101 protein-coding genes (1 of these 101 only partly in view) are annotated in these 114,699 nt (G+C 64.4%); 68 read left to right on the top strand and 33 right to left on the bottom strand.

All coding sequences use genetic code 11. From position 1 onward, the window contains the following. From ACSQ27_RS15215 to ACSQ27_RS15170, 10 genes are all read right to left on the bottom strand, one after another. Positions 1-582 carry the 5' portion of an enoyl-CoA hydratase gene (locus ACSQ27_RS15215; protein WP_436156345.1) on the bottom strand. Its footprint begins 216 nt before the window's first position, so 582 of the gene's 798 nt are visible here — the first part of the coding sequence; its start codon is at positions 580-582; the stop codon falls past the left edge of the window. A gap of 153 nt (positions 583-735) precedes the next feature. Continuing rightward, positions 736-1,560, bottom strand: a complete 825-nt coding sequence (locus tag ACSQ27_RS15210; protein ID WP_436156344.1) for an acyl-CoA thioesterase — start codon at positions 1,558-1,560, stop codon at positions 736-738. A gap of 28 nt (positions 1,561-1,588) precedes the next feature. Continuing rightward, the gene (locus ACSQ27_RS15205) at positions 1,589-2,467 is read right to left on the bottom strand and encodes an alpha/beta hydrolase family protein (RefSeq protein ID WP_436156343.1); all 879 of its coding nucleotides are present in this window, start codon (positions 2,465-2,467) and stop codon (positions 1,589-1,591) included. A 194-nt stretch (positions 2,468-2,661) separates the two neighbouring features. Then, positions 2,662-3,861: an acetyl-CoA C-acyltransferase gene (locus ACSQ27_RS15200; protein WP_436156342.1), complete on the bottom strand. Its 1,200-nt coding sequence runs from the start codon at positions 3,859-3,861 to the stop codon at positions 2,662-2,664. Further along, a complete protein-coding gene (locus ACSQ27_RS15195) occupies positions 3,858-4,361 on the bottom strand; it encodes an endonuclease domain-containing protein (RefSeq protein ID WP_436156341.1) in 504 nt (167 codons plus the stop codon). Before ACSQ27_RS15195 ends, ACSQ27_RS15200 begins: the two co-directional genes overlap by 4 nt. Positions 4,362-4,369: 8 nt before the next feature. Next, positions 4,370-4,879: a DUF4442 domain-containing protein gene (locus ACSQ27_RS15190; protein WP_436156340.1), complete on the bottom strand. Its 510-nt coding sequence runs from the start codon at positions 4,877-4,879 to the stop codon at positions 4,370-4,372. Between the two features lie 145 nt (positions 4,880-5,024). Beyond that, the gene (locus ACSQ27_RS15185) at positions 5,025-7,439 is read right to left on the bottom strand and encodes a 3-hydroxyacyl-CoA dehydrogenase/enoyl-CoA hydratase family protein (RefSeq protein WP_436156339.1); all 2,415 of its coding nucleotides are present in this window, start codon (positions 7,437-7,439) and stop codon (positions 5,025-5,027) included. Positions 7,440-7,595: 156 nt separating this feature from the next. Then, the gene (locus ACSQ27_RS15180; protein ID WP_436156338.1) at positions 7,596-8,030 is read right to left on the bottom strand and encodes a DUF2147 domain-containing protein; all 435 of its coding nucleotides are present in this window, start codon (positions 8,028-8,030) and stop codon (positions 7,596-7,598) included. 28 nt (positions 8,031-8,058) lie between these two features. Next, the gene (locus tag ACSQ27_RS15175) at positions 8,059-9,855 is read right to left on the bottom strand and encodes an acyl-CoA dehydrogenase C-terminal domain-containing protein (protein WP_436156337.1); all 1,797 of its coding nucleotides are present in this window, start codon (positions 9,853-9,855) and stop codon (positions 8,059-8,061) included. Positions 9,856-9,874: 19 nt separating this feature from the next. Further along, a complete protein-coding gene (locus tag ACSQ27_RS15170; protein ID WP_436156336.1) occupies positions 9,875-10,624 on the bottom strand; it encodes a TetR/AcrR family transcriptional regulator in 750 nt (249 codons plus the stop codon). Positions 10,625-10,942: 318 nt separating this feature from the next. Between ACSQ27_RS15170 and ACSQ27_RS15165 the strand changes: the two genes are divergently transcribed. Further along, on the top strand, positions 10,943-14,749 hold the full coding sequence (locus ACSQ27_RS15165; RefSeq protein ID WP_436156335.1) for an RHS repeat-associated core domain-containing protein: 3,807 nt from the start codon (positions 10,943-10,945) through the stop codon (positions 14,747-14,749). Continuing rightward, complete coding sequence (locus tag ACSQ27_RS15160) at positions 14,746-15,255, top strand: hypothetical protein (RefSeq protein ID WP_436156334.1); 510 nt, start codon at positions 14,746-14,748, stop codon at positions 15,253-15,255. Before ACSQ27_RS15165 ends, ACSQ27_RS15160 begins: the two co-directional genes overlap by 4 nt. 140 nt (positions 15,256-15,395) lie before the next feature. Here the strand turns inward: ACSQ27_RS15160 and ACSQ27_RS15155 are convergent, their stop codons facing one another. The 3 genes from ACSQ27_RS15155 to ACSQ27_RS15145 are packed head-to-tail and all read right to left on the bottom strand — an operon-like array spanning position 15,396 to position 17,753. After that, positions 15,396-16,244 carry a fumarylacetoacetate hydrolase family protein gene (locus tag ACSQ27_RS15155; RefSeq protein WP_436156333.1) on the bottom strand — a complete coding sequence of 283 codons (849 nt, stop codon included), beginning with the start codon at positions 16,242-16,244 and terminating at the stop codon, positions 15,396-15,398. A gap of 31 nt (positions 16,245-16,275) precedes the next feature. Then, positions 16,276-17,022, bottom strand: coding sequence for an SDR family NAD(P)-dependent oxidoreductase (locus tag ACSQ27_RS15150; RefSeq protein WP_436156332.1), 747 nt, complete (start codon positions 17,020-17,022; stop codon positions 16,276-16,278). After that, positions 17,019-17,753 carry an SDR family oxidoreductase gene (locus ACSQ27_RS15145; protein ID WP_436156331.1) on the bottom strand — a complete coding sequence of 245 codons (735 nt, stop codon included), beginning with the start codon at positions 17,751-17,753 and terminating at the stop codon, positions 17,019-17,021. Before ACSQ27_RS15145 ends, ACSQ27_RS15150 begins: the two co-directional genes overlap by 4 nt. A gap of 139 nt (positions 17,754-17,892) precedes the next feature. Between ACSQ27_RS15145 and ACSQ27_RS15140 the strand changes: the two genes are divergently transcribed. From ACSQ27_RS15140 to ACSQ27_RS15110, 7 genes are all read left to right on the top strand, one after another. Continuing rightward, complete coding sequence (locus ACSQ27_RS15140) at positions 17,893-18,636, top strand: FadR/GntR family transcriptional regulator (protein WP_436156330.1); 744 nt, start codon at positions 17,893-17,895, stop codon at positions 18,634-18,636. 89 nt (positions 18,637-18,725) lie between these two features. Then, positions 18,726-19,688 (top strand): tripartite tricarboxylate transporter substrate binding protein, encoded by a 963-nt coding sequence (locus ACSQ27_RS15135; protein ID WP_436156329.1) that lies wholly within the window; start codon positions 18,726-18,728, stop codon positions 19,686-19,688. An 84-nt stretch (positions 19,689-19,772) separates the two neighbouring features. Beyond that, positions 19,773-20,777, top strand: coding sequence for a sialic acid TRAP transporter substrate-binding protein SiaP (locus tag ACSQ27_RS15130; RefSeq protein WP_436156328.1), 1,005 nt, complete (start codon positions 19,773-19,775; stop codon positions 20,775-20,777). Positions 20,778-20,885: 108 nt separating this feature from the next. Next, entirely contained in the window at positions 20,886-21,440 is a 555-nt protein-coding gene (locus ACSQ27_RS15125) for a TRAP transporter small permease (RefSeq protein WP_436156327.1), read from the top strand. A 22-nt stretch (positions 21,441-21,462) separates the two neighbouring features. Then, the gene (locus ACSQ27_RS15120; RefSeq protein WP_436156326.1) at positions 21,463-22,857 is read left to right on the top strand and encodes a TRAP transporter large permease; all 1,395 of its coding nucleotides are present in this window, start codon (positions 21,463-21,465) and stop codon (positions 22,855-22,857) included. A 143-nt stretch (positions 22,858-23,000) separates the two neighbouring features. Then, positions 23,001-24,527 carry a UxaA family hydrolase gene (locus ACSQ27_RS15115; protein WP_436156325.1) on the top strand — a complete coding sequence of 509 codons (1,527 nt, stop codon included), beginning with the start codon at positions 23,001-23,003 and terminating at the stop codon, positions 24,525-24,527. A gap of 17 nt (positions 24,528-24,544) precedes the next feature. After that, the gene (locus ACSQ27_RS15110) at positions 24,545-25,606 is read left to right on the top strand and encodes a malate/lactate/ureidoglycolate dehydrogenase (protein WP_436156753.1); all 1,062 of its coding nucleotides are present in this window, start codon (positions 24,545-24,547) and stop codon (positions 25,604-25,606) included. A gap of 146 nt (positions 25,607-25,752) precedes the next feature. Here the strand turns inward: ACSQ27_RS15110 and slmA are convergent, their stop codons facing one another. From slmA to ACSQ27_RS15065, 9 genes are all read right to left on the bottom strand, one after another. Beyond that, a complete protein-coding gene (gene slmA, locus ACSQ27_RS15105) occupies positions 25,753-26,403 on the bottom strand; it encodes a nucleoid occlusion factor SlmA (protein ID WP_436156324.1) in 651 nt (216 codons plus the stop codon). A gap of 162 nt (positions 26,404-26,565) precedes the next feature. Then, entirely contained in the window at positions 26,566-27,996 is a 1,431-nt protein-coding gene (locus ACSQ27_RS15100) for an ATP-binding protein (RefSeq protein ID WP_436156752.1), read from the bottom strand. Positions 27,997-28,103: 107 nt separating this feature from the next. After that, positions 28,104-28,805, bottom strand: a complete 702-nt coding sequence (locus tag ACSQ27_RS15095; protein WP_436156323.1) for a response regulator — start codon at positions 28,803-28,805, stop codon at positions 28,104-28,106. Positions 28,806-28,956: 151 nt separating this feature from the next. Next, positions 28,957-29,853 (bottom strand): acetylglutamate kinase, encoded by an 897-nt coding sequence (argB, locus tag ACSQ27_RS15090; RefSeq protein ID WP_436156322.1) that lies wholly within the window; start codon positions 29,851-29,853, stop codon positions 28,957-28,959. A 93-nt stretch (positions 29,854-29,946) separates the two neighbouring features. Beyond that, entirely contained in the window at positions 29,947-30,828 is an 882-nt protein-coding gene (locus tag ACSQ27_RS15085; RefSeq protein ID WP_436156321.1) for an NAD-dependent epimerase/dehydratase family protein, read from the bottom strand. After that, positions 30,821-32,686 carry an NAD-dependent epimerase/dehydratase family protein gene (locus tag ACSQ27_RS15080; protein ID WP_436156320.1) on the bottom strand — a complete coding sequence of 622 codons (1,866 nt, stop codon included), beginning with the start codon at positions 32,684-32,686 and terminating at the stop codon, positions 30,821-30,823. Before ACSQ27_RS15080 ends, ACSQ27_RS15085 begins: the two co-directional genes overlap by 8 nt. 1 nt (position 32,687) lies before the next feature. Next, positions 32,688-33,239, bottom strand: coding sequence for a serine O-acetyltransferase (locus ACSQ27_RS15075; RefSeq protein ID WP_436156319.1), 552 nt, complete (start codon positions 33,237-33,239; stop codon positions 32,688-32,690). Beyond that, positions 33,236-34,684, bottom strand: coding sequence for a hypothetical protein (locus tag ACSQ27_RS15070; protein WP_436156318.1), 1,449 nt, complete (start codon positions 34,682-34,684; stop codon positions 33,236-33,238). Before ACSQ27_RS15070 ends, ACSQ27_RS15075 begins: the two co-directional genes overlap by 4 nt. Positions 34,685-34,691: 7 nt before the next feature. Then, positions 34,692-35,906 (bottom strand): hypothetical protein, encoded by a 1,215-nt coding sequence (locus tag ACSQ27_RS15065; RefSeq protein ID WP_436156317.1) that lies wholly within the window; start codon positions 35,904-35,906, stop codon positions 34,692-34,694. A 557-nt stretch (positions 35,907-36,463) separates the two neighbouring features. On the opposite strand from ACSQ27_RS15065, the gene tviB reads away from it, so the two are divergent. The 46 genes from tviB (at position 36,464) to ACSQ27_RS14835 (ending at position 88,570) form a co-directional block, all read left to right on the top strand. Then, positions 36,464-37,756 (top strand): Vi polysaccharide biosynthesis UDP-N-acetylglucosamine C-6 dehydrogenase TviB, encoded by a 1,293-nt coding sequence (gene tviB, locus ACSQ27_RS15060; protein ID WP_436156316.1) that lies wholly within the window; start codon positions 36,464-36,466, stop codon positions 37,754-37,756. A 7-nt stretch (positions 37,757-37,763) separates the two neighbouring features. Further along, positions 37,764-38,828 (top strand): NAD-dependent epimerase/dehydratase family protein, encoded by a 1,065-nt coding sequence (locus ACSQ27_RS15055; RefSeq protein ID WP_436156315.1) that lies wholly within the window; start codon positions 37,764-37,766, stop codon positions 38,826-38,828. Positions 38,829-38,858: 30 nt separating this feature from the next. After that, positions 38,859-39,689, top strand: a complete 831-nt coding sequence (locus tag ACSQ27_RS15050) for an ABC transporter permease (protein WP_436156314.1) — start codon at positions 38,859-38,861, stop codon at positions 39,687-39,689. A 7-nt stretch (positions 39,690-39,696) separates the two neighbouring features. Continuing rightward, positions 39,697-40,932, top strand: a complete 1,236-nt coding sequence (locus tag ACSQ27_RS15045; protein ID WP_436156313.1) for an ABC transporter ATP-binding protein — start codon at positions 39,697-39,699, stop codon at positions 40,930-40,932. Next, positions 40,926-41,567: an acyltransferase gene (locus ACSQ27_RS15040; RefSeq protein WP_436156312.1), complete on the top strand. Its 642-nt coding sequence runs from the start codon at positions 40,926-40,928 to the stop codon at positions 41,565-41,567. Before ACSQ27_RS15045 ends, ACSQ27_RS15040 begins: the two co-directional genes overlap by 7 nt. Positions 41,568-41,614: 47 nt before the next feature. Beyond that, positions 41,615-42,430, top strand: a complete 816-nt coding sequence (locus ACSQ27_RS15035) for a hypothetical protein (RefSeq protein ID WP_436156311.1) — start codon at positions 41,615-41,617, stop codon at positions 42,428-42,430. Beyond that, positions 42,423-44,213 carry a hypothetical protein gene (locus ACSQ27_RS15030; protein ID WP_436156310.1) on the top strand — a complete coding sequence of 597 codons (1,791 nt, stop codon included), beginning with the start codon at positions 42,423-42,425 and terminating at the stop codon, positions 44,211-44,213. Before ACSQ27_RS15035 ends, ACSQ27_RS15030 begins: the two co-directional genes overlap by 8 nt. Beyond that, a complete protein-coding gene (locus ACSQ27_RS15025; RefSeq protein WP_436156309.1) occupies positions 44,210-45,499 on the top strand; it encodes a hypothetical protein in 1,290 nt (429 codons plus the stop codon). Before ACSQ27_RS15030 ends, ACSQ27_RS15025 begins: the two co-directional genes overlap by 4 nt. Positions 45,500-45,632: 133 nt before the next feature. Continuing rightward, the gene (locus ACSQ27_RS15020) at positions 45,633-47,072 is read left to right on the top strand and encodes an MBOAT family O-acyltransferase (RefSeq protein WP_436156308.1); all 1,440 of its coding nucleotides are present in this window, start codon (positions 45,633-45,635) and stop codon (positions 47,070-47,072) included. Between the two features lie 11 nt (positions 47,073-47,083). Then, on the top strand, positions 47,084-48,178 hold the full coding sequence (locus tag ACSQ27_RS15015; RefSeq protein ID WP_436156307.1) for a hypothetical protein: 1,095 nt from the start codon (positions 47,084-47,086) through the stop codon (positions 48,176-48,178). Further along, entirely contained in the window at positions 48,178-49,239 is a 1,062-nt protein-coding gene (locus ACSQ27_RS15010) for a hypothetical protein (protein WP_436156306.1), read from the top strand. The genes ACSQ27_RS15015 and ACSQ27_RS15010 overlap by 1 nt, the downstream gene beginning before the upstream one ends. A gap of 202 nt (positions 49,240-49,441) precedes the next feature. Next, complete coding sequence (locus tag ACSQ27_RS15005; protein ID WP_436156305.1) at positions 49,442-50,341, top strand: phytanoyl-CoA dioxygenase family protein; 900 nt, start codon at positions 49,442-49,444, stop codon at positions 50,339-50,341. A gap of 9 nt (positions 50,342-50,350) precedes the next feature. Continuing rightward, positions 50,351-51,076, top strand: a complete 726-nt coding sequence (locus tag ACSQ27_RS15000; protein ID WP_436156304.1) for a methyltransferase domain-containing protein — start codon at positions 50,351-50,353, stop codon at positions 51,074-51,076. A 5-nt stretch (positions 51,077-51,081) separates the two neighbouring features. Then, positions 51,082-52,629, top strand: coding sequence for a hypothetical protein (locus ACSQ27_RS14995; protein ID WP_436156303.1), 1,548 nt, complete (start codon positions 51,082-51,084; stop codon positions 52,627-52,629). Beyond that, positions 52,626-54,155 (top strand): capsular polysaccharide export protein, LipB/KpsS family, encoded by a 1,530-nt coding sequence (locus ACSQ27_RS14990; protein WP_436156302.1) that lies wholly within the window; start codon positions 52,626-52,628, stop codon positions 54,153-54,155. Before ACSQ27_RS14995 ends, ACSQ27_RS14990 begins: the two co-directional genes overlap by 4 nt. Beyond that, positions 54,152-55,546, top strand: a complete 1,395-nt coding sequence (locus ACSQ27_RS14985; RefSeq protein ID WP_436156301.1) for a hypothetical protein — start codon at positions 54,152-54,154, stop codon at positions 55,544-55,546. The genes ACSQ27_RS14990 and ACSQ27_RS14985 overlap by 4 nt, the downstream gene beginning before the upstream one ends. Positions 55,547-55,594: 48 nt before the next feature. After that, positions 55,595-56,920, top strand: a complete 1,326-nt coding sequence (locus tag ACSQ27_RS14980) for a hypothetical protein (RefSeq protein WP_436156300.1) — start codon at positions 55,595-55,597, stop codon at positions 56,918-56,920. After that, on the top strand, positions 56,917-57,927 hold the full coding sequence (locus tag ACSQ27_RS14975; RefSeq protein ID WP_436156299.1) for an N-acetylneuraminate synthase family protein: 1,011 nt from the start codon (positions 56,917-56,919) through the stop codon (positions 57,925-57,927). The genes ACSQ27_RS14980 and ACSQ27_RS14975 overlap by 4 nt, the downstream gene beginning before the upstream one ends. A 41-nt stretch (positions 57,928-57,968) precedes the next feature. Further along, on the top strand, positions 57,969-58,643 hold the full coding sequence (locus tag ACSQ27_RS14970; protein WP_436156298.1) for a glycosyltransferase: 675 nt from the start codon (positions 57,969-57,971) through the stop codon (positions 58,641-58,643). Between the two features lie 32 nt (positions 58,644-58,675). Continuing rightward, complete coding sequence (locus tag ACSQ27_RS14965) at positions 58,676-60,058, top strand: MBOAT family O-acyltransferase (RefSeq protein ID WP_436156297.1); 1,383 nt, start codon at positions 58,676-58,678, stop codon at positions 60,056-60,058. After that, positions 60,030-61,328, top strand: coding sequence for a hypothetical protein (locus ACSQ27_RS14960; RefSeq protein WP_436156296.1), 1,299 nt, complete (start codon positions 60,030-60,032; stop codon positions 61,326-61,328). The genes ACSQ27_RS14965 and ACSQ27_RS14960 overlap by 29 nt, the downstream gene beginning before the upstream one ends. Positions 61,329-61,330: 2 nt before the next feature. After that, on the top strand, positions 61,331-62,485 hold the full coding sequence (gene neuC / locus ACSQ27_RS14955) for a UDP-N-acetylglucosamine 2-epimerase (protein ID WP_436156295.1): 1,155 nt from the start codon (positions 61,331-61,333) through the stop codon (positions 62,483-62,485). A gap of 45 nt (positions 62,486-62,530) precedes the next feature. After that, positions 62,531-63,559 (top strand): methyltransferase domain-containing protein, encoded by a 1,029-nt coding sequence (locus ACSQ27_RS14950; RefSeq protein ID WP_436156294.1) that lies wholly within the window; start codon positions 62,531-62,533, stop codon positions 63,557-63,559. Between the two features lie 61 nt (positions 63,560-63,620). After that, the gene (locus tag ACSQ27_RS14945) at positions 63,621-64,358 is read left to right on the top strand and encodes an acylneuraminate cytidylyltransferase family protein (protein WP_436156293.1); all 738 of its coding nucleotides are present in this window, start codon (positions 63,621-63,623) and stop codon (positions 64,356-64,358) included. 11 nt (positions 64,359-64,369) lie between these two features. Continuing rightward, positions 64,370-65,842: a flippase gene (locus ACSQ27_RS14940; RefSeq protein ID WP_436156292.1), complete on the top strand. Its 1,473-nt coding sequence runs from the start codon at positions 64,370-64,372 to the stop codon at positions 65,840-65,842. A gap of 6 nt (positions 65,843-65,848) precedes the next feature. Further along, positions 65,849-66,778, top strand: coding sequence for a glycosyltransferase (locus ACSQ27_RS14935; protein WP_436156291.1), 930 nt, complete (start codon positions 65,849-65,851; stop codon positions 66,776-66,778). Between the two features lie 43 nt (positions 66,779-66,821). After that, positions 66,822-68,177 (top strand): hypothetical protein, encoded by a 1,356-nt coding sequence (locus tag ACSQ27_RS14930; RefSeq protein WP_436156290.1) that lies wholly within the window; start codon positions 66,822-66,824, stop codon positions 68,175-68,177. Beyond that, complete coding sequence (locus ACSQ27_RS14925; RefSeq protein ID WP_436156289.1) at positions 68,174-69,595, top strand: hypothetical protein; 1,422 nt, start codon at positions 68,174-68,176, stop codon at positions 69,593-69,595. Before ACSQ27_RS14930 ends, ACSQ27_RS14925 begins: the two co-directional genes overlap by 4 nt. Next, positions 69,592-70,539 (top strand): NAD-dependent epimerase/dehydratase family protein, encoded by a 948-nt coding sequence (locus ACSQ27_RS14920; RefSeq protein ID WP_436156288.1) that lies wholly within the window; start codon positions 69,592-69,594, stop codon positions 70,537-70,539. Before ACSQ27_RS14925 ends, ACSQ27_RS14920 begins: the two co-directional genes overlap by 4 nt. Beyond that, positions 70,536-71,684 (top strand): glycosyltransferase, encoded by a 1,149-nt coding sequence (locus ACSQ27_RS14915; protein ID WP_436156287.1) that lies wholly within the window; start codon positions 70,536-70,538, stop codon positions 71,682-71,684. The genes ACSQ27_RS14920 and ACSQ27_RS14915 overlap by 4 nt, the downstream gene beginning before the upstream one ends. After that, entirely contained in the window at positions 71,681-72,901 is a 1,221-nt protein-coding gene (locus ACSQ27_RS14910) for a glycosyltransferase family 4 protein (protein ID WP_436156286.1), read from the top strand. The genes ACSQ27_RS14915 and ACSQ27_RS14910 overlap by 4 nt, the downstream gene beginning before the upstream one ends. Before the next feature lie 256 nt (positions 72,902-73,157). Then, positions 73,158-74,030, top strand: coding sequence for a dTDP-4-dehydrorhamnose reductase family protein (locus ACSQ27_RS14905; protein WP_436156285.1), 873 nt, complete (start codon positions 73,158-73,160; stop codon positions 74,028-74,030). Continuing rightward, on the top strand, positions 74,023-75,033 hold the full coding sequence (locus ACSQ27_RS14900) for a polysaccharide biosynthesis protein (protein ID WP_436156284.1): 1,011 nt from the start codon (positions 74,023-74,025) through the stop codon (positions 75,031-75,033). Before ACSQ27_RS14905 ends, ACSQ27_RS14900 begins: the two co-directional genes overlap by 8 nt. Further along, positions 75,026-76,150: a non-hydrolyzing UDP-N-acetylglucosamine 2-epimerase gene (gene wecB / locus ACSQ27_RS14895; RefSeq protein ID WP_436156283.1), complete on the top strand. Its 1,125-nt coding sequence runs from the start codon at positions 75,026-75,028 to the stop codon at positions 76,148-76,150. The genes ACSQ27_RS14900 and wecB overlap by 8 nt, the downstream gene beginning before the upstream one ends. Positions 76,151-76,226: 76 nt before the next feature. Continuing rightward, complete coding sequence (locus ACSQ27_RS14890) at positions 76,227-77,546, top strand: N-acetyl sugar amidotransferase (protein WP_436156282.1); 1,320 nt, start codon at positions 76,227-76,229, stop codon at positions 77,544-77,546. After that, the gene (hisF, locus tag ACSQ27_RS14885) at positions 77,539-78,306 is read left to right on the top strand and encodes an imidazole glycerol phosphate synthase subunit HisF (RefSeq protein WP_436156281.1); all 768 of its coding nucleotides are present in this window, start codon (positions 77,539-77,541) and stop codon (positions 78,304-78,306) included. Before ACSQ27_RS14890 ends, hisF begins: the two co-directional genes overlap by 8 nt. Next, a complete protein-coding gene (gene hisH, locus ACSQ27_RS14880) occupies positions 78,303-78,950 on the top strand; it encodes an imidazole glycerol phosphate synthase subunit HisH (RefSeq protein ID WP_436156280.1) in 648 nt (215 codons plus the stop codon). The genes hisF and hisH overlap by 4 nt, the downstream gene beginning before the upstream one ends. A 1-nt stretch (position 78,951) precedes the next feature. Then, positions 78,952-80,001 (top strand): Gfo/Idh/MocA family protein, encoded by a 1,050-nt coding sequence (locus ACSQ27_RS14875; protein ID WP_436156279.1) that lies wholly within the window; start codon positions 78,952-78,954, stop codon positions 79,999-80,001. Position 80,002: 1 nt separating this feature from the next. Beyond that, positions 80,003-80,716 (top strand): cytidylyltransferase domain-containing protein, encoded by a 714-nt coding sequence (locus tag ACSQ27_RS14870; RefSeq protein ID WP_436156278.1) that lies wholly within the window; start codon positions 80,003-80,005, stop codon positions 80,714-80,716. A 3-nt stretch (positions 80,717-80,719) separates the two neighbouring features. Beyond that, positions 80,720-81,538, top strand: a complete 819-nt coding sequence (locus ACSQ27_RS14865; RefSeq protein ID WP_436156277.1) for an SDR family oxidoreductase — start codon at positions 80,720-80,722, stop codon at positions 81,536-81,538. Positions 81,539-81,549: 11 nt separating this feature from the next. After that, positions 81,550-82,581 (top strand): N-acetylneuraminate synthase, encoded by a 1,032-nt coding sequence (neuB, locus tag ACSQ27_RS14860; RefSeq protein WP_436156276.1) that lies wholly within the window; start codon positions 81,550-81,552, stop codon positions 82,579-82,581. Next, positions 82,578-83,711 carry a UDP-N-acetylglucosamine 2-epimerase gene (gene neuC, locus ACSQ27_RS14855; protein WP_436156275.1) on the top strand — a complete coding sequence of 378 codons (1,134 nt, stop codon included), beginning with the start codon at positions 82,578-82,580 and terminating at the stop codon, positions 83,709-83,711. Before neuB ends, neuC (ACSQ27_RS14855) begins: the two co-directional genes overlap by 4 nt. Continuing rightward, a complete protein-coding gene (locus ACSQ27_RS14850) occupies positions 83,701-84,333 on the top strand; it encodes an acetyltransferase (protein WP_436156274.1) in 633 nt (210 codons plus the stop codon). Before neuC (ACSQ27_RS14855) ends, ACSQ27_RS14850 begins: the two co-directional genes overlap by 11 nt. A 1-nt stretch (position 84,334) precedes the next feature. Further along, on the top strand, positions 84,335-85,801 hold the full coding sequence (locus ACSQ27_RS14845) for an aminotransferase class I/II-fold pyridoxal phosphate-dependent enzyme (RefSeq protein ID WP_436156273.1): 1,467 nt from the start codon (positions 84,335-84,337) through the stop codon (positions 85,799-85,801). A 222-nt stretch (positions 85,802-86,023) separates the two neighbouring features. Then, the gene (locus ACSQ27_RS14840) at positions 86,024-86,584 is read left to right on the top strand and encodes a sugar transferase (RefSeq protein ID WP_436156272.1); all 561 of its coding nucleotides are present in this window, start codon (positions 86,024-86,026) and stop codon (positions 86,582-86,584) included. A gap of 30 nt (positions 86,585-86,614) precedes the next feature. Further along, positions 86,615-88,570, top strand: a complete 1,956-nt coding sequence (locus tag ACSQ27_RS14835; protein ID WP_436156271.1) for a polysaccharide biosynthesis protein — start codon at positions 86,615-86,617, stop codon at positions 88,568-88,570. 13 nt (positions 88,571-88,583) lie between these two features. On the opposite strand, the gene rfbC is transcribed toward ACSQ27_RS14835, so the two are convergent. From rfbC to ACSQ27_RS14810, 5 genes are all read right to left on the bottom strand, one after another. Continuing rightward, positions 88,584-89,132, bottom strand: a complete 549-nt coding sequence (gene rfbC / locus ACSQ27_RS14830) for a dTDP-4-dehydrorhamnose 3,5-epimerase (protein WP_436156270.1) — start codon at positions 89,130-89,132, stop codon at positions 88,584-88,586. Continuing rightward, positions 89,129-90,016, bottom strand: coding sequence for a glucose-1-phosphate thymidylyltransferase RfbA (gene rfbA, locus ACSQ27_RS14825; protein ID WP_436156269.1), 888 nt, complete (start codon positions 90,014-90,016; stop codon positions 89,129-89,131). Before rfbA ends, rfbC begins: the two co-directional genes overlap by 4 nt. Positions 90,017-90,026: 10 nt before the next feature. Then, a complete protein-coding gene (gene rfbD, locus ACSQ27_RS14820; protein ID WP_436156268.1) occupies positions 90,027-90,920 on the bottom strand; it encodes a dTDP-4-dehydrorhamnose reductase in 894 nt (297 codons plus the stop codon). An 8-nt stretch (positions 90,921-90,928) separates the two neighbouring features. Then, positions 90,929-91,993 carry a dTDP-glucose 4,6-dehydratase gene (gene rfbB / locus ACSQ27_RS14815; RefSeq protein WP_436156267.1) on the bottom strand — a complete coding sequence of 355 codons (1,065 nt, stop codon included), beginning with the start codon at positions 91,991-91,993 and terminating at the stop codon, positions 90,929-90,931. Positions 91,994-92,100: 107 nt separating this feature from the next. Next, entirely contained in the window at positions 92,101-94,086 is a 1,986-nt protein-coding gene (locus ACSQ27_RS14810; protein WP_436156266.1) for an SDR family oxidoreductase, read from the bottom strand. Positions 94,087-94,299: 213 nt separating this feature from the next. Here ACSQ27_RS14810 and ACSQ27_RS14805 point away from each other — a divergent pair, with 213 nt between their 5' ends. The 4 genes from ACSQ27_RS14805 (at position 94,300) to ACSQ27_RS14790 (ending at position 97,814) form a co-directional block, all read left to right on the top strand. Continuing rightward, positions 94,300-94,809 (top strand): phasin family protein, encoded by a 510-nt coding sequence (locus ACSQ27_RS14805; RefSeq protein ID WP_436156265.1) that lies wholly within the window; start codon positions 94,300-94,302, stop codon positions 94,807-94,809. Between the two features lie 129 nt (positions 94,810-94,938). Next, on the top strand, positions 94,939-96,222 hold the full coding sequence (locus tag ACSQ27_RS14800) for a patatin-like phospholipase family protein (RefSeq protein ID WP_436156264.1): 1,284 nt from the start codon (positions 94,939-94,941) through the stop codon (positions 96,220-96,222). A gap of 101 nt (positions 96,223-96,323) precedes the next feature. Then, complete coding sequence (locus ACSQ27_RS14795) at positions 96,324-96,983, top strand: TetR/AcrR family transcriptional regulator (protein WP_436156263.1); 660 nt, start codon at positions 96,324-96,326, stop codon at positions 96,981-96,983. A gap of 57 nt (positions 96,984-97,040) precedes the next feature. Beyond that, positions 97,041-97,814, top strand: a complete 774-nt coding sequence (locus ACSQ27_RS14790; protein ID WP_436156262.1) for a hypothetical protein — start codon at positions 97,041-97,043, stop codon at positions 97,812-97,814. A 673-nt stretch (positions 97,815-98,487) separates the two neighbouring features. On the opposite strand, the gene ACSQ27_RS14785 is transcribed toward ACSQ27_RS14790, so the two are convergent. The 4 genes from ACSQ27_RS14785 to ACSQ27_RS14770 are packed head-to-tail and all read right to left on the bottom strand — an operon-like array spanning position 98,488 to position 102,558. Continuing rightward, positions 98,488-99,147, bottom strand: a complete 660-nt coding sequence (locus ACSQ27_RS14785; RefSeq protein WP_436156261.1) for an HAD family hydrolase — start codon at positions 99,145-99,147, stop codon at positions 98,488-98,490. Further along, a complete protein-coding gene (locus ACSQ27_RS14780; protein WP_436156260.1) occupies positions 99,135-100,673 on the bottom strand; it encodes an ArnT family glycosyltransferase in 1,539 nt (512 codons plus the stop codon). The genes ACSQ27_RS14785 and ACSQ27_RS14780 overlap by 13 nt, the downstream gene beginning before the upstream one ends. 59 nt (positions 100,674-100,732) lie before the next feature. Next, positions 100,733-101,695, bottom strand: a complete 963-nt coding sequence (locus ACSQ27_RS14775) for a lysylphosphatidylglycerol synthase transmembrane domain-containing protein (RefSeq protein WP_436156259.1) — start codon at positions 101,693-101,695, stop codon at positions 100,733-100,735. Next, positions 101,692-102,558 (bottom strand): decaprenyl-phosphate phosphoribosyltransferase, encoded by an 867-nt coding sequence (locus tag ACSQ27_RS14770; RefSeq protein WP_436156258.1) that lies wholly within the window; start codon positions 102,556-102,558, stop codon positions 101,692-101,694. Before ACSQ27_RS14770 ends, ACSQ27_RS14775 begins: the two co-directional genes overlap by 4 nt. 81 nt (positions 102,559-102,639) lie before the next feature. Here ACSQ27_RS14770 and argE point away from each other — a divergent pair, with 81 nt between their 5' ends. After that, on the top strand, positions 102,640-103,848 hold the full coding sequence (gene argE, locus ACSQ27_RS14765) for an acetylornithine deacetylase (protein ID WP_436156257.1): 1,209 nt from the start codon (positions 102,640-102,642) through the stop codon (positions 103,846-103,848). Positions 103,849-103,897: 49 nt separating this feature from the next. Here argE and ACSQ27_RS14760 read toward each other — a convergent pair whose 3' ends face one another. Both ACSQ27_RS14760 and ACSQ27_RS14755 read right to left on the bottom strand, forming a co-directional pair. Then, positions 103,898-105,028: an ABC transporter substrate-binding protein gene (locus ACSQ27_RS14760; protein WP_436156256.1), complete on the bottom strand. Its 1,131-nt coding sequence runs from the start codon at positions 105,026-105,028 to the stop codon at positions 103,898-103,900. Positions 105,029-105,166: 138 nt separating this feature from the next. Next, entirely contained in the window at positions 105,167-106,300 is a 1,134-nt protein-coding gene (locus tag ACSQ27_RS14755) for an ABC transporter substrate-binding protein (RefSeq protein WP_436156255.1), read from the bottom strand. 74 nt (positions 106,301-106,374) lie between these two features. Here ACSQ27_RS14755 and ACSQ27_RS14750 point away from each other — a divergent pair, with 74 nt between their 5' ends. Genes ACSQ27_RS14750 through ACSQ27_RS14715 form a run of 8 tightly spaced genes read left to right on the top strand, consistent with a single transcriptional unit; the run spans position 106,375 to position 114,563 of the window. Next, entirely contained in the window at positions 106,375-108,504 is a 2,130-nt protein-coding gene (locus tag ACSQ27_RS14750) for a molybdopterin-containing oxidoreductase family protein (RefSeq protein ID WP_436156254.1), read from the top strand. Positions 108,505-108,515: 11 nt separating this feature from the next. Continuing rightward, positions 108,516-109,619, top strand: a complete 1,104-nt coding sequence (locus ACSQ27_RS14745) for an aminopeptidase (RefSeq protein ID WP_436156253.1) — start codon at positions 108,516-108,518, stop codon at positions 109,617-109,619. Then, the gene (locus ACSQ27_RS14740; protein ID WP_436156252.1) at positions 109,612-109,944 is read left to right on the top strand and encodes a polyhydroxyalkanoic acid system family protein; all 333 of its coding nucleotides are present in this window, start codon (positions 109,612-109,614) and stop codon (positions 109,942-109,944) included. Before ACSQ27_RS14745 ends, ACSQ27_RS14740 begins: the two co-directional genes overlap by 8 nt. A gap of 29 nt (positions 109,945-109,973) precedes the next feature. Beyond that, positions 109,974-110,939: a LysR family transcriptional regulator gene (locus tag ACSQ27_RS14735; RefSeq protein WP_436156251.1), complete on the top strand. Its 966-nt coding sequence runs from the start codon at positions 109,974-109,976 to the stop codon at positions 110,937-110,939. Positions 110,940-110,975: 36 nt separating this feature from the next. Beyond that, positions 110,976-112,220 (top strand): CaiB/BaiF CoA transferase family protein, encoded by a 1,245-nt coding sequence (locus ACSQ27_RS14730; RefSeq protein ID WP_436156250.1) that lies wholly within the window; start codon positions 110,976-110,978, stop codon positions 112,218-112,220. Beyond that, complete coding sequence (locus tag ACSQ27_RS14725) at positions 112,217-113,164, top strand: hydroxymethylglutaryl-CoA lyase (RefSeq protein WP_436156249.1); 948 nt, start codon at positions 112,217-112,219, stop codon at positions 113,162-113,164. Before ACSQ27_RS14730 ends, ACSQ27_RS14725 begins: the two co-directional genes overlap by 4 nt. Further along, positions 113,161-113,553 (top strand): VOC family protein, encoded by a 393-nt coding sequence (locus ACSQ27_RS14720; RefSeq protein WP_436156248.1) that lies wholly within the window; start codon positions 113,161-113,163, stop codon positions 113,551-113,553. The genes ACSQ27_RS14725 and ACSQ27_RS14720 overlap by 4 nt, the downstream gene beginning before the upstream one ends. Before the next feature lie 35 nt (positions 113,554-113,588). Next, complete coding sequence (locus tag ACSQ27_RS14715) at positions 113,589-114,563, top strand: Bug family tripartite tricarboxylate transporter substrate binding protein (RefSeq protein ID WP_436156247.1); 975 nt, start codon at positions 113,589-113,591, stop codon at positions 114,561-114,563. Positions 114,564-114,699 lie beyond the last annotated feature (136 nt).

Here is a 114,699-nt window from a genome sequence, read left to right as displayed (position 1 = left end):
ATTGGCTTCGGTGGGCGGCACGATGCGGTTGATGAGGCCTATCTCCAATGCCGTTTCGGCCATGAACGGCTCGCCCAGCAGCAGGGCCTCGGCCGCGCGCGGGTAGCCCATGAGCTGCGGCACCAGGAAGCTGGACGCCGCCTCGGGGCACAGGCCCAGGTTCACAAAGGGCATGGAGAACGCGGCGTTGTCGCCCGCATAGACCAGGTCGCAGTGCAACAGCAGTGTGGTGCCTATGCCGACGGCCGGGCCGCACACCGAGGCGACCAGCGGCTTGGGGAAGCTGCTGATGCCGCGCAGGAAGCGGAACACCGGCGAGTCCATGGTGGCGGGCGGTTTGTTCAGGAAATCGGCAATGTCGTTGCCGGCCGAAAAAATCGTTTCGTGGCCCTGGATCACCACCGCGCGCACCGCCGTGTCGTGGTTGGCCGATTCGAGCGCATCGGCCAGGGCGCCGTACATGGCGGAGGTGATGGAGTTTTTCTTGTCCAGGCGGTTCAGCGTGATGGTCATCACGCCCGCGTCGATGTGGCTCAGGATTTCGGGGATGCTGCCGGTGGAAATAGGGGTGGGAGTGTTCATGGTGTTTTCCGTTGAGAAGCCAAGTTTAGGTGGTAGGAAGAACAGCCGCTCACAAAACCCAGCGAAGCGGTCCTGGCTAGGCGCGTCGCCGCAGACAGTGCACCAGCACGGCAAGGCGGCGCAACAACGCCAGGAGGGTTTTGTGGGCGGCGGCTATTCCTTGTAATAGACGATCTGCGTACTGGTGGCTAACAGCACGCCGGCCCCGCTCCACAGCTGCGCTGTCTGGTCAAAAAAGCCGTTGCGAAAAGCCTGCGCCTTTGCTTGCCCCAGCAAAAAGCCTTCGCCGCATTCCGCGAGCTGCCGGCTGTCCGCATGGAAATAGGTCGTGATCGAGACCGTGCCGGCCGGCACACGCGTGGCGCGGCGCAGCCAGACGCGCGGGTAGAACACGTCGGACATGGCGGCCAGCGCCGGGAAGTCCAGCGGGCGCGGCGGGTCGTCGCGCACCCATAGCTGGGTCAGGCTGTCCACGCCGCTGCCGTCCCAGACCTGCGGGATCACGCCGCGCACCGGCCGCATGTCGTAGCGGTTGGTCCAGGCAGAGGTGGCAAAGCGCAGCCGGCCCGTCGCATCGGCCAGCGTCACCGCGGGCATGGGCGTGTCGTTGAGGCTCCAGGTCTCGCGGCGCGCGGCCGTGACGGCGGTGGCCGTCATCACGGCACCGCCGGCGTCACCGTCCTGCGACAGCTCCACCGTCCAGTGTTGGGTCGAGCGGTTGGTGCGCACCGGTTTGGCCGTCACGCTGAAAGGGCCTTCGGCCATGGCCGCCGCGTAGTTGACGGTCAGCGCGACCGGCTCGCCGAGCAGGGCCGGGTGCATCAGGATGGCGCGCAAGGCCGTGGCCGCCGTAGTGCCGCCGAAGGGGCCCACCATGTTCCAGTAATCAGGGCTGCTGTGGCCCAGCCAGGTGTCGGGCCTGTCGGCGCCGGCGGCTGCCAGCCGCAGCGCCTGGTCAAAAGAATGGGGATTGCTCATGTCGGCAAGTGTGCAGCAGCTTCGCGGTTCAGGCCGTCTTCCTGGCGACGCCGGCCATGCCTTCGATGATCTGCTGGGCGCGCGGCCACAGGGTGTTGTTGAACTGCTCGCGGAAGAACCCGAAATGGCCGATGCGCCTGACTTGGAGGTCGGCCGGCGCGATGCGCTCAAAACTGCGCGGCGCGTTGGTATAGAGGTTGATGAGGTTTTGCGTGCCGCGCCAGGTCATCAGTTCGTCATCGGCGATGGACAGCGCCGTGACCGGGAAGCTGACCTTGCCGTAACTCAGGCGCGCGCTTTCGCCCTCGGCGCCCACGCTGTACTGCGGGTTCAAACACCACTTGCGCCACTGCATCATCACGCCGGCCGGCAGGTCGCCGACCTTGCGCAGCGTGCGCCCCGGGAAATAACCAAAGAGCCGCGTCGCCAGCGGCACCAGCACGTACCAGAAGTACAAAATCATGCGCCGCAGCTGCGGCGCGTTGTCGCGCCAGTAGCCACTGCCCGCCGCGATGCTGACCAGGCCATTGATCTTGTCCTGGTTCTTCAAAAAACCCGGCAGCTGCGCGCCCAGGCTATGGCCCAGCAGGTACAGCGGCGCATCCGGCAAAGCCGCCTTGGCAGCATCGACCACGGCCTCATAGTCGCCGGCCCAATCCAGCAGGTCGGCCTTGAAACCGCGCAGGCTGCCCTTGGCCGAGTCCGGCAGCGAATCCCCCGAGCCGCGGTAATCAAAGGTCGTGACCCGAAAACCCTGGCTCGACAGCCACTGCGCAAACGGTGCGTAGTAGTTCTGCCGCACCCCCATGGCCCCGCCAATCACCACACTGGTGTGCGCCGCCAGGGTCGCGTCGTAAACCCGCAGCGAGAGCTGCGCCGTGCCGGTGTCGAGAGTCTGGATTTGCATGTAGCCTCCAAAAAGTTGATCGCCATCACTGTCGCCACTGACTCAACCACTACGGACTCAACCACCACGGCCTCAAAGGCGTAGCGAGCGGGATGCAGTGCGAGGCGCGGGCGCCCGAAGAAAACCGGAGCGACCTTCAGGGTCGTGAGGATTTTCTTTGGGCTGCAACGACGCAATGCGCCCGCGCAGTAGCCCTAAACGCGCTCGAAGATGCCGGCGGCGCCTTGTCCCATCCCTACGCACATCGTGACCATTCCGTATTTAAGTTGATGCCGATGCAGCGCATGAATCACCGTAGCAGCCCGGATCGCACCCGTAGCCCCCAGCGGATGGCCCAGCGCAATTGCGCCACCCATGCGGTTGACCTTGGAGGCGTCCAGCTTGAGCGTGTTGATCACGGCCAGCGACTGCGCGGCAAAGGCCTCGTTCAGTTCAAACCAGTCGATGTCTTCCTGCTTGAGGCCGGCATAACGCAGGGCGGCGGGAATCGCCTCAATGGGGCCAATGCCCATGATCTCGGGCGGAACGCCCTTGGCGGCATAGCTCACAAAACGCGCGAGCGGCTTGAGGCCGAATTGTTTAACCGCTTTTTCGCTGGCCAGCACCAGCGCGCCCGCGCCGTCAGAGGTCTGCGAGCTGTTGCCGGCGGTGACCGAACCGCGCGCGGCAAACACCGTCTTGAGCTTGGCCAGGCCCTCAAGCGAGGTGTCGGGGCGCGGGCCCTCGTCCAGGCTCACGGTGCGCGTCTTGGCGACCACCTCGCCGGTTTCCAGGTTGGCCGTGCGGTCGGTCACTTCGACCGGCGTGATCTCATTGCTGAACTCGCCGGCCTGCTGGGCCTTGATGGCCTTGAGATGCGACTCGAGCGCGAACTGGTCCTGCGCCTCGCGCGAGACCTTCCACTGCTGGGCCACCTTCTCGGCCGTCAGGCCCATGCCGTAGGCGATGCCGACGTTTTCGTCGTTCATGAACATGCTGGGCGACAGCGAGGGCGAGTTGCCCGACATGGGCACCATGCTCATGCTCTCGGTGCCGGCGGCGACCATCACGTCGGCCTCGCCCACACGGATGCGGTCGGCCGCCATCTGGATGGCCGACAGGCCGGAGGCGCAGAAGCGATTCACGGTGATGCCGCCCACGCTGGTCGGCAGGCCGGCCAGCACCGCGCCTATGCGCGCCACGTTCAGGCCCTGCGGGCCTTCGGGAATCGCGCAGCCGCAAATAATGTCTTCAATTGCCTTCGGGTCCAGCGACGGCACTTGCGCCAGCGCGGCCTGCAGCGCCTTGACCAGCAGGTCGTCGGGCCGCGTGTTGCGGAAATAGCCCCTGTGCGAGCGCCCGATGGGCGTGCGCGTGGCGGCGACGATGTAGGCTTCCTGGACTTGTTTGCTCATGATGTTCCTTTGCTATTTTCTTGCTCCCTCTCCCGCTTGCGGGAGAGGGCGGGGGTGAGGGTCTCGGCTGTTTGCAGTATCTTTTCCAGTACAGCCTCTGTCTTGCTCAAAACGTCGTTGTTCCAGAACCGTAAGGTTTGAAAACCCAGGGCGGCCATGTCACTGCCGCGTTTCTCGTCATGGCTGCCAGCGGCTTCCTCTGCGTGCTGGCCGCCATCCAGTTCAATGACCAAACCTATCTCAATACATGCGAAATCGGCGAAATAAGGGCCTATTGGATGCTGGCGCCGAAACTTCAGGTCCTTGAGTTGCCGGCTTCTCAGCTTCGACCACAGCAGGGCCTCCGCATCGGTTTGTCCCTGGCGCAGGGAACGGGAACGCACCCTCACCCCCGCCCTCTCCCGCTCGCGGGAGAGGGAGCCAGACACAAAGGCCTCCCGCTCTTGCTCCCTCTCCCGCGGGCGGGAGAGGGTTGGGGTGAGGGTGTCGACCGTCTTCATGCGCAGGCTTACTTCCGCGGGCCGGAGGGAATCCAGGCCCAGACAAATTCGCATTCCACCGGGTTCACGCCGGCTTCATCGGTCACGGTGACCGGCACGGTGACCTCACCCTTGTCGCTGGCCTGCATGGCCGCGCGCTGCGCATCGCTCAGCGTGGCCACGGCGCGCAGGGCGCCGGTGGCGCGCTTTTTGAACGCCATCTTCAGTTCTTTGGCCAACGGGATGCAGTCGTCGCGCACATTCATGCCCACCACCATGCCGGTGGCGGTTTCCGCCAGCAGGTTCATGGCCGAGGCATGCACGCCGCCGATGTGGTTCTGCACCTTTTTCTCGTTTTTGATGCCGATCTCGACGCGGCCCGTCCCCATCTCGAGGAAGTCCAGGCCGGCGGTGCCGGTGAAGGGCACTGCGCGGCGCAGCACCACGCTGCGAAACCAGGAGCGGGCAAAGACTGGCACGTCATCGAGCCGCTGCAGTTGCCGCGCCAGGCGGTTGGGGGTATGGACAGGTATGGTCATAGAGGTAACTTGTTCGTGGTTGAGAAAGCGTAGCGAGGAGCCATCAGGCTAGGCGCGGGCGCCCGAAGAAAACCGGAGCGACCTTGAAGGTCGTGAGGATTTTCTTGGGGCTGCAACGACGCATGGTGGCTCCGCAGTAGCTTTATCAATTGCGAACCGGTTTGCCGGTGCTCATCATTCCCATGATCCGTTCCTGGGTCTTGGGGTGTTCGAGCAGCGAGCAGAATGCCTGGCGTTCCAGCGTCATCAAATACTCTTCCGTCACCAGCGTGCCGGCATCGACATCCCCACCGCAGACCACACCCGCGATCAGGCCGGCGATGTGGAAGTCGTGGGCGCTGATGAAGCCGCCGTCGCGCATGTTGACGAGCTGGCCCTTGATGGTGGCCCAGCCGTTGCGGCCCACCACGGGGAACTGGCGCTTGTGCGGCGCGCGGTAGCCCGAGTTGAACAGCGCGCGCGCCTCATTGAGCGCGACGAAAAGCAGTTCGTCCTTGTTCGGCACGATCACGTCGCTGTCGAGCAAATAACCGATTTTGCGGCTTTCAATCGCGCTGGTGCCGACCTTGGCCATGGCCGCGGCCGTGAAGCCTTCGGTCAGGAAAGGCAGGATGTCCTTGTTGGTCGAGGTGCCGGCGTTCTCCGCGGCGCGGCGGGCGATATAGGTCAGGCCGCCGGCGCCGGGCACCAGGCCCACGCCGACTTCGACCAGGCCGATGTAGCTTTCCATCGCGGCCACACGCTTGGCCGAGTAGACCGCCATTTCGCAGCCGCCGCCCAGCGCAATGCCGCGAATAGCCGACACCACAGGCACGGCCGCGTAGCGCAGCTTGAGCATCACGTTCTGCAGTTCGGCTTCCGCGCCTTCAATCGCCTTGGCGCCGCCCATCATGAAGGCGGGCAGCATGGCTTGCAGGTCGGCGCCGGCCGAGAACATCTCGTCGTTGGACCAGATGACCATGCCCTTGTAGCTTTTCTCGGCCAGGTCCACGCCCATGGCCAGGCCTTCGGCCACGTCGGGGCTGATGGCGTGCATCTTGGTCTTGATGCTGGCGATCAGCACGTCGTCGTTCGCGCCGCCCAGCGTCCAGAGGCGGATCGCGTCGTCTTCATGCAAGGTGGTGCCGGCCGTTTCAAACGCGGGCGCCTTCGAGCCCAGCACGTCTTCCGGGAAGAACTGGCGCTCGTACACCGGCAGCTTGCGGCGCGGGATGAATTTTTTCGCTGAGGCGCTCCACGAGCCCTGCTCGGTGTGCACACCGCCGGCTTCGGCGACCGGGCCCTTGAACACCCACTCGGGCAGCGGCGCCTTGGACAGCGCCTTGCCGGCGTCAATGTCTTCCTGGATCCAGGTCGCGACCTGCTTCCAGCCGGCCTGCTGCCAGAGTTCGAACGGGCCCTGCTTGGAACCAAAACCCCAGCGCATCGCGAAGTCGATGTCGCGCGCGGTTTCGGCGATGCTTTCGAGGTGCACGGCGGCATAGTGGAACTGGTCGCGCAGGATGGCCCAGAGGAAGCGCGCTTCAGCGCCCTCGGCTTCGCGCAAAAGCTTCAGGCGCTCGCCCGCGGGCTTTTTGAGCATGCGGCCCACGACCTCATTGGCCTTGGCGCCGGCCGGAACGTATTCCATGCTTTCCGGGTCCAGGCGCAGGATGTCGCGTCCCTGTTTTTTGTAGAAGCCGGCGCCGGTCTTCTGGCCCAGGCTTTTTGATTCCAGCAGCTTGGCCAGCACGGGCGGTGTGCCGTAGATGTCGGCAAACGGGTCCTCCACCTTGCCGGGGCCAAGGTTGTCCTGCAGCGTCTTGATGACGTGGGCCATGGTGTCCAGGCCCACCACGTCGGCGGTGCGGAAGGTGCCTGAGCTCGCGCGGCCCAGCTTCTTGCCGGTCAGGTCGTCGACCACGTCATACGTGAGCTTGAAGGCATCGGCCTCCTTGATGGTGGCCAGCATGCTGGCGATGCCGACGCGGTTGGCGATGAAGTTGGGTGTGTCGTGGGCGCGTATCACGCCCTTGCCCAGCGCGCTGGTGACGAAGGCTTCCAGGTCGTCCAGCACCTTGGGTTCGGTGGTCGGCGTGTTGATCAACTCAACCAGCGTCATATAGCGCGGCGGGTTGAAGAAGTGGATGCCGCAGAAACGCGGCTTGATGGATTCGGGCAGCGCCTCGCTGAGCTTGGTGATGGACAGGCCCGAGGTGTTGCTGGCCACGATGGCGCCCTCGGCGATGAAGGGCGCGATCTTGTGGTACAGGTCGGTCTTCCAGTCCATGCGCTCGGCGATGGCCTCGATGACGAGGTCGCATTCGCGCAACAGCTCCATGTTTTCTTCATAGTTGGCCTGCTGGATCAGCGCCGCGTCTTCGGGCACGCCCAGCGGGGCCGGCTTGAGCTTCTTGAGGCCTTCGACCGCCTTGATGACGATGCCGTTCTTCGGGCCTTCCTTGGCGGGCAGGTCGAACAGGATCACCGGCACCTTGACGTTGACCAGGTGGGCGGCGATCTGCGCGCCCATGACGCCGGCGCCGAGCACGGCGACTTTTTTGACTTGGAATCGTGACATTGTTTCGTTCCTTATGGGTTGCTTATCTTGTATCGAATCTCTTCCCAATCCCAGGCAAGTGACAGCGTGGAACCGGCTTCGCCGGGCCACAGCTGTCGCCCCTGCAAGGGGGGATGTGGCTACACGCAGTGAGCCGCAGGCGGGGTGTTCAATCAGTTAGTTAATTCTTGTCCAGGTCTGGGTGCGGCCAAAAGGCCCGATGGATCCGCGGACTTCCATCTTCTTGCCACTCTCGATGGGTGTCATCTTGAGGGTGTAGCTTTTGCCATTCTCGGGATCGAGGATCTTGCCGCCTTCCCAAACGTCGCCGTCGGGCGACTTCTTGGCACCGCGAATGATTTCAAGGCCCAGGCGCGGCTTGTCCTTGCGGTCATCCGTGCATTCGGTACAGATGTCGTCAGGCTTGACGCCGGGAGACAGGCGCTTTTCGACCTTGCCGTTCAGCACACCACCGGTTTCCGCGATGCGGACTTCGAATTTTGGCTCGCCGGTCTTTTCGTCAAAGCCGCGCCACAAGCCGACCGGCGTGTTCTGGGCAAGGGCGGGGATAGCGACAAGACTCAAGGCGATGATCAGCAATTTGCGTTTCATGGTGTCTCCCGTTGATCTGTAAAAAAGCTCAAGCCAGTGCTTCGTCGGTTTCCATCAAGGGCTTGCTGCCGGCGCGCGCCGTGCGCATCAGCGTGGCGGTTTCGGGGAACAGCTTGGCGAAATAAAAGCGCGCGGTCTGCAGCTTGGCCACGTAGAACTTGTCGGTGTTGCCCGCGGCGATCTCGCGCAGCGCGGTTTGGGCCATGAGTGCCCAGAAGTAGCCGAACACCAGGTGGCCGGCCACGCGCAGGTAGTCGACGGCGGCAGCGCCCACTTCGTCGGGGTTCTGGAAGCCCTTGAAGCCCAGCTCGGTGGTGAACTTGGTCATCTGGTCGGCCAGGTAGGCCAGCGGGTTGATGAACTCGGCCATCTTCTCGTTGACGCCTTCCTCGGCGATCAGCGCGCCAATCACCTTGCCGAATTTCTTCAGCGTGGCGCCGTTGTTCCCCAGCACCTTGCGGCCCAGCAGGTCCAGCGACTGGATGGTGTTGGTGCCTTCGTAAATCATGTTGATGCGGTTGTCACGCACGAACTGCTCCATGCCCCATTCCTTGATGAAGCCGTGGCCGCCGAAGACCTGCATGCAGGCGTTGGTGGAAATGTGGCCGTTGTCGGTCAGGAAGGCTTTGACGATGGGCGTGAGCAAGGCGACGATTTCGCCGGAATCCTTGCGCACCTTCTCGTCAGGGTGGTGCAGTTCCTTGTCGAGCAGCAGCGTGCAGTAGATGGCCAGCGCCCGGCCGCCTTCGGCGTAGGCCTTGGCCGTCAGCAGCATCTTGCGCACGTCGGGGTGCACGATGATGGGGTCGGCGGGCTTGTCCTTGGCCTTGACGCCGGACAGCGAACGCATCTGGATGCGGTCCTTGGCATAGGCCAGCGCGTTCTGGAAGGCCACTTCGGTCAGCCCCAGCGACTGGTTGCCTACGCCCAGGCGGGCGGCATTCATCATCACGAACATCGCGGCCAGGCCCTTGTTGGGCGCGCCCACCATGGTGCCGACGGCGTCTTCGAGCACCATCTGCGCGGTGGCGTTGCCGTGGATGCCCATCTTGTGCTCCAGGCCGCCGCAGTAGATGCCGTTACGAGAACCGAGGGCGCCGTCCTTGCCGATGTTGAACTTGGGCACGGCGAACAGGCTGATGCCCTTGCTGCCCTGGGGCGCGTCCGGCAGGCGGGCCAGCACCAGGTGCACGATGTTGGCGGCCATGTCGTGCTCACCGGCGCTGATGAAGATCTTGTTGCCGGTCAGGCGGTAAGTGCCGTCGGGCTGCGGTTCGGCCTTGGTGCGCAAGAGGCCCAGGTCGGTGCCGCAATGCGGCTCGGTCAGGCACATGGTGCCCGTCCATTCGCCGCTGGTGAGCTTGGGCAGGTAGAGCTTTTTCTGCTCGTCGGTGCCGTGGGCATGCAGGGCCTCGTAAGCGCCGTGCGAGAGGCCCGGGTACATGGTCCAGGCCTGGTTGGCCGAGTTCAGCATTTCATAGAGGCACTGGTTCAGCACAAAAGGCAGGCCCTGGCCGCCGTATTCGGGGTCGCAGCTCAGCGCGGCCCAGCCGCCCTCGACGTACTGCGCATAGGCTTCCTTGAAACCTTTGGGCGGCGTGACTTCATGCGTGGTCTTGTCGAGCTTGCAGCCCTCTTCGTCGCCGCTGATGTTCAGCGGAAAGGTCACTTCGGCGGCGAACTTGCCGGCTTCCTCGAGCACCGCGTTGATGGTCTCGACGTCGACGTCCGCGTGCTTGGGGATGGCCTTGAATTCATCGGTGACCTTGAGCACTTCGTGCATGACGAATTGCATGTCGCGCAGGGGCGGGCTGTACTGTGGCATGGGGGTGGGTCCTTTAGCGTTAAACCGGTTTGGAAGGGGAGGCTTTGCCCGAAGCTTTTTTGGGCGAAGCGGAGGAGGTGGAAGGGGTGGAAGGGGTGGAAGGCGCGGCGGCGTCAGCGCCGTAACGCCCCAGGATGTTGGCAAAGCCCGTGTTGGCGCGGTCCATGGAGCCCGGCGTCTTCAGGAAGCGCGCCTCGTAATGCAGCGCCAGGATCAGGCCGTGGATTTCAAAAGCCATCTGGTGTTCGTCGGCGTCGGGCCGCAGGTGGCCGGCCTCCTTGGCCTGCACCACGGCGCGGTACATGGCGGCCAGCCAGGTGCGCACCGAACCCGCGAGCGCATCGCGCACCGGGCCCGGCCTGTCGTCAAATTCAACGGCGCCGCTGATGTACAGGCAGCCCGAATCGATCTCGAGCGAGGTGCGCTTCATCCAGTTGTGAAACAGCGCCGCCAGGCGCGGCAGGCCGCGTGGCTGCTGCAGGGCCGGGAAGAAGACTTCCTCTTCAAAACGCACGTGGTATTCACGGATCACGGAGATCTGCAGCTCCTCGCGCGAGCCGAAATGGGCGAACACGCCGGACTTGCTCATGCGCATGACCTCGGCCAGCGCGCCTATGCTCAGGCCCTCGAGCCCGATCTGCGTCGCCAGGCCCAGGGCCGCATCCACAATGGCCGCCTTGGTCTGCTGGCCTTTTTGCTGGCTTTTGGCCATGGCGCTGCCCAGGGCGGGGGCGCGGGAGGCTTTGGCGGGGAGTTCTGTGACGGGCATGGGGTGCTACAAAATAAAACGAACGGTCGTTCTATTTTGCAACACTTTGATGACCATCGGCAAGCAGGGGTTGTTGGGTGCCTGCTTATAGGGACCCAGTTCTAACCCCGGCGCGGGTAAACCCTTGGCTGTATTAGAGGTTTTTTGCGCCCCTGGAGCGGAAGGCTTTGCACAAGCGACCTCCCCTGCCGCTTATTTCAAACTTTGTACCAAACATTGTCCGGGCGCAGGCAAAGCAGCCCGGGCGGCCCTGCCACGGCCGGAATAATCCACGGCAAATTCCGATCCACTCAAAAAAACAGAGGGCAGGGAGCCAAGATGGAACACAACATTCACAGAGGCCTCGCGGCCATGGTCCTGCTGGCAACGCTAGTCTGGAGCCAGGCCCAGGCCGACACCCAGACGCGCAGCAGCAGCTTTGAATACGACGCCATCGGCCTGCTGGTCAAAGAAGTGGTCGAACCCGACAGGCCCAACGACTGCCTGCAGACCAGCTACAGCTACGACGCCTACGGCAACAAAACCGGCGTTACGACATCTGCCTGCGCTGGTGCCACCGGCTACGCGATTGCCAGCGCCACTACTCCGCGCAGCGCCAGCAGCAGCTACGGTAGCGACGGCCGCTTCCCCTTGAGCAGCAGCAACGTCCTGGGCCATAGCGAAACCAAGGCCTACGACCCTCGCTTTGGTGCCCCATCGAGCTTGACCGGCCCCAATGGCCTGACTACCCGATGGGAATACGACGACTTCGGTCGCAAAGCCAAAGAAACCCGTGCCGACGGCACCTACACCAGTTGGGCTTACAAACTCTGCACCGAAGCCGGCACCAGCTGCCCCGGCCCGATAGGCGGCGCGGTGACCAAGTGGGTCGCCATCGAACAAAGCTACGCGGCCAATGCGGTCGCCAGCACCCCCGAGAAGCGCAGCTACTACGACACCCTGGGTCGCGTCGTGCGCAGCCAGACGGCAGGCTTTGACGGCGCAGGTGCTGCGCCTGTCCTGGTGCAGGACACCGAATACGATGCCCTGGGCCGTGTTTCGCGAAAATCCAATGTCTACAAGCTGGTAGGCGGAACCGCCTACTGGGCCCGCTATACCTACGATGTCCTGGGCCGCGTCACGCGTGAAGAGTCGCCCGACTCCGATGCCACAGGCGGCATTGCCGTCACCACCTTTAGCTACAGCGGCCTGACCACGGTCACGACCAACAGCAAGGGCCAGACCAAAACCAGCATCAAGAATGCCCAAGGCCAGGTCGCCCAGGTGGCCGACACCCAGGGCAACACGGTCATCTACAGCTACGACGCGCTTGGGCAGCTGCTGAGAACCAACGCCGCCGGCTCCATCACCACCATGGCCTACAACCAGCGCGGGCAAAAAACCAGCATGGCCGACCCCGCCATGGGCGCCTGGGAGTATCGCTACAACGCCTTTGGTGAACTGGTCTGGCAGCGCGACAGCCTGGGCCAGGCCGTCACCATGGCCTACGACACCTTGGGCCGCGTGGTCCAGCGCACCGAGCCCGACCTGGTCAGCCAGTGGAGTTATGACAAAAAGTTTGATGGCACAGCCTGCGGCAAAGGTGTCGGCAAGCTCTGCGAAGCCAAGGCCGACAACGGCTACAAACGTGTACATACCTACGATGCATTGGGCCGGCCCAGCAGCACCTCCACCGCGCTCGACAACCCGGCGACCCCGGCAATCGTCAGCATCGCCTACGACGCCGTCACCGGCCGCATGGCCAGCAAGACCTGGCCCACCGGCTACCAAGCCCGCTATGTCTACAGCGCGAGTGGCTATCTCAAGCAGGTCAACGGCGGCGGCACCGGCGGCTTTACCCAGACCGTGAGTTATGAAGTGCTGGCCATGGATGCCCAAGGCCATATCACCCAGTACAAACAAGGCAACCAGGTCACCACCGTCAAGGCCTACAACGAGGCCAACGGTCGGCTCAGTGGGCAGACTGCCACCAAAGCGGGGCAGGCCACCGCCAATGTGCTGAACCAGAGCTATACCTATGACTCCCTGGGCAACCTGACGACCCGCGCCGACAACTCACCCGGTGTCGGCACCCAGGAGAGCTTCAGCTATGACAGCCTGAACCGGCTGACCTTGAACACCCTGCTGGGCGGGGCGGTCAGCCCACCGACCACCACCCAGGTCATGTATGACGCCCGGGGCAACATCACTTACAAGAGCGACGTAGGCCGCTATTGGTATGACGGCGCACGTCCCAACCGCATGACCAATATCACGCTGGAGACGGCGCCGGGTGCGCAGATCGCGCTGACCGGCACACGCCAGCTGGTTTATGCCTTTGACGACTACAAGCCAGGCGCCCAGACGGTCAATGGCACGCCCTTGGGTAACGGCAACCTTGAATACACGGTAAGCCTGGACGCGGTGAACGGGCGACACACGTACAGGGGAGAGGTTTACACCAGCTTCAACATGCCGTCCACCATCACCTTCGGCAGCCTGCTCGGCACCACGGCGGGTAGCGCGGCCGGGCCGGTGGACAGGAAGCTGGCATTTGTCTATGGCCCCGAGCACCAGCGCATCAAACAAGTGGTCACGGGCGGACCGAATCCGGGCACGACCTGGTACCTCAATGGCGAAGACAGCCTGGGCCTGAGCTACGAGAAGGAACAGCTCGCCAGCGGCATTACCGAGAACAAACATTACGTCAGTGCCGGCGGGGTGGCATTTGCCTTGTTTGTGAACCGCACGGGAGCACTCGGTTCAACACCGGCTACCAGCACCCGTTACTTCCACAACGATCACCTGGGCAGCGTGGTCGCGATCAGTGATGAAACGGGCACAGCCGTCGAGCGCATGGCCTTTGACCCCTGGGGCAAGCGGCGATTTGTGAATGGCAGACCGGACGTGCTGGATTCCATTGTGGGATTCAACACCGACCGAGGCTACACCATGCATGAGCACCTCGATGAGATGGGGGTGATCCACATGAATGGGCGCATTTATGACCCATTGGTTGGCAGGTTTATGAGTTCAGACCCCTTCATCGACAACGCCAGTGATTTGCAGAACTACAACCGCTATGCCTATGTTCGCAACAACCCTTTGCGCCTGGTTGATCCCAGTGGCTACGGCTGGTTGAGCAGCACTTTGGGGGGAATGTTCAAGGCATTCAATGCATTCTCAGTCTTCCCTTCCACCCGGAACATGTTCAATCTCGTCGCAGCGCAACCGGGGCAAAAGCAGGTCGACCGGTATGTGATGAACAACCCGGTGCTCTACGCTGCCGGACAGATCGCGGCAACGGCTTTCACTGCCATTTGCGGCGGTTGCGGCGGAGCGATCTGGTCTTCGTACTACGCTTACCAAAGCACTGGGTCCGTAACTGCGGCTTATAGAGCAGGGGCTACTACCTACGCAACGACCATGTTATTTACCGCGGCAGGCACTGTAGGGGAAGCGGATTCATTTGCACGGTACGCTGCACACGCTGGTGCAGGATGTGCCAGTGCTGCCATGGGTGGCGGCAATTGCGGCGCCGGTGCTGCAAGCGCGGTATTCGGCAAGTTCGCGACTAACAACATCAATGTTGGAGGCGATGTAGCCAATGGAGTGGCTACGGCGATCAGTGGCGGCGTGGGCGCCATGATTGCCGGCGGGAAGTTTGAGAATGGAGCGGTTACTGCGGCATTTGGGTATCTCTTTAACTACTGCTTGACTTACGGGTGTACTCCCACAGAGCATGGTGGAATGCGAGGACGGGATGGGTATGGGTCCGGCGCATATGGTGTTAGTCGAGACGGCGGGGCACGAACACATCAGGGGATGGATTTCGTAGCGTTCCCTGGAGAAGAAATACTTTCACCGATTGGTGGTGTGGTGCGTCGAGTGCTCTATCCCTATGCAACGGACACACGCCTGACGGGAGTTGAAATTACAAATGAGGCTGGACAAAGCGCAAAGATTTTCTATATTTCGCCCTATCCAGTCGCGATTGGAATGCGGGTCGAACCCGGTGACGCGATAGGACGAGCTCAGAATCTCGGCATAAAGTACAACGGCACAATGACTAATCACGTCCATGTGGAAATACGAAATGCGGGCCAAGTAGTTGACCCGTTCTATTTCATGAAAGACGGAAGATGAAATCGATATGCAAGTGGACCGCTTGGAGCGCGCTCTTTTTTCTTTCGGCCAACGCGTCTGGTCAAGCGCGAGAGTTCTTTTGTTCCAAGTCAATGAGTGAAATGGCTCCTGAATATCCACAGCTGGTATGCAGGGGCAACGAATACCTGGAACGCGGCAAGCCAAAAGCGGCCCTGGAACTCTATGAAAAAGCGGCTGCACTGGATTTTTTTGAAAGCCCCAACTTTTTAATCTACTGGCGGATTGCAAATGCTCAATGCCAGGCAGGCCAGAAAGACAGGGCTCAGAAGACGGCGAGAGAATTCGATTCGATGCTTAACATCTACATTGGCATCTCAAACTGCCCTTCGGAAATACGAGCTGAAGATTCTTTGTCTATTAGAACTATGTGCCCGGTGGCATTTTCACCAGAGACATATGCAAATGAAGCAGGGATGGCTGTTCGAAAAAGAACGGTTCTTGCGTACCGGGAGCGGCTGGCAAAGCTTGAAGTCAAGTGCCGGTAACGGGATGATTCGGACTGATTCGGGAACCGGATCAGATGCTGGGCATGGCCTTTAGCGTCAAACAAATAGGTTCGCACGCACCCGCGAACCCATCACCGCCATGGCCGGGCCCAGGCTTACAGCCCAGGCCCTGGACGCCATCAGAGCTTGAATGGGATTACGGTCTGGTGCTGCTCACCCAAACCCTCGATCCCCAGCGACATGGTGTCGCCCTTTTTCAGGAAGACCGGCGGCTTCATGCCCAGGCCGACGCCGGGCGGGGTGCCGGTGGTGATCACGTCGCCGGGTTCCAGGGTCATGAACTGGCTCACGTAGCTGATGATTTTGGCGACGCTGAAGATCATGGTCTTGGTGCTGCCGTTCTGCACGCGCTTGCCGTTGACTTCCAGCCACATCGACAGCTTCTGCGGATTCGGCACTTCGTCGCGCGTGACCAGCCAGGGGCCCAGGGGGCCGAAGGTGTCGCAGCCTTTGCCCTTGTCCCAGGTGCCGCCGCGCTCGATCTGGAACTCGCGTTCGCTGACGTCGTTGATGGTGCAGTAGCCGGCCACGTGGTCCAGCGCGGCTTTTTGCGAAACGTAGCGGGCCTGCTTGCCGATGATCACGCCGAGCTCGACTTCCCAGTCGGTCTTGACCGAGTTCTTGGGCAGCATGATGGGGTCGTTGGGGCCCTGGATGCAGCTGGTGGCTTTCATGAAGACGACGGGCTCGGCCGGAATCGGCAAGCCCGATTCGGCGGCGTGGTCGGCGTAGTTCAGGCCGATAGCGATGAACTTGCGCGTGCCGGTGACCGGGCTGCCGTAGCGCGGCGAGCCCTTGACCAGCGGCAGCTTGTCGGTCTTGAGCTTGGCGAGCTTGGCCAGCGCGGCGTCGCCGAGCTGCTCGGGGCCTATGTCCTTGATGATGCCGCTCAGGTCGCGCAGCTTGCCATTGGCATCGATGAGGCCGGGCTTTTCCTTGCCGGGGTTGCCATAACGAACGAGTTTCATGGTTTTTCCTTTTGATGAATCAGGTTAAAAGTTAGTACGTTGAACGGCCGCCGGAAAGATCAAACACGGCGCCGGTCGAAAAAGAGCAATCTTCTGTGCACAGCCAGCTCACCATGGCGGCCACCTCATCGGGCGTGCCGAAGCGGCCCATGGGGATTTTAGAAAGCATGAACTGGATGAACTCGGGCGTCATCTGCTCAAAAATCGGCGTCTTGACGGCGGCCGGCGTGACGCAGTTGACGCGCACACCGGTGTCGGCGAGTTCCTTGCCCAGCGATTTGGTCAAGGCGATCACCGCGGCCTTGCTGGCGCTGTAGGCGCTGGCGTTGGGGTTGCCCTCCTTGCCGGCGACCGAGGCGATGTTGACGATGCGCCCGTAGTTGCGCGCGCGCATGTGCGGCACCACTTCGCGGCAGCAGAAAAACAGCCCGTTGAGGTTGACCTGCTGCACCTGCATCCACTGCTCGGGCGGGTAGTCCCAGAGCTTGACGTTGGGGCCGGTGATGCCGGCCGAATTGACCAGCGCATCAATGGCCGGGTTGTGGGCCACCGTCTGTTTGACCGCCTCCACCACGCTGGCATGGCTGCCCACATCGACGGCCACGGTGTGCACACCGGCCCCCAGCGCCTCTTTGGCCTGGGCCAGCGCTTCGGGCTTGATGTCCCACAAGGTGACCGTGCCGCCCGAGGCCAGCATGCGCTGCGCAACCGCAAAGCCCAGGCCGACCGCACCACCTGTCACGACGGCGTGCCGCCCCTTCAGGTCGAGCTGGTTCATATGGTGATGCCGCCGTCGATGTTGTAGGCCTGGCCGGTCACAAAAGCGGCTTCGTCGCTGGCCAGGAACACCACCAGCGGCGCGATTTCATGCGCCTGGGCCAGGCGCCCCAGCGGCTGGCGCGCAATAAAGGCCTTGCGCGCCTCCACCGGGTCGGCGTTGGCGTTGATGCGGTCCTGCAGCGAAGGCGTGTCGACGGTGCCGGGGCAGATCGCATTGCAGCGCACGCCGTCGGCCACAAAGTCGGCCGCCACGCTTTTGGTGAGGCCTATCACCGCGGCCTTGGTCGTGCCGTAGATAAAGCGGTTGGGCAGGCCCTTGATGCTGCCGCAGACGCTGGCCATGTTGATGATGCTGCCGCGTTTCTGGGCCTGCATTTTCGGCAGCACGGCCTGGATCATCCAGAACTGCGCGCGCACATTGAGCTGGAAGGCGAATTCAAGCTCTTCATCGGTGGCCTGCAGCGCCGTGCCGCCGTGCACAAAACCCGCGCAGTTGAACAGCACGTCCAGCGCCGGCAAGCTGCCCACCAATTTATGGATGGCGGCCTTGTCGAGCACGTTCAGTGGCAGCGCGGTGACGTTGGCCACGCCCTGGTAGCTTTCCAGCAGTTGGGGGTTCAGGTCGGTGGCCCAGACCTGCGCGCCTTCGGCCGCCAGCGCCAGCGCGCTGGCGCGCCCAATGCCCTGGCCCGCCGCGGTGACCAGTGCTTTTTTTCCTTCAAGTCTCATCAGTGCTCCTACAGGGTTTTGCCGGATGTTGGCCCGGGGGTTTCATGGGATTATCAATTGGCCTGACCACTTGTCCAATTCTGGCTAACCCTTAAGTCGCCTTTTTCCCTTTTTTCTCTTTCCCTCCCGTTTTCATCCCATGCCCCTGCAGACCGTCGAACCGCAACGCCTGTATCGCCAGATCGCCGAGCAGTTGCGCACGCTGATCTCCGCCGGCGAATGGGCCGTGGGCGCGCGCCTGCCGGCCGAGCGCGACCTGGCGCGGCAGCTGGGCGTGAGCCGGCCTTCGGTGCGAGAGGCGCTGATCGCGATGGAAGTCGAGGGCTGGGTCGAGGTGCGCACCGGCTCGGGCGTCTATGTGCTGGACCGCAGCAAGGCGCCCAGCCACGCCAACGGCCGGGCCGAGCAGATCCCGCCCGATGAATGGGGCCCGCTGGAATTGATACGCGCGCGCCGCGTGGTCGAAGGCGAAGTCGCCGCCATGGCCGCCACCCAGGCCAAACGCAAACACATAGACGCCATGGACAAGGCCATTGCCAGCATGAAACTTGACGCAGACCGCGGCGTGCTGCCGCTGAACGGCGACCGCGCGTTTCACAGCGCCATTGTCGAATCCTGCGGCAACGTGGTGCTGATTGAAACCATACAGCGCTTCTGGGATTCGCGGCGTGGCCCGCTGTTCGAACGCCTGGGCGGCCATTTTGAAACTGTCGAATCCTGGCGTTCGGCGATCGCGGAGCACGAGGCGATTTTTGACGCAGTGTGCAAGCACGACCCGGATGCCGCGCGCGCGGCCATGCACGCACACATGGACCAGTCGCACAAGCGCTTCAGCGTGAGCTGGCGCCGGACCACCAAACAATCAAAAGCACCCAAGAAATAAGAAAAAAAGCAGCATCCCGCACCCGGAGATTTCCCCTCATTTCCCCTCCACAGCAACTTGATCCTTATAAAAAAGAAAGCGAGACACGCATGAATTTCCTGACCCGCACCCGACGGCTGGCCGCAGCCCTGCTGCTCACCGGCCTCTGCGGCGGCGCCTGGGCCCAGCCCTACCCGAACAAGCCGATTGAAGTGATGGTGGCCTTCCAGCCCGGCGGCGGCACCGACTCGCTGGCGCGCGCCTATGCCGAAGCGGCCAAAAAATACACGACCCAATCGCTGGTGGTCTACAACAAGCCGGGCGCCAGCGGCGCCATCGGCCTGGCCGACGTGGTGAACGCCAAGCCCGACGGCTACAAGATCGCCATGCTCTTCGTCGAGGTGACCATATTGCCGCACATGGGCATCACCAAGATCACGCAGGACGATTTCATCCCCATCGCCCGCCTCAACGCCGACCCGGCCGCCATCACGGTGCGCGCGGATTCACCCTACAACACGATTGAAGACTTCCTGGCCGCCGCCAAAAAGACCGGCAGCGACGTGAAGGTCGGCAACGCCGGCAACGGCTCGATCTGGCACCTGGCCGCCGCCTCGCTGGAAGAAAAAACCGGCGCCAAGTTCAACCACATCCCCTTCCAGGGCGCCGGCCCCGCCGTGCTGGCCTTGCTGGGCGGCCATGTGGACGCCGTGGGCGTGAGCCCGGCCGAGGTCGCGGTGCACGTGGCCGCCGGCAAGCTGAAGATTCTCGGCGTGATGGCCGACCAGCGCGTCAAAGGTTTCGAGAATGTGCCGACGATGAAGGAACGCAAGATAGACCTGTCCATAGGCACCTGGCGCGGCTTGGGCGTGGCCAAGGGCACGCCGCCTGAAGTCGTGGAAAACATCCGGGCCTTCAGCAAGAAGGCCGCCGACGAACCCGTCATGCGCGAGGTCATGGACAAGCTCAACCTGGGCTATGCCTATGCCGACGGCCCCGCCTTCAAGGCGCAGATGGTGCGCGACAACGACAACTTCAAGCAACTCGTGAGCAAGCTCAACCTGAAGAACTGAGGCAGCAGCTTCACGGCGTGCGCGCTGGCGCGCACGGCCGTTTTCCCTTTTCATGCCAGCAACACCTTTTTTGAGGAGACAACCATGAATGCATTCCACCAAAAACGATTCGCCGTCAAAGCCATCGCCGCCTGCGCGCTGATGGCGGGGGCCCTGGGCTTTTCCGGCATTGCCGCCGCGCAAACCAAGCTCAAATGGGCGCACGTCTATGAAACTTCCGAGCCCTTCCACAAGTGGTCGGTCTGGGCCGGCGACGAGATCAAAAAACGCACCAACGGCAAGTACGAGATCCAGGTGTTTCCGGCCTCCACGCTGGGCAAGGAGGCCGACATCAACCAGGGCCTGACCCTGGGCACCGTGGACATCATCCTGACGGGCGCGAGTTTTGCCGGCCGCACCTACCAGCCGCTGGCGATCGGCTACTTCCCCTTTATCTTCCGCGACGCCGAGCACCAGCTCAAGTTCGCCAACAGCGACGTATTCAGGGAACTGGCCGCCGGCTACGATCAAAAGAGCGGCAACCACATCACCGCGCTCAATTACTACGGCGCGCGCCATGTGACCTCCAGCGCGGCCCGCCCCATCACCAAGCCCGAAGACATGAAGGGCCTGAAGATCCGCGTGCCTGACGCGCCGGCCTATATGGCCTTCCCCAAGGCGCTGGGCGCCAACCCGACGCCGATTGCCTTTGCCGAGGTGTACCTGGCGCTGCAGAACGGCACGGTGGACGCGCAGGAGAACCCCCTGCCCACCATCGAAGCCAAAAAGTTCTTTGAAGTGCAGAAGAACATCTCGCTGACCGGCCATATCGTCGACTCGCTGCTGACCGTGGTCTCGGGCCAGCTCTGGGGCAAGCTCAGTGCCGACGAGAAAAAGATCTTCAGCGACGTGATGCTGGAAGCCGCCGAAAAGACCGGCCGCGAGATCATCGCCTCGGAAGCCCGGCTGGTCGAGGAGTTCAAGAAAAAAGGCAACAACGTGATCACGGTCGACAAGAACGCCTTCCGCGCAGCGGTGCTGAAGAACACTTCGCCCGCGGACCAGGGCTACCGTCAAGCCGATTACGACCGCATCATTAATCTTAAATAAGAAGTGCCATAGACGTTTGCTGCGCGGCCGGCCAAACCTGGGTCGGCCGCTGCGCATACGGCTAACTACCGGCGCTCTGCTGGTAAAGATATGAAACAAGGAAATACGATGACCGAAAAAATCATCAGCGACGATGGTTCATTCCACACCGAAGACGAGGCGGTGGACCTGTCGGCCACCACGGCCGAGGGCTGGCTGGCCCTGGCGTTTTTCTGGGTGCTGGGCGCCACGGTGCTGTACCAGTTCATCACACGCTATGTGTTCAACGATTCGGCCGCGTGGACCGAGGAGATCGCGCGTTATGAACTGATCGCCGTGGTCTTCATAGGCGCGGCCATAGGCGTGGCCAAGAACAACCACATCCAGGTGGATTTTTTCTACCGCCACATGCCGGCGAAGATGGGGCGCGTCATGTCCACCGTGACGGACGTGCTGCGCATAGGCTTTTACGGCGCGGCCGTGTTCATGACCATCCAGATGATGGAAAAAATCGGCAACCAGACCCGCATGACCATCGTCGACCTGCCCATGAACATCGTGTACGGCCTGTGCCTGCTGGGTTTTGCCGCCATGCTGGTGCGTTCGCTGCAGGTCGCCCTGATTCATTACCGCCGCGGCTACAGCGTGCTGGAACGCCCCGAATCCACCATGGAAGACCGCTGAACGCGAAGCACCCCTCACCATCATGCTCAAAATATTCTTCCTGATCTTCATGGGCGCCGGCATCCCGGTCGCCATCGCCATGGCGGGCGCCTCGCTGGTCTACATCCTGGTCACCGGCAACCTGCCGCCGTTTGTGGTGATACACCGCATGGTGTCGGGCATCGACAGCTTCCCGCTGCTGGCCGTGCCCTTCTTCATCCTGGCCGGCAACCTGATGAACAACGCCGGCATCACCACCCGCATCTACAACTTCGCGCTGGCGCTGGTGGGCTGGCTCAAGGGCGGCCTGGGCCACGTCAACGTGCTGGGCTCGGTGATCTTCGCCGGCATGAGCGGCACGGCGATCGCCGACGCGGCCGGCCTGGGCACCATCGAGATCAAGGCCATGAAGGAGCACGGCTATTCGTCGGAGTTCGCGGTCGGCGTGACGGCCGCCTCCGCCACGCTGGGCCCCATCATCCCGCCCAGCCTGCCTTTTGTGATCTACGGCATGATGGCCAATGTGTCGATAGGCGCGCTGTTCCTGGCCGGGCTGTTGCCGGGCCTGCTGATGGCGGTGCTGATGATGCTGACCGTAGCCTACTTCGCCCACAAGAACAAATGGGGCGCCGACATCAAGTTCTCGGGCAGCAAGCTGGGCAAAGCCTTGATAGAGCTCGGCGTGGTCGCTGCCTGGCCGCTGGTGCTGTGGCTGCTGATCAGCAAAGCCGGCGCGCCTGCCCAGGTCACGGTGATTGCCGGACTCATCGCCTTGTTCGTGCTCGACAAGATTTTTAAATTCGAAGCCGTGCTGCCCATCATGACGCCGGTGCTGCTGATTGGCGGCATGACGACAGGCCTGTTCACGCCGACCGAGGGTGCGATCGCGGCCTGCGTCTGGGCCATGGTGCTGGGCTTCTTCTGGTACAAGGCACTGAAGTTCAAGATGTTCGTCAAGGTCTGCCTGGACACCGTGGAAACCACCTCCACCGTGCTCTTCATCGTGGCGGCCGCGTCCATCTTCGGCTGGATGCTGACGGCCACCGGCGTCACCACGGCGATTGCCGCCTGGGTGCTGGGTTTTACCCAGAGCCCCTGGGTATTTTTGCTGCTGGCCAACCTGCTGATGCTGTTTGTCGGCTGCTTCCTGGAGCCCACCGCCGCCATCACCATCCTGGTGCCCATCCTGCTGCCCATCACCGCGCAACTGGGCATAGACCCTGTGCATTTCGGCCTGGTCATGGTGCTCAACCTGATGATCGGCCTGCTGCACCCGCCCATGGGCATGGTGCTGTTTGTGCTGGCCCGGGTGGCCAATCTCTCGGTGGAAAGGACCACCATGGCCATCCTGCCCTGGCTGGTGCCACTGCTATTGAGCCTGGGAATCATCACCTACTTCCCCAAGGCAGTACTCTGGTTGCCAAAAATGTTTTACTGAATGGTGAACAATCACCCCCGAAGCGCAAATAGACCAAACACCCCCGAAGCGCCTTAGGCGCTTCCCCCTCAAGGGGGCGCCACTTGCGGCCCGGCGAAGCCGGTTCCGCGGTGGCCGCTGATGAAATCACACAGAGCCGAGCCATGACACCCTTTATTCGCCTCCATCCTGCCGACGACGTCCTGATTGCCCGCGCCCAGCTGGTGGGTGGCACTCTGGTAGAAAACATCACCGTGCGCGGCCTGATCCCTGCCGGCCACAAGATCGCCACGCGCGCGTTGGCCGCGGGCGAGCCGGTGCGGCGCTACAACCAGATCATCGGTTTCGCGAGCAAGCCCATCGCGCCTGGCGAGCATGTGCACTCGCACAACCTGGACATGGGACCCGACAAGGGCGACTTCGCGCGCGACTATGCCTTCGGCGCCGACGTGAAGCCGGCGCCGGCCAAACGCGAAGCGACCTTCATGGGCATCAAGCGGCCCGACGGCCGCGTGGCCACGCGCAACTACATCGGCATCCTCTCCAGCGTGAACTGCTCGGCCACGGCCGCACGCGCCATCGCCGACCATTTTTCGCGGCAAAACAACCCGTCGGCGCTGAAAGACTTTCCCAACGTCGACGGTGTGGTGGCGCTCACGCACGGCACGGGCTGCGGCATGGACAGCGACGGCCTGGGCCTGCAGATCCTGCAGCGCACGCTGACGGGCTACGCCACGCACCCCAACTTCGCCGGCGTGCTGGTGGTGGGCCTGGGCTGCGAGTCCAACCAGATCAACGCCTGGCTGGCCCACGGCAGCCTGCGCGAGGGCGAAACCCTGCGCGTCTTCAGCATCCAGGACACCGGCGGCACGGCCAAGACCGTGGCCAAGGGCATCGCCATGATCAAGGAAATGCTGCCGCAGGCCAATGCCGTCAAGCGCGAGCCCTGCAGCGCCGCCCACATCACCATAGGCCTGCAGTGCGGCGGCTCCGACGGTTATTCGGGCATCAGTGCCAACCCGGCCCTGGGTGCGGCGGTGGACTTGCTGGTGGCGCACGGCGGCACCGCCATCCTCAGCGAAACCCCCGAGATCTACGGCGCCGAGCACCTGCTCACACGCCGCGCCGTGCGGCCCGACATCGCCGAAAAGCTGATCTCGCGCATCAAATGGTGGGAGCACTACACCCAGATCAACGAGGGCGAAATGAACAACAACCCCTCGCCCGGCAACAAGGCCGGCGGCCTGACCACCATCCTCGAAAAGTCGCTGGGCGCGGTCGCCAAGGGCGGCACCTCCAACCTCGAGGCCGTGTATGAATACGCCGAGCCCGTGGACGCGCACGGTTTTGTCTACATGGACACCCCCGGCTACGACCCCGTCAGCGCCACGGGCCAGGTGGCCGGCGGCGCCAACATCATCTGCTTTACCACCGGCCGCGGCTCGGCCTACGGCTGCGCGCCCTCGCCTTCGCTCAAGCTCGCCACCAACTCGGCGCTGTGGCAGCGGCAGGAAGAAGACATGGACATCAACTGCGGCGAGATCATCGACGGCGGCGTGTCGGTGCAGGAGATGGGGCAACGCATCTTCGAGATGGTGCTGGCCACCGCTTCGGGCGAACCGAGCAAGAGCGAAAAACACGGCTACGGCCAGAACGAGTTCGTGCCCTGGCAAGTCGGCGCCGTGATGTAAAGGCAACCCTGAACATGATGCAAAAAACCATTCCAGCCCAGGAGCTGCGCGCGCAGTGCGCCCGCATTTTTGTCGCCACCGGCAGCTCAGCCGAAGAAGCCGAAAAAGTCGCCGCCAACCTGGTGATGGCCAACCTCAGCGGCCATGACTCGCACGGTGTGGGCATGCTGCCGCGCTATGTGGACGCGGTGCTCGAAGGCGGCCTCACCCCGAATGCCAAGGTCAAGACGGTGCTGGACGCCGGCGCGCTGCTTTCGCTGAACGGCCAGCACGGCTACGGCCAGGTGGTCGGCGAGCAGGCCATGGCCCTGGGCATGGCGCGCGCCAAAGAACAGGGCAGCTGTATTCTGGCGCTGGCTGAATCGCACCACCTGGGACGCATAGGCCACTTCGCTGAAATGGCGGTGGCCCAGGGCCTGGTGTCGCTGCACTTCGTCAACGTCATGACGCGCGCCGTGGTGGCGCCCTGGGGCGGCACGGATGGCCGCTTCGGCACCAACCCCTGCTGCATCGGCGTCCCGTTAAAGGGCCAGCCGCCGTTTGTCCTTGACTTTGCCACCAGCCGGGTCGCGCAGGGAAAGATGCGCGTGGCGCACAACCAGGGCAAATCCGTCCAGCCGGGCCTGCTGATCGACGAACATGGCCAGCCGACGACCAACCCCGGCGTTGTGGTGGTGCCGCAAGCCAACGGCTTCTTCGGCGCGCTCATGCCTTTCGGCGAGCACAAAGGCTACGGCATGGCCGTGGCTTGTGAATTGCTGGGCGGTGCGCTGACCGGCGGCGGCACCTGGCACAAGCAGGCCCCGGTGGGTCGCGCCGTCTACAACAGCATGCTGACCATCCTGATCGACCCGGCCAAACTGGGCACGCAAGAGGCGCTGGAAACCGAAGCGCCGGCCTTTGCCGAATGGCTGCGCCAAAGCCCGCCGGCCGACGGCGTGCAGGCGGTGCAGATCGCCGGCGAACCCGAACGCCGCGCCCGCGTGGAACGAGAGCGCGACGGCATCGAGATCGACGCCAGCACCTGGGAAGAAATCGTGGGCGCTGCCGCCAAGGTGGGGCTGAGCCTAACGAACTGAGACCTTCAGTTGAACCGCGGGCTGCGCGAGGGGGTGATTCTTTATCAGTGGGGGCCGGGGTCCGGCTTTGCCGGCCCCAAGTCGCCCGTCCCCTGGAAGGGGAAAAGGCGCGACACGAAGTGCGCGTCCGATAGGGGTGGCTCTTGTTAACCCAATATGGTCGCCAGGCTGGCTTCGAGGTGCTCGGATGGCAGGCGTTTGAAGCCTGAGCGGGCAAAACGCTGCAGGCGTCCCACCATAAAGGCCACGATCACCGAGGCACGCACCTGGGCATCTACCGTGGGGGTGGCGGCGCCGCTGGCGGCTGCGGCATCGCGCAGGCTCTGTTTGAGGCTGGATTCCAGTTTGTCGAAGAACTGGTTCATGCGCTCTTGAAGCCTGTCGTTTTCAAACACCAGGGCATCGCCGACCATGACGCGGGTCATGCCGGGGTTCTTTTCGGCGAATTGCAGCACCATGACCACCAGCTTGCGGGTGCGGACCGAGTGGTCGGGTTCGCGTTCGCCGATCTGGTTGATCAGGGTGAAAACGGTTTGCTCAATGAATTCGATCAGGCCTTCGAACATTTGCGCCTTGCTGGCGAAATGGCGGTACAGCGCGGCTTCGCTCACTTCCAGCCTGGCGGCCAGGGCCGAGGTGGTGATGCGTTCGGCGCCCGGCTGCTCCAGCATGGTCGCCAGCGCCTGCAGGATCTGGACCCGGCGCTCCCCCGGTTTGGGGCGCTTGCGCACCGCAGGCTCGGCGGATGCTGGCGTGGCCTGGGGGCTCAATTCGGATTCAGACGCTAAGTCGGACATAGGCGATGGAATGGAGAATGTTTCAAAAAACCGGAAATCGTTGCAATTGATTCTCGCACAGGGAAGTGACGGATCAGGGCTTGCGGTGCCTGGGTTTTACCGCGTGAGGCGAAGCTACAACGTTCTGTTTCGTAACAGCGAGCGCTCACTGTGGCGGGCGGACTACAAACTCAGGCGGACCCGCAATCCACGCGGGCCCGAGGCCTCGGTGCCGCCGTCGGCCAGCGCCAGCTGGGAATGGTGGACGCGGGCAATTTCGCTGGCGATCGCCAGGCCCAGGCCGTTGCCCTCGCCTTCCGTGCCCTGGACCCGGTAAAAGCGCTGCAAGGCCTTGACGCGCTCGTGCGGCGCGATGCCCGGGCCGTCGTCCTCGACCTCCAGGAACACCCCGGAACGCTGGCGGCCGGGGTCCAGCTTGTCGTCCGGCGGCGCGCCGGGGCCGCAGCGTATGGTGACGGTGCCGCCGGCCGGCGTGTACTTGACGGCGTTGTCCACCAGGTTGCCCAGCAGTTCGCGCAGCAGCCATTCGTAACCCGTGGCCTGGGCGGGCTGGGCCTCCAGCCCCAGGTCTATGCCCTTGCGGGTGGCGGCGTCCAGGTGCAGCGGCAGGATGGATTCGCACAGGTCCTTCAGGTCCACGCGCTGCATGGGCTGGGCGGCGATGGCCGAGGCGTCGGCGCGCGACAGCGCCAGCAGCTGGTTGGCCAGCTGCGAGGTGCGGCGGGTCGCGTTGCGCAGCTTGATGATTTTTTCGGCCGAGAGCGTGACGGCGCCGTCCGAACCCGCGGCCTGCGCGACCCGGGCCGCCTGCGCCCAGGCCTCGACCTGCGCCTGCAGCCCGGCCAGTGGCGTGCGCAGCTGGTGCGCGGCGTCGGCCACAAAACGGCGCTGGCCCTCGGCCTGGTCGTTTACCAGGCCGAACAGCCGGTTCAGCGCGCTGACCAGCGGCTGGACCTCGGCGGGCGTGGTCTGCGGGTCTATGGCGCTCAGGTCGCGCGGGCTGCGGCGCTCCACCGCGTCCTTGAGCTCGATCAGCGGCTTGAGCGCGCGCGTGACGGCCCAGTTGAGCGCGAAGCCCGCGGCCAGCACCAGGACCAGGTTGGGCAGCAGCACCTTGATCAGCACGGAGCGCACCCACTGCTGGCGCGGGTCGGAGCCGTCGGCCAGTTGCACGATCAGCTCGCCCGCGGCCGTGTTGACGCGCTGGGCCGCGATGCGGTAAGTCGCGCCCTTGTGTTCGATGCTGTGGAACTCGGTCTCATGCGTGGCCGGCAGCAGGTCGGGGATCCAGGCCTCGCCGGCCATGAATTCGCCCTGGGCGTCGGAAATCCGGAAGCCGGCGGAACCGGTGCGGCCCTTGAGGAAATCGTCCACCGCGGGCGCCAGCAGCAGCAGGGGCTCGCGCCCCGCGGGCGTGATGCCGGGCCCCACCACGGAATCGGCCAGCAGCGGGATCAGCCGCGCCAGCTGCTGGTCTTTCTGCAGCGCGACGTTGCCGGCGGTCTGGTAGTCAAAGTAAATGCTGAGCAGCGCAAAAATCCCCAGCGGCACCAGCAGCAGCAGCAACAGGCGGCGCTGCAGGCCGGACTTCATGGCCGGCGGCATCAGGCGGCTGTCGCCGGTTCGCGCGGCCAGGGCGGCCAGGCGGGCCTTCAGGCGGTCGGCCCAGGGACGGCCGGGGGCATCCATGCGCGCGGCGCTTACTCGGCGCCCGCGCCGGGCATGCCGGGCGCGGCTTCCGTCAGTTCCAGGCGGTAGCCAAAACCGCGAATCGAGCGCACGGCAATCCCGTGCGGCTCGAGCTTGCCGCGCAGGCGCGAGATGTAGACCTCGATGGCGTTGGGCGTGATTTCCTTGTCCCAGCCGGTCATGGCCTGCAGCAGCTTGTCCTTGCTGGCGGGCTTGGGAGCGTTGATCAGCAGGTATTCCATCACCGTCCACTCGCGCGGGCCGAGTTCTATCAGCTGGCCGTTGGCGCGGGCCTCGCGGTTGGCCGTGTCGAGTTCCAGCGCACCGAAGCTCAGGGTGGCGCTGGTGGCGGCCTGCGAGCGGCGCAGCAGCGCGCGCAGGCGGGCCAGCAGTTCGGGCAGCTCGAAGGGCTTGACCATGTAGTCGTCGGCGCCCAGGTCCAGCCCTTGCACGCGGTCCTGCAGCGCGTCGCGCGCGGTCAGGATCAGCACCGGCATGGTGAGGCCGCCGCGGCGCAGGCGCCGGGTCAGCTCCAGGCCGTCGATGCGCGGCAGGCCGATGTCGATGATGGCGGCGTCAAAGGTCTCGCCCTGCAGGACTTCCTCGGCGCGTTCGGCGCTGCCGACCCAGTCGACCGCATAACCGGCGTCGCTAAGCCCCAGCTTGATGCCGCTGGCTACCATCACGTCGTCTTCCACCAGTAGGAGTCGCATCACGAATTGTCCGGTTCGCTGCCAATGCTCTTATATATAGAGAGGGGCGCGCTGTCTGCTCTTGTTCTTTTCAGCGCAGCGCCAGCCCGCAGTCTGACAGAGTCGCACTTTCACCAGGCTGACGGCGGCCGCCGACTTTGCGGCGATTTTTTCAGTGCGATCTAATCATGGTGCCGTAAGCTTGGTCGGTCAGGATTTCCAGCAGCATGGCGTGCGGCACCCGGCCGTCGATGATGTGCACCGAGTTCACGCCGCTCTTGGCCGCGTCCAGCGCGCCTTCGATCTTGGGCAGCATGCCGCCCGAAATCGTGCCGTCGGCGAACAGCTCGTCGATCTCGCGGGCGCTCAGGTCTGTGAGCAGCTCGCCGGCCTTATTGAGCACGCCGGGCGTGTTGGTGAGCAGCACCAGCTTCTCGGCTTTCAGCACCGTGGCCAGCTTGCCGGCCACCACGTCGGCGTTGATGTTGTAGCTCTCGTTTTCCTCGCCGAAGCCGATCGGGCTGATCACCGGGATGAAGGCGTCGTCCTGCAGCGCCTTGACCACGCTGGGGTCTATGCTGACGATGTCGCCGACAAAGCCGATGTCGTGCTCCTTGTTCGGGTCGTCCTTGTCGATCATCTTGAGCTTTTGCGCGCGGATCAGGCCGCCGTCGCGCCCGGTCAGGCCCACGGCCTTGCCGCCGGCCTGGTTGATCAGGCCCACGATGTCCTGCTGCACCTGGCCGGCCAGCACCCATTCGACGACTTCCATGGTTTCCTCGTCGGTGACGCGCATGCCCTGGATGAAGTGGCCTTTTTTGCCCAGGCGGTTCAGCGCCGCCTCGATCTGCGGGCCGCCGCCGTGCACCACCACCGGGTTCATGCCCACCAGCTTGAGCAGCACCACGTCCTCGGCGAAGTCGGCCTGCAGGGCCGGGTCCGTCATCGCATTGCCGCCGTATTTGATGACCAGGGTCTTGCCGTGGAACTTGCGAATGTAGGGCAGCGCCTGGGCCAGGATTTCGGCCTTGTCGCGCGGGCCGACGTGGGAAAGGTCAGGATCAGTCATGGGGGTGTCGCTCATGGCCAAAGGTCTAAAAAGGGAGAATGGCGCAATTGTGCAGCATACACAGCCGGCGCCCTCACGGTGAAGGACAGCCGGTCAGCGCAGCGTGGTCAGGTAGGCCGGATCGAAGCGGCCGGGCCGGTAGCCGAAGTCGCCGGCCGCATCCTGGTGGTCGAACACCAGGTCGGCCTGCATGCGCAGCGCCATGTCGGCCGTCAGGTGCGAAAAGCGCGGATGCAGCCGCGCCAGCCGCACCGCGATGCGGAAGGCCCAGATCGGGACGGGGATGAACACCGGCTTGCGGCCCAGGGTTTCAAAAACGCGCCGCACCATGTCGACATAGGCCAGCGTCTCGCCGCCGCTGAGGTTGTAGGCCTTGTTGCGGCTGGCGGGCGCGTCCAGGCTTTGCACGCAGGCCAGGGCCAGGTCGCGCGCATGCACCGGCTGGCGGCGGCCCAGGGCCTGGCCGAAGCGCGGGAAAAAACCGAAGCGGCGTATCAGCCGCGCGATGTCGGCGACGTTGCGGTCCCCGCCGGCGCCGCCGTAAATCAGCGTGGGCCGGAAGATCGTCCAGGCCATCCCCAGGCGTCCGCATTCGGCCATCAGGTGCTCCTCTGCCGCGATGAGCTTGTTGACGACTTCCAGTTCATACGGGCTGGCCGACGCCAGCTTGGTGAAGCGGCTGGTCGAACTGAAAGCAATCACACGCCGCACGCCGCGCGCGTGGAACTTCTCCAGCCAGCCCGGCAGCAGCCACAGGCTGGCCGTGTGGATCAGGGTGCCGGCTTCGACCGCCGGCAAGGCCGCGGCCGGGTCGGCGAGATCCAGCGCCTGCCAGGCCTCCCCGGCCGGTCCCGCCGGCCGCTTCCTGCCGAGCGCGACAGCCGGCACGCCGCGCTCACCCAGCATGGGCATCAGCAGGGAGCCTATGGTGCTGGTGGCGCCTGTGACAAAAACCGTGCCCCGGCCTTCACGCATGGCTTATTTCATCCCGCAGTTGCTGGGCGGTTTTCCAGAGGGCCGCGTCGACGGAAAGAGGCGGGGTCCAGCCCAGCAGGCGCTGGGTTTTGCCGATGTCCACCTGCAGCGTGTCGCACAGCCGCTGGATGACCGGCTCCTTGCCGAACAGCCGCCCGGCAATCCTCAGCAGGAACATCGGCACCGGCAGCAGCCTTGCGGGCCGGCCCAGGGCCGCCGCGGTCCGCCGCAGCAGGTCCGACACGGTCAGGTCCTCGCCGTCGCTGACCAGGAAGACCTGGTTGGCCGCTTGCGGATGGCGCAGGCAGACGGAAATCAGGTCGACCACGTTGTCGATGGCGACGAAGCTGCGCTGGTTGTCCAGTCCCCCCAGCGGCAGGGGCACGCCTTTCAGGACCCAGCGCATCATTTCATGGAAGTTCGCCTTGACGCCGGGGCCGTACACCAGCACGGGACGCACGATCACCACCTCCAGGCCGGTTTCCGCGGCCAGCCGGACCAGGGCCTGCTCGGCTTCAAATTTGGAAATGCCATAGGCGTCGATGGGTGCGGGCGAATCGTCGGCGGTAAAAGGCTGGCCGACCACGGTGGTCTCACCGTTGACCTTGACCGAACTGATGAAAACAAAACGCCGCACGCCGGCTTTGGCGGCTTGCCGCGCCAGGTTGAGGGTGAGGTCCACATTCACCCGGCGAAATTCAGCCAGGGGATTGGCGACCGTGTCGCGCATCTGGTGCACGCGGGCGGCGAGATGGACCACGCTGTCCATCCCGGCAAGCGCGGGCGCCCATTCGGTGTGCTCGTCCACGTCGCCCATGGCCCAACAGTCCGGCAGGGCGGCCTGGCCGTTGCCGTTTTTTTTCCGGACCGCCGCGCGCACCTGGCAACCCTGCGACGACAAGGTGGCGCACAAGGCCTGGCCGATGAAACCATTGGCGCCCGTCACCAGGACTTTTTGCCCCGCCGGCGCGGGTGCCGGCGGCCCGACGGCGACCTCGGCCGCCTTGGGTTCGGCCAGAGGCTTGCTGCTGAAGATGCCGCCCCACTTGACCCAATACAGCCAGCCCGACCTGGCGGTCCCCAGTTTCGCGCCCAGGGAGCGGTGCGTGTCCCGGGCCCATTGGTGGACGACGCGGACGCTGGGCACGTAGACGCTGCGGGCGACCCGCAGGATGCGCCGGCCGATGTCGGCGTCTTCATAGTGCAAAAAGAAGTCGGGGTCGAAGCCGCCGATTTTCTGCAGCGGCGCGGTGCGGAAAAACATGAAGCAACCAGTCGGGTACTCGACGGGGTGGATCGGTTGCTCGTAGTCGCAATCGCGCATCTCGAACTCCCGGATCAGGAATTCCAGCCTCTTTTGCAGCCACATCGGCGAAAAGCTGCGCAGGAACATCACCAGCAGGGTCGGGTTGCGTTTGCACAGGTAGTGGCGTTCGCCGTCTTCGCCAAAAACCGCGGGGGTCAGCAGCCCGACGTCGGCGTGCGCCTCCATGAAACGCAGGCCTTCCAGCAGGGCGTCGGCGTCGACAAAGAGGTCGGGGTTGACGACCAGGTGGTAGTCGGAGCGGGCACCCGCGATGACGAGGTTGTTGCCCCGGCCGTAGCCGATGTTGCCGGGTGAACGCTGCAGCTGCAGCGTCCAGTCCGGGGCCGCCGCCCGCGCGCCCTCCAGCCAGTTCGCGATACGGCCGTACTCCGTGTCGTCTTCCGAGTTGTCGACCAGGGTCAGTCCCAGTTCAAGGGTGTAATGCTGCGCGGCAAGCCGTCCGGCCTCCTGCAAGGCGCGCAAGGTGCGCTCCACGGTCGCCAGGTCCGGCTTGAAAAGGACCAGCGAGGCGCTGATGAGTATCGGGTTCATGTCAGAGGTTTTCAGTGTGTTCGGTCCGGCGGTCCACGATGCTGGCCGGGACGCCCACGGCGAGCGCATGGGCCGGCACGTCGCGCAGCACCACGGCGTTGGCCCCTATCCGGGCATGGTCGCCGACCACGATGCGGCCTATGATTTTGGCGCCCGCGCCTATCAGCACATGGTTGCCGACCACGGGCCGCCTGTCCAGCGTAAAGCCCATGTCGGGCTCGCTGGTCCCCAGGGTCACGCCCTGCATGATGGTGCAGTTGTCGCCGATGCGTTCCGCACCTATGACGGTCCCCACGGTGTGCGGCAGGAACAGGCCGCCGCCTATTTGCACCTGCGGCGAAACCTCGATGCCGAACACCATGACGTTCAACGTCGAAAACAGCTTCGCGAACAGGCCGAGGCGGCGCGCGTGGAAAAACTCCGCCAGGCGGATCAGGACAACCGGCGCCATGCGCGGATTGAGGCAGCCGCGCAGCAGCATGCCGGTGGACACGGCGCCCCCATGGCCCCGCATGCCGTAATAACGCTCTATATCCAGTCGCAGATTTTTCAAGGAACCACTTTCTTGTAGGCGAGAAGCGCCGCGCCGGCCGCGGCCAGGCCGAGCGCCATGCTCAACCCCATCGCCGGCCCGGAATGGGCCTCTTGCGACCCCGACAGGGCCAGGTAAAACAGCGGCAGGGTGCCGGCCAGCAAAAAGGGCCAGATATCGCGGCGGCGCATCAGCCGGTTGTGGCGGCACGCATATTCCACCACGAATACCAGGTAAAGAAAATTCGGCACGACGAACGCCCAGCTCAGGGCCGCGAGCGAGCCGAAGCTGTCGAGCGCGTAGCGCGTCGAGGCCAGCAGCAGCAGGTTCAGAGCCACATCGGACACCACCAGGACCCGCGAATGCCGGGTCGCCAGGATCAGCGTGCCGTACACCCAGGACACGCCGCGGAACATCACGGCGATGACCAGCACCGTCAACACCTCGCCGGAGGCCTGGAATGCCGGGCTGTAGAGCAGCCGGATCAGCGGCTCTTTCAGCAGCACCATGGCGTGGCAGCCAAGAATGCCGGCGCCCAGCACCAGGTAGGCCGTCCTGAGCATGCAGGCCCTGCGGTCTTCAGGGCGCACCGCGGCCGTGAGGCGGGGCAGGTAAATCGCGCTGCAGGCCGTCAGGAACAGGGTCGTGTAGTTGAAGGTCAGGGTCCAGCCCGCGTCGAACAGCCCGGCGAAAGCCAGTCCCTTGGCCTCGATCACCCAGGAGCGGATCAGCAGCAGCGCCACGGTGGTCGACAGCGCGGCCACCAGGTTGGAAACGGCAAAGCGGACAAAGGCCCGGCTTTGCGCCTTGGGCAAAGTCCCCAGGCGCAAGGCGGCCGCGAGCGGCGGCAAACGTGAGATGCCGAAGGCCCCGACCAGGCAGGTCACACCAAAGCACAGCACAAAGGCGGCGGCCAGCAGCAACGGGTCCGGCGGCAGGTGCCACCAGCCGGCGGCCGCCAGCAGCACGACCAGCGCGGCCGGCCCGGCGACCTGCGCCAGCGCCAGGTAGGGGTAGGAACGATAGCCGTTGAGCACGGCAAGGGCATAGGTCCCGCCCACGTTGAGCAGAACCGCGAACGCGAGCCAGCGCACGGTCGCCACCAGCTCCGGCGCCCGTGAAGCCAGGAAAAACCCGCTCAGCCAGGGCGCTGCCGCGGCGATGACCCCAACCACCGCCAGGCCCGAGAGGCCGATCAGGCGCGCGGCCGTCGCGCGGAACTGCCTGCGCTCGGCTTCGCCCTGGCGCTCGGCGAGCCCCTGCACCACGGAATTCGTGCCGCCGAAGGTGGCGCCCACGGTGGCCGCCTGCGCCATCTGCCGCAACTGGGAAAACAGCCCGACACCCTCCGGCCCCATCCAGAAGGCAATCGCCTTGAAACTGAGCAGCCACAGGAAGGCCGAGCCAAACACGCCCGCCGTGCTTGCCAGAACCCCGCCGCGAGGACTTGCCAGGAATGTGCGCATGCCGTGGCTAGGCGCCCGGCCTGTCGGCCGGTGCTGGGCGCAGGCGCGACAGCAGCAAACCCCACAGGAAATAGGCAAAGATGCCCGGGTAAGGCTGCCGCAGCGTGACCTTGAAATTGCTGTCGACCAGCACCAGGAAAGCCACCATCGCCGCCAGCCACCAGGTCTGGCCCGCGATGGATTTGCGGCGCCGCCAGACCAGGTAAGCGGTGAAGACGATCAGCGCCAGCATCGGCAGCAGCGACACCAGCCCGAAGCTGTAGGTGAAATCGAGGTACCAGTTGTGGGCGCTGGTCTTGACCGCGCGCGGCAAGGGCTCGACGTGGCCGAACACCAGGGTGCGGGTGTTTTCGGTGATCCCGTTGCGAAACAGCGCCCAGTCGCCGAGGCGGTCCCGCACATTCACCGGCAGCTTGCCCTCCACCAGCGTGTCGAACTTGCCCACGTACTGCCCGTTGTCATCGGCGACGCTGGTGTTGGTTTTGGCCAGGCCGTAATACACGCCGATGGCCAGGATCGCGGCCACGATGCCCAGGCCGAAGGCCACAAAACTCGCGACGCGGGCGGTCTTGAGCCCCAGCATCTTCCGCGAGAAAAACAGCACCACAAAGCCGCCGTAAAGGCCGATCGCCAGGAAAGACGCGCTGGCCACCGCATACACCCCCATGACCACGCTCAGGCAGCGCAGCAGCGTTTTGTGGCGCTCCCACAGATAGGCCATGGCCACGCAGTAGGCGGCAATGAAGATGACGGGCACAAACTGGAAATGCTGGTAGATGCTGAAGAAATAGAAATAGTGGGTCAAGGTCAGCGTCTTCTGCCACCACCCCACGGCCAGTTGCACCGGCACCAGCAGGATCAGCACCCACATGAAGGCGCGGGGGATCACATCCTCTTCGTCGCGCACCAGCTGGCCCAGCACCAGGCCCATGGTGGGCAGCAGGAACTGCGCCGCCAACAGGGCCTTGCGCTTTTCAATGTCCAGGTTTTCACCCGCGAACACCATGGACAGCAGCATGGCCGCGGCGAGCACCGCGATAAACACCGCGGCCGGCACGGCCTGGCGGCGGTCCCGGGCCAGCGCCAGGATGCCGAAGACGCATGCGGCGATGGAAATCGGCAAGGGCAAGGTGCTGAGCACGCCACCGGAATCGATGACATAGCGGGCGCTGTTGTAAATGCCGCCGGACAGCTGGATAAACAGCGGAAAAAGGAGTGCCACTCCGATCAGCCAAAGCGTTAAATTGCGGGTTCTGGGTTGCATGGCGCCTCTAGGGGGTCTTTGCTCGGTCTGCTCGCCTTGCCTGCGGCGCGTCGCCTGTGGACGGCCGCGGCAAAGCCGGGTTGGTGATTGTCGCGAGTATTTGGCTCGGCCATCAAATTGTGCCGCATCCGGCAAGCTGAAAAATTCCGCCCGCCGCGCCGCCCCGGCGGTTTTCGCGGCGGCGGGCTGTTTTCCCCGGCAAAACCCGCCCGGTTTCCCGCTTTTGGGGCCGAAAGCCCGGATCGAAGCCAAATGCAGCTTAAACTTGGCGGCCGCCTTCCCGGGGACACCGCCCACCCTGCAAAACCCGGCATGCCGATGCGGCGTGGGCACCAATTTCGGGGAAGCGGCGGCCTTGAGCACCCTTTTCAGCCAAGCCGCGGCAAAAGCTAAACTGGTTGCCCGGTACCCAAACCCCAGACGGCCGGTGCGGGTGAAGCCGGGATACAGCCATTAACAACGCGAGGCGGCGGGGCGAAAGCACCCCCTCGAACATCCGAAACCAGTCATTTGATATGTCGCCGACCCACCCGAACAAATTACCCGACATCAGGATCGCGATCATCGGCCTTGGCTATGTGGGCCTTCCGCTGGCAGTGGAGTTCGGCAAAAAAAGGTCGGTCATCGGCTTTGACATCAATGAAGCCCGGATCGAAGAGCTGAAATCGGGCCATGACCACACGCTGGAGACCGAGCCGCAGGAGCTTCGCGCCGCCAGCCACCTCAGCTTCACCGCGAACGCGCAGGACCTTGCCGCGGCGAACTGCTTCATCGTCACGGTGCCCACGCCGATCGACGAGCACAAGCGGCCGGACCTCACGCCGCTGGTGCGCGCCAGCGAAGTGATCGGCAAGGTGCTGAAAGCCGGCGACATCGTGATTTACGAATCCACCGTCTACCCGGGCGCCACCGAAGAAGACTGCGTGCCGGTGCTCGAGAAATTCTCCGGCCTGGTGTTCAACCGCGATTTTTTCGCCGGCTATTCGCCCGAGCGCATCAACCCCGGCGACAAGCAGCACCGCCTGGTCAACATCAAAAAAGTCACCTCCGGCTCGACCCCGGAGACCGCCGACCTGGTGGACCGCCTGTACAACGAGATCATCGTCGCCGGAACGCACAGGGCGGCCAGCATCAAGGTCGCCGAGGCGGCAAAAGTCATCGAAAACACGCAGCGCGACCTCAACATCGCGCTGATCAACGAACTGGCCATCATCTTCAACCGCATGGGCATAGACACCGAAGCCGTGCTGCAGGCGGCCGGCAGCAAGTGGAACTTCCTGCCCTTCCGACCCGGCCTGGTCGGCGGCCACTGCATCGGCGTGGACCCCTACTACCTGACGCACAAGGCGCAATCCATCGGCTACCACCCCGAAATCATTCTCGCGGGCCGGCGCCTCAACGACGGCATGGGCGCCTATGTGGTGGCCCAGCTCGTCAAGGCCATGACCAAACGGCGCATCCACGTGGACGGCGCAAAAGTGCTGGTCATGGGCCTGACCTTCAAGGAAAACTGCCCCGACCTGCGCAACACCCGGGTCATCGACATGGTGGCCGAGCTCAGGGACTACAACTGCGTGGTCGACGTCTTCGACCCCTGGGCCGACGCGGCCGAAGCCCAGCGGGAGTACGGCATCTCCCTGGTGGCGCAGCCGCAGGCCGGCGCCTACGACGCCATCATCCTGGCCGTCGCCCATCACCAGTTCAAGGACATGGGCCAGGCCGCCATACGGAAACTGGGCAGCGCCACTCATGTCCTGTACGACCTCAAATACCTGCTTCCCGCGGAGGCGTCGGACCTCCGGCTCTGATCACACCATGTCGACCCCCAAATATCAACAGCTGCAAGCCCATCTTGCCGCCCATCCCGCCACCTGGCTGGTGACCGGCGTGGCCGGCTTCATCGGCAGCAACCTGCTCGAACACCTGCTCAAGCTGGACCAGCGTGTGGTCGGGCTGGACAACTTTGCCACCGGCTACCAGCACAACCTGGACGCCGTGCAGGCCATCGTCACGGCGGAACAGTGGGCCAGGTTCCAGTTCATCCAGGGCGACATCCGCGAGCTTGAGGACTGCCAGAAGGCCTGCGCCGGCGTGGACTACGTGCTGCACCAGGCCGCGCTCGGCAGCGTCCCCCGCAGCATCGACAACCCGATCGCCACCAACGCCACCAACATCAGCGGCTTCCTGAACATGCTGGTCGCCGGCCGGGATGCCAAGATCAAGCGTTTTGTCTATGCCGCCAGCAGCTCGACCTACGGCGACCACCCGGCGCTGCCCAAGGTCGAAGCCAACATCGGCAAGCCGCTGTCGCCGTATGCCGTCACCAAATACGTCAACGAGCTCTACGCCGACGTGTTTGCCAAAACCTATGGCTTCAAGACCATAGGCCTGCGCTATTTCAACGTGTTCGGGCAACGCCAGAACCCCAACGGCGCCTACGCGGCCGTGATCCCGAAGTGGACCGCCTCCCTGCTGGCCGGAGAACCCGTGCTGATCAACGGCGACGGCGAAACCAGCCGGGATTTCTGCTTCATCGAAAACGCGGTGCAGGCCAACCTGCTGGCCGCCACGGCCGACCATCCCGACGCCGCCGACCAGGTCTACAACGTCGCGGTGGGCGACCAGACCACGCTGAACCAGCTCTACCGCTACCTGGTGAGCTTTCTGTCGCCGGAATTTCCCGCGGTGCGCGACGCCGCCCCGGTCTACCGCGATTTCCGCTCGGGCGACGTCAGGCATTCTTTGGCCGACATCAGCAAGGCCGCCAGGCTGCTGGGCTATGCCCCGGCCTACCGGATCGAAGCCGGCCTGCAAAAAGCCACGGCATGGTATGTGCGCAACCTGCAGGGCCAGGCGGCCGCTGCGGCTGCCTCCCGATAGATTTGCCCCCTCGACAGCCAGACACCGCACATGCACAAAGACCACACCACCGTCCTCATCACCAGCCGAAAAAGCTGGGGCTTCCCCGACATCGGGGAGCTCTGGGGCTTTCGCGAACTGATCTGGATACTGGTCACGCGCGACATCAAGATCCGCTACAAGCAGACCGCGATAGGCGTGCTCTGGGCCATCCTGCAACCCCTGCTGACCATGGTGGTGTTCACCGTGATCTTCGGCAAGCTCGGTGGGCTGCCGTCCGACAACCTGCCCTACCCGGTGTTCGTCATGACGGCGTTGCTGCCCTGGCAGCTGTTCTCGAAAGCCCTGACGCAGGGCAGCACCAGCATGGTGACCATGGGCGGCATGATGGGAAAAATCTATTTCCCCCGGCTCATCGCCCCGCTGTCGTCGATTCTTTCCGGCCTGGTCGACTTCGCCATTTCCTTCGGCATCCTGATCGCCCTGATGGTCTGGTACGGCGTGTACCCCGGCTGGGAAGTCGTGCTGGCGCCGGTTTTCATCCTGCTGGCGCTGGCCTCCGCGCTGGCGATTGCCCTGTGGCTGAGCGCCATCAACGCCAAATACCGCGACGTGCAGCAGGCCATGCCTTTCCTGACGCAGATCTGGATGTTCGTGACACCGGTGATCTACCCGACGTCCATGATCCCCGACAGCTGGAAATGGCTGTTCATGCTCAACCCCATGGTCAGCGTGATTGACGGCTTCAGGTGGTCGCTGCTGGGCATCCGGCCGCCTGACATGTCCAGCCTGATCGTTTCATCCCTTTCGATCGTGGTTCTGACCATCGGCGGGCTGGTGTATTTCGCCCGCTTCGAAAAAGACTTTGTGGATCGGCTTTGACACTCAGATGACTGCTTCGATACTGCGCCTTGACGGCGTCGGCAAACACTACAAGCTGGGCGGCATGGCGCCCTACCAGACCCTGCGCGACAGCGTCGCCGGTTTTTTCTCGCGCAAGGGCGCGGACGAAGCGGATGCGCAGGAAAAAGGCAAGGGCTTCTGGGCCTTGCGCAATGTCTCATTTGAACTCAAGGAAGGCGAAGTGCTGGGCATTGTCGGCCGCAACGGCGCCGGCAAAAGCACGCTGCTCAAGCTGCTGAGCCGCATCACGACGCCCGACGAGGGGGAAATCAGGGTGCGCGGCCGTATCGGCTCGCTGCTGGAAGTCGGGACCGGTTTCCACCCCGAGCTCACGGGCCGTGAAAACATTTACATGAACGGCGTGCTGCTGGGCATGACGCACCGCGAGGTCGGCCGCAAGTTCGACGAGATCGTCGCGTTTTCGGGCGTCGAGGAATTCCTGGACACCCCCGTCAAACGCTATTCCAGCGGCATGCGCGTGAGGCTGGGCTTCGCGGTCGCGGCGCACCTGGACCCGGAAATCCTCGTCATCGACGAAGTCCTCGCCGTGGGCGATGCCGAATTCCAGCGCAAATGCCTGGGCCGCATGAACACCGTCGCCTCCGAAGGGCGCACCGTGCTGTTCGTCAGCCACCAGATGGAAGCCATCCAGTCGCTGTGCACGCGCGCCATCTGGCTGGAGTCGGGCCAGATGAAGCTCGACGGGCCGGCATCGGAAGTGGTCTCCTCCTACCTGACCTCCACCGCGCAGGCCACCGTGTCGGGCATCGGCAGCCGGGAAGACCGCAGCGGCAAGGGCAACCTGCACATCACCGACCTCACGATCGGCGATGACGCCGGCCGGCCGCCCTCGACGGGGCGCCCCGCCACCATCGTTTTCTCCATCACCGCCAAAGAGCCGGTACAGGTACAGGAAAAACTCGTGGCGCGCTTTTCGATCCGCGACAACATGGACCGCATCGTGGCCCTGCTGACCAACGAATCCCCCGGCCAGGACCTGGTCTTTGACGGCAGCTCCGGCGAAGCCCGCTGCACCATTCCCAAGCTGGCCCTGATGTCCGGCGAATACACCGCCGACGTCTCGCTCTGGAGCAACGGCTACCTCGAGGACAAGGTCAACCGGGCGCTGGGCTTCACCGTCATGGCGGGCGACTACTTCGCCCACAAGACCTACCAGATCGGCTCATTCCACGTGGACCAGGACTGGAGTTCCAATTGCTGATCCCCCGAAATTCCCGCCTCGGATTCTGGCTGCGGCGCATGCAGTGGCTGTTCTGGCCCATGCGCGTGCCGCGCTGCGACGACAGCGTGCGCATCCACCCCACCGCCATCTTCACGGGCTTTCCTGAAAACGTGGAACTGGGGCGCAACGTCATCATTGACGCCCATGCGCTCATCCATTGCCACAAGACCGGGAAAATCCGCATCGGCGACAGCTCCTACATCGGGCCCGGCGCCATGGTCCATACCGGCAAAAAAGGCGGCTTTGTCACCATCGGGCAAAACTGCACGGTGCAGGCCTATTCGCTGGTCCACGGCCACGGCGGCTGCGAAATCGGCAACGACGTGCGCATCGCCGGGCATACCGTCATCATTCCCGCCAACCACCGCTTTGAAGACACCACGGTGACCATCCGCGAACAGGGCTTGACGAAGAGCGGGATCAAGATCGAGGATGACGTCTGGATGGGCGCGGGCTGCCGCATCCTGGACGGCGTCACCATAGGAAAAGGATGTGTGCTGGGCGCGGCCACGGTGGTGCACAAGTCCCTGCCGCCCGGCTCGGTGGCGGTCGGCTCGCCGGCCCGCGTCGTCAGCAACCGTTTTGAAGCGCAACCCGAGACCGGCCAGGAATAAGGCGACTCGCCGCCGGCCCCCAAAATCTTTACCCATTGAGTGCTGTCATGAACAACGAAATCAAAGACCATCTCTACACCAGGCTCGAAAAAGTGGCGATCGTCACCGACCCTTTCCCCTATTTCTACATGCGCGACATGCTGCCTGCGCAGTACTATGAAAAACTGATCGCCGGGCTGCCGGTCAACGACAGCTACGACCGCTTCCCCGCGCCTTATGAATCGCGCCTGGGCCTGGACCTGTCCGCGAAAACCCTGGACAAATTCCCCGAGGGCGGCCGCGCGATCTGGCAGGAATTCGAAGCCTGGATCCACTCCCAGGAGTTCCTCGACAGGATCACCGCCAAGTTCCAGCCCTTCCTGGACGTCAACGCGGCTTACCGCAAGGAGCAGCTCAAAAAAGCGGCGACCGGGCCTTCCACGGTCCGCATAGAGCCCCGAAGCCTGCTGGTGCGCGACTACTCCAACTTCGCCATCTCGCCGCACACCGACTCCGGCAGCAAAACCATGGTGGGCGCCTTTTACCTGCCCAAGGATGAAGCCCAGAAGCCCTTCGGCACCAGTTTCTACAGGGCCCGGAATCCGTCTTTCACCGACTGGGACTCCGAACGTTTTGAGTACGCCGACTTCGAAGTCGCGTACACGGCCGAGTACGTGCCCAACTCCATGTTGTTCTTCATGAAGTGCGACCACTCCTTCCATGGCGTCGAGCAGCGCGAGTACTCCAACACCGGCCGCGACGTGCTGTTCTGGACACCCGCGATCGCCGGCAAGCAGATCACCGACAAGCCGCTGTCCCTGCCCACCGAGCTGTTCCTGAAAAAAGGCGGCTTCCTCAACCAGGTCAAGAAACTCTTTGCCTGACACGGCTTTGCCGCAAGCCGTGGATACCGCCGCCACCGTCGTTTTTTTCGACCGCGAAGACGTAGCGCTGGCGCCTTCTTTGGCGGCAGGCGCCACCGCCGTGGCGCTGTCGCCTTCGGCGCTCTTCGCGGCGCGCGAAGCGGGCATCGCGGTCCAGGGCACCCTTCCGGCCTTTTCCCGCCAGGGGCACCAGGCCTGTGTGGCCGCGGCGGGCGCCGCGCTCGACGATCTTGACGCCGCCGCCGCATCCGCCGGGTTGCCACCCTCGGTGGCCTTGATGGCCAGGCAGTCCGTCTGGGGCCATGCCAGCCTGGTTTACCGGTTGCATGAAACCCTGCCGCCGGGGCCCTGGCAGGTCCGCGACCAATCCGGCCACTGGGTCGAGGCGCCCGACTGGCCCGCCCTGCATCGCGCCATGCTGCCGAGAATCTGGAGCTACGGCCAGGCCCACTTTATCGCCGGCGCCCGCCCGCCCTGCCCTTGGCTATATGCCTTGCTGGGCAAGGTCTCGGCCCGCATGGCAGCCGGCCGCGGCGGGACATGGGTTGCCGCGCCCTCCCCCAAACTCAAGAACGGCTTGCGCCAGGCGCTCAAGGACGAAGGCGCCACCATCGCGGTGTTCCAGCCCACCAAAGGGAGCTGGAGCGACTACGCCGACGGGTTCAGGGAGCTGCAAAACCGCGGCCCGGCACGCACTTTCGCGATCCCGCCGCTGCACCCCGATGCGCCGCGCGTGCGGCAGGTCCTGGCAAGCCTCGAAGGCCTGGGCCATGCCCTGCGCGACGAGAAGGTGCGCTCGGCCTGGAAGCTCTACCAGCCCTACTTTTCCCAGGTCATCCCGGTCATGCTGGCCATCACCGCCGAAGGCGCCGAGCTGATGCGCCTGCTCGCGGCGCCCAGCGCCACCAGCTATGAAGCCAATTCCTGGATCTCCGCCTCCCTGATGGAAGCGGCGGGAAACGCCGGGGCGGCCCGGGTCATCTTTAACCACAATTCCAACCCGCCCTCCGCGTCCCCAACCGCCGCGGCGGTGCTCGACGTCCTTTTCAATCAGAGGACCTGCAACCCTCTGGTGGATGTGGCGGCCCTGTGGTCGCCGGTCAGCGGCTCACGGGACCTGGCCGGCGCAGTGCGGGCACGCGATGTGCGGCTTGACTATCCGATGGCAACAAAAAGCCGCGAACCCGGCCGGCCCCTGCGCATCCTGCACGCCGGGAACTACCAGAACTGGTCGGACTTCTTTCCCTGGATCGCGGAAACCGCCGACGAGTACATGGACGGCCTGTCGGCGCTGGCGGACGCGGTGGAACAACTTGACGGTGTCGAACTCACGATACGCGTCAGGCCCAAGCGAGAGGTCGACTCCGAGGTCGTCCTGTCCAGGCTGGGCCATCGCCGCAATGTGGTGGTGTGCGGCGTGGAAGAAGATTTTCTCGAGCAGCTCGCGGGCAGCGACCTGCTGGTCGCGCATTTTTCCACCACGGTTGAACAGGCGCTGCAGATGGGCAAGCGCGTGCTGCTGTGGGGAAGCGCGGACCGCTACACACAGTTCCCGGGCCAGGAGACCCCGCCCGCACAGGCCTTGAACGACAACGTTTATATCGCCCGCGACGCGGCCGCGCTGCCCGCCATGCTGGCCGGCATTCGCGACGCCCTGCGCGCCACCGGCGACGACGGTCGGCCGCCAGCGGCGTATGCTTTTGGTGCGGGCACGCCCGGCGTGGCGCAACTGGCCTCTTTCCTGATCCATCCAACCACCCCGACCGGGACGGCACATCCATGATCCTGCTATGGCTCCTGATCCTACTCGCCGCCGTGTGCGGCCTCCTGCTGGCGGCCGCCGTGTTGCGCCGCTGGCTGCCGCGCCTGCGCGCCGAATTCAGGCAGCTGCGCGCGGCCGCGCGTGCCGTGGAGGCCATGGCCGTGGAGCGCGAACTCGGCTACCAGCTGCAGATGGCGGTCCAGACGCCCGCACTGCCAAGCCCTTCCGGCGCCTCGCCGTTTGACAGCGGCCGCTGGACCGTACTCGCCGGCAAGGGCGACGGCCGCGGCTGGCCGGCGGATGCTTTTTACAAGGTGCGCGGCCTCGCCATGCACCGCGGCGCCCTGCATGCGAGCCTGACCGGCCCCAAGGCCGACGGCCCCGGCGGCCAGGTGTGGCGCCTCTCCGATGAGGCCTGCACCCAGGTGGGCGGCGACCTGGCCGGCTCCTGGCGGGCGGACGATTCCTTCGTCGACCACCTGTTCAGCCTGGACGACAACACGCTGCTGGCCGCCGAAAAAACCGGCGTCTGGCGCCTGTCGGACGACCGCTGGACCCATATCAGCGAAGGCCTGGCCCTCGGCGAGAAATGCGGGCCCTACAGTTTTGCGTCCTGGAACGGGCAGGTGGTGATGGGCCAGTGGGGCCATCCGCGCGTCGCCCTGCTGGGCGCCAATAATCAATGGACCTACCTGCCGGACCCCGAGGGCGGCTGGGGCGCGGGGGCGCGCACCATTTACGGCCTGGTCGCCTTCAAGGGCATGCTGTACGCCGGCACCGGCACCGGCAGGCTGACGGGCCCGGCCAGCGCGGTCTGGCGCTACGACGGGACCTCCTGGGAAAAAGTCGGCGGCGCCGGCATCCGCGGCAGCTGGGCGCGCGAAGGCCTGCCCTTCGTGCTCAGCCTGGGCGTGTTCGGCGAGTGCCTGGTGGCCACCGTGTCGCGCCCCGAAGACACGCCCAAGGGCGCCTCCAGCGTGTGGCTGTTCGACGGCGATCGCTGGGGGCCGCTGGCGGTGGGCGCAACACCCGCCCTGATGGCCGAATCACTCATCATGAACGACGCGATTGTTTACAAGGGCCGCCTGGTGGTGGCCACCGGCCACGGCACGCGCCGCCCCGCACAAATCTGGATGCTGGATGGCAGCCATGGCTGGCGCCCGGTCGGGCCGCCCGAGCTGGGCCATCCCGGGCCCGGCGAGGGAGGCTGGTGGGTTTACCGGCTCTGCACCGATGGCGAGAGGCTTTATGCCTCCACCGCGGGGCATCGCGGGGCTGCGAAGGTGTTTTGCTTCACGCCGGCTTAAGCGCGACATCCGCCCATGCAACGCCGCCCGGACCAGGACCTGAACATCCAGCGCATCCCATCACGGGCTAAATCCTTTAGCTTTTCCACCCATAGAGCAAGCTTGATTTGCCCTATACAGCGGTCCAAGACCCATGCTCTTCAATAGCTACGGATTCATCCTCATCTTCTTTCCGCTGGTGTTTCTCGTTTTCCGGGCCAGCCTGAATCGCAATTTGCAGTTCGCCTTGGTCTGGCTGACCATTGCCTCGCTTGCCTTCTACGGGTGGTGGGACAAGCGATACCTGTTGCTCGTGGTGGCGTCTTTTTCAGCCAATTTTGTCATCGGATTTTTCATCGGCCGCAGCAAGGCCGACAGGGTTCGCCTGCTCCTGCTGGTGGCGGGTATTACGGCCAACCTCTCGCTGCTGGGGTACTACAAATACTGGAACTTCTTTGTTCATGAGCTGGCAAAAACCGGCCTGCACTGGCCAAGCGCTTCCGTTGCCTTGCCCCTGGGCATCTCATTTTTCACCTTCACGCAAATAGCCTTTCTCACGGACACCTACCGCAACCTGGCCAACGAGAAAAGTTTTGTCCGCTATGCGCTGTTTGTGACCTACTTTCCCCACCTGATTGCCGGGCCGCTGATCCATCACAAGCAGGTCATGTCGCAGTTCGACGCGGGCTTGGCCTTCCGCGTCAACAGCGAGACCTTCGCCAGCGGAATGACCTTGTTCGTGATCGGGCTCGTCAAGAAAATTTTCCTTGCGGACAATTTCAGCCTCTATGCCACCCCGGTATTTGAGATGGCGGCATCCGGGTCTTCAATCTCGGCCGCCGACGCCTGGTGCGGAGCACTGGCCTATACGCTCCAGTTGTATTTTGATTTCTCCGCTTATTCGGACATGGCGGTCGGTGCATCCCGATGTTTTGGCATCGAACTCCCGATCAATTTCAACTCCCCCTATAAGTCCCGTTCGATCATCGACTTCTGGAGGCGATGGCACATCACGCTGTCGGAGTTCCTTCGCGACTATCTGTACATCCCTCTCGGCGGCAACCGGCACGGAGAATTCAGGCGATACCTCAATCTGGGCATCACCATGCTCCTGGGCGGCCTGTGGCACGGGGCGAACTGGACTTTTCTTGTATGGGGAGCGTTGCACGGCACGTATTTGATCGCGAACCACCTGCTGTCCGCCAGGCTCCGCCATGTCCTTCATCTCCTTGAAGGCCCGCTGCTGGCGGCGCTGCAGCGCTTGTTCGTTTTCACCCTTGTCGCCATTGCCTGGGTGTTTTTCAGGGCGCAGGACCTGAGCTCGGCCTTGACGGTTCTTTCGGCCATGTTCGGGCTTGGAAGCGGATCGGCGACGGTCTCGAATTTCAGCAACACCCTCTGGATCGCGACGGGGCTGGCGATGGTCTGGGGCCTGCCCAACAGCAACGAAATAGTCAGCAAACTCTCCGCTCCGGCAACATCGGGCACCGCGCGGGCCCTGAGCTCGGCGACACCCTGGCTTGTGGGCTTGTCACTGTGGCTCTGTCTTCTGATGCTTGATAAAAAATCAGAATTCCTCTACTTTCAATTTTGAGCCCCCAGCGCATGTTCAACACACGGTTTCTCATTCGCGCGGCTGGAACAACGGCGTTCATGGTGCTGGCCACCGCGGCGGTCAATCTCTACGTCGACCCTGCCAAACTGTTCGATTGGGGCCACCAATACGAACGGGGCATGGCGAAAATACTGGGACAAGGCAAATATGTCGTGGGCATGTCCAACTACGACGAACGCATTCTTCAGAAAATGCGGACCGAAAAAGCACCCTTGACCGAGCCGGAATGGATAGTCCTGGGCTCTTCGCGGTCGATGCAGATCAGTTCCGACATGCTGGGCAAATCGGTGCTCAACCTGTCGGTCTCGGGCGCAAGCATCGAAGATCACATTGCAATCACCCAGATGGTCTCGGGCTGGCCCGGCAAGAAGTTCATCGTCGGCGCCGATCCATGGATCTTCAATGCAAATTCCGACCAGGATCGATGGCTGAGTGTCTGCGACGACTACCGCAACGGCCTTGGACTGGTTGGCTTGCCCAATCTTTCCAGCGGCCTGCGCTGCTCGCGCAACGTACGCTGGCGCCAGCTCATGAATTTTGAGTACAGCAAGACCTCTGCCTTGGGCCTGCTGAACCGCATACGCCAGGGACGCTTTGACTACGGCGAAAAAACGGAAACCTCGCCGGACCCCCTGCGCGACACGATTCGCTCCGACGGCTCGCGCATGTACAACCTCAAGTTCGCATCGAGAACACCGGAAGAGACTTCCGCGTACGTCAAAAAACGGAGCCAGCCCCCGCTCTACGCCTTGAACAAATTTGAAGAGATAGACGAAAGGTACTGGACGATGTTCTGGGCCCTGATGGTCCACCTCAAAGAGAAGGGAAAAGAGAATGTCGTCATTTACTTGCCGGCCTATCACCCGGAGATGTATCCACAGCTGATACGCCACGTTCCGGCCATGCAGCACCTGGAGGAAAAGATCCGCGCAAAGGCCGACTCCCTGGGAATCGAGGTGCGCGGCTCCTACGATCCCGCCGCGGCCAACTGCCAGCAAAACGAGTTTTATGACGACATCCATCCCCGCGAGTCGTGTATTGAGCGGCAGCTGCTTTCGGCAAAAGCACTGATGCGGCCCAAGTGATGTTGAAAATCATATTGGCGCTTCTCGCAAGCATAGGTGTTGCCCTTTTTGCCATATCAGGCATCAATTCCACCATTGATACCGACGGGCGCTTCACGTCCGGGATCCCCAAGAAAACCGCCGACAGAGCCGACGACTATGCGAAGAAGCTGTTTGCCTCCCAGGGCGGGCTGGTGGCTGTCGGGGATGAGCGACTGATCAAGCGTGCCCTAGTGCTGGCGGAGGCGGGAGACTGCCATGTGATCGGCTCAAGCCGCGCCATGACCATCCAGGCCAAGGCCATCAGGCTGGTTGCCCCGGAATGCCGTCAACCCGTCAATCTGGGCGTATCGGGTGGGTCCTTCGAGGACATCCTCATCTATGCCCACCTTGCGATCACCCATCAGTCAAAGCACCTGTTCATCAATATTGACCACTGGACCTTCCAGCCCGGGGCGGATGATCGTTTTTACGAACTGGGAGAGGAGTACTGCAACGCGGTGCGTTTTTTCTCCCTGCAACGGGCGGATTGCGCGGTTCAGCCCGAAAGAGGCAAGCTCCTAGATCCCACTTACGCCTTGAAGAACCTCAGGAGCAGCCCAAGCGCTCCCGTAAAAGCGTACCGGGTCATGCCGGCCGAACCCAGAAATAACCATGAGGCCGCGACCCTGACCGATGGAAGCCATGAGTACTCCCTGGAATACCGGCAAAAAATGCTGCGGACGTGGGATGCCAGGCACCTCTCCTACAAACTGCTTCCAGGACCTCCCAGCGAGGCTGCCTTGGAAGATTTCCGGAAACTCTTGAAGAAAGCTTCTTCGAGCGGTGTTTCCGTGTCGTTCGTACTGGCGCCATACCACCCGAGGGTTTTTGAGTGCGAAGTTCCCGCCATGTGTCTTGCCTTGCAGACGACACAAGCCGCAAGTACGGCGCTCGCAGAACAGGCCGGGGCCAAACTGTATGGGTCCTACAAGGTCCCCGGCGTAGGGACTGAGGACTTCATGAGCGACATGTTCCTCTTTCCTGCTGCATTTGAGCGGGTGCTAGCCTTCTCTCAAGGCAAAAACCCCAGCCGGCCTTAGCCACCAGGCCGAACGGGGGCCGCGAATACACCCGATATTGGGGCTCAAACCGTACGGTCATCACGGGAGGGTCCGCCGAGGCAAATGAGGGATACTGGACGGCCTTTTGGACTCCGGCTGTCCATTGAGCCCCACGCCGCGCGCTTTAAAATACACATTCCCCCCAACCACCCGTTCCAGCGTTACCTGAAAGCTGCCTGCGATGTTGAAATTCAATGTAGATAACGACAAGTTCTGGCGCGATGGCTACCTGATCCTCAAGAACATGTTCTCCGCCCAGGAGTTCGCCACGATGCGGGAGAACGTGTTCGCCTCCCTCAAGGGTCGTGAAGAAGGCGGTGAGCCGGTGGTGGACGCGCTCGCCGACCGCCACCTGCAGCACTGGGTGCACGATGAGCGCTTGATCCAGGTGGCCAAAAAGCTGCTGGGCGGCGACAACCTTGCCTACTACGGGGACGGCGGTTATGCCGTCGTGGGCCATGGCTACACCCCCGGCAAGGACGTCGGCGGATGGCACAGGGACAACACGGACCGCTCCGACCTCGACGCCCCGGACTGGAAAGGCCGCTATTCCCTGGTGCGGTTCGGCCTCTACCTGCAGGACCACTCGTCCAGCTCGGGTGGCCTGATCGTCAGGCGCGACTCGCACAACCGCGTGCTGCGCGGCTGGAAAGCCCATCTGCATGACCGCTACCTGAACACCGGCATCGGCGACGCGGGGGTGTGGAGCATGCGTATCCAGCACGCCGGCCTGGGCCGTTGCATACGCGGTTTCCCGGGCCTGCCCCTGGGACCTTACCTGCAGAAAAGACTGCCCGAGTTCATGCAGGCCCCCTTCCCGCCCGTGGAGAGGACCGGGTTCTGGATCTCCTACGCACTGGACGACCAGCACCTCGAGCGCCACTGTGAATACCTTTTGAACCGCTCCGAGCGGCTGGCCATGTGGTCCGAAGCCCGGTATTCGCCGGAAGTCATTGCGCAGTGCAATGCCGCGGGCTTGAAGGTCATCGACATGCCTGCCCGGATGCGGGCGGCCATGGCCGCGGGCCAGCCGGTCGGCCAGCACAAACACCATTACCAATTGCCCTACGCGAAAGCCTGACTGCCCCCCATGAACGAAAACGATATTTCAGCCTCCCGCGCAAAGTACGCCCAGCTGCACCAGGGCGCCGACGCCGTCGCGAGGTATGAGCGCAAACTCGGCAACCGGATCGACGTGCTGCGCGATGAAATCGAGGTGCAGACGCTCGCCCCGCTGCTCACGGGCAGCCTGTTCGACTGCACCATCGGCATAGGCCGGCTGATCGGCAGGATGCCGGGGGTCACGCGTTATGACGGCATGGACCTTTCCGGTGAATTTGTGGAGCACGTGCGGCAAAAGTACCCCGCGTCGCAGCTGCAGACCGGCGACCTGACGGCCGGCATCCCGGTGGAAACCGGCGCCTACGACAACGTGATGTGCTTGCGCAGCCTTTCGGGCATAGGCGGTCTGGCGAAAATCCTCCCGGAAATGCTGCGCATCGTGCGCCCCGGCGGGCTGATGGTGTTCGACTACGGCCGCAGGCCAACCCTGACCGTGGTCAAGGGGCAAAAAATGATCCTGGACGGCGACGACCTCGCGGCGGTGCTGAATCAGCTGGACGCCTCCGTCGTCACCCGGGTCCGCCTGGATGCCGCGCTGACGCGGGCCAAAATTTACCTCCGGGTCTTCCGCTTCCTCACCGGCCCGCGCGGCGGCATGGTGTCGGACGCGATGCTGCTGAAAATCGAGCGCCTGACCGCCCCGCTGTTCTGGCAGCGGGAAATCATCGTGCTGCGCAAGCACGGCGCTCCCTGAGCTTCATGGCGCAGCAGCCTCCATCGCAAGCGCTTTTCGCGGTACTGGAGTACGGAGAGTTTCCCGAATTGCTCCGGATCGCGGAGGCCGGACGGAATTCCCTGGTCGCCCCGCCCCTGTTTTTCTTTGCCAAGCGCAGCTACCGCCGGCTGGCGGCCGACAGCGCGGAAGTGATCGCGCGCGGCTTTCAATGGATGGACGCGGACGGCCGTTTGCAGGACGGCGCCGCACCCGCCGAGGCGCCCATGGCTCCCGCCCGCCTGGCGGTGGCCATCGACAGCCCGCCCGCGCAATTGCCTGAGGGCAAGCCAAGCCGTTCCGCGGGGCGCTCGCTGTTGTCGATGGCCTTGATCCCGCTGTTCATGGCCGGCAGTTTTGCCGTGGAGGCCTTTCGCGCGGCCAGGAACCTGGGCCGGGAAGCCGCGAATTTTTCGCGCGATGCCCGCCGCTTTCGCCAGCGCTACCAGGAACTCTCGCGCATCCTCGAATCGCGCAAGCCTTCGCTGCTGGTCGTGGGCCAGGACGGCGTCGGCAGTGACCTGTCTTTTTTGCTGATCGCGGCCGGCAAGCTGAGCATTCCCCGCCTCATCGCACCTTTTGCCATGTTTTCGCTGCAGGAAACCGCCGACTATGCCCAGGCGCGGCCCGACCATGATGCGGCAACCGGCGCACTGAACCGCCTGGTGGCCAGGATGTATCCCCACTGGCTGCTGCGGCAGGACGGCCGCAGCGTGCTGCGGCTTCCGGGCTACCGGGCCCTCGCGCTGGAAACCAGCGGGCTTATTCACGGCAAGCCCTGGACACCGTTGTCCGAACCTGCGGAGGCGGTGACCGCCGACTCGAAAGTCGCGGCCGACACGCTTGAAAGCCTGGGCCTGGAGCGCTCGCGGCTGCACGTCATCGGTTCACCGGTCCAGGACCTGCTGGCGCGCAAGCTCGGCACCCGCCAGGACATCCGCGAAGGGCTCAGCCAGGCCTATGGGTTCGAGCCCCATCAGCCGCTGCTGCTCTGCGGCTGGCCGGTCAACATGTTTGCCTGGCTGTCCGGCCGGCCGATTGCCTATGCCGGCTACGAGGAACTGGCCTCGGCCTGGGCCCTGGCCTTGAAGCAGGCGGAACTGCGCCACGGCGTCAAGGTCATCGTCAGCGTGCACCCGAAAACGCTGGACGTGGAATACGCGGCGGCGCGCGCCCAGGGACTGGCCTGCCAGCGCGGCGGGGTGGAAGACCTGGTCGCCGCCTGCGATGCGTTCACGACGCTCAACGGCTCGTCCATCACCTCATGGGCGATTGCCTGCGGCAAGCCGACCCTGCTGTTCGACTGCTTTCTGACGCGCTACCGCGATTTCCTGGACGTGCCGGGCTGCATCAACGTGGAGTCGGAACAGGACTTCAGGGCTGAACTGCAAAAAATCTGCGCGGACCCGGCGTGGCGTGAAACCCTGACACAGAAAATGGCGGCCGTCTCCGCCAACTGGGGCCGGCTGGACGGCCAGGCCGGCGCCCGGCTTGAGAAGCTGCTGGCACAGATTGTTTCGCGAGGCCCTCTTTGAAACGCGTTTTTTACATCGAGTGCGCCGGCGCCGTCTGGCGCTCCCTCGCAGACCACTGCCGCCGGGACGCCGCATGGCAGCCCGTGCTCTGGACGGCCCCCGCGGACGACGCTGCGGCGGTGTCGCGCCTGGCCCCGGAGGCGGTGTTTATCGCCGGCCCCGATGCGGCCCTCGGCATGCCCGGCCACAGCGCCGCCTGGCCCCAGCCCGCCCTGGACCCGGCTTTGCTGGCCGCGCTGTCGGGCGCCGAAATCACGGCGCTGCACATGATGGACAGGATGGACATCGCCAGCGGCAAGGGTTTTACCCACGACCAGCGCCGCAGGCACTATTACGGCCTGCTCCGCTACTGGCTGGGCGCGCTGGAAGCCCTGAAGCCGGACCTGATCGTTTTTTCGATTTCGCCCCACATCGTTTTTGACTACGTGCTGTTTGCGCTGGCCCGCCACCTGGGCATCGCCACGGTGATGTTCGAACGCCTGGGCATGCCGGGATGGGTGTTTCCGATCGAAAGCTTCACGCTGGGCTCCGACGCCCTGCGTTCAGCGCTCAGGGAGCGCCCCACAGCGCAGGCATCGGAACTGCCGGGGGATTTCCAGAAGTGGTTTGTGAACTCCACCCAGGGCCAGGCCGACGTGCCGGCCAACTACCAGAAGAAGCTCGCCCGTTACGGCCTCCAGGGGCGCGCCGCCGTGCCGCCGCTGGGGCGGGCCATGGTCTACGAATTGCGGCGCGCGGTGAATCTCTGGCGCAAGTACGGTTTCGGCCCGATGCGCAATTCCTACCTGCGGTCGGCGTCCTACCCGCACGAGCGCGCCGGCTGGACGGAAACCCTGCTGGCCCGCCTGCGCGGCCTGGTGCTTAAACGCAAGCTCATGCGGCGCTATGACGCGCTATGCAAGCCCCTGGATCCCGAACACGACTATGTGTTCCTGGCGCTGCACTACCAGCCGGAACGCGCCACCGTGCCGCTGGGCGGCGTTTTTGGCGACCAGACCCTGATCGTGGACATGCTGGCCAAAACCCTGCCCGCGGACTGGAAGCTCTACGTCAAGGAGCACCCCTGGCAGCTGCAGCCCTTCGGCTGGGGCGAAATGCAGCGCACCCAGGCGTTTTACGACGCCATCGCCGCGCATCCCAATGTGGTGCTGGTCTCGCGCGACGTGGAGACCTCGGAGCTGGTCTCGGGCGCAAAAGCCGTCGCCACCGTGACCGGCAGCGTCGGCTGGGACGCCATGTGCAAAGGTATCCCGGTGCTGCTGTTCGGCGCGGCCTGGTACCGGGACGGCGCGGGCGTGCTGGCCATAGCTTCGCGCGCATCGCTGTCGGACGCCCTCCGGCGCATTGCCGGCGGCTGGAAGCCGCAGCTCGATGCCGTCGCGGCGCTGTGCCTGGCGTTCTCGCGCATCTGCCTGCAGGGCGTGCTGGAGCCGGAACTGGAACAGGCCGAGCACCTCGCGCACGACGATGCGGCGCGGGCCATGAGCGCCGGCCTGGTGGCTTTCGTGGAAGCGCGTTACCCATGAGCACCCGGGGCACGCGGGTCTACCTGCTTTGCAGCCGCCGGCCCATCGTCGCGGAGTTCTGCCTGCTGGCGGAGGAGCTGTCGGCCCAGGGCTACAAACTCGTGCTGGTGGTGCCCAACGGCCTCTGGCATTTGCTGCCCCGGCCCCTGCCGCCCGGCGCCGAATTGACCGGCACGAACTCCCAGGCCTGGCGCCAGGCCGGGATGGCATCGCTGGCGGCCTACGTCGCCTACGCCCTGCTGCGAAGGCTGGGCCGCCTGGCAAGGCAGGCGGGCCTGCAGCTGGTTGCGGACTTCCTGGACACCTCGGAAGCGATTGCCCGGGGCCGGAGCTTCGCCCGGCGCATCCTGAAGCTGGGACCCGATGGCGCGGCGGTGCTGACCGCCGACGACCGCGACATCCGCGTCGACCAGGGCATCCTCTCCGAAGCCACCCGCCTGGGCATGCTGACGCTTTCGGTGGCCTTCGGCAAATCCGACGTGGCCACCGATACCTTCAGGCGTTCAAGCCCCGTCTACCAGCTGGCGAACGGACCGTGGAAAGGCCTGAAAGCCTCCATCGCGCGCGACTACCCCCAGGGCGTCCGCTCCGATGACAAGGGACGGCAGGTGCTGTTTTTCCGGCCCGGCGAGTACCTGGCGCTGCGCCGCTGCGGCCTGCTTTTTCCGGCGCCCTGGTCTTATGGCGGGGGGACGGCCGACAAGGTCAGCGCGACCGACGAAGCCGCCGCCGCGACCATGCGGGAGCTGGGCGTGCAGGCCGGCAAAATCGTCGTCACCGGGCAATGCAGCCACGACACCTTGTGGCGTATGAACCAGGATCGCCAGCGCATACGCGGGCAGCTGGACGAGAAATACGGTTTTTCACCCGCCCAGCCGCTGGTGCTGGTGGCCCTGCCGCCCCTCAGCGAGCACGGCCTGACCGACGACACGCTGCAGCAAAACGAAACCGGCTTTCTGTTTGAGGCCATGGCGCGCCTGAACGGTAAAAACGTCCTGGTGTCGTTGCATCCCCGGCAGGAACCGGCCGCCTACCAGGCCCTGGCCGGCCGCTTCGGCCTGGCGATCGCCACCGAGCCGCTGCGCGAGATTTTGCCGGCGGCGCAATTGTTTGTGGCGTATTCCAGCACGATATCCTGGGCGCAGCTGCTCGGCGTCCCTTCGGTCGCGCTGGAGTACTACGGCTTCGGCTACACCCTGTTCGCGAACGAACCCGGCGTCGAGCCGGCCCTGACGCGCGAATCCCTGTATGCCCTGTGCGAAACCTGTTTGAGGGACGACAAGGCCCGCCAATCGATGGAAGAGGCCATGTCGCGGATGCCGGCCCGCAGCCTTTTTGACGGGAAGGCCTGTTTGCGCCTGGTCGAGCACATCGCGAGGACGCCAAGTTGATGCCGGCCCACCCGAACACCGGCCCCAGCCGCCGCACAGCAGGCTGACATGGCAAAGTGCGTCGTCCTCGCCTCCCGCCAGGCCATGCTCGAAGATGCCCGCGCCGTCATGGCGGCGGTCGTCCGCAATGCATGGGACCAGCCGACGCTGGTGCTGGCGGGGGAACTCGCGGCCCATGCCCCGACCGCCGGCATAAGCGCCGAGGCGTTTTATGCCACGCAGCCCGATCGCTCGCACCGGCAGCGCAAACTCAAAAACCCGCTGCTACGCATAGGCCTTTTGCGCAGCCTCTTCACGCTGCTGGAGATTTCCCGGCGCCGCCGCGAAGTCGACCGGCAGCTGGCGGAACTGCGCCCGGACGTGCTGCTGGTGTTTGAGGACAGGGTGGTCCATCCCGAGATGGTGTGGCTGGACGTGGCGGCGCGCCGCGGCATTCCGGCCTTGCTGGTCAGGTATGCCTCCTCTTCCGCCGAGAGCGACGCCTGGACCCGGCGGGGTAAAACCGCCTATTCCCTGGAGTCCGGGATCCTGGCCTGGGCGCGGCGCCGCTTTGCGCGCCTGCACCCCCGGCACGAATGGCAAAGCCCCTGGGGCCGGCAGCTTTTTTACTCGCTGTGGGACGGCAGCGCCCTGGCGCTGGCCGGCATGGCCGGGCTGCATCCCTGGGTGGTCGGGGGCGGCAAGGTGGCCGCCGTCGCCGTCCAGGGCGAGGCGGACCTGCATGAGGCCTTGGCGCTGTGCGACGACGCGCCGCGCTTTCACGTCACTGGCCAGCCCTCATGGGACAGCATGGCCGACCGCCGCCTGCAGGCCCGCGCCGCGCAGGGCCTGGCCGCCGGCCGCAAGCTGAAGCTGGTCTGCGCCCTGCCCCAGTGGGGGGAGCACCTGCAGTTGCCCTGGCCGGAGCACATGGCCAGGATCCAGTCCCTGTTTGAAATATTCCAGGCCAGCCAATGCGAGGTGTTGCTGTCGCTTCACCCCAAGGCGTCCCGCGAAGCCTATGAAACCCTGGCCGCCCAGTACGGCCTGCAGGTGGCCCAGCCCTCCTTGTCTACAATATTGCCGGAGGCGGATATTTTTGTGGCCTCGTGGTCTTCGACGCTGCGCTGGTCGGCCATGCTGGGAATCGCATCCGTGAACCTGGACTGGGCCGGCCAGAATTACGCGCTTTTTTCCGCGCTGCCTTCGTTGCGCCTGTCGCAGGGCCCCTCAGATTTGCCGCCGATGCTGGCAAAGCTTGTCCACGCAGCACAAGAGCGATCCGCCCTGGGTGCCCAGTTGCAGCAGGAATCCCGGGTGTACGGGAAAATCGACGGACAAGCCGGGCAGCGGGTTTTCTCATTACTTTCAAATCTGACAAAAGGGCAGCCATGAGCAAAAAGGTATATGTAATCGCCGAGGTTGGCTCTGTCCATGACGGAAGTTTCGGCAATGCACAGCGCCTGATCGACGTGGCCGTCAGCTGCGGCGCCGATGCCGTCAAGTTCCAGACCCACCTGCCCGCGGCCGAAACGCTTCGCGATGCCCCCATGCCCTCCTATTTCAAGGGAGAGCCCCGCTTTGAATACTTTGCGCGCACGGGCTTTACGCTGGAGCAGTGGAAAAAGCTCGCGCAGCATGCGACGGCCGGCGGCATCGAGTTCATGTCCTCCCCTTTTTCGGCGGAAGCCGTCGACATGCTGGAAGACATCGGCATCAGCCGCTACAAGATACCGTCCGGCGAGGTCTCGAACCTCCCCATGCTGGACACCATCGCCAAAACCGGAAAACCGGTTTTCCTGTCCTCAGGCATGAGCTCCTGGGCTGAACTCGATGCCGCGGTGGCGACCATCCGCCGCCACCACAACAAGCTGTGGGTCATGCAGTGCACCTCCTCCTACCCCTGCCCACCCGAGCACGTCGGCCTCAATGTGCTGGGCGAGATGAAAGCGCGCTGGGATGTGCCGGTCGGCTATTCCGACCATTCCATGGAAAACAATGCCTGCCTGGCCGCGGTGACGCTGGGCGCCACGGTAGTCGAGAAACACCTGACCTTCAGCCGCGCCATGTACGGCTCGGACGCCAAACATTCCGCCGAACCCGCGCAATTCGCCTCGCTGGTGAAGGGCATCCGCGAAATCACGGCGATGCTGGAGAACCCGGTCGACAAGAACGACCTGAGCGCCTTCCGCGAAATGAAAGAGATCTTTGAGAAGAGCGTCGTCTCGACCCGCCACATCGCGGCCGGCAGCGTGATCACCCTCGAGATGCTGGGCATCAAAAAACCCGGCTCCGGCATCCCGGCGGCCCGCCTGAACGAGGTGGTGGGCAGCGTGGCCAAAGTGGACATCCAGAGCGACAGCCTGATCCGCGAAACCGACCTGGTGGCACGCCCGGCCTGAAGGCCGCGGCCACCATTCCCCTACACGACAAGGAACACCGAATGATTCCAATTTTTATCGGGTACGACCCCCGGGAGGCGGTTGCGTATCACGTCTGCAGCAACAGCATCGTGCGCCAGGTATCGCAACCCGTGTCCCTGAATCCGCTGGCCCTGCGCAACCTGGGCTTTTACGTCGAAAAACATACCGACGGCAGCAACCACTTCATCTACAGCCGCTTCCTGGTGCCGCATCTGATGGAACACCGCGGCTGGGCCATCTTCATGGACGGCGACATGCTGCTGCGCGACGACATCACCCGCCTGTGGGAACTTCGCGACCCCAGCAAAGCCGTGATGGTGGTCAAGCACGACTACCAGACCCGCATGACCGAGAAGTACCTGGGCTCGAAGAACGAAAACTACCCGCGCAAGAACTGGTCCAGCGTGGTGCTGTGGAACTGCGAACATCCGGCCAACCGCGCCCTCACGCCGGAATTCGTGCAAAGCGCGACGGGCGCCCAGCTGCACCGCTTCACCTGGCTGGACGACGCGCTGATCGGCGAACTGCCCAAAGTCTGGAACTGGCTGCCCGATGAATTCGGCGCCAACCCCGAGGCCAAGCTCCTTCACTTCACGCTGGGCACCCCCTGCTTCCACGAGTTCGCCACGACGCCCATGGCGGATGAATGGCACAGGGAAAGAATGTTGATGGACTATTCAATTCAAAGAAGCTAGACATCCCCAGTCTCTGCCAGTAGAGCCAGCAATTGCTATTCAACTCCTCCGCCTTCCTGTTTGTCTTTCTGCCTCTGGCGCTCGGGACTTTTTATCTCAGTCGTCGCTTTTGGCCCGGGTCTGAAAAATACATCCTGATTTTCTTTTCGCTGGTCTTTTATGGCTACTGGAGCAAGACCTTCCTGGTGCTGCTCGTGCTGTCGATTGCACTGAACTGGAGTCTCGCCGGCATCGTCTTGAAGCTGGGCTGGCGGCGGCAGTTGCTCTTCGTCGGGGTTGCGGCCAATCTGGCGCTGCTGGGCATCTTCAAGTACGCCAACTTTTTTGCCGTGGCGCTATCGACAGCGGGTATCACGGAACCCAGGCAGTGGAGCATCATCCTGCCGCTGGCCATCAGCTTCTTCACCTTCCACCAGATTTCCTACCTGATTGACATCTCCAGGGGAGACAAGCATGTGTACAACTTCTGGGACTACCTTTTTTACATCGTCTTCTTCCCTCATCTGATAGCCGGGCCTATCGTCCGCCACAATGAATTTATCTATCAAATAGAGACCGCGAACAGCAGGCCGGTGCCGCCCGCGATGATCGCCCAGGGCATTGCGCTCTTCATCCTCGGTTTCGGCAAGAAGATGCTGCTGGCGAATCCCCTGGCGGCCATCGTCGATCCGCTGTTCAGCGCTGGGCTGTCCGGCCCCTTGTCGCTGCACGACTCAGTGACGGCCACCCTCTCGTTCTCGCTGCAGATCTATTTTGATTTTTCAGGCTATACCGATATGGCGCTTGGCCTGTCATTGATGTTCGGCTATCGGCTTCCGGCGAACTTCAACGCGCCGTATGCGGCGGCTTCGCTGGTTGATTTCTGGCGCCGATGGCACATGACGCTTTCCCGGTTCCTGAAAGACTATCTCTATATTTCCATGGGAGGCAATCGCTTCGGTTATGCGAGGCAGATGCTTGCATTGCTGGTGACCATGGTCCTGGGCGGCCTTTGGCATGGAGCCAACTGGACTTTTGTCGCCTGGGGTGCCCTGCACGGCTTGGGGCTTGCCGTCAATCACACTTTCGCCAAAGCGGGGCTGAAGCTCCCGGCCCTGGCGAACTGGTTCATCACTTTTGCCTTTGTCGCATGCTGTTTTGTGATATTCCGCGCCGAAACAATCCCTCATGCCATGAATGTCCTCGCGGGATTTTTCAATCCCTCATGGGCGCATGGCGTCCCTTCCATCAACCAGTACGCGCTGCTGGCCGCCGCGCTGGCCATTGCCGTACTGGGTCCGACCAGCCAAGGTGTTGTCGATGAGTTGAAGCCCCGGACGCGCGCGTCGCTCGCGCTGTCCACCCTGGCCGTGCTGTCGCTTGCCGGTGTTTTGATTGCGGATAAGAATGCCCCCTTCATTTACTTCCAGTTCTGATACCGCGGGCAATCCCGGCGACGGCGGTGCATGGCTCCGCTTCGCCCTGGAGATCATTGGCTATACCGCCGCCGGACTCGTGCTGGTTCTGGGCCTTATGTATGGCCTTATGAAGGCCGCCGGCGAATACCTCGACAGCGCGGAAGTTCTTCAACACCAGCAAAAAAACGGAGGGCTGTATCGCAGCGCGCTGAAGGACGACATGATGGAGCCGGCCTTCCGCTTCGTCCGGTACGACGCCCTGCAGCCCGAAATCGTTGCGCTCGGCTCGTCGCGGGTGCTCCAGTTCCGTCAATCCCATTTCACCAGGCCTTTCGTCAACATGGGCATGTCGGTCGACTATGCGGTTTTACCGAATATCGCCAGCGCACTGACGACGACGCCGAATCGGCTCAAGCTGGTTATTCTCGGCATCGATCACTGGCAGGTGAATGAAGCAGTCATGAAACAGCGCGCGGACCCTTCCTGGTCACCCAGGGCGCCCAACTTCACCGGCATCCGCCGCCTGAAACAGGAGCTGTTCGATTTTCGGGAACAGCACGTCAACGGACCCCTGCGGATGCTGGCCCAGCACCGCTTCGGTTTAAAGGAATTGTGGGCCGTCCTTTGCCAATGTGATGCGGGTGGCCATACCAGCAATCTGGGTCTTGCGGCCCTGGTGGATGGGTCCGGGATCGATACGCAAGGCAGTTACCACTACACGTGGGTGTATGACCGCCCCGCGTCGCTTGACGGGTTTAAAACCTTTCTGGACCGTCTCAAGGCGCGTGAAAACGGCTTTCAGGTCCTCGACAACGCCTCTGAGGCCCGCATTGGCTATATCATCGAGGCCGTTAAACTGCTTGAATCAGCCGGCGTCAAAGTTGTCCTGTTCGTTCCGCCAGTCCCTCCCCAGGTTGCAAGCGCGATGGATCAGGCCGGAGGTTACGGAGTTTTCAGCGCGCTGGACAAATCTCTCCACGGAACCGGCAGCGGATACTACAACTTTCACAATCCCGCAGCCACGATCCGCTCTCCGGATTGCGAGTTTGCAGACGGCCTTCATGGAGGCGAAGTCACCTACCTTCGCATGCTTGGTTTCATGTCTGATGACAGGCCGGAAATATGGCAGCCCTATATAGATCCCGCTCATGTCAAAAGACTTGTCAAAGAAGGCGCCGGCCGGGTGAACGTCGATGCAGTGCCCTTGAGCGGAAACCGGGAACGAAGAGAAGTCGATTTTCTGGGACTTGGATGCAACAAAACACAGAACCTTAAGTCAGGACAATAAGCGTGAAACCAAGAAAAATTTGTGTCGTCGTCGGCTCGCGGGCCAATTACAGCAGCATCAAGGCCGTCATGCGCGCAGTCGCCGCGCATCCCGCGCTGGAACTCCAGGTGGTGGCCGGGGCTTCCGCGCTGCTGGACCGCTACGGCGCGGTCGTCGACATCATGGAAAAAGACGGCTTTACCATCGATGCCCGGCTGTTCATGCTGGTCGAAGGTGAGACGCCGGCCACCATGGCCAAGTCCACCGGCCTGGGCCTGATCGAACTGCCGACCATCTTCGAGCGCCTGCAGCCGGACGTGGTACTGACCGTCGGCGACCGTTTTGAAACCATGGCAACCACGCTGGCGGCGGCCTACATGAACATCCCGCTCGCGCACACCATGGGCGGCGAGGTGTCGGGCAACATCGACGAGAACATCCGCCACGCCATCACCAAATTCGCGACCATTCATTTCCCCGCCTCTGAAGACGCACGCAACCGCATCATCAAGCTGGGCGAGCAGCCGGACACCGTCCACAACGTCGGCTGCCCGCGCATGGACCTGGTGGCGAGCTTCCTCCAGGACGAAACCGAGGTCAGCAGCCAGCTGCTGAGCGAAGGCGTCGGCAGCAGCTTTGACGTCAAGGGCGATTTCCTGCTGGTTTCGCAGCATCCGGTGACCGGCGAGTACGGCAGCGGCGAGCGCCAGGTCGCGGCGACCCTGGGCGCCTGCCTCGAGCTCGGCATGCAGACGCTGGTGCTGTGGCCCAACGCCGACGCCGGCTCCGAGGACGTCGCGCGCGGCATCCGCAAGTTCCGCGAGCAGCACCCGGACGCGCCTTTCCGGTACGTCAAAAACCTGCCGCCGGAAATCTACATGCCGCTGATGGCCCGCACGCGCTGCCTGATCGGAAACTCTTCCAGCGCGATTCGCGAAGGCGCTTTCATCGGGACGCCCGCCGTCAACATCGGCTCGCGCCAGACGGCACGGGAGCGCGGCCAGAACGTGGTCGACTCCGGCTACACCCAGCCCGAGATCCTGGCGGCCATCCGCGACCGCCTGAAGACGGGGCGCCTGGCTTCGAACCCGATTTATGGCGACGGCCATGCCGGGCCGCGCATCGCCGAGATCCTGGCAACCGCGACCTTCAATATCAACAAAGTCATCACGTATTAATTCATCACGTACCTGGCGGTACGGAAAAAGCAGGGGGAGCCGGTTATGCAAATGCTTGAGCGAGGCGCTGTCGCCGACGAGTCTTCGATCGCCGAAGGCGTGGAGCGCCTGAAACCCTGGCGCTACGGCCATGCCAACGGCCGCAGTGCGCCCATCGAGGGGGATTCGAGCATCGCGGCCATCGAGCGCAATTTCGACTCGCGCGCGGAACTGACGGCGATGTTTGAAGCGGTGCTGGACGGACGCAGCGCGAGCGAGCTACGGGTGCTCGACATGGGCTGCCTGGAAGGCCACTACACGGCGCTGATTGCCAAAATGGGCTTCAAGGAAGTGGTCGGCATCGACATCAGCGATGAACACCTGCGCCGCGCCGAATTCCTGCTGGGCCAGTACCACGGCTTCAGCAACTACAAGCTGGTGCATTGCGCCGCCACCGACATCGAGGGCATCCGGGCACTGGGCAAATTCGACATCATTCTCTGCCACGGCCTGCTGTACCACCTGAAAGACCCGCTGCTGGTGTTCGACATGTTCGAGGAACTGGCCGATCCCGCCAAGCCGATGATTGTTCTCCTGAACACGCAGTTCAAGGGCGATTTTTTCAACCTGGTGACGCGTTCGGCGCTGGCCGAGCTCCAGGTGAAGTTCTCCATGGATGCCTCCAATGCGGTGGCCGCGAAGTACCTGTACTCGCCCAAGGACCAGTCCGTCTTCGAACGCCTGTCCCTGCGCCTGAACCCGGCGGCGCTGCACGCGACGCTGCAGCAATACGGCTACCAGGAAGTCGCGTCGCTCGACACCCCGCGCGGCACGCTGTTCGGCTACTCGATGAACCTCATTTGCCGGAAAGCACCCAGGGCCGACGCCCCCCGGGCCCTGTCCTGGCTGGACACGGAAAAGCTGCGCGCGGTGTCCGCTTCCGCCACCGCCTGGAGCGGCCGATCGGTCGACGGGTTTCACTTCGACAAAAACCTGCTGATTCGCGCCTGGCTCGGCCTGGACTGGTTCTTCCGCAAGGCCATCCACGTCATCACGGTGCGACGGAAAATACGCTACCGGGCCAAAATCCGGTGAGAACCCGCACCGGCCGGTGCACGCCATCCGAGCAGACAAGGACGATTGATTCGTTTCCCCCATGTCCATGAGCCCCTTGCGCATCGCCGCTGTGATCCCGGCCCGGGGCGGGTCCAAAGGCATTCCCTACAAGAACCTCGCCGACCTCGGCGGGCGGCCGCTGATCGCCTGGACCATCGCCGCGGCAAAAGCCGCGCACGGACTGGACCGCATCATCGTCTCGACCGACGACGAAAAAATCGCGGCGGCGGCGATGGAACACGGCGCCGAGGTGCCTTTCCTGCGCCCGTCCGAATTTTCCGGCGACAACGCACCGGCGCTCGACGTGATCACGCACGCGCTCAAGGAACTCAGGGCGCGTGACGGTGCGCCCTACGATGCGGTGGCCTATCTGCAGCCCACCTCGCCGTTTCGCAGCGCCGCCCAGCTCAGCGAGGCGGTGGCCCTGTTCGCCCGGGAAAGGCCGGACACCCTGGTCAGCGTGACGGCCGTGCCGCACAACATGGTCCCGGCCTCCCTCATGCAGCCCCTGGGGCCGTCGGCGCCGCTGGTGCTCCAATCCCCGGCCGGGCAGAAACTGCGGCGCCAGGAAAAAGAAAAACTGTTCGCCCGCAACGGCCCGGCCATCCTGATTGTTTCCGCCGCCGACGCCCAGTTGCACGGCCGGCTGTACGGGGAGCGTGTGCTGGGTTTTGAAATGGACCGCCTGTCATCGCTGGACATCGACGATCCGATTGACCTGGAGATGGCAAGGCACCTGCTTCCGCTGCTGCAACACACATCCGGCCCGGCCCTGTGAGCAGCTCCCGCATGCTGACCAATACGGCCTGGAACCTGGCGGGGCTGGGCGCGCCCATCCTGGCTGCCGTCGTGGCCATGCCGCTGCTGATCAGCCAGCTGGGCGATGCGCGCTTCGGCATCCTCGCGCTCGGCTGGATGGTCACCGGCTACTTCGCCTTGTTCGATTTCGGCGTGGGGCGTGCCACCACGCGCAGCATGGCGGCCTTGCGCAAAGCCGGGGCCGGTGGCGAGCATGCCGGCGTCTTCTGGAACTCGCTCTACGTGCATGCCGTCCTGGCAGGCCTGGGAGGCTTGGTGTTCGCCGCCGCGGTGCCCTGGTTCGTCGACACCGCATTTGCCATTCCGCCCACGCTGCGGGACGAGGCCTACGCGGCCTTTTACTGGCTGGCGTTTTCGGTGCCGGCGCTGGTATTGGCCTCGGCGCTGCGCGGCCCGCTGGAGGCGGAGCAGCGCTTCGACCTGGTCAATGCGGTGAAGATGCCGATCAGCGCGCTGAACTACCTGGCGCCCCTGCTGGCATTGCAGTTCACGCAGCGGGTCGACACCGTCATCGCCGTCATCGCCGTGTCGCGCTGGTTGGCGACGCTGGCCTACGCGGCGCTGTGCCGGCGGGCGGTGCCGCTGCAGCCAGGCCATCGCGCGCCGCAGCGCGGCACGGTCACGGCCTTGCTGAAAGACGGGGGCTGGCTCACCGTGACCAGCATCGCCGTTCCGGCCATCATGATGCTGGACCGCGGCCTGATCGCGCGGCTGGTGTCCCTGGAAGCGGTCACCTACTATGTGGTGCCCTACGAAGTGGTCACCAAAATGTGGGTGCTCTCGGCCAGCCTGCTGGGGGCCGCCTACCCCCTGATGAGCGCCAGCAAGGGCCTGGACCTGCACCGGCTGTGCGACCAGACCCTGCGCTGGCTGCTGGTCACGGCCACGCCGGCAACGCTGGTGGTGCTGATATTTGCCGAAGACCTGCTGCGCCTGTGGGTCGGCCCGCATATCGCGGCACATGGCGCCCCGGTGATGCAGTGGCTGGCGGTCGGCGTCTGGATCAACATCCTCGCGCAGGTTCCCTTGACGGCGCTGCAGGCCTCGGGCCGCGCCCACGTCGTCGGCAGCGTCCAGCTGCTGGAGCTGCCGCTTTATGCCGTGCTGGCCTGGTGCCTGATCCTGCGCTACGGCACCACGGGCGCCGCCGCGGCCTGGGCCGTCAGGGCCGCGGCCGAATGGCTGGCCCTGAGTTTTGCCCTCCACAGGGCCGAGGCGCACCCAGGCCGGTGGCCGGCGGTCTCGCCGCTTCGCCTGGCCCTGCTGTCTGCCGCGATAATTGCAGCCGGCCTGACCGCCTGCGCCACACCACTGGCCCTCAAAAGCCTGCTTGCCCTGCTGCTGGTCGCCGGCCTGGTGGCCTGGCAATGGCGTTACCTGCTGACCGCCCAGGAGCGCGGCAAGCTGCTTGCACGCCTTCCGCAGCGGCCGGCCACCAAATAATTCGCCATGAACAGCACGCCCCTCGTTTCCATCGTCGTACCGGCCTACAACCACGCAGGCTACCTGAAGGAATGCATAGAGAGCATCCTCGCCCAGGACTATCCCCAGGTGGAACTGATCGTGCTCGATGACGGTTCGACCGATACGACCCCCGCCGTACTGAGCGCTTACGGAGAGCGCTTCCGCTGGGAAAGCCAGGCCAACATGGGGCAGTCGGCAACCCTCAACAAGGGCTGGGGCATGGCCAAAGGAGAAATCCTGGGCTACCTGAGCGCCGACGACGCCTTGAGGCCGCAGGCGGTATCCGAAGCCGTGGCCGTGTTGCAGTCCAGGCCGGAGATCGTCGCGACCTACAGCGATTTCGATTTGATCGACGAGCATTCGCGGGCCGTCAGGACGGTCGCCACGCGCGACTTCGACGCCCGGGACCTGGTGCTGGACCTGGTCTGCCAGCCCGGGCCCGGCGCCTTCTTCCGGCGTGAGGCTTTCCTGCGGGCCGGCCCCTGGAATCCGGAGTTGCGCCAGAACCCGGACCTGGATTTCTGGCTGAGGCTTTCCCTGGTCGGGAATTTCCTCAGGATACCCAAGGTGCTGGCGGGATTCCGTGTCCATGAAGGCTCGGCCACCTACCAGTCCACCAACATCAGCAGGGCCGACGAACCGGTCTTGATGACCCGCCGCTTCGTTGCCACCTCGGGCCTGCCCGACTGGATCGCCGCGGCAAGCCACAGGCTGCTCGCAACGGGTTACATCGCCAGCGCGCAATTGCACCTGCGTGCCGGCCGCCCCCTCATGGCCTTGCAGAGAATAGGTTCCGCCATGCGCGCCAGCACGGCGACACTGCTCTCCGTGCGCGCGGCGCACCTGCTGCTCAGCGCGCTGACGGGCCGGTTTCTCCACCGGATCCGGTCCACCTGGGCGAGGTGGACCACATGATCCGCCGGCTTCCAGAACCCCACTTTCCCGGCGGCGCTCCACGATGAAAATCACCGAAAGCTACCCAGGCCTGCTGTTTCTGCTGGTCCTCGCGGTTTACCTGCCGGGGCTGGTGGCCGCCGTGCGCTGGCCCAGACTCGCGGCCATGCCCGTCGTGACCTTCACCTTCCTGGGGATGTTTCTTTTCACCGCGGCGGGAAGCTGGCAGGTCATGACACAGACGCACTACCTGCCCCGCCTGACCAGCGAGGGCGTCTGGACTTCGGTTGCCGCGGGTACCGTGGGAAGCGGCGCGTTCGTCATCATGCTGCTGGTGCAGGCTTTGCTGTTCTATGCGATCGCCGGCCCCTACGTCTACCTGAAGCGAAACGTCGCGGCGGCTCCGCTGGTGATCGTGCCGGCGGACGTGATCTTGCGGAGGATTCTCGCGCTGGCGATGGTGGCCGTGCTGTTCCTGTACTACCTCAAAGTCGGCCGGTTTTTGCTGTTCGACCTTCTGGCCGGCAAGATCAACCGCATCAACATCCTGGAGTTCCGGGCCCTGACCTACGGACTGAAAGAGTACCCCTTCTTTCGCCTGGGCTTCCTGGTGTTTCCCGCGCTCATCGCGGCCTTGTCGGTCGGCATGGCCTCCGCGCGCGGGCGCATGAAGGTTTCCGACTTCCTGTGGATCGCCGCCTGCCTGGTCCCGCCCATGCTGCTGGCCGAAAAAGCGGCGATCCTGAACATGTCCGCCGTCCTGTTCATCGCCTACGGCATCCACCTGGGCCAGCAGGGGCGGGCCCTGGGTTCCGCGCTGAACGGAAAAATCCTGGCCGCCATCGCCCTGGCATTTGTGCCGACGGCGGCCACTTACTTCGTCTATTTCAATACCGCCAGCGACAGCCTGCGCGAGGTCCTCAGCCAGTTCCTGTTCCGGATCACCGGCGTCTATTCCCAGGCGCTGGCCGCCACCGTGGGATTTGTCGAGGCCCATGGCTACCTGCACGGGACCACGCTGCCGAACCTGAAAGGGCTGCTTCCGCACGAGCGCTTCAACCTGGAAAGCGCCATGCAGCTGTTCCTCGGCGGCCTGGAAGTGAGCTCGAAAGCCGCGGTGGCCGGCGCCACACCGGTGCCCGCCACCGGCGAGGGCTACGTCAATTTCGGCTGGCCGGGCTTTGTGCTGTTCGGCGCCGTGTCCTTCCTGTGCATGGTGCTGATCCAGGAAGTGCTGTTGCGGCTGCGCGCGGGCGCGAGCGCCTGGGCACTGTCGGCATGGTATGGCTATCTCGGTTTCACGCTGTTCACGACCAGCCTGTTTGCCACCTTTATTTCCCTGATCCACACGGTCGTCGCGGTGGGCGTGATCGCCCTATGGCACCTGGGCGGACGGTTTTTTGACCGCAAGCAGCCATGAGCCAAGCCGATACCGGAACCCACAAGAAGCTGCTGGTCATCCTGCCTTCACCGCTGATGGCGCGCAACTTTCTGCGCACCGACATCCTGCGCCTGCTGGGGTCGGGCGAGGAAGCCGAGATCACCGTGGTGTCGCCGAACCCGGACGACCGCGAACTGGTGGAAAAAAGCGGCGCGAGCTGGCAGCCCTACTTCCATCCGCGGCGTTCAAGGGCCGCCGAAGAGCAGGGCATCCTGGCGCAGTTGCTCAGGGCCGGCCGCTATGCGCGCTACCTGGCCGGCCTGTTTTTGCACATGGGCCTGACCTACCGCATCAACACGCTGTCGGGTTTCGAGGGATTTTCGGCACGCCTGCGGCAGTCGCTGAGCCTGCGCAAGACCTATATGCGGGAAGGTTTGCCCATGTCCCGCCTGTTCGGTTTTCCTTTCCCGAAAAGCCGGCCGCTGTACCGCTTTCTTTACCGCTGCTATTACCAGCGCTGGCAGAGCTTTGGGCCGGTCGAAAAACTCATCGCGCAGGTCAAGCCCGACCTGATGATCCTGTCCATGGTGCAGACGCACATGGTCACGCCTTACGCGTTGGCGGCACGCCAGCTCAAGGTCAGGATACTGGGCATCAACGGAAGCTGGGACCAGCCCACGACCAAGGGGCCGGTCTGCCCGGGCATTGAACGCATCGTGGTTCAAAACGGCATCGTCCAGGATGAGTTGATCCGCTACCACCAGATAGCCCCTGAAAAAATCACCCCCATAGGCTGGCTGCAAATGGACGGCTACGTCCATCAGTCGGAAGTGGCGCGCAGCGAGGTGCTGCGGCGCGCGGGCATACCCGGCGCGCACCGCTACATCCTGTTCGCGGCCAACGCGCCCAGGCTGGGCGTCCACGAGCCGGAAGTGTTCAGGCAGCTGGCCCTGCAGGTCCAGGCGAATGCCTTCGGCGCGGACCTCACCCTCGTCTGCCGCTGCCACCCCCAGGACCGCGACTGGCGCGCGCGCTGGGGATTTGCCCTGGCCATGGAGCGGGTGGTGGTCGACCCTCCCGACCTGGGGCCGCTGGGCCACCTGGCCGCCATGGTCCGCCATGCGGGCGTGGTCATCGCGTCCGCCGGGTCCATCAACCTGGACGCCGTGGCGCTGGATACACCGACCATAGGCCTGGCCTGGGAAGACCCGGCCCTGCCCTATTGGGACCGGCCGGCCCGCGCTTATGATCTTGAGCATTTGCGCGAACTGCGCCACGAATCGGGAATGATGTTTGCCCGCGACCTTGCTGAACTGCTCGCGGCCTGCGCGCGCTACCTTGCCGACCCCGATGCCGACGCGCAAGGAAGAGAGCGCCTCAGGCAGCGCTATTTGTATCGCCTTGACGGCGGTGCGGCGGCACGCCTGGCCAACGAAGTCAAGGAGATGCTGGCATGACGCTTTACGTCGTCACCGGGGCCAACGGTTTTATCGGCCGCCACCTGGTCGCCAGCCTGGTGGCGGACGGGGTGCAGGTCCGGGCCCTGACCCGCAAGCAGCCCGGGGCCAGGGACATGATCCCCGGCATCGAATGGGTCGTCGGCGACACGGCCGATCGCGAGACCTGGGAAAGGCTGGTGGAAAAGGACTGCATCGTGGTCAACCTGGCCTTCTCCAACACCCGGGCCAGCGCGGCGGCCGTGGAGGCGACGGCCGAGATGGTCGAAGTCTGCGCCAACGCCGGGATCGCCCACCTGATTCATTGCAGCACGGTGTCGGTGTACGGCCGGGCGGATGAGACCATCCTGACCGAGAGCTCGCGCTGCACGCCCCTGGACGCCTACGGCCAGGTGAAGCTGCGCGTGGAACAGGTGCTGGCCGACAAGGTCCGGGGCAGGTTCTCGGTCACCATCATTCGCCCCTCCGCGGTCTTCGGCGAAGGCGGTGAAGCGCTGATCAAGCTGCTGGATGAACTGATCGAAGGAAGCCGGACCATCAACTACCTGCGCTCCTCGATGTTCGGCCGGCGCAAGACGCACCTGGTCCCCGTGGAGACTGTGGTCGCCGCGCTCCGGTTCATCGGCGCCAGGCCGGGACCGGACGGCATCGAGATGTTCATCGTGTCCGACGACGACGATCCCTTCAACAATTTCCGCGATGTCGAGCGCGTGCTCATGGATGAGCTGAAACTGCCGTCCTACCGCATCCCCCGCCTCCCGCTCCCGCGCTTCCTGCTCGAAACACTGATGCGCTTCATGGGCCGCGCCAACGTCAACACCCAGACGGAATACCGCTGCGACAAACTGTCGAACGCCGGGTTCGTCAAGCCGGTGACGCTGAAAGCCGCGCTGCAGCAATTCGCGGCGACACACATCGCCCCGCATGGCCACCAAACGCCATGAAGGTGCTGAACGTCAACCACCTCCTGGATCCGGAAACGGGAGGGGGCACCGCCGAGCGGACTTTTCAGCTCAGCCGCTTCCTGCAGAGAGCGGGCGTCCAGACCAGCGTGCTGGCACTCGACATCGGCCTCAGCCAGGCGCGGCGGGATGAGCTGGCAGGCGTGAAGGTGGTGGCGCTGCCCTGCCTGAACCGGCGGTATTTTGTGCCATGGGCATCACCGGGCCTCATCCACACCCTGGTCGCAGATGCGGACGTGGTCCATCTTTCGGGGCACTGGACCCTCCTCAACGCGCTGGTGTACAAATCCTGCCGCCGGCAGGGCAAGCCCTTTGTGTTCTGCCCCGCCGGGGCGCTCACGACATTCGGCCGGTCGCTCAAGCTCAAACGTGCCTACGACGCATGGGTGGGCCGCGAGCTGGCCCGGTCCGCGGCGGCCTGTGTGGCCATCACCGACCAGGAGCGCGCGGACTTCGCGGCCTACGGGGTGGCGCCCGGGCGCGTGACGGTGATCCCCAACGGCATCGATCCCGGGCAGTACACGCGTGACCCGGAGGCGGAACGCAGGATCCGCGAGCGCTTCCAGACCGGCGCGGCGCCCTATGTGCTGTTCCTGGGCCGGCTCAATGCGATCAAGGGGCCGGACCTGCTGCTCGAAGCCTTCGCGAAGGTCGCGGACCGGTTTCCTGAATTCCACCTGGTCTTTGCCGGCCCGGATGGAGGCTTGCAGGCGTCGCTGATGGAAAGCGCGGCGCAAAGCCCCCTGAAAGACAGAATCCATTTCCCCGGCTACCTGGCCGGGGCCGACAAGACGGCGGCCCTGAGCGCCGCCACGCTGCTGGCCATCCCTTCGCGCCGTGAGGCCATGTCCATCGTGGTCCTGGAGGCCGGAATATCCGGCACGCCCACCCTGTTCACCGATACCTGCGGCCTGGAAGCCATCGCGGCCCTGGGCGCCGGAACCATGGTGGACGCCTCCGTGGAGGCGCTGGCCGGCGGACTGGCGGCGCTGCTGGCCGATACGCCCTCCCTGCGCGCGGCGGCTGAGCGCCTGCAGGCCCTGGTGCGCGAACAATACCTGTGGGACATGCAGGCGGCGCGCTACCTGGCCCTGTATGAAGAAATCCTGGGCGGGACGCGCGCATGAGGGTGCTGGTCATCAGCCAGTACTTCTGGCCGGAAAACTTCAGGATCAACGACCTCGTTGAGGGCTTGCTCGAACGCTCCCATGAGGTGACGGTGCTCACAGGCCTTCCCAACTACCCTTCCGGCAAGCTGTCGCCGGGGTTTGGCTTTGGGGGCCCTTACACAAACCAGTTTGGCGGCGCCACCGTCATCCGCGTGCCGCTGGTACCGCGCGGCAACGGCCGCGCCATCCGGTTGGTCCTCAACTACTTTTCGTTTGCCTTCACGGCCAGCCTGCTGGGCAGTTGGCGCTGCAAAGGCCGCTATGACGCCATCCTGGTGTTTGAGCCTTCGCCGATCACGGTCGGCATTCCGGCCCGGGTGATTTCCTGGCTGAAAGGTGTCCCCATCCTGTTCTGGGTGCAGGACTTGTGGCCTGAAAGCCTCTCCGCCACCGGCGCCGTCAAGTCGCCGCGCATTCTTGATGCGGTCGCCGGCCTGGTGCGCTGGATTTACCGGGGCTGCGCCAAAGTGCTGGTCCAGTCCGAAGCCTTTGTGCAGCCGCTGCTGGACCTGGGCGTCAACGCGGACAAAATCCACTACTTTCCGAACAGCGCGGAGGCGATCTACCAGGCCCCGCCCGCAGAAGAGGCATGGACCGCACCGCCCCTGCCGGCAGGTTTTCGCGTCATGTTCGCCGGGAACATTGGGGCGGCGCAATCCATCGAGACCCTGCTGGCCGCCGCGGAAATCCTCCGGGAGCACGGGGATATCCACTGGATCGTGGTCGGGGACGGCCGCCTGGCGCCATGGCTCCGGGAAGAAGTGGCGCGGCGCGGGCTGGGCGCCCAGGTCCATCTGGTGGGGCAATTCCCGCTGGCGGCCATGCCGGGGTGGTTTGCCCAGGCCGACCTGATGTTTGCGAGCCTGCGCCGGGATCCGGTGTTTGCGCTGACCATCCCCTCCAAAATCCAGTCCTACCTGGCCTGCGCAAAACCCATCGTCGCCGCCCTGGACGGCGAAGGGGCCCGCGTCGTCAAGGTCTCCGGCGCGGGCGTGGCGGTGCCCGCCGAAGACGCCCAGGGGCTTGCCGAGGCTGTGCTGAAAATCTATAAAATGGACGCTTCCGGACGCAAAGTATTAGGGGACAATGGCCGGAAGTACTATGAAAAGCACTTTGACCGTGAAAAGCTTCTTGACAAACTGGACGAGTGGCTGTCTGAAGTAAAAAAGAAATGACTGCCGGCGTACGCGGCTGATCCAGGACGGCCCACACGGCGTATTGACCGCCGCGCACCGTCCGGACCGCCACAGAGCCACCGGGATCCATCTCTGAATTTCAGCTGAAAGCGCACCGGAGGAAGGTCCTCTTCCGGCACGCGTTCAGTTCAAGGCTGTTTTAACCTCGTGGCGCCTCATTTGGACTCCCGTCTTACATGACAGATCATATTCACCGCCTTCCTCATTTTTTGAGGCGGGAACACCCAGACCATCGATGAGCACAGTACTGATTCTTGGCGCAAGCGGAATGCTGGGCAGCGCCGCCCTGCGGGTTTTCGCGGAATCCGGCGCGCACCAGCTCGTCGGCGCCATCCGGTCCAACGCCAGCAAGGCCTTGTTTCCCGAGAAGCTGCGCAAGCACCTGGTGGTGGGCGGGGACGTCGAAAACCCCGATTCGCTGATCCAGCTGTTCCAGACCGTGCGGCCGCAGGTCGTGATCAACTGCATCGGCCTGATCAAACAACTGTCGCACGCCGGCGATGCGCTCAGCGCCATCCCGGTCAACGCCCTGCTGCCGCACCGCATCGCGCGCCTGTGCGGCCTGGCGGGCGCGCGGCTGGTGCACATCAGCACCGACTGCGTTTTTTCGGGAAAAAAAGGCGGCTACCTGGAGAGCGATGCCCCCGACGCCGAGGACCTGTACGGCCGCTCCAAGCTGCTGGGGGAAGTGGACTATCCGCACGCCGTCACATTGAGGACCTCCATCATCGGACACGAGCTGGCGGGCGCCAACGGCCTGATCGGCTGGTTCCTGCAGCAGCAGGGCACGTGCAAAGGCTATAACCGGGCGATTTTCTCAGGCCTGCCCACCGTGGAACTGGCCCGCCTCATCCGGGACGTCGTCCTGCCGAGAGCCGACCTGCACGGCCTCTACCACGTGGCCTCGTCCCCCATCAACAAATACGAGCTCCTCACCATGGTCGCCGCCGCTTACGGAAAAAAAATAGACATCACCCCGGATTCAAACCTGGTGATAGACCGTTCATTGAATGCGCAGCGTTTCAACGCCGCCACCGGCTACGCGCCGCCCGCGTGGCCCGAACTCGTTGAAACCATGCACCGCTACGAGGTATCCACCCATGTTTGACAACAAGGTTCTCCTGATCACCGGTGGAACCGGGTCTTTCGGCAATACCGTGCTGAAGCGCTTTCTCGCCACGGACGTGAAAGAGATCCGGGTTTTCAGCCGCGACGAGAAGAAGCAGGAGGACATGCGGATCGAGCTGGGCAACGACAAGGTCAAGTTCTACATCGGCGACGTGCGCTCATGCGAAAGCCTCACGCAAGCCATGGTCGGCGTCGACTATGTGTTTCACGCCGCGGCGCTCAAGCAGGTGCCTTCGTGCGAGTTCTACCCCATGGAAGCCGTGCGGACCAACGTGCTCGGCACCGAAAACGTCCTGAATGCCGCCATCGCCTCCGGCGTGAAGCGGGTGGTGGTGCTGAGCACCGACAAGGCCGTCTATCCGATAAACGCCATGGGCATCTCCAAGGCCATGGCGGAAAAGCTCATGGTGGCGCGCTCCCGCATGATTCCCGAATCCGGGCCGGTCATTTGCGCCACGCGCTACGGCAATGTGATGGCCTCCAGGGGCTCGGTCATCCCGCTGTTCGTGAACCAGCTGCGCTCCGGCCAGCCGCTGACCCTGACCGACCCGAAGATGACCCGCTTCCTGATGTCGCTCGAGGATTCGGTCGACCTGGTCCTGCATGCCTTTGAACACGCCCAGCAAGGCGACATTTTCATCCAGAAGTCCCCGGCCTCCACGGTCGCCGACCTGGCCCAGGCGCTGCAGGAGCTTTTCGGCCGCGAGGCGCCGGTGAACATCATCGGCACCCGCCACGGCGAAAAGCTCTATGAATCGCTGATCTCCCGGGAAGAAATGGCCAAGGCCGAAGACATGGGCCGCTATTACCGGATCCCGGCGGACAACCGCGACCTCAACTACAAGAAATACTTTGTCGAGGGCGAGCAGAACATCTCCGACCTGGACGACTACACCTCGCACAACACCGAGCGGCTGGACGTGCCGCAGATCAAGTCGGTGCTGCTGAAGCTCAGCTACATCCAGGAGATGCTCGGTGCTTAAAGTCATGACGCTGGTCGGCACCCGGCCCGAACTGATCAAGATGAGCCGCGTCATCGCGGAGCTCGACAAGCAGGTCGAGCACATCCTGGTGCATTCGGGGCAAAACTACGACTATGAGCTGAACCAGGTCTTCTTCGACGAGCTCGGCATCCGCAAGCCCGACCATTTTCTCGAGGCAAGCGGCGAGACGCCCGCGCAGATGATCTCGGAGATCATCGCCAAGGCGGACGCGGTCTTCGCCGCCGAGAAGCCCGACGCGCTGCTTTTGTACGGCGACACCAATACCTGCCTGGCGGTGATCGCGGCCAAGCGCCGGAAGATTCCCGTGTTCCACATGGAGGCCGGCAACCGCTGCTTCGACCAGCGGGTCCCGGAGGAGCTCAACCGCAAGGTGCTCGACCACCTGAGCGACATCAACCTGGTGCTGACCGAACACGCCCGCAGGTACCTGCTGGCGGAGGGCATTCGCCCGGAGACCATCATCAAGACCGGCTCCCACATGGAAGAGGTGCTGGCACATTACATGCCCGGCATCCTGGCCTCCACGGTGCTGGCGCGCGAGAAGCTCACGAAAGACAAATTTTTCATCGTGAGCGCGCACCGCGAGGAAAACGTCGACACGGCGGAAAACCTCGTCGATTTCCTGGACACCCTGCATGCGCTGGCGGACACCTACCAGTACCCGGTGATCGTCTCCACCCATCCGCGCACGCGCAAACGGCTGGAAGCCCTGGGAAGATCGCTGGAGCATCCCCTGATCCGGTTTTCCAAACCTTTCGGCCTGCTCGACTACATCCACCTGCAGATGGCGGCTTTCTGCGTCCTTTCGGACAGCGGCACGATCACCGAGGAAGCGTCGCTGCTGAACCTGCCGGCAATTACAATCCGGAACGCCCACGAGAGGCCCGAAGGCATGGACCAGGGCACGCTGGTCATGAGCGGCCTGAAGAAGGACCGCGTGCTGGATGCGATCCGCGTTGTCACGAGCCAGCACGACCGCGAGAACCGCGTGATGGCCGTGGTGCCCGACTACCAGGGCGGCGCGGTATCCAAGCAGGTGGCCAGGATTGTGCTCAGCTATACCGACTACGTGAACCGCACGGTGTGGTCACGGTAACGAGCCCTTGCAAGCCCGTCCGTCCGCGCCTGTGAAGCAACGCAACCAGAATTGAAATTTTCAGATTGAGAGAACCATGGAAAAGATTCCTTACCCCAAAGATATCGTCAAAGCGGACTTTACCGGTGAAGATGGCCACCTCAAGACGAAATATGGACTGCCCGAGGATGTCCAGTTTTGCGTGAAATGCGTGATCTCCAACCAGCGCCCAAATTCGGCGGTTGAATACACCCACACCAAAGACTCGAAGAAGAAAACCATCCACTTCGACGAGCACGGCGTTTGCGACGCCTGCAACTTCGCGGAGAAAAAGAAGGCCACCATCGACTGGGAAGAGCGGGAGCGCAACCTGGTCGAGCTGTGCAACCGCCACCGCAGCACCGACGGCAGCTACGACTGCATCGTGCCGGGCTCCGGGGGCAAGGACAGCTTTTACGCCTCCCACATCCTGCGCACGAAATACGGCATGCATCCGCTGACGGTGACCTGGGCGCCGCACGTTTACACCGACTGGGGATGGAAGAACTTCCAGAGCTGGATCCACGCGGGCCATGACAACCTGCTGATGACGCCCAACGGGCGCGTGCACCGGCTGCTGACGCGCCTGGCGGTGGACAACCTGTTCCATCCCTTCCAGGCCTTCATGTTCGGCCAGAAGGCGCTGGCGCCGAAAATGGCTTTGCTGCACAAGATCCCCCTGGTTTTCTACGGCGAAAACGAAGCGGAATACGGCAACCCGATCGGTGACACCGAAACGGCCAAGCGCGACTGGTCCTACTTCACCGCGGCGGACCAGTCCAAGGTCAGCCTCGGCGGCGTCACCGTGCCGGACCTCAAGCAGCACTTCGGCGTGGAACACCAGGACCTGCTGCCCTACCTGCCGGCCGACCCGAACCAGATCGAAGAGCAGAAAATCGAAGTGCATTACCTGGGTTACTACCTCAAGTGGCATCCCCAGAGCTGCTACTACTATGCGGTCGAGCACGGCGGCTTTGAGGCCTCTCCCGAGCGCACCCCGGGCACCTACAGCAAGTACAACAGCATTGACGACCGCATCGACGATTTCCACTATTACACGACCGGCGTGAAGTTCGGCCTCGGCCGCGCCACCTATGACGCGGCCCAGGAAATACGCTCGGGCGACATCACACGCGAAGAAGGGGTCGCGCTGGTCAAGCGTTTTGACCACGAATTCCCGGAACGTTTTGCCGACGAGATATTCCGCTACCTCAGCATCCCGGCCAAGGAATTCGGGGAAGCGGCCAGCGCGATGTTCGAGCAGCCCGTGCTGGACAGGGAGTACTTCATGAAGCTGGCGGACACCTTCCGCTCGCCCCATCTCTGGAAATGGGAAGACGGGCAGTGGAAACTACGGCATGCGGTGTGGCATGGGTAATGTCCGCCTGATTCCCCGCCTGGACATCAAGGGCCCCAACCTGATCAAAGGGATCCGGCTGGAAGGCCTGCGCGTCATGGGCGACCCGCAGGAGTTCGCCTTGCGCTACTACGAAGCCGGCGCCGACGAACTCGTCTACATGGACATCGTGGCCAGCCTGTACGGGCGCAACAACCTCAGCGACATCATTCGCCGCGCCGCGGACCAGGTCTACATTCCGATCACGGTCGGCGGCGGCATTCGCTCCGTCGACGACGCCCGCCACATCCTGCGCTCCGGCGCCGACAAGGTGGCCATCAATACCGCCGCCGTGGCCGACCCCGGCCTGATCACCAAGGTGTCGCGCCGTTTCGGCTCGCAGGCCATGGTGCTGTCGATCGAAGCGAAGTCGACCGCCCCCGGCAAGTGGGAAGCCTATACCGACAACGGCCGCGAACGCACCGGCCTTGACGTCATTGAATGGGCACGCAAGGGCGTGGAGCTCGGCGCCGGGGAGATTCTCCTGACCTCCGTCGACCGCGAAGGAACGCGCAAAGGCTTTGAAGTCGATCTGATACGCCAGATCAGCGAGGCCGTCCCCGTTCCTGTGATCGCCAGCGGCGGGATGGGAACAATCGAGCACCTGATCGATGCGGCCAAGTCGGGAGGAGCGGATGCGGTGGCCATGGCCGACGTGCTGCATTACAAACGGCTGACCCTGCCGGACATCCGGGCGGCGGCGCTGAAGGCGGGCCTGAATGTAAGGGATGTTCAAGCATGACCGTCAAAATCACCATCGCCGACTACGGCGTGGGCAATCTGCTCAACGTGGCCCGGGCATTCCAGCACTGCGGCGCCGACGTGCACGTCACTGAAAACCCCGCGGAAATCGCCGGCGCGGAGCGCCTGGTGGTGCCGGGCGTCGGCGCCTTCGAGGACAGCATCAACGAACTGACGCGGCGCGGCTTTGCCGACGAAATCAAACGCTATGCGGAATCGGCGCGCCCGCTGTTCGGGATCTGTGTCGGCATGCAGATGCTGTTTGACGTGAGCGAGGAGTTCGGCGAGCACAAGGGGCTGGGCCTGTTGCCCGGCAGGGTCAAGGAAGTGCCCAAGACCACCACCGCCGGCGTGATGCAGCGTGTGCCCCATATCGGCTGGGGGCACCTGGTCCATCCCGAAACCGGCCGGACCTGGCAGGGCACGTTTCTGGAGCCGTTCGAGGCCGCCCGGCCCGCCGTGTACTTTGTCCACTCATTTGCGGCTTACCCCGAGCGCGACAGCGACCGGCTTGCCGACTGCCTGTACGGCGGGCACCGCATCTGCGCGGCGGTCAAGCGCGACAACATCGTCGCCACCCAGTTTCATCCCGAGCGAAGCGGCGAGACCGGATTGGCCATGGTGCGCAGCTTTCTTGCCCTCTGATATGCCCGCGGCGCGCTCATCACCGGCCGGCGCTTCCGAAAAATACCTGATTGTCAGCCTGGGCAGCATAGGCCGGCGGCACCTGGCCAACCTGAGGAAGCTTTGCCCCGACGCCCGGATCGGCGTGTTGCGGCTGCACGCCACCGACAGCGGCGCAGCGGTGCCGGCCGGCGCCGATCACCAGTTTTTCTCCCTGCCGGAGGCCTTGGCGTTCGCACCTTCGGCGGCCATTGTGGCCGGGCCCGCGTCAATCCACCTCGAGGTCGCGATGGCGCTGGCGGCTGCCGGCATCGCCCTGCTGGTGGAAAAACCCCTGGCCCACACCAGCGCCGGCCTGGACGCCTTGCTGGCTGCCTGCGCGCGGGCGGACATACCGCTGATGGTCGGCTACAACCTGCGCTTTTTGCCCTCCCTGGTGGAATGCAAAAGGCTGCTGGACACCGGCGCCATCGGCCGGGTCCTCGGCGTGCGCGCGGAAGTCGGGCAGTACCTGCCGGACTGGCGGCCTGGAACGCGCTACCAGGAAAATGTTTCCGCCCGCCGGGAGCTTGGCGGTGGCGCATTGCTGGAGCTCAGCCACGAAATCGATTACCTGTACTGGATGTTCGGCATGCCGGCGCGCGTCAGCGCCCGCGGCGGCCGCTACAGCGAACTGGAAATCGACGTCGAGGACATGGCCGAGCTGTGCCTCGAATACGAGGGCCCCGCCCGCCTGGTCAACATCCACCTGGATTTCCTCCAGCGCTCGCCGGCCCGCGGCTGCAAGTTCATCGGCGACCAGGGCACCCTGGTCTGGAACGGCATCACCGACAGGATCGATGTGTACTCCGTCGCCGAAGGCGCCTGGCGGCACATCGACGGCCATGCGCAAGCGGATCGCAACGGCATGTACCTCGATGAACTGCGCCACTTCCTGGACTGCTCGCGCCGCCGGGTGCCGGCCCTGTGCGACGGGGTGCAGGGCTATGATGTGCTGGCGATCGTAGAGGCGGCCAGGGCGTCGATGGCGCATGGCGCGGCCGTCGCTGTCCATGGATATGCAGGAACCTGAATTGCGCACAATAGCTTTCATCTTCGCCCGCGGCGGCTCCAAGGGTGTTCCCGGCAAGAACATCAAGATGCTCGACGGGAAACCGCTGATTGCCCATTCGATCGCCGTCGCGCGCGCATGCGCGGGCATAGAGACGGTGATTGTCTCCACCGACGACGCGGCGATTGCCGCCGCTGCCCGCGAATACGGGGCCGAAGTGCCCTTCATCAGGCCGGCGGAACTGGCGGCCGATTCAAGCCCCGAATGGCTGGCCTGGCGCCATGCGATTGAATGGGTGCAAAAGGAAAGGGGCGCGTTTGACCTGTTCGTCAGCCTGCCGCCGACCTCGCCTTTTCGCAACCGGCAGGACGTTGAATCCTGCATCCAGACGCTGGTGGAAGACCCGGCCGCCGACATCGTGATCACGGTCAAGGATGCCGACCGCAGCCCTTACTTCAATATGGTCGCACTCGACCCCGAAGGCTACGCCGGCCTGGTGATCAAGCCCGGCGCCAGCATCACCCGCCGGCAGGACGCGCCGGCCGTCTATGACATCACGACCGTCGCCTATGCCGCGAGGCCTTCATTCGTCCTGAAAGCCAACGGGATTTTTGAAGGCCGCATCAAAACCGTGAAAATACCGCCCGAACGGGCATTGGACATCGATACGCCCTACGATTTCATGCTGGCCGAGGCCATTGCAAAGATCAGGGCTTCGCAAACCGGGAATGTTTAGACCATGGCAGCAGAAGAACCACGCCCGATATCAAGCCTGATGGACCTGTCGGGCCGCGTCGCCGTCATCACCGGCGCCGCGGGACACCTGGGCCAGGCCATGGCATCCACCTTGTCCGAACTGGGCTGCTCGGTCTGCCTGCTGGACCGCAATGCCGAGGCGCTGGAAAAAGCCGCCAGCCAGCTGCGCGCGAAATGGAACCAGCCCGTCGAACAGCTGCTGATCGACCTGGAATCGGAAGACGAGCGGAAAAACGTTTCGGCCTGGGTCACGCAGAAATTCGGGCGCGCCGACATCCTGGTCAACAACGCCGGTTTTGTGGGCGACAGCGCCCTGACCGGCTGGGTCGTGCCCTTCGAACAGCAGGAGATCAGCACCTGGCGGCGCGCGGTGGAAGTCAACCTCACCGCCGCATTCCACCTCTCGCAAGTGCTCACCCCCCTGCTGAAGGCCGGCGGCAAAGGCTCCATCATCAACGTGAGCTCCATCTATGGCGTCGTGGGCCCCGACCTGGCGCTGTATGAGGGGACCGCCATGGGCAATCCCGCGGCCTATGCGGCCAGCAAGGGAGGCCTGGTCCAGATCACGCGCTGGCTTTCCACGGTGCTGGCACCGGACATCCGGGTGAACTGCATCAGCCCCGGCGGCATCGCGCGAAACCAGCCCGCGGCCTTCCAGGAACGATATATCGAACGGACCCCGATGCGCCGCATGGGCCATGAAGAAGACTTCAAGGGCGCGGCTGCCTATTTCGCCAGCGACCTCTCGGCGTGGGTGACCGGGCAGAACCTGATGGTCGACGGCGGGTGGACCGCATGGTAAATACCTCTCCCATGAAAACCTTCATCATTGCGGAAGCCGGCGTCAACCACAACGGCGACCCCAAGCTGGCGATGGATCTGGTGGACACGGCGGCGCGCTGCGGCGCGGATGCCGTCAAGTTCCAGAGCTTCTCGGCGGACAAGCTGGTCGCGCCGGGCGCTGAAAAAGCCGAATACCAGAAACGGGAAACCGGCGACGGCAACCAGCACGCCATGCTGAAGGCGCTGGAGATGTCGGAAGACTTGCACCGCAAGCTCTTCGCGCGCTGCGCCGAGATGGGCGTTGAGTTCATGTCCACGCCCTTCGACGAGGCGGCCGCCGATTTCCTGCTGGCACTGGGCATGAAACGCATCAAGGTGCCCTCCGGCGAAATCACCAACGAACCTTTCCTGGCCTTTCTGGCCGCCAAGGGCGTGCCGCTGATTGTGTCCACCGGCATGGCGTCCATGGAAGAAATCCGGCGCGCGGTGGAAATCATTGCGGCCACGCGCAAGGGCGCGGGATTCACGGAACCGCTGGCCGACGTGCTGACGATATTGCACTGCACCTCCAACTACCCGGCCGAATGCAGCGACGTGAACCTGCGCGCCATGCAGAGCATCGCCGCCGAACTGGCCGTGCCGGTCGGCTACTCAGACCACACGCTGGGACTGGCCGTTTCCACGGCCGCCGTGGCCCTGGGCGCGACGGTCATCGAAAAACACTTCACGCTGGACCGCTCCATGCCCGGACCGGACCACAAGGCCTCGCTCTCGCCCGAGGAGCTTGGGCAACTGGTCAGGCAGATCCGCGACGTCGAGGCCGCGCTGGGCTCCCCGATCAAACAGCCCACCGCCTCGGAACTGCCGGTCCGCTCGCTGGTGCGGCGCAGCGTTACCGCGGCCAAACCTCTGCAGGCCGGCCAGGCCATCACCGCCGCGGACGTGGTCCTGCTGCGGCCCGGCACCGGCATTACGCCGGGCGAACTTCCCAAGGTGCTCGGCAAACACGCCGCGCATGACATCGCCGCCGGGGCCACCCTTCAATGGTCTGACCTGCGATGAAACGCAAGGTTTGCTACGTCACCGGCACCCGGGCGGATTTCGGCCTGATGCGCAGCACGCTGACGGCGCTGCACGATTCGCAGGCGCTGGCGCTGTCGATGGTGGTGACGGGCATGCATCTTTCGGACAAGTACGGCAACACGGTGAACGACATCAAGGCCGCCGGTTTGCCGGTCGATGCCGTGGTGGACGTTGACTTCGGCAGCGCGACCGGCGCCACCATGGCGCGCAACCTGGGAAGCATGGTGACCGGCTTCGTCGATGCCTTCCTGGACATCCAGCCCGACCTGGTCCTGGTCCTGGGCGACCGGGGTGAAATGCTCGCGGCGGCCCTGTCGGCCCTCCACCTGAACATTCCCGTCGCGCACATTCACGGCGGCGAGCGCTCCGGCACCATCGACGAATCCATACGCCACGCGATTTCCAAACTCTCGCACTTCCACTTCGTGTCGACCGGCGGATCGCGCGACCGGCTGGTGCGCATGGGAGAGCAAGCCGCCAACGTCTACCTGACCGGCGCGCCGGGGCTGGACGGCATAGAGGCGCTGGCGCTGCACAGCCGGGAAAAACTTCTCAAGGATGCGGCGCTGGACCCAAGCCGGCCGGTGGCCTTGATGGTCTACCACCCCGTGGTGCAGGAAATGGAAAGCGCCGGGACCGGCGCGGCCGGGATCATAGACACCCTGCTGGCGCGCGGGATCCAGCTGGTGGCCTTGAAGCCGAACTCGGACGCCGGCAGCGACCAGATCCGCGCGGCCCTCGAGGCACGCGCCGCCCATGCCGACGTCCGGGTCGTGACGCATTTCCCGCGGGACCTGTTTGTGTCGTGGATGGCCGCGGCCGACCTCATGATCGGCAACTCCAGCGCGGGCATCATCGAGGCGGCCTCCTTCGGCACGCCCGTCATCAACATCGGGTCGCGGCAAAACCTGCGCGAACGCAATGCCAATGTCAGCGATGTCTCCGTCGATCCGGCGGCCATCGAAAAAGCCGTGGAGCAGGCCCTGGCGCACGGCCGCTACGACCGCCACAACATTTACGGGGACGGCCACAGCGTCGAGCGCATTGTCCGGCTGCTGGAGACCCTCCCTCTTGATCCGTCGCTGATGATGAAATCGAATGCCTACTGAACTGCTCTACCTCATAGGTGCCGGCGGGCACGCCAAGGTCGTGCTGGACGCGCTGCTGCCCTCCGCTGCCCCGGCGTACGATATCCGCGTCCGGGACGGCGCGCCGCAGCTGCAAGGGCAGAAGCTGTTGGGATACCTGATCGAGGTTCCGGCGATCGCCGCGGAGATGGCGGGCCGGCGCTTTCATCTCGCCATCGGGAACGGCCAGGCGCGCCGGCGGCTCTTCGCCGAGCTGCTCGACATGAAGGCGCTTCCGCTGTCTATCGTCCATGCGGCGTCCAGCGTCTCGCGTTTTGCGCGCATCGGGGAGGGTTCATTCGTGGCCGCACAATCCGTGGTCGCGGCAGCCGCCTCCCTCGGGCGCAGCGTTATCATCAATCACGGCGCGGTCGTGGACCACGACTGCACGGTGGGCGACTTCTCGCACATCGCGCCCAATGCGGCCCTCAGTGGCGGCGTCACGATTGGCACGGGCGTGCTGGTCGGCGCGGGCGCAAAAATACTGCCGGGCCTGTCTGTGGGAGATGGCGCGGTCATCGGCGCGGGAGCGGTGGTCACCGCGAACGTCAATGCGGGTGAAACATGGGTCGGCGTTCCGGCCCGGAATACGGCTAGGAGCTGAGGTGACGAATATCCAGAATGTGTCCATCACGCGTGATGCCAAGCTGCGCCAGGCGCTGTCAACCCTCGACCAGGCCGGCCTGGGCATCCTGCTGCTGGTCGACAAGAACGGCCTGTTTGAGCGAACCGTCACCGACGGCGACCTGCGCCGCCTGGTACTGGCCGGCGCACAGCTGGAAGACACGATCGCCTCGCTGCCGTCCATCCAGTCGCAGGTGATCAATACGCGGGCCTCGAGGCGCGAAGCGCTCGACCTGATGAACCGCCACGCCATCAACCACCTCCCCGTGGTGGATGATTCCGGCCGGGTCGTGGAAATCCTGGACCGCAAGGTGATCGACGAGCAAATCCTGCTGTCGACACCCCACATGGGGAGCGCCGAAAGGGACTTCGTCGAAGAGGCCTTTCGCACCAACTGGATCGCGCCGCTGGGCCCCAATGTCGACGGATTCGAGCAGGAGTTGGCCGAACTGGTGGGTGTCAAGTATGCCGCCGCGCTGTCTTCGGGAACCGCGGCGATCCATCTCGGGTTGATCCTGCTGGGCGTGCAGGAGGGCGACAAGGTCTTTTGCTCGACGCTGACCTTCTCGGCCAGCGCCAACCCCATCGTTTACCAGGGCGCCGAGCCGGTCTTCATCGACTCCGATGAGGAAAGCTGGAACATGTCCCCGGCGGCGCTTGAAAGCGCCTTCGAGACGGCCAAACGCGAAGGCTGGATGCCGAAAGCGGTCATCGTCGTGGACCTGTACGGCCAAAGCGCCGACATGGACCGCCTGGTCGCCATCTGCAACGCCCACAATGTCCCCGTGCTCGAAGATGCCGCGGAATCACTGGGTGCGCTGTACAAAGGCAAGCCCAGCGGCAGTTTTGGCAAGCTCGGCGTCTATTCCTTCAACGGGAACAAGATCATCACCACCTCCGGGGGCGGCATGCTGGTCTCCGACGACAAGGAGCTCATCGCCAAGGCCCGCTTCCTGGCCACGCAGGCGCGTGACCCCGCGCCGCACTACCAGCACAGCCAGATCGGCTACAACTACCGCATGAGCAATATCCTTGCGGGCGTGGGGCGCGGGCAGCTCAAGGTGCTGGGCGAGCGCGTCGCGGCGCGCCGCGCGGTCTTTGAGGCCTACAAGAACGCTTTTGCAGGCGTCCCCGAAATCCAGTGGATGCCGGAGCCGGAGTGGAGCTACTCGACCCACTGGCTGACCGCCTGTGTCATCGACCCCGCAGTCGGCATCAACAGCCAGGACCTCACCAAACGCCTGGCCGGAGAACTCATCGAGGCGCGCCCCCTCTGGAAGCCCATGCACCTGCAGCCGGTTTTTGCGCATTGCCGGTACTTTCCGGAGCCCGAAAAATCCGTGTCGGACCGCCTGTTTGAGCACGGCATATGCCTGCCTTCAGGCTCGAACATGAGCGAATTGCAGATTGCACGCATTGTCGAGACAGTGCGGAAAATCCTGCGCTGAACCCGCGGACCGCTGTTTGCAAGGCTTGCCCCCGTCCCCGCCGCACCCCCTTGCGGCGAGACTTTTCGCCGATAATCCCTCAGCCGCTTCGTGGGCTGGTGCACAACACCCGGGCCCGGGTAGTCTGGGCGCGAGGAGTCCTTAACGCCCGAAGGCCCCGCTGACGGGGGATGAGCACTCATCGGAAAACGGCTTCGTGCAGAACTTTTTTGGATGTTTTTCTTGAAGCGAGTGTTTGACCTGGCGTTTGCCATACTTCTGGCTTGTATCCTGGCCCTGCCCATCCTGGCGGTGGCGGCGCTCGTTCGCCTGACATCGCCCGGCCCGGCCCTCTACTGGTCCGACCGCGTCGGCCGCCGCAACGAGATCTTCCGGATGCCCAAGTTCCGGAGCATGCGCGTGGGCACGCCCGCCGTCGCCACGCATTTGCTGGCCAACCCGGAAGCCCACTTGACGCCGATCGGGCCTTTCCTGCGCAAGAGCAGCCTTGATGAATTGCCGCAGCTCTGGAGCATCCTGGTCGGCGACATGAGTTTCGTCGGGCCCAGGCCGGCCCTGTTCAACCAGGCCGATTTGATCGCCCTGCGCACGGCGCAAGGCGTAGACGCACTGGTGCCGGGGCTCACGGGCTGGGCGCAGATCAACGGCCGCGACGAACTGCCGATTCCCGAAAAAGTCGCGCTGGATGCCGAATACCTGCGCCGCCGGTCGCTGTGGCTCGACATTCGCATACTGTGGCTGACAGCCGTGAAAGTACTTCGCCGCGAAGGTGTTTCACACTGAGGGCGGCCTCCCTGTTTTGTATCAGACCTCATGATAAGAAATAAACTCCTGAACCAGCCGCGGCGCGTCAAGCAAATGGTGGTGCTGCTCGCCGACGCCGTGATGGGTGTTGTCGCGGTATGGGCCGCCTACTCATTGCGCCTGGACGCATTGCACTGGCCCTTCAGCCCGCACCAGTGGTGGCCCTATGCACTCGCCCCGCTGCTAGCGGCGCCGATCTTCTGGCGCAACGGCCTTTACCGGGCCGTGTTCCGCCACAGCGGCATGGCCGCATTGCGGGCCCTGGCCGTCGCCGTATCGCTGTACGCCGTCCTGTTCTTCGGCGTGCTTTTATTGGCGGGATGGCCGGACGTGCCGCGTTCCATCGGGCTGCTGCAGCCGCTGATCCTGATGGTCATGGTCGGCGGAAGCCGCGCCGTGGCGCGGCAGTGGCTGAGCAGCCTCTCCGCCGGCCAGCGCCGCAGCACGCCCGTCAGCCGCCTGCTGATTTACGGCGCGGGCTCCGCCGGTGTCCAGATCGCCAATGCCATCGCGACCTCACACGAATTCAAGCTGCTCGGCTTTGTGGATGACAGCCCCTCGCTGCAGGGACTGACCATCAACCGCGTGCCGGTGTACGCACCGGCAAACCTGAACGCCGTCGTGAGTGCACACGGCATCACCGACATCCTGCTGGCCCTGCCCTCCATCACCCGCACACGCCGTAACGAGATACTCAATGAGCTGCAGCCGCTGCCGGTCCACGTTCGCTCCCTGCCGGGCCTGACCGACCTGGCCCACGGCCGCGTCGCGCTGGCGGACATCAAGGATCTCGACGTGGAGGACTTGCTGGGCCGCGATGCGGTGCCGCCCGACCGCGCCCTGCTGGCCCGCAATCTTTTCGGCAAGGTGGTGCTGGTGACCGGCGCCGCCGGCAGCATCGGCAGCGAGCTGTGCCGCCAGATCCTGCAGGAAAAGCCCGCGCGCCTGATTCTTGTCGAACACAGCGAATTCGGGCTCTACAGCATCCACCAGGAACTCGAGAAACTGTGCCAGCACATCGCGGACCGCGAGGGAGCCACCGTGGAGCTGGCGCCCTTGCTGGCCAATGTCCGCGACTACGGCCGCATGCAGGAAATCTGCCGGGCCTACCAGCCGCATACGGTCTACCACGCGGCCGCCTACAAACACGTGCCGCTCGTCGAGCACAACCCGGCCGAAGGCGTCGCCAACAATGTGCTGGGCACGCTCAACACGGCGCGCGCCGCGATGGAAAGCGGCGTCAGCCATTTTGTGCTGGTCTCCACCGACAAGGCCGTGCGGCCCACCAACGTCATGGGAGCCAGCAAGCGCCTCGCCGAGATGGTGCTGCAGGCGCTCTCGGCGGCGCCGGCCCCGAGTTTCGGCCCCGGAGCCCCGGCCGTGAGCAACCGCACGCGCTTTGCCATGGTCCGCTTCGGCAACGTCCTGGGCAGCAGCGGCAGCGTCGTGCCGCTGTTTCGGCGCCAGATTGAAGGCGGCGGCCCGATCACCCTGACCCATGCCGACGTGACGCGCTATTTCATGACCATTCCCGAGGCCGCCCAGCTCGTGCTGCAGGCGGGCGCCATGGCCGAAGGCGGCGAAGTCTATGTGCTGGACATGGGCCAGCCGGTGCGCATCATCGACCTGGCACGCCGCATGGTGAAGCTCTCCGGCTTCACGGTGCGCGACGAAACCCGCCCCGACGGCGACATCGCCATCGAAGTCACCGGTTTGCGCCCCGGCGAAAAGCTGTATGAAGAACTGCTGATCGGCGACAACCCCGTCGCGACGCTGCATCCCCGCATTCTCAAGGCGCACGAAGAGTTTGTGCCCTGGGCGGATTTCCGCGGAGACCTGGAACTGCTCAAGCAGGCGGTGAAAGCCAACGACACCGCCACCTTGCGGATACTGCTGCTCAAGCACGTCAGCGGGTTCACGCCCGACGCCCAGGACAGCGACCTCGTCGGCCTGGCAAGCCTTTAAGAACCCGCGGGTTCTAGGGCGCGGGCACCGCCTCTTTAAAGCTCAGGCCCGCGGCATCCTTGCCTGAAAGCAGGGGCGTGCCGCCCTCCAGGGGCCAGGCGATCCCCAGCGTGGGGTCGTTCCAGACGATGCAGCGCTCCTGCTCGGGCGCGTAGTAGTCGGTGGTTTTGTACAAAAATTCCGCGCTGTCGCTGAGCACCAGGAAGCCATGCGCCAAGCCGGGCGGCACCCACAGCTGGCGGTGATTTTCCTCGCTGAGCTCCAGGCCGAACCATTGGCCGAAGGTCGGCGACGCCGGGCGGATGTCCACCGCCACGTCAAAGACGGCACCCCGCACGACGCGCACCAGCTTGCCCTGCGGCTGGCCCAGCTGGTAATGCAGGCCGCGCAGCACGTTTTTGGCCGACCGGCTGTGGTTGTCCTGGACGAAATTGAAATCCGTACCGGTCGCAGCATTGAACGCGCGCTGGTTGAAACTTTCCAGGAAGAAGCCTCGCGAGTCACCGAAAACCCGGGGTTCGAGGATGAACACGTCCGCGATCGGCGTGGGGGTGACTTTCATGGCCGGCCGCCCTCCTTCAAAAGGTTTTGCAGGTACTGGCCGTAGCCGCTTTTGGCGAGCGGCTCGGCGAGTTTCTGCAACTGGGCGTCGTCAATGAAGCCGTTGCGCCAGGAGATTTCCTCCGGGCAGGCGATCTTGAGCCCCTGGCGGTGCTCCAGTGTCGCAATGAACTGGCTGGCATCCAGCAGGCTGTCGTGGGTGCCGGTATCCAGCCAGGCATAGCCGCGCTGCATGATCTGCACCTTCAGCTGGTCCTGCTCCAGGTAGCGCTGGTTGACCGTGGTGATTTCAAGCTCGCCGCGAGCGCTTGGCTTGATGGACTTGGCGATCTCGACCACCTGGGCATCATAAAAATACAGGCCCGTGACGGCGTAATTGCTTTTGGGCGCGGCCGGCTTTTCCTCAATGCTGCGAGCCCGGCCGGTCTCATCAAACGCCACGACGCCGTAACGCTCCGGGTCCTTCACGTGATAGGCAAACACCGTCGCGCCCGACGCTTCGGCGTCCGCCTCACTGAGCAACCTGTGCAGGTCGTGGCCGTAAAAAATGTTGTCCCCGAGTACCAATGCGCTGGGCGCACCGTTCAGGAATTTCTCCCCGATGATGAAGGCCTGGGCCAGCCCGTCGGGGCTGGGCTGCACGGCGTATTGAAGCCTCATGCCCCACTGCGATCCATCCCCCAGGAGCTGCTCGAAGCGCGGCGTATCCTGCGGCGTGCTGATGATCAGCACCTCGCGGATTCCGGCGATCATGAGCGTGCTCAGCGGGTAATACACCATGGGCTTGTCATACACCGGCAGCAGCTGCTTGCTGATGGCCAAGGTGGCCGGATGCAGGCGGGTGCCGGAGCCGCCGGCCAGGATGATGCCTTTGCGTTGAGTCATGTGTGAGCGATCAGGTAATTTCTGCCAGCATGCGGGCCACGCCCTGCTGCCATGCGGGAAGCTGCAGGCCGAAAGCGCCGCGAAGTTTGGCGGTGTTCAAGCGCGAATTATGCGGGCGTTGCGCCGGTGTCGGGAAGGCCGATGTGGCGACAGGGTCCACCGTATCCGCCGAGGCCTTGAGCGCCCTGCCGCTTTTGGCGGCGCAGTCGAGAACAAAACGCGCATAGCCGTGCCATGAAGTCTCGCCCGCGGCCGCCACGTGGTAGATCCCGGCAAAGCCTGCCGCTCCCGCAAGCGCGCTGCGCAGCATGTGGGCCGTGACGTCGGCCAGCAGGTCGGCCCCCGTGGGTGCGCCGAACTGGTCGCTGACGACCGTCAGGCGGTCGCGCTCGGCGGCCAGGCGCAGCATGGTCTTGGCGAAGTTGCCGCCCCGGGCCGCATAAACCCAGCTGGTGCGCAGGATCAGGTGCCGGGCACACAGGGCGGCGATGCGCTGCTCGCCCTCGAGTTTGGTGCGGCCGTAGACGCTGAGCGGGCCGGTCGGGTCGGTCTCTTCCCAGGGCTTGCTGCCGCTGCCGTCGAACACATAGTCCGTCGAATAATGGACCAGCCATGCGCCTGCGGCATCCGCGGCTTGCGCCAGCACGCCCGGCGCTTCGGCATTGACGGTATGCGCGGTGGCGGCATCGCTTTCGGCCTTGTCGACGGCGGTATAGGCGGCGGCATTGACGATGACCTGGGGCCGGACTTTTTGCACCGTCTCGCGGATGCCGTCGAGATTGGCAAGGTCGCCGCAGAAGTCATTGCTGTGGCGATCCAGTGCGACCAGCTCGCCGAGCGGCGCCAGGCTGCGCTGCAGCTCCCAGCCCACCTGCCCGTTCTTGCCGAAAAGCAGTATCTTCATGCGCGCGCTCAGGCCGCGGCCGTCGCGTACTGGGCATCGACCCAGTCACGGTAGGCGCCGCTCTGCACATGCGTGACCCATTCGGGGTTGTCCAGGTACCACTGCACGGTCTTGCGGATGCCGGTTTCAAAGGTTTCGGCGGGCTTCCATCCCAGTTCCCGCGTCATCTTGGCGGCATCGATCGCATAGCGGCGGTCATGGCCCGGCCTGTCCTTGATGAAGCTCACCTGTTCGCGGTAGCTGCCCTTGGCGCGCGGGCGCAGCTCGTCGAGCAGGGCGCACACCGCATGGACGATGTCGATGTTGGGCTTCTCGTTATTGCCGCCGATGTTGTAGGTCTCGCCGGGTTTGCCGGCTTCAAGCACACGGCGAATGCCGCTGCAGTGGTCCTTGACGTACAACCAGTCGCGCACCTGCTGGCCGTCACCATAGACCGGCAAGGGCTTGCCGGCCAGGGCGTTGACGATCATCAGCGGGATCAGTTTTTCCGGGAAATGGTAGGGGCCGTAATTGTTGGAGCAATTGGTGGTGAGCACCGGCAGGCCGTAGGTGTGGTGATAGGCCCGGGTCAGGTGGTCGCTGGCCGCCTTGCTGGCCGAATAAGGGCTGTTCGGCTCGTAGCGGTTGGTCTCGCTGAAGGCTGGGTCGGCGGGCTTGAGCGAACCGTAAACCTCATCGGTGGAGACTTGCAGGAAACGGAACGCGGCCTTCTCGCCGGCCGGCAGGCCTGACCAGTATTGGCGCGCGGCCTCCAGCAAGCGAAAGGTGCCGACGATGTTGGTCTGGATGAAGGCTTCGGGGTCCGAGATGGACCGATCCACGTGCGACTCAGCCGCGAAATGGACGATGGCGCGCGGCTTGTGCGTGGCTAGCAGGTTCGCGACCTGGGCGCTGTCACCGATGTCGCCTTTGACAAATATATGCCGTGGATCGCCCTTGAGGGGCGCCAGGGTTTCCATGTTGCCAGCGTAAGTGAGCTTGTCCAGGTTGACGATCGGCTCGTCGCTGCCGGCCAACCAGTCAAGGACAAAATTGGCGCCGATAAACCCGGCCCCTCCCGTAACCAAAATCATGAGTCACCTTCCATGCGCCGCCGCAGTGCGGCGCCGGCTCACATTATGCCCCTGGCCCCGTAGCTGGAAGGCCGGGAAAGCCGGCCGGCGACCGCCCCTGCCCCTGGCTAGAAGTGGATTCCGCGCATCATCTGCTGCATGGCCACGGCCTCGGCGGACAGCTGCGGCTTGGCGGCCTTCTCGCCCTTGGCGGCCGAGGAGTCGGGGAACATGCGGAAGCTGGTGTTCATGGCGATCTGCGCGATGCGCGGCACCAGCGCATGCATCAGCTGGCCGGTGATGCCCAGGCGCGTGGCAACGCGCACCGGCTTGAAGATGCAGGCCTGCGCGATCATGTCGGCGGCCTCTTCGGGGGACAGCGTCGGCACGTTGTTATAGAGGTTGGTCGGCGCGATCATGGGCGTGCGCACCAGCGGCATGTTGATGGTGGTGAAGCTGATGCCGACGTCGGCGAACTCGCTCGACGCGCAGCGCGTCCAGGCGTCCAGCGCGGCCTTGGAGGCCACATAGGCCGAAAAGCGCGGCGCGTTGGTCAGCACGCCGATGGAGCTGATGTTGACCACATGGCCCTTGCGCTTGGCCGCCATGCCGGGCAGCAGCCCCATGGTCACGCGCAGGCAGCCGAAGTAGTTGAGCTGCATGGTGCGCTCATAGTCGTGAAAGCGGTCGTAGCTGGCCTCGATGGCGCGGCGTATGGAGCGGCCGGCGTTGTTGATCAGGAAATCGACGCCGCCGTGCTTGGCGATCAGCAGCTTGAGGAAACGGTCGCAGTCGGCCATGTCGGCGATGTCGGCCGGGTAAGCCACGAACTGGTAGCCCTTGGCCTTAGCTTCCTTGCAGGCCTCGTCGAGCTTGTCCTGGTCGCGCCCGCAGATGATGGTGACCGCGCCGGCTTCGGCGAACTTGTGCGCCGCGGCCAGGCCTATGCCGGAAGAGCCGCCGGTGACCAGCACCACCTTGCCGCCCACGGTGCCCTTGAGCGAGCGGTCGATGTGCAGGTCGGGATCCAGGTGGCGCTCCCAATAATCCCACAGGCGCCAGGCGTAATCCTTGAGGTTGGGGCATTCAATGCCGGCGCCCTTGAGCGCGGCCATGGTCTCGCGGCAGTCGAAACGGGTCGGGTAGTTGACGAAGGTCAGCATGTCCTCGGGCAGGCCCAGGTCGGCCAGCACCGCGTTGCGCACGCGCCGCACCGGCGCCAGCGCCATCAGGCTCTTCTTGACGCCGCGCGGGATGAAGCCCAGCAAGGCGGCGTTGATGAACAGGTTCATCTTGGGCGCATGGGCCGCGCGGCTGAAGATGTCCAGCACGTCGCCGACGCGGTAGCCCACCGGGTCCACCAGATGGAAGCATTTCTTGGCGATGCCGGTCTTGTGGCTGATGTGGTCCAGTGCGTCGACCACGAAGTCGACGGGGACGATGTTGATGCGCCCGCCTTCCAGGCCCACGGCCGGCATCCACGGCGGCAGCAGCTGGCGCATGCGCTGGATCAGCTTGAAGAAATAGTAGGGGCCGTCGATCTTGTCCATCTCGCCGGTGGTGCTGTCGCCGACCACCATGGCCGGGCGGAACACGGTCCAGGGCACCTTGCATTCCTTGCGCACGATTTTTTCGCTCTCGTGCTTGGTCATGAAATACGGGTGCTCGTAGTTCTCGGCCTCCTCGAACATGTCTTCGCGGAACACGCCTTCATAGAGGCCGGCCGCGGCAATGGAGCTCACGTGGTGGAAGTGCCCGGCATCGATGGCCTTGGCGAACTCCACCGCGCTGCGCGTGCCCTCGATGTTGACGGCGATCTGGCTTTCCTCGTCGGCGCCCAGGTCGTAGACGGCGGCCAGATGGTAAAAATGCCCAACCTGGCCCTTGAGCTTCTTGATGTCCTCGCTGCTGACGCCCAGTTTTTTGCTCGTCAGGTCGCCGTGGATGGCGACAGCCCGTGCGGCGCTGACGCCCCAGTATTCCCTCAGTGCCGCCACTTTGCCGGCGCTTTCCTTGCGGATCAGGAAATGAACGGTCGTGCCTTTTCGTTCCAGAAGTTTTTTGACCAGGCGTTTGCCGATGAAGCCTGTGGCCCCTGTGACGAAATAATGCATGTTGTGTTTTCTCCGCTGAACTGTCGATCAAAAACTGATTCTTGCTTAAACCGCATGACTCTCTATTCAGCAGAAACCCGCGCTCAGCGGCGCGGGGCGTGCTTTTCCATAGAGCGGGGCACCTAAACAGCGCCGCGGGGAAGGCTTATATTTTCCAGTCTATGCGGCATACTGTCCGCGCCAATCCACAACCCTCACTGTCTGGAGTCCACCATGGTCAAGAAACTGCAAAAAATGAGCGCCGACAAAAAATCCGGTCCCCAGCTGTCGGGCGCCGTCAAAGAGTCCGCACAGCAAATCTGGCTGGCCGGCCTGGGCGCCTTCTCCAAGGCGCAGGAAGAAGGCGGCAAAGTGTTTGAAACCCTGGTCAAGGAAGGCCTGTCCCTCCAGCGCAAGACCCAGGCCGTCGCCGAAGGGAAAATCTCCGAAGCCACCAACAAGATGGCCACCATGGCCACCGACATCCAGTCCAAAGCCGGCCACCAGTGGGACAAACTCGAAAGCATTTTTGAAGACCGCGTCGCCAAGGCCCTGAACAAGCTCGGCGTGCCTTCCGCCAAGGACGTGGACGCACTGATCGCGCGCATCGACGAACTGAACCGCAACGTGCAAAAGATGAGCGGCAAGGCCGCGGCCGCCAAGACGGCGACCAAGACCACCGCAAAGCCCGCCGCCAAGAAGGCCACGGCTGCCAAGCGCCCGGCCGCCCGCAAGTCGGCTTAAGCATTTCGAGCTTCACCAGAAAAAGGGACATGCCGTCCCTTTTTTTACGCCTGTGTGCGCCTCTGCGCCTGCGCCGTTTTGCTGCAAAGCAGCAATTATTTCCGGGGCCGCCGTCTACACTTTCTTTCCATGACCTCTGCCAAGCGTTCAAAAAGCAAACCCTCTACAAGCCAGCCGCGCATCGCCTTGGCACTTGCCGGCGGAGGTCCCCTGGGAGCCATCTACGAGATAGGCGCCCTCTGCGCACTCGACGAATCCCTGCAGGGACTCTCCTTCACCGAGCTGGATCACTATGTCGGCGTCTCGGCCGGCGGTTTTATCGCGGCGGGCCTGGCCAATGGCATGACGCCGCGCGAACTGTGCGCCGCCTTCATCGAAAACGGCGACAAAGCCTCGGAGGTGTTCGACCCGGCCTGGCTGACGGTGCCGGCTTATGGCGAATTCCTGCGGCGCGGCATCACCCTGCCCGGCCTGGCTGCCTCGGCCGCGTGGCGCGCCACCTTTGGGCGCAAGTCTTTTGTCCATGCGCTGGAAGCGCTGGGGCCGGCCTTGCCCACGGGTATTTTTGCCAACGACAAAGTCGACACGCAACTCGAAAAGCTGTTTTCCAAGCCTGGGCGCACCAATGATTTCCGGCAGCTCCGCACCCGCCTGACGCTGGTGGCGACCAACCTGGACAGCGGCGACGCCGCGCCCTTCGGCCGCCCCGGCTGGGACCACGTGCCCATTTCCAAGGCCGTCCAGGCCAGTTCGGCCCTGCCGGGCCTGTTCCCGCCGGTGGAGATCGACAGCCACTACTACGTGGACGGCGCCCTCAAGAAGACCATGCACGCCGGCGTGGCCATGGACGAGGGCATAGACCTGATGTTCTGCCTGAACCCGCTGGTGCCCTTCAATTCCACGCGCGCCCCCCGGCTGGCCATGGACCAGCGCGTCATGCGCCGCGGCCTGCCGCCCGAAAAGCAGGCCATCCCGCGCATCGTCAGCGGCGGCCTGCCCGCCGTGATGAGCCAGACCTTCCGCTCCATGATCCATTCACGGCTGGAACTGGGCATGAAACACTACGAGCACGCCTACCCCGACACCGACATCGTGCTGCTGGAGCCCGACCACCGCGATGCCGAGCTGTTCCTGGCCAATACCTTCAGCTACCGGCAGCGCCGCGAACTGGCCGAGCACGCCTACCAGCAGACCCGGCAGATGCTGCGCTCACGCAAGACCACGCTGTCGGCCAAGCTCGCGCGGCACGGCGTGAGCTTGAACCTGGACGTTCTGGAAGACCCCAAGCGCCACCTGGTGGCCGCGAGGCCGGCCGCCACCCGCGTGGGGCGCGCCATCGCCTCGCTGGAGGAAGTGATGGAGGATTTAAGCCATGCCCTGCAATCGGCTTCCCGTGCGGGGGTGCCGGCGTAACCCAAAGGTTCTCCATGGATATTGAGGCTTGGTGGACTTCCCTAGTTTCGCGCCGGCCAGCGCCGGGTTAGAGTTCAAAAACAATACGAGGTAGACAACTTATGGCGAAAAAAGCGCCGCGCCGTACAGCAGAGCGGATCCTGGAGGTCACCCTGGACCTCTTCAACCGCTTTGGCGAGCCCAATGTGTCGACCACCTTGATCTCGGCCGAGCTCAACATCAGCCCCGGCAACCTCTACTACCACTATCCCGCCAAAGACGAGCTCATCAACTCGCTGTTCGACCGCTACGAAAAATCCCTGGGCGAGCTGCTCAACGCCAGCGACGGCGTGCGCGACGTGGAAGACGCCTGGTTTTTCATGCACACGCTGTTCGAGCTGATCTGGCAGTACCGCTTCCTCTACCGCGACCTCAACGACCTGCTGAGCAAGAACCGCCGGCTGGAAACCCACTTTCAGTGGGTGCTCAAGAACAAGACCCGCGCCATCAAGGGCCTGCTCGACGGCATGAGCCGCTCCGGCGCCGTGACGATTGACTCGCGCGAGGTCGAGGCCACGGCCACCAGCATGGTGGTGGTGCTCACCTACTGGCTCAGCTTCGAATACGTGCGCGACCCGCGCAACGCGCTGGAACCCGCCAACGCCCAGGCCGCACTGCTGCGCGGCGCGCACCACGTGCTCAACCTGCTGATCCCCTACCTGGAGCAAAGCCAGCGCGCGCATCTGCAGGCCCTGGTCGGCGCTTACAGCCAACCGGCTTGAGTTCCTTCAAACAGCCCTCATTGATAACACCAACAATTTTTACAGGAGACAAGACACATGGCCAAATGGACTGCTTTTCCCCATGCCGGCGACTACGCATTCGATGCCGCCAGCCTGAAAAAGAGCTGGGCCCGCCTGCACACAGGCGACTGCGAGCCCCTGCCCAAGGACGCGGACGTGCTGCAGGCCTGGGTGCTGTTCCACAACGGTGAATTCCAGAAGGCCTTTGACGCAGGCCTCAAGGCCGGCGGCGACGGCATCACCGTGGCCAACAAGGCCGCCAGCATGTACGCCACCTACCTGGAGACCAAGGAAAAGGCCAAGCTCGACCTCTTCATGGAAGTCGCCGCCCGCGCCGAAGCCCAGCAAAAGGACGACCCGAAGAACGCCAACGCCTGGTACTGGCAGGCGTATGCGCTGGGCCGCTACAGCCAGGGCATCAGCGTGGCCAAGGCCCTGGCCCAGGGCCTGGGCACCAAGGTCAAGAACGCACTCGAGCAGGCCATCAAGCTGTCACCCAAACACGCCGACGCCCACATCGCGCTGGCGGCTTTCCACGCCGAGGTGATCGACAAGGTCGGCTCGCTGATAGGCGGCATGACCTATGGTGCCAAGAAAGACGTAGGCTTGTCGCTCTATAAGGACGCCCTGAAACTGCACCCCGGCTCCGCCATCGGCATGATCGAGTACGCCAACGGCATGGTCATGCTTGAAGGCGACAAGAAGATGAAAGAGGCCACCAAGCTTTATGAGCAGGCTGCGGGTAGCAAGCCGCTGGATGCGACTGAGAGGTTGGATGTGGAGATGGCTAAGGCTGAGTTGGAGGATTAAGCCGGGTCTTGCGCCGGTCTTTGCGCGCTCTCCTGTTCTCCTTGCTTAGTTCTGCTGGCCGGGGGTTGCCCGGCGGCAACTCACTTTTCTTTTGCTTCGCCAAAAGAAAAGTAAGCAAAAGAAAAGGCGACCCTGGTTGCTGCGTCCCTCCGCTTCGCTACGGGCAACCTGCGGTGCTCGGTTCAGGCGGGGTCTCGCTAAACTCGCCTTCGGCTCAAACAACGCGATCCCTGATCCGCCTGAACCTGCGCTCCTCGGCGCATCCACAAGGGGTGGGAGCGGGGAGAAGAAATCCAAACGGCCGAATACCAATACCGAATACCTGAAGAAACAAGGACTCGCTGTGGCGAGTCCTTGTTTGTCTTGGTTGTTCTTTGGTATTTTTTCTTCTGTTCCCGTTCCCGTTTCCGATCCCGATTGCCCCGTCCTGGCTGGGCCGAGGAGCGCAGACGTAGGCGGATCAGGGATCGCGTTGTTTGAGCGAAGCGCAGCGTAGCGAGTTTAGCGAGACCCCGCCGTAGTCGAGCACCGCAGGTTGCCCGTAGCGAAGCGTAGGGACCCAGACTGCGGGTCGCCTTTTCTTTGGTGACTTTCTTTTGGCGAAGCAAAAGAAAGTTACTTGCCGCCGGGCAACCCCCGGCCAGCCGTCCTCAGCAGAGAGCACGGGAGCCACTCACCCAATCCAAGGCTTTCCCCGATACCAAGCATGCCGAGCCAACCGCAACATAGGCTTATCACCTGACGTATCCCCATAGGCATAAAGCGTCACCCCCTCAAGCCCAGCAGAACCGAAATACCCAGCCGCCCAGGCCCGCAGCCTGACAACCTTCTGCTCCCCATGGCAATTGGGCGTCCGCATCCGCCCCGTGAGTCGCCGGGCCTCCCCCTCGCCCACGGTTTCCATTTCGGTGCAGAGCAGCGCGTCAAAGCCCAACTGTTTCGCCACCTGCTGCAGGTAGATGTCGGGCGAGGCGCTCACCATCACGCAGCAGTGTCCCGCCTCGCGGTGCCGGGCCAGGTGCGCCATCGCGTCCTCGCGCAGCTGGCCGGGGAAATCTTTGGCCAGCCACTGTGCGGTCCAGTCCTGCATTTCGGCGAGGCTGCGGCCGGCCAGCGTGGCCTGCATGAGTTTGGCTTTGGCGACGTTGTTGGGGACCAGGCGCAGCGCATAAGCGGCCAGCCAGGGCGAACAGCGCAGCAGGGCCCCGATAAAGCGCGGCCAGCCCAGGCCGCGCGCCAGGAAGACCGTGAAGGTATCGCGACGGGTCAGCGTGCCGTCGAAGTCGAAGGCGGCGACGACAGGGGCGGCCTCGGGAGCGTTTACCGCGGGCATCGCACCTGGCCGCAGTAACGCTCACAGAAGGGGCAGCCGGTCATGGGCAGCCATGTGGGGATGTTGAAGTAGCGTTTGAACACCGTGCCCAGCACGCCTTCGCGATAGGCGGGGTAGTTGAAGCCCGTACCTTCGACGGCATAAAAAGGCACGCCGTCCTGCTCGAAACTGAGCACGCGCACCGAGGCGAAGTAAGGCTCAAACTCCGCCAGCCGCGGCTTGTCGGCGAGGATGACACGGATCGTCTTGCCCTGGTAAAGCGAAAAATCGACCAGCATGTCGTCCTGGCGCGCATGGAATTTGCCGACGCCGAACACCGGCATGTACTGGCGCCGTTCAAAACCGAATATCGAGGCCGGTGTGTAGGCCTCGCCCATCAGCACCACGCCGGGCGCCGTGACCTGCTTGAGCATCTCGGCGGTCTTGTAGCTGCGGATGATCTGCGGATAGAGCTTTGTCGAGCGCCAGGTGTCCAGCGTGGTCATGTAGAGCCCGGCGACCACCAGCACATGCAAGCCGGCGAACACCGCCAGCCCCTTGGCGCAGGCCTTGAGCTTGTCGGCCGGCAGGGCAAAGGCCAAAAAGGCGAAGCCGAAGGGGTAAAAGGACAGCACCCAGTGCAGGCCAATCACTTTTTTGGCCGACAGCAGCGCGAAGAACAGCAGGGGCACGACCACCAGGCAGGCCAGCAGGCGCTGCGAACGCGCCGCCGCCAGCAGCGACCGGCGGTAGCGCACCGCCATCCACACCGCGACGGGCGTGATCAGGTAGACCATCATGCCGATGTAGGTCAGCGGCTTGCGCCATTCAAAGGCGGCATCTTCATTGCGGTTGTACACATTGAACATGATGTTGGACCAGCCATGCGACATGTTGTAGGCGATGTTGATCGCCGGGCCGGGCAAGGCGCACAGCACCAGCAGGGCAAAACCGGCCAGCCGCTCGCGGCGGTACAGCACGAAGTAGACGAGGTAGCTGAAGCCCAGCACCACCGAAAAATACTTCGAGAGAAAAGCGCAGCCCAGGAAAAGCCCCGACAGGGCGTAAAGGCCATACGCGGCGCGGTCCAGCGCCTGCCGGCGCTCGGCGCGCATCAGCGCGGCGACCGACAGCACCGACCAGAAGATCAGCGGCGTGTCGGTGGTGATCAGGGTGTTGAGCCAGTTCAGCGGGGCCAGCCAGAAAAACAGCACGGCCCAGGCGGCGCGCACCTTGTCGACCGGCTTGAGCGCCCACCACAGCGCCGCGCCCAGCGCCAGCGGCAGCAGCACGATGGGCAGGCGTATGGACCAGAGGCTGTCGCCCAGCGTGGCGCGCATCAGGGCGATCAGCCAGCCCACCATGGGCGGATGGTCCGAATAACCCCAGTCGGGGTACACGCCCCACCAGTAGAAAAAGGCTTCGTCGCCGGTGACCGGGAAGGTCACGGCAATCCAGAACCGCAGCAAGAGCGAAAGCAGGCCGGCGGCCAGCAGCCAGCGGCTCAGCATGACGGGAAAGGCGGCGGAATTGGGGTTCTGGGACATGAAGCTTGAAATGGGGAACGGCACCGGCGGCAACGCGCCGCGGGCAGGGCGGGAGCAGGCTAGCGGAAGCTGATTTCCTTGCGGATGGCCGCACTATAAAGCAAGGCCAGCACGCCGATGGCCACGGCCAGCCACAGCGTCAGCAGCCGCGCCAGCACGGTAATGGCCAGCGCCGCGGCGGGCGTGGCGCCGTGGGCCACCAGCAGGCCCGTCAGCACGGCTTCGGTGCCGCCCAGGCCCGCCGGCAGCGCGGACAAGGCGCCGGCCACCATGGCGACGGCGTAAAAGCCCGTGGCCGTCAGCAGATCAAGCCCAACACCCATGCCGCGGCAGATCAGCCAGACCGCGACACCCTGCGCCGCCCAGGCCGTCAGTGTCAGCCCCAGCCAGAGCCAGGGACGCAACGCCAGGCAATGCCAGGCTTCCTGCAGCCAGGGCAGGCGCTCGAAGACCCGGGTCCGGTGCTTGAAGAGCAGGCCCAGCACGGCCAGCAGCACCAGTGCGGCGGCGGCCAGCAGCCCTCCCAACAAGGTCGATGCGGCCTGGACCGCAGGATGCCGCAGCACCCAGCCGGCCGCCGGCAGGCACAGCAGCAGCAGGCACAGCAGGTCGGCCAGCCGTTCGGCGCCGAAGATGGCCAGGCTTTGCCCGGCGCCCAGGGGCTGGCGCGCCAGCATCAGGCCGCGCGCCGCCTCGCCGACGTTGCCGGGCGTGGGTGTGAAGGCATAGCCCGCCAGGTACAGGCGCAGGCCCTGCAGCCAGCCGAAATGGCGGCCGTAGTGCGCCATCCAGAGCCGCCAGCGCAGGCCGCGCAGCAGGTAGTTGAGCAGGCACAGGCCCGCGGCCTGTGCGCCGGTCCAGGACCAGAGCAGCGCCAGCGAGGCCCTGGGGCTGTCGCCCCAGACCAGCAACGCGGCCGCGTAGGCCGTGGCCACCACGCCCAGCACCAGCAGCAGGCGCTTGAAGGGCAAGCCGCCCGCCGTGGTGGTGGTGGATGCGGCTGGGGCGGGCGAAGGGTTCACAAACGGCGGCTCAGGAAGATCGCCAGCCACAGCGCGCCGGCCGCCAGTATCCAGGGGTCGCGCAGCATGTCGCGCGCCACGTCTTCGCCGTGGCCGCGGTGCACCTGGTAGGTGTAGCGCAGCATGCCGAAAATCACCACCGGCACGGTGTAGAGCAGGCGTTCGCCGTGCTGCAGCTGGGCTTCGGGGCTGGTGGCGAACAGGCTGTAGGTGGTCAGCGTGGCGGTCATGGTCACGGCCATGAAGGTGTCCAGCAGGGCGGACGGGTAGTGGGCCATCACGGCGCGCCGGCTGGCTTCTTCATGAAAGCTCTCGGCCTTGCGTTTGGAAAAACCCAGGAACAGGGCCACAAAAATGCCGGTCAGCAGCAGCCAGCGCGAGGGCGGGATGCCAACCGCCACCGTGCCGGCCAGCAGGCGCAGCATGAAACCCGAGGCGATGATGGACACGTCGACCACCGGCACCTGCTTGAGCCGCCACGAATACGCGAGGTTGAGCAGCACATAGGCCGCCAGCAGCACCAGCAGCGTGCGGTTGCCGGCCGCCAGCAGCAGGCCCGCCACCAGCAGCAGGCCGGCCAGCACCAGGGCCACGGGCAGCGCCACCGCGCCGCTGGCCAGCGGCCGCTTGCGTTTGGTGGGGTGCAGGGCATCGCTGGCGCGGTCATGCCAGTCGTTGATGATGTAGACCATGCTGGAGAGGCAGCAGAACGCGGCAAAGGCGTGGAAGACACGCCAGTCCAGCGCCGTGTCCTGCCAGTTCTGGCTGAACACCAGGCCGGCGAACACAAAAACGTTTTTCAGCCACTGGTGCGGCCGCATGAGCCGGACCAGGGCCAGCGGTGAGGAGGACGAAGAAGTCATCGGGAAGGGGGAAACACCCCGTGGGGAAGCGGGCTTCAAGCATAACTGACGGGCCGTCCGGAATACGGCCAAAATGGCACCATGTCTTTCGCCCCCTCCCCCACCCTCGCCCCCACGCCTGCCACCCCGCCCGCCGTCTCGCCCCGCGCCCTGGAACTGATCCAGGCCCTGGTGCGCATGAACACCGTCAGCGACAACAGCAACCTGGAACTGATCCACTTCGTGCGCGACGAGCTCGCCCGGCTGGGTGTGGCCAGCCGCATCACCACCAATGCCGGCAAGACCAAGGCCAACCTTTTCGCCACGCTGGGCGAAGGCAAGCCGGCCGGCGTCATCCTGTCAGGCCATACCGACACCGTACCCTGGGACGGCCAGGACTGGACGCTGGACCCGCTGTCGGCCGCCATCGAGGGCGGGCGGCTCTACGGCCGCGGCAGCTGCGACATGAAAGGTTTTATCGGCATGGCCCTGGCCCACGCCGGGGAGTTCCTGAACAGCCAGGCGCCCTTCGCGGTGCACCTGGCGCTGAGCTATGACGAGGAAGTCGGCTGCCTGGGCGTGCGCGGGCTGATCGCCGACATGAAGGACGCCGGCATCGCGCCGCTGGCCTGCATCGTCGGCGAGCCCACCAGCATGGTTCCGGCCACCGCGCACAAGGGCGTCTACCGCTACAAATGCTGCGTGCGCGGCAAGGAAGCGCATTCATCCCTCACGCCGCAGTCGGTCAACGCCATCGAGATGGCGGCGCGCGTGGTCGGCAAGCTGCGCGACATGGCCGAGGGCTTTGAAGCCAGCGAGCCGCGCTACCAAGGTTTCGACGTGCCCTTCAGCACCGCCAGCGTGGGGCAGTTCCACGGCGGCATCGCCGACAACGTGGTGCCGCGCGATGCCGAGTTCCGCTATGAATTTCGCAACCTGCCCACGGCCGACGCGCTGGCCATGCAGCGCGAAATACGGGCTTACGCGGAACGCGTGCAGCCGGCGATGAAAAAGGTCGCGCCCGACGCGGGCTTCAGCTTTGAAACGATTTGCGAAGTGCCGGCCTTCCTGGGATCGGCCGGCGACGACGTGACCCGGCTGGCGCAGCGCCTGGCCGGCACGCAGCAAACCACGCTGGTGGCCTTCGGCACCGAAGCCGGCATCTTCAAGGGCGCGGGCATTCCGACCGTGGTCTGCGGGCCCGGCAGCATCACCCAGGCGCACCAGCCCGATGAATTTGTGAGCCTGGAGCAACTGGCGCGTTGCCAGGCGTTTATGCAAGGCCTGATCGCCACAAGACAGATAGCCTGAACGAAAAACGCCTGACTCAGTCAGGCGTTTTTCTTGAGGAATCCGAAAGTCAGGTCCTGACGCGGCCGTCACCCGTGAGCATGGACAGCTCCACAAAACTGGAGGCCACGTGGTCGGTCGGCGAGAAGGACACTGAAAAACCGCCCAGCGACTGGCTACCCATGCTCTCCAGGCCGGAGATCAGCGACTCGCGGCTGATCTTGCCACCGCCGCGCTTGAGCCCGTCCACCAGCACCTTGGCGGCCACATAACCCTCCATGCTGGAGAAATTGGCTTGGGCATTGCCGCCGGCCGCCTTGACCGCGTCGACAAACTCGCGCGCGATGGGACGGGCCGCGTTGTAGGGTGAGGGCATGACCTGCGACACCACCACGCCCGCGCCGTCCTTGCCGAGTTCGTCGGCCAGCGCCTGGGTTCCGACAAAGGACACGTTGTAGAAAGTGCCGCCGTAGCCGGCCTTGCGGGCCTCGCGGATAAAGGCCGCGCAGGCCTTGTAGGCGCCGATCTGCACCACCGCGTCGGGCCCGGCCGCGACCAGGGTCTTGACCGCGGCGGCCACGTTCACCGTGTTGCGCTCGACCGTCCCCAGGGCCACCGGCTTGAGGTTCTGCGCACCCAGGGCCAACGTGACGCCGTCCAGGCCGGCCTTGCCGTAGGCATCGTTCTGGTAGAACACGGCGATTTTTTTCAGGCCCAGGCTGGTCAACTGCTTGACGATGAGGCCGGTTTCATCGTTGTACGAAGCGCGCACGTGGAAGGCGTATTTGTTGAAGGGGTCGCGCAAGGCCATGGCACCGGTGAAGGGAGCGATGAAGGGCACCTTGTCCTTGGTGGCCAGCGGCAGGGCGGCGATGCTGGTGGGCGTGCCGATATAGCCGAACAGCGCGAACACCTCGTCCTCGATCAGCTTGCGGGTGTTTTCGGCGCAGCGGTCGGGTTCGTAGCCGTCATCGAGGTTGCGGATCTCGATCAGGCGCTTGCCGACGCCGCCCTGGGCGTTGACCTGGTCGAAATAGACCTTGGCGCCCTGGTGGAACTGGATGCCCAGCTGTGCGGCCGGGCCGGTGAAGGCGGCCGACTGGCCCAGGATGATCTTGTCGGCCTGGGCATGGGCGATGTTGAAACCGGCTAGCATGGAGGCACCGGTGGCGATGGAAAATTTTCTGCGAGTGAGGTTCATTCCTTCATTCTCGCAACACAACTTACAGTATGGTTACCCCATTGGTAACAGGACGAAAGCCCGTGAGATAGGTCACTACTTTGGCCTTACTTTGCAGCCGGACTGTCAGTAATTTGCCAGCCTTCTGCGGGTTTAGACCTATTCCCTGACCCGCCCGGTCGCATCAATCAGGCTGAGCTCGACCAGCTTGGAGCCCACGCGGTCGCCGTCGAAGTGGACACGAAAGCCGCCCAGGTTCAGGTCCTGCAGGCTGTCCAGCGCCTTGCGCAGCTTGGCCCGGGTCGGGTCCTTGCCGGCCTTGCGCAGGGCTTCGGTGTAGGTCCAGGCGGCGATGTAGCCTTCGAGCATGTAGACGTTGGACTTGCCGAGCTTGGCCGCCAGCGCGTCGGCCTGCAGCTCACGCACCAGCACGCTCTTGGCGTTGTCCGACTTGGGCGTGACACGCACCACCACCACGCCGGCGCCGGTTGCGCCCAGCTGTTCGGCCAGCAGGCTTTCGCCGGTGCTCGAAAAGCCGTAGATGGGCCCGCGAAAGCCCTTGGCACGCAGGTCGCGTATGGCGTTGGCCGCGCCCAAAGCGTCGCTGATCACCAGCACCGATTCGGGTTTTTTGGCCAGCACCTGGTCCACGCTGGTGGCGACGCTGCCGCCTGAAAGGGATGACTTGGCCACGAGGTTGGCACCCAGGCCGCCCATGGTGCGTTCGGCCGAATCCAGCGCCGCGAGCGACTCCGGGTCCTTGCCGTGCAGGATGGCCAGCTTGCGCATGCCCAGGGTTTCGGCATGGCGCGTAATCATGGCGGCCTCTTCCGAATAACCGGGCCGCACCGAATAGACATTGGGATAGAGCGAGCCGCGCAGCTCGTCAGCGCCGGCCATGGGCGCGAACAACAGGATGTCGGTGTCCTTGAGCAGCGGGTTGACGGCGGTGACCTGCGGTGAGCCGTAGTAGCCGAACAGCGAGAACACCTTCTGGTCCAGCAGTTTTTTGGTGTTGGCCACGGTGGTTTCGGGGTTGCCCATGTCGTCCAGCGTGCTGAGCTCGATCTTGCGGCCGTGGACGCCACCGCCCGCGTTGACGCGGTCAAAGTAAAGCCGCGCGCCCTGCGCGAAAGGCAGGGCCAGCGTGGCGCCCGGCCCGGTCATGGCCAGGGACTGGCCCAGGGTGACGGCCGTCTTGCTGACGCCGTCCTCGGCTTTGACCCCTGCCGCCAGCAGTCCCGCCAGGGCCGCTACCATGCTGATTCTGGCGGCGGCGTGGAATGCCCGCATTCCGTTCATTGTTGTAATCATGAAGTATGTGTCTCCCCCGGGTTGCCCCGATGACTGTCAATATAAAGTGAACCATGAGCAATACCATCAGCATCTCCCCTAAGGCCAAGGCCAATCCTGACGCCGGGCTGAAGCCGGCCGCCGTGCAGGTGCTGGGCGCCTGCCCGCACGACTGCCCCGACACCTGCTCACTGCTGACCACGGTGGAAGGCGGCGTGGCTACCCGCGTGCAGGGCAACCCCGACCATCCCCATACCGGTGGCGTGCTGTGCAACAAGGTCTCGCGCTACACCGAGCGCACCTACCACCCCGAGCGCCTGCTGCACCCGCTCAAGCGCAGCGGCCCCAAGGGCAGCGGGCAGTTCGAGCCGGTGAGCTGGGAGGCCGCGCTGGCCGACATCGCGTCGCGCCTCCAGGCCATCGCGTCGCGTGAGCCGGAAGCCATCGTTCCCTACAGCTACGCCGGCACCATGGGCCAGGTGCAGGGCGAAAGCATGGCCGGGCGTTTTTTCAACCGGCTGGGCGCGTCTTTCCTGGACCGCACCATCTGCTCCTCGGCCGGGGGCGAGGCCCTGGTGCAGACCCTGGGTGCCAAGGTCGGCATGCGCGTGGAGTTTTTCGCCGAGTCCAAACTGATCATCATCTGGGGCAGCAACTCCATCGGCAGCAACCTGCATTTCTGGCGCTATGCGCAGCAGGCCAAGCGCGACGGCGCCAAGCTCGTCTGCATAGACCCGCGCCGAAGCGAAACCGCCGAGAAATGCCATGAACACATCGCGCTGCTGCCCGGCACCGACGCCGCGCTGGCGCTCGCGCTGATGCACGAACTGATCACCCACGACTGGCTGGACCAAGACTACATCGCGCGCCACACCCTGGGCTGGGAATCGCCGGACGGCGGGCTGCGCGAGCGCGCGCTGCAATGGAGCCCCGAGCGCGCCGCCGCCGTCTGCGGTGTGCCGGCCGAACAGATCCGTTCGCTGGCCCGCGATTACGGCGAATGCATGCTGAACAAGCAGCCCGCGGCGATACGCCTGAACTACGGCATGCAGCGCGTGCACGGCGGCGGCAACGCGGCCCGCGCCGTCGCCTGCCTGCCCGCACTCACGGGCGCCTGGCGGCACCGTGCCGGCGGCGTGCTGCTCAGCAGTTCGGGCCAGTTCCCGGTGGACAGGGCGGCGCTGCAGCGCCCCGATCTGCTGAAGGGCCGACAGCCGCGCACCATCAACATGAGCACCATAGGCAATGCGCTGCTGGCGCCGGCATCAAAGCAGTTCGGCCCGAAGATCGAGGCGCTCATCGTCTACAACAGCAACCCGGTGGCGGTGGCGCCCGAATCCGGCAAGGTGGTGCAGGGTTTTGCGCGCGAAGACCTGTTCACCGTGGTGCTCGAGCACTTCCAGACCGACACCGCCGACTACGCCGACTACATCCTGCCGGCCACCACGCAGCTGGAACACTGGGACGTGCACGGCGCCTACGGCCACACCGACGCGCTGCTGAACCGCCCGGCCATCGCGCCGCTGGGCCAGGCCAAGCCCAACACCCAGATCTTCCGCGAGCTGGCCGCCCACATGGGCCTGGCCGAACCCTGCTTTTCCGACAGCGACGAAGCGCTGTGCCGCGCGGTGTTCGGCGACAAGGTGGACTTCCAGCAGTTGCTGGACAAGGGCTTCGCCACGCTGGACCTGCCCGACGCGCCCTTTGCCGAGGGCAAATTCCCGACGGCCTCGGGCCGCTGCGAATTCTTCAGCGCGCGGCTGGCGGCCGAAGGCGCCGACGGCCTGCCCGGCCACGTGCCCAACCATGAGGCCGCGGGCAGCTCGGCGCAATTCCCGCTGGCCATGATCTCGCCGCCGGCGCGCAACTTCCTGAACTCCAGTTTCGTCAACGTCAAAAGCCTGCGCGACATCGAGGCCGAGCCGGTGCTGGAAATCCACGCCGACGACGCCGCCGTGCGCGGCATCACCACGGGCGCCATCGTCAAGGTCTTCAACCAGCGCGGCGAGTACCGGGTCAAGGCCGAGGTTTCCACGCGGGCCCGGCCCGGCGTGGTCAACGGCCTGGGCATCTGGTGGCGCAAGCTGGGCCTGGACGGCACCAACGTCAACCAGCTCACCAGCCAGCACCTGACCGACATGGGCCGCGGCCCGGTGTTTTACGACTGCCTGGTGCAGGTGCAGCGCGAACCGCAGGCCGCCTGAGCGGGTTCCAGGTGAAGCGCAGCACGCTCAAACGCACGCTGGCCGCGGCGCTGCTGGCGGCCCTGGGCCTGGCGGGCTGCGCCGACCTCGGTTATTACTGGCAATCCGTCAGCGGCCACCTGCAGATGCTCAACGCGGCCCGGCCGGTGGACGACTGGCTGGGCGACGCGCAGGCCTCCGAGCAGCTGAAAAGCCGGCTGGCCCTGTCGCAGCGCATACGCAGCTTTGCCGTGAGCGAACTCAAGCTGCCCGACAACCCCAGCTACCGCCGCTACGCCGACCTGCGCCGCAGCGCCGTGGTCTGGAACGTGGTGGCCGCGCCCGAGTTCTCGCTGACCCTCAAGACCTGGTGCTTCCCGATCACGGGTTGTGTGGGCTACCGCGGCTATTTCAATGAGGCCGAGGCGCGCGCCGAGGCTGAGCGGCTCAAGGCGCAAGGCCTGGAGACCAGCGTCTACGGTGTGCCCGCCTACTCCACGCTGGGCTGGATGAACTGGGCCGGCGGCGATCCGCTGCTCAACACCTTCATCGGCTACCCCGAAGGCGAACTCGCGCGGCTGATCTTTCACGAACTCGCGCACCAGGTGGTCTACGCGAAAGACGACACCATGTTCAATGAGTCTTTCGCCACCGCCGTCGAGCGCGTGGGCAGCCAGCGCTGGCTGGACAGCGAGGCGCTCCGGGGCAATGCAAAGGCCCAGCAGGACTACGCCCGGTTCGACGGGCGGCGCCGGCAGTTCCGCGCGCTGGCGCTGGCCACGCGGCTTGAGCTGACCGCGATCTACGACAAAAAGCCGGCGACGGAGGCCGGCAAAGCCGCGCAGGCGGCCCTGAAGGCCCAGGCGCTCCAGCATTTTCGCGACAGCTACGCCAGCCTCAAGGCTTCGTGGGACGGCTTCGCGGGCTACGACCCCTGGGTGGCGCGCGCCAACAACGCGGCTTTCGGCGCACAGGCCGCCTATGATGAGCTGGTGCCAGGCTTCGAGGCCTTGCTCGAACATGAAGGCCGCGACTGGCAACGGTTTTATGATGCGGTCAAAGGGCTGGCCAGGCTGCCCAAAGAAGAACGGCGCAAGGCGCTTCAAATGAATAACACGGAGACTTCGAATGGCTGACATCCACATCCAGCGCGAGCACACCTTGGGCCTTTTGGAGGCGCGCAAGATCGCCTTCAAGTGGGCCGAGCAGGTCGAAGAAAAGTTCGACATGGAATGCACCTACGAGGAAGGCAAGACCGAAGACCTGGTCAGCTTCACCCGCTCGGGCGTCAGCGGCACGCTGACGGTCACCAAAGACAGTTTTGACCTCAACGCCAGGCTCGGCTTTCTGCTGGGCGCCTTCAAGGACAAAATTGAAGGCGAGATCGTGAAAAACCTGGACACGCTGATCGCAAAGAAACCCGTCGCCAAAAAGGCCGCGGCGAAAAAGAAGGCCGCCTGAGAAGCTACTGAAATTCAAGGGCGCTGCCCGTGAACTACAACCTGGCCCGCTTCGACCTGGTGTCCGTGCGCCTGGCAGTGGCCTGCGCGCAGACCGGCAGCCTGACCGCGGCAGCGCGTGACTCGCACCTGGCGCTGGCCGCGGCCAGCCGGCGCATACGCGAGCTCGAGGACGCGCTGGGCGAGGCGCTGTTTGAACGCCACGCGCGCGGCCTCTTGCCGACAGCGGCCGGGCGCGTCTTCGTCAAGCATGGCCTGACCCTGCTGCAAACCATGGAACAGCTGGGCGGCGAACTGGCCGACCTGCGGCGCGGCATCGCGCGCCACATACGCCTGTGCGCCAGCAGCGCGGCCATCAGCCAGTTCCTTCCGCCGCTGCTCGCGCGTTACGGCGAACTGCACCCGCAGGTGCACATAGACCTCGAGGAGCAGGTGTCCGAAGCGGTGGTGGCGACTTTGCGCGAAGGCCGGGCCGACGCGGCGGTGTTTGTCGAAGGGCCCGACACCACGGGGCTGGACACGCGCCTGTTTCGTGAAGACGAACTGGTGCTGATCCTGCCCGCCGGCCATGCCCTCGCGCGCAGCAAGGCGCCGCTGGCTTTCGTCGATGCGCTCGACGAAGAATGGATCAGCCTGACCGCCGGCGCCGCCATGCTGCAGAAGCAGCAACAGGCCGCGCTGGCCGCGAACCGCCCGCTCAAGCTGCGCATGCAGGTGCGCAGCTTCGACGCGGTGTGCCACATGGTGGCCTCGGGCCTGGGCGTGGCCATTCTGCCCAAGGGCGCCACGCTGCCCATCATCAAAAGCATGAAGCTGGGCTGGCGGCCGCTGGCCGACACCTGGGCCAGGCGCCGCCTGCTGGCAGCCACCATGGCGGGCCAGCCCGATGCGGCCATCACCGCGCTGGTGGAGTTTCTCGTGGCACCCGTCGGGTCCGGGAAGTCGAAAAGCGCCTTGCCTTCGCAAAACGCGAAAGCCCGAGCCCCAAAGCGGTAATGGACGGGGCGGGCCCCGGGCGGCACACTGCCGCCCATGGCCACTGAACAATCCCTTTCCACTCCCGCCGCCCCCGGCCCGCTCGCCGGCCTCAAAGTGCTGGAGCTGGGCCAGCTGATCGCCGGGCCCTTCGCGGCCAAGACACTGGCGGACTTCGGTGCCGACATCATCAAGGTCGAAACCCCGGGCGCGGGCGACCCGCTGCGCAAATGGCGTTTGCTGAAAGACGGCACCTCGGTGTGGTGGCAGGTGCAGTCGCGCAACAAGCGCTCGGTGGCGCTGGACCTCAAAAGCCCCGAGGCGCAGGACATCGTGCGCCGGCTGGCGCTTGACGCCGACGTGCTGATCGAAAACTTCCGCCCCGGTGCCATGGAGGGCTGGGGCCTGGGGCCTGACGAGTTGCTGGCGCTGAACCCGCGCCTCATCATGCTGCGCATCAGCGGCTACGGCCAGACCGGCCCCTACCGCGACAAACCGGGCTTCGGCGTGGTGGCCGAGGCCATGAGCGGCCTGCGCCACCTGACGGCCGAGCCGGGCCGCGTGCCGGTACGCGTGGGCGTGAGCATAGGCGACACGCTGGCCGCGCTGCACGGCGTGATCGGCATCCTGCTGGCCATGCAGGAGCGCCAGCGCTCCGGCAAGGGCCAGGTGATCGACGTGGCGCTGTATGAAGCGGTGTTCAACTGCATGGAAAGCCTGCTGCCCGAGTACAGCGCTTTCGGCGCGGTGCGCGGCGCGGCCGGCAGCGCCCTGCCCGGCATCGCGCCCAGCAACGCGTATCTTTGCAAGGACGGCGGTTATGCGCTGGTCGCCGGCAATGGCGACAGCATCTTCAAGCGGCTCATGGCCACCATAGGCCGCGCCGACCTGGGCAGCGACCCGGCGCTGGCCGACAACGCCGGCCGCGTGGCGCGCGTTGCCGAAATCGACGCGGCCATAGGCCAATGGACCCTGGGCCTCACGGTGGACGAGGTGCTGGCCGCGCTCGACAAGGTCTCGGTGCCCGCCGGCCGCATCTACACCGTGGCCGACATCGCGGCCGACCCGCACTACCAGGCGCGCGGCATGCTCGACGAGGTGCGCATGGACGACGGCAGCCTGCTGGCCGTGCCCGGCATCGTGCCCAAACTCTCGCGCACGCCGGGCGGCCACCGCCGAAATGCGCCGCATGTGGGCCAGGACACCGATGCGGTGCTGCGCGAGATGGGGCTTTCAGCCGAACAAATCCAGGCGCTCAAAGACAAAGGCATCGTGGCCGGAAAGGATGCAGGAATACCATGAAGCGGATCTTTTTTAATGAGGTCGCCACGCGCGACGGCTTCCAGATCGAGCCCAATTTCATCGCCACCGACGACAAGGTTGCGCTGGTCGATGCACTCAGCGAATGTGGGTACGCCAAGATCGAAGTCACATCGTTCACTTCGCCCAAGGCCATCCCCATGCTGCGCGACGCGGAGGAGGTGATGGGCCGCATACGCCGCGTACCCGGCGTGGAATACACGGTGCTGGTGCCCAACCTGCGCGGCGCCGAGCGCGCGCTGGAGTCGCGCGCCGACGAGCTGAATCTCGTGATGTCGGTCTCGGAAACCCACAACCTGGCCAATTTGCGCATGCCGCGCGAGAAAAGTTTTGCCGCGCTGTCCGACGTGGTCCGTCATGTGGACGGCCGCACGCCCATCAATGTGTCGCTGTCCTGCTGCTTCGGCTGCCCGATGGAGGGTGAGGTGGCTGAAGAGGAAGTGCTGCGCTGGAGCGAACGCTTTGCCGCCTTCGGCACGGACCGCGTGCGCGGCCTCACGATTTGCGACACCACCGGCATGGCGCACCCGGCGCAGGTCGCCCGCATGGTCAAGCTGCTGCAGCAGCGCTTTAAAGACCTGCAGCTGACGCTGCACTTCCACAACACGCGCGGCATGGGGCTGGCCAATGTTCTGGCCGCTGTGCAGGGCGGCATTACGCGATTTGACGGTTCGCTGGGCGGCCTGGGCGGCTGCCCTTATGCACCCGGCGCCAGCGGCAACATCAGCAGCGAGGACGCCATCCACATGCTGGACGCCATGGGCTACGACACCGGCATGGACATTCCGCGGCTGCTGGACGTGGCACGGCAGCTGCCGGCCATCGTCGGCCATGAGGTTCCAGGCCAGGTCGCCAAGGCGGGCCGCATCACCGATTTGCATGCGCCGCCGCCCTATGTGGCCGAACTGAGGGCGGCATCGGCATGATCGCCAGTCTTGACCACTTGGTGCTGACCACCAGTGACGAAGCTGCGTGCGTGGATTTCTACACCCGTGTTCTGGGCATGACGCTGGAAACCTTTACCGGCGGCACGCCACCCGTGGAACGCAAGGCCTTCAAGTTCGGCCAGCAGAAGATCAACCTGCACGTCAAAGGCCGCGAGTTCGAACCCAAGGCCCACCTGGCGATGCCGGGCGCGCTGGACCTGTGTTTTCTGGCCGGCGTCCCGCTTGCCGAGGTCATTGCCCGCCTGGAACGCGAGCGTTGGCCGGTGATTGAAGGCCCCGTGCTGCGCACCGGCGCCACGCAAAAAATTCGTTCGATTTACGTGCGCGACCCCGACCTGAATTTGATAGAGATTTCCGAACCCGCCTGAAACGGCATCCTAAAACTATGACTGGAGACAAGACCATGACTTTTATTTCCCGCAGAACCCTGCTCACCGTCGCCGGGCTCAGCACCGCCGCCTGGCTCAACCCGGTGCGCGCGCAGCTCGCCGGCAAACCCATCACGCTGGTGGTGCCCACGGCGGCCGGCGGCACCACCGACATCGCCGCCCGCATGCTGGCCGAGCCGCTGGGCAAGATCCTGCAGACCTCGGTGGTCGTAGACAACCGCGGCGGCGGCAACGGCAACATCGCCGGCCAGATGGTGGCGCGCGCCCCGGCCGACGGCACCAGCCTGCTGGTGCAGTACTCGGGCTACCAGTGCATCACGCCGCTGATCCAGCCGGTGGCGGGTTTTGACCCTGCCGCCAACCTCAAGCCCCTGGGCCATTTGATCGACGCGCCGCAACTGCTGGTGGTGCGCGGCAACTTCCCGGCCGACAACTTCGCCGACTTCCTCAAGTACGTGAAGGCCAACCCCGGCAAGGTCAACTACGCGTCCAGCGGCAACGGCTCGCTGCAGCACGTGACCACCGAACTGCTCAAGGACCTGACCAAGACCTTTATGGTGCACATCCCCTATCGCGGCACAGGCCCGGCGCTCACCGACCTGCTGGCCGGCACCGTGGACTTCACCATCACCACACCCCCGCCGCTGCTGCCCCATATCCGCGCCGGCAAACTCAAGGCGCTAATGGTGACCGGCCGCACGCGCCTGGCCGCCCAGCCCAACGTGCCGACCGCCACCGAGGCCGGCGTGCCGCTGGTGGCCTCGTCGTGGTTCGCGGTCTACGGGCCGACGGGCTTGTCCGCCGACCTGCAAGGCCGGCTCTCGCTGGCGATCAAGCAGGTGGTGGAGTCGGAAGGCTTCAGGAAGCGCGCCGAGGAGCAAGGGGCCAAGGCTGTGGTCATGAGTGGTGCCGAGCTGGCGGCTTTGGGGGATAGCGAGCGGAAGATGTGGGGGCGGATTGTGAAGCTTGCCAATATCAAAGCCGATTGAATGCTGGTGGGTGCTCCGGCCGTTGCGCTCTCTGCTGAGGGTGGCTGGCCGGGGATTGCCCGGCAGCAAGTAACTTTCTTTTGCTTCGCCAAAAGAAAGTCACCAAAGAAAAGGCGACCCGCAGTCTGGGTCCCTG

Origin of the sequence: Polaromonas sp. LjRoot131 (assembly GCF_964252805.1) — a bacterium.
Taxonomy (GTDB): Bacteria; Pseudomonadota; Gammaproteobacteria; order Burkholderiales; family Burkholderiaceae_C; genus Polaromonas.
This window is presented reverse-complemented; position numbering and strand designations above follow the sequence as displayed.

What these genes read in the sequence shown, in the direction of transcription:
- ACSQ27_RS15025 (WP_436156309.1), top strand. Translation starts at nt 44,210, where the DNA reads ATGATCCTGCTATGGCTCCTGATCCTACTCGCCGCCGTGTGCGGCCTC.
- rfbB (WP_436156267.1), bottom strand. Translation starts at nt 91,993, where the DNA reads ATGATTTTGGTTACGGGAGGGGCCGGGTTTATCGGCGCCAATTTTGTC.
- ACSQ27_RS14810 (WP_436156266.1), bottom strand. Translation starts at nt 94,086, where the DNA reads ATGCATTATTTCGTCACAGGGGCCACAGGCTTCATCGGCAAACGCCTG.
- ACSQ27_RS14960 (WP_436156296.1), top strand. Translation starts at nt 60,030, where the DNA reads ATGCCCCCTTCATTTACTTCCAGTTCTGATACCGCGGGCAATCCCGGC.
- neuC (WP_436156275.1), top strand. Translation starts at nt 82,578, where the DNA reads ATGAAACGCAAGGTTTGCTACGTCACCGGCACCCGGGCGGATTTCGGC.
- ACSQ27_RS14970 (WP_436156298.1), top strand. Translation starts at nt 57,969, where the DNA reads ATGATTCCAATTTTTATCGGGTACGACCCCCGGGAGGCGGTTGCGTAT.
- tviB (WP_436156316.1), top strand. Translation starts at nt 36,464, where the DNA reads ATGTCGCCGACCCACCCGAACAAATTACCCGACATCAGGATCGCGATC.
- ACSQ27_RS15125 (WP_436156327.1), top strand. Translation starts at nt 20,886, where the DNA reads ATGACCGAAAAAATCATCAGCGACGATGGTTCATTCCACACCGAAGAC.
- ACSQ27_RS14740 (WP_436156252.1), top strand. Translation starts at nt 109,612, where the DNA reads ATGGCTGACATCCACATCCAGCGCGAGCACACCTTGGGCCTTTTGGAG.
- ACSQ27_RS15005 (WP_436156305.1), top strand. Translation starts at nt 49,442, where the DNA reads ATGTTGAAATTCAATGTAGATAACGACAAGTTCTGGCGCGATGGCTAC.
- ACSQ27_RS15165 (WP_436156335.1), top strand. Translation starts at nt 10,943, where the DNA reads ATGGAACACAACATTCACAGAGGCCTCGCGGCCATGGTCCTGCTGGCA.
- ACSQ27_RS14915 (WP_436156287.1), top strand. Translation starts at nt 70,536, where the DNA reads ATGAAGGTGCTGAACGTCAACCACCTCCTGGATCCGGAAACGGGAGGG.
- ACSQ27_RS14770 (WP_436156258.1), bottom strand. Translation starts at nt 102,558, where the DNA reads ATGACTTCTTCGTCCTCCTCACCGCTGGCCCTGGTCCGGCTCATGCGG.
- ACSQ27_RS14920 (WP_436156288.1), top strand. Translation starts at nt 69,592, where the DNA reads ATGACGCTTTACGTCGTCACCGGGGCCAACGGTTTTATCGGCCGCCAC.
- ACSQ27_RS15115 (WP_436156325.1), top strand. Translation starts at nt 23,001, where the DNA reads ATGACACCCTTTATTCGCCTCCATCCTGCCGACGACGTCCTGATTGCC.
- ACSQ27_RS14850 (WP_436156274.1), top strand. Translation starts at nt 83,701, where the DNA reads ATGCCTACTGAACTGCTCTACCTCATAGGTGCCGGCGGGCACGCCAAG.
- ACSQ27_RS15070 (WP_436156318.1), bottom strand. Translation starts at nt 34,684, where the DNA reads ATGCGCACATTCCTGGCAAGTCCTCGCGGCGGGGTTCTGGCAAGCACG.
- ACSQ27_RS15195 (WP_436156341.1), bottom strand. Translation starts at nt 4,361, where the DNA reads ATGAAGACGGTCGACACCCTCACCCCAACCCTCTCCCGCCCGCGGGAG.
- ACSQ27_RS15085 (WP_436156321.1), bottom strand. Translation starts at nt 30,828, where the DNA reads ATGCGTGAAGGCCGGGGCACGGTTTTTGTCACAGGCGCCACCAGCACC.
- ACSQ27_RS14730 (WP_436156250.1), top strand. Translation starts at nt 110,976, where the DNA reads ATGGCCACTGAACAATCCCTTTCCACTCCCGCCGCCCCCGGCCCGCTC.
- ACSQ27_RS14975 (WP_436156299.1), top strand. Translation starts at nt 56,917, where the DNA reads ATGAGCAAAAAGGTATATGTAATCGCCGAGGTTGGCTCTGTCCATGAC.
- ACSQ27_RS14715 (WP_436156247.1), top strand. Translation starts at nt 113,589, where the DNA reads ATGACTTTTATTTCCCGCAGAACCCTGCTCACCGTCGCCGGGCTCAGC.
- ACSQ27_RS14760 (WP_436156256.1), bottom strand. Translation starts at nt 105,028, where the DNA reads ATGAACCTCACTCGCAGAAAATTTTCCATCGCCACCGGTGCCTCCATG.
- ACSQ27_RS15015 (WP_436156307.1), top strand. Translation starts at nt 47,084, where the DNA reads ATGTTCAACACACGGTTTCTCATTCGCGCGGCTGGAACAACGGCGTTC.
- rfbC (WP_436156270.1), bottom strand. Translation starts at nt 89,132, where the DNA reads ATGAAAGTCACCCCCACGCCGATCGCGGACGTGTTCATCCTCGAACCC.
- ACSQ27_RS15100 (WP_436156752.1), bottom strand. Translation starts at nt 27,996, where the DNA reads ATGAAGTCCGGCCTGCAGCGCCGCCTGTTGCTGCTGCTGCTGGTGCCG.
- ACSQ27_RS14995 (WP_436156303.1), top strand. Translation starts at nt 51,082, where the DNA reads ATGGCGCAGCAGCCTCCATCGCAAGCGCTTTTCGCGGTACTGGAGTAC.
- ACSQ27_RS14795 (WP_436156263.1), top strand. Translation starts at nt 96,324, where the DNA reads ATGGCGAAAAAAGCGCCGCGCCGTACAGCAGAGCGGATCCTGGAGGTC.
- ACSQ27_RS14935 (WP_436156291.1), top strand. Translation starts at nt 65,849, where the DNA reads ATGAACAGCACGCCCCTCGTTTCCATCGTCGTACCGGCCTACAACCAC.
- ACSQ27_RS15080 (WP_436156320.1), bottom strand. Translation starts at nt 32,686, where the DNA reads ATGAACCCGATACTCATCAGCGCCTCGCTGGTCCTTTTCAAGCCGGAC.
- ACSQ27_RS15135 (WP_436156329.1), top strand. Translation starts at nt 18,726, where the DNA reads ATGAATTTCCTGACCCGCACCCGACGGCTGGCCGCAGCCCTGCTGCTC.
- ACSQ27_RS15160 (WP_436156334.1), top strand. Translation starts at nt 14,746, where the DNA reads ATGAAATCGATATGCAAGTGGACCGCTTGGAGCGCGCTCTTTTTTCTT.
- ACSQ27_RS14905 (WP_436156285.1), top strand. Translation starts at nt 73,158, where the DNA reads ATGAGCACAGTACTGATTCTTGGCGCAAGCGGAATGCTGGGCAGCGCC.
- ACSQ27_RS15155 (WP_436156333.1), bottom strand. Translation starts at nt 16,244, where the DNA reads ATGAAACTCGTTCGTTATGGCAACCCCGGCAAGGAAAAGCCCGGCCTC.
- ACSQ27_RS14925 (WP_436156289.1), top strand. Translation starts at nt 68,174, where the DNA reads ATGAGCCAAGCCGATACCGGAACCCACAAGAAGCTGCTGGTCATCCTG.
- neuB (WP_436156276.1), top strand. Translation starts at nt 81,550, where the DNA reads ATGAAAACCTTCATCATTGCGGAAGCCGGCGTCAACCACAACGGCGAC.
- ACSQ27_RS15050 (WP_436156314.1), top strand. Translation starts at nt 38,859, where the DNA reads ATGCACAAAGACCACACCACCGTCCTCATCACCAGCCGAAAAAGCTGG.
- ACSQ27_RS14805 (WP_436156265.1), top strand. Translation starts at nt 94,300, where the DNA reads ATGGTCAAGAAACTGCAAAAAATGAGCGCCGACAAAAAATCCGGTCCC.
- ACSQ27_RS14755 (WP_436156255.1), bottom strand. Translation starts at nt 106,300, where the DNA reads ATGCGGGCATTCCACGCCGCCGCCAGAATCAGCATGGTAGCGGCCCTG.
- ACSQ27_RS15020 (WP_436156308.1), top strand. Translation starts at nt 45,633, where the DNA reads ATGCTCTTCAATAGCTACGGATTCATCCTCATCTTCTTTCCGCTGGTG.
- slmA (WP_436156324.1), bottom strand. Translation starts at nt 26,403, where the DNA reads ATGTCCGACTTAGCGTCTGAATCCGAATTGAGCCCCCAGGCCACGCCA.
- ACSQ27_RS14910 (WP_436156286.1), top strand. Translation starts at nt 71,681, where the DNA reads ATGAGGGTGCTGGTCATCAGCCAGTACTTCTGGCCGGAAAACTTCAGG.
- ACSQ27_RS14985 (WP_436156301.1), top strand. Translation starts at nt 54,152, where the DNA reads ATGAGCACCCGGGGCACGCGGGTCTACCTGCTTTGCAGCCGCCGGCCC.
- ACSQ27_RS15045 (WP_436156313.1), top strand. Translation starts at nt 39,697, where the DNA reads ATGACTGCTTCGATACTGCGCCTTGACGGCGTCGGCAAACACTACAAG.
- ACSQ27_RS14930 (WP_436156290.1), top strand. Translation starts at nt 66,822, where the DNA reads ATGAAAATCACCGAAAGCTACCCAGGCCTGCTGTTTCTGCTGGTCCTC.
- ACSQ27_RS14725 (WP_436156249.1), top strand. Translation starts at nt 112,217, where the DNA reads ATGAAGCGGATCTTTTTTAATGAGGTCGCCACGCGCGACGGCTTCCAG.
- rfbA (WP_436156269.1), bottom strand. Translation starts at nt 90,016, where the DNA reads ATGACTCAACGCAAAGGCATCATCCTGGCCGGCGGCTCCGGCACCCGC.
- ACSQ27_RS15095 (WP_436156323.1), bottom strand. Translation starts at nt 28,805, where the DNA reads ATGCGACTCCTACTGGTGGAAGACGACGTGATGGTAGCCAGCGGCATC.
- ACSQ27_RS15190 (WP_436156340.1), bottom strand. Translation starts at nt 4,879, where the DNA reads ATGACCATACCTGTCCATACCCCCAACCGCCTGGCGCGGCAACTGCAG.
- ACSQ27_RS15150 (WP_436156332.1), bottom strand. Translation starts at nt 17,022, where the DNA reads ATGAACCAGCTCGACCTGAAGGGGCGGCACGCCGTCGTGACAGGTGGT.
- ACSQ27_RS14875 (WP_436156279.1), top strand. Translation starts at nt 78,952, where the DNA reads ATGCCCGCGGCGCGCTCATCACCGGCCGGCGCTTCCGAAAAATACCTG.
- ACSQ27_RS14790 (WP_436156262.1), top strand. Translation starts at nt 97,041, where the DNA reads ATGGCCAAATGGACTGCTTTTCCCCATGCCGGCGACTACGCATTCGAT.
- ACSQ27_RS15180 (WP_436156338.1), bottom strand. Translation starts at nt 8,030, where the DNA reads ATGAAACGCAAATTGCTGATCATCGCCTTGAGTCTTGTCGCTATCCCC.
- ACSQ27_RS15035 (WP_436156311.1), top strand. Translation starts at nt 41,615, where the DNA reads ATGAACAACGAAATCAAAGACCATCTCTACACCAGGCTCGAAAAAGTG.
- ACSQ27_RS14945 (WP_436156293.1), top strand. Translation starts at nt 63,621, where the DNA reads ATGTCCATGAGCCCCTTGCGCATCGCCGCTGTGATCCCGGCCCGGGGC.
- ACSQ27_RS14940 (WP_436156292.1), top strand. Translation starts at nt 64,370, where the DNA reads ATGCTGACCAATACGGCCTGGAACCTGGCGGGGCTGGGCGCGCCCATC.
- ACSQ27_RS15205 (WP_436156343.1), bottom strand. Translation starts at nt 2,467, where the DNA reads ATGCAAATCCAGACTCTCGACACCGGCACGGCGCAGCTCTCGCTGCGG.
- ACSQ27_RS15110 (WP_436156753.1), top strand. Translation starts at nt 24,545, where the DNA reads ATGCAAAAAACCATTCCAGCCCAGGAGCTGCGCGCGCAGTGCGCCCGC.
- ACSQ27_RS15055 (WP_436156315.1), top strand. Translation starts at nt 37,764, where the DNA reads ATGTCGACCCCCAAATATCAACAGCTGCAAGCCCATCTTGCCGCCCAT.
- ACSQ27_RS14720 (WP_436156248.1), top strand. Translation starts at nt 113,161, where the DNA reads ATGATCGCCAGTCTTGACCACTTGGTGCTGACCACCAGTGACGAAGCT.
- ACSQ27_RS14890 (WP_436156282.1), top strand. Translation starts at nt 76,227, where the DNA reads ATGGAAAAGATTCCTTACCCCAAAGATATCGTCAAAGCGGACTTTACC.
- ACSQ27_RS15000 (WP_436156304.1), top strand. Translation starts at nt 50,351, where the DNA reads ATGAACGAAAACGATATTTCAGCCTCCCGCGCAAAGTACGCCCAGCTG.
- ACSQ27_RS14750 (WP_436156254.1), top strand. Translation starts at nt 106,375, where the DNA reads ATGAGCAATACCATCAGCATCTCCCCTAAGGCCAAGGCCAATCCTGAC.
- ACSQ27_RS15210 (WP_436156344.1), bottom strand. Translation starts at nt 1,560, where the DNA reads ATGAGCAATCCCCATTCTTTTGACCAGGCGCTGCGGCTGGCAGCCGCC.
- ACSQ27_RS14950 (WP_436156294.1), top strand. Translation starts at nt 62,531, where the DNA reads ATGCAAATGCTTGAGCGAGGCGCTGTCGCCGACGAGTCTTCGATCGCC.
- ACSQ27_RS15140 (WP_436156330.1), top strand. Translation starts at nt 17,893, where the DNA reads ATGCCCCTGCAGACCGTCGAACCGCAACGCCTGTATCGCCAGATCGCC.
- ACSQ27_RS15120 (WP_436156326.1), top strand. Translation starts at nt 21,463, where the DNA reads ATGCTCAAAATATTCTTCCTGATCTTCATGGGCGCCGGCATCCCGGTC.
- ACSQ27_RS14800 (WP_436156264.1), top strand. Translation starts at nt 94,939, where the DNA reads ATGACCTCTGCCAAGCGTTCAAAAAGCAAACCCTCTACAAGCCAGCCG.
- argB (WP_436156322.1), bottom strand. Translation starts at nt 29,853, where the DNA reads ATGACTGATCCTGACCTTTCCCACGTCGGCCCGCGCGACAAGGCCGAA.
- ACSQ27_RS14835 (WP_436156271.1), top strand. Translation starts at nt 86,615, where the DNA reads ATGATAAGAAATAAACTCCTGAACCAGCCGCGGCGCGTCAAGCAAATG.
- ACSQ27_RS15185 (WP_436156339.1), bottom strand. Translation starts at nt 7,439, where the DNA reads ATGTCACGATTCCAAGTCAAAAAAGTCGCCGTGCTCGGCGCCGGCGTC.
- ACSQ27_RS15170 (WP_436156336.1), bottom strand. Translation starts at nt 10,624, where the DNA reads ATGCCCGTCACAGAACTCCCCGCCAAAGCCTCCCGCGCCCCCGCCCTG.
- ACSQ27_RS14865 (WP_436156277.1), top strand. Translation starts at nt 80,720, where the DNA reads ATGGCAGCAGAAGAACCACGCCCGATATCAAGCCTGATGGACCTGTCG.
- ACSQ27_RS15010 (WP_436156306.1), top strand. Translation starts at nt 48,178, where the DNA reads ATGTTGAAAATCATATTGGCGCTTCTCGCAAGCATAGGTGTTGCCCTT.
- ACSQ27_RS15200 (WP_436156342.1), bottom strand. Translation starts at nt 3,861, where the DNA reads ATGAGCAAACAAGTCCAGGAAGCCTACATCGTCGCCGCCACGCGCACG.
- hisF (WP_436156281.1), top strand. Translation starts at nt 77,539, where the DNA reads ATGGGTAATGTCCGCCTGATTCCCCGCCTGGACATCAAGGGCCCCAAC.
- ACSQ27_RS14900 (WP_436156284.1), top strand. Translation starts at nt 74,023, where the DNA reads ATGTTTGACAACAAGGTTCTCCTGATCACCGGTGGAACCGGGTCTTTC.
- ACSQ27_RS14980 (WP_436156300.1), top strand. Translation starts at nt 55,595, where the DNA reads ATGGCAAAGTGCGTCGTCCTCGCCTCCCGCCAGGCCATGCTCGAAGAT.
- argE (WP_436156257.1), top strand. Translation starts at nt 102,640, where the DNA reads ATGTCTTTCGCCCCCTCCCCCACCCTCGCCCCCACGCCTGCCACCCCG.
- hisH (WP_436156280.1), top strand. Translation starts at nt 78,303, where the DNA reads ATGACCGTCAAAATCACCATCGCCGACTACGGCGTGGGCAATCTGCTC.
- ACSQ27_RS14780 (WP_436156260.1), bottom strand. Translation starts at nt 100,673, where the DNA reads ATGTCCCAGAACCCCAATTCCGCCGCCTTTCCCGTCATGCTGAGCCGC.
- ACSQ27_RS15145 (WP_436156331.1), bottom strand. Translation starts at nt 17,753, where the DNA reads ATGAGACTTGAAGGAAAAAAAGCACTGGTCACCGCGGCGGGCCAGGGC.
- rfbD (WP_436156268.1), bottom strand. Translation starts at nt 90,920, where the DNA reads ATGAAGATACTGCTTTTCGGCAAGAACGGGCAGGTGGGCTGGGAGCTG.
- ACSQ27_RS15130 (WP_436156328.1), top strand. Translation starts at nt 19,773, where the DNA reads ATGAATGCATTCCACCAAAAACGATTCGCCGTCAAAGCCATCGCCGCC.
- ACSQ27_RS14785 (WP_436156261.1), bottom strand. Translation starts at nt 99,147, where the DNA reads ATGCCCGCGGTAAACGCTCCCGAGGCCGCCCCTGTCGTCGCCGCCTTC.
- ACSQ27_RS15175 (WP_436156337.1), bottom strand. Translation starts at nt 9,855, where the DNA reads ATGCCACAGTACAGCCCGCCCCTGCGCGACATGCAATTCGTCATGCAC.